Origin of the sequence: Chryseobacterium daecheongense, assembly GCA_027920525.1 — a bacterium.
Taxonomy (GTDB): Bacteria; Bacteroidota; Bacteroidia; order Flavobacteriales; family Weeksellaceae; genus Chryseobacterium; species Chryseobacterium proteolyticum.
This window is the reverse complement of sequence record CP115858.1, coordinates 2883575-2998917: the sequence shown is the minus strand read 5'-3', so window position 1 is coordinate 2998917 and position 115343 is coordinate 2883575. Positions and strand designations below refer to the sequence as shown.

The 115343-nt window shown below is 36.5% G+C and carries 102 protein-coding genes, 6 tRNA genes and 1 pseudogene (2 of these 109 running past the window's edge); 50 read left to right on the top strand and 59 right to left on the bottom strand.

The annotated features are described in order from the left end of the window. The 8 genes and pseudogenes from PFY10_13245 to PFY10_13210 form a co-directional block, all read left to right on the top strand. Nucleotides 1-317, top strand: partial view of an SPFH domain-containing protein gene (locus PFY10_13245; GenBank protein ID WBV55194.1) — the final stretch only. 658 nt of this gene lie to the left of the window's left edge; the window shows 317 of its 975 coding nt (coding positions 659-975); its start codon lies beyond the left edge, outside the window; its stop codon occupies nucleotides 315-317. A 49-nt stretch (nucleotides 318-366) separates the two neighbouring features. Next, on the top strand, nucleotides 367-1275 hold the full coding sequence (locus tag PFY10_13240; protein ID WBV55193.1) for a sugar kinase: 909 nt from the start codon (nucleotides 367-369) through the stop codon (nucleotides 1273-1275). Nucleotides 1276-1301: 26 nt separating this feature from the next. Then, a complete protein-coding gene (locus PFY10_13235) occupies nucleotides 1302-1823 on the top strand; it encodes an O-acetyl-ADP-ribose deacetylase (GenBank protein ID WBV55192.1) in 522 nt (173 codons plus the stop codon). Beyond that, nucleotides 1820-2506, top strand: coding sequence for an NAD-dependent deacylase (locus tag PFY10_13230; GenBank protein WBV55191.1), 687 nt, complete (start codon nucleotides 1820-1822; stop codon nucleotides 2504-2506). The genes PFY10_13235 and PFY10_13230 overlap by 4 nt, the downstream gene beginning before the upstream one ends. Beyond that, a pseudogene (locus PFY10_13225) lies at nucleotides 2506-3450 on the top strand (ADP-ribosylglycohydrolase family protein). Before PFY10_13230 ends, PFY10_13225 begins: the two are co-directional and overlap by 1 nt. A 108-nt stretch (nucleotides 3451-3558) precedes the next feature. Further along, nucleotides 3559-4101, top strand: a complete 543-nt coding sequence (locus PFY10_13220) for an RNA 2'-phosphotransferase (GenBank protein ID WBV55190.1) — start codon at nucleotides 3559-3561, stop codon at nucleotides 4099-4101. Between the two features lie 2 nt (nucleotides 4102-4103). Further along, the gene (locus PFY10_13215) at nucleotides 4104-4835 is read left to right on the top strand and encodes a metallophosphoesterase family protein (GenBank protein ID WBV55189.1); all 732 of its coding nucleotides are present in this window, start codon (nucleotides 4104-4106) and stop codon (nucleotides 4833-4835) included. Between the two features lie 128 nt (nucleotides 4836-4963). Further along, on the top strand, nucleotides 4964-6688 hold the full coding sequence (locus tag PFY10_13210; protein WBV55188.1) for a hypothetical protein: 1725 nt from the start codon (nucleotides 4964-4966) through the stop codon (nucleotides 6686-6688). A gap of 33 nt (nucleotides 6689-6721) precedes the next feature. Here the strand turns inward: PFY10_13210 and PFY10_13205 are convergent, their stop codons facing one another. Further along, nucleotides 6722-7603: a cupin-like domain-containing protein gene (locus tag PFY10_13205; GenBank protein WBV55187.1), complete on the bottom strand. Its 882-nt coding sequence runs from the start codon at nucleotides 7601-7603 to the stop codon at nucleotides 6722-6724. A 279-nt stretch (nucleotides 7604-7882) separates the two neighbouring features. Beyond that, nucleotides 7883-8764 carry a cupin-like domain-containing protein gene (locus PFY10_13200; GenBank protein ID WBV55186.1) on the bottom strand — a complete coding sequence of 294 codons (882 nt, stop codon included), beginning with the start codon at nucleotides 8762-8764 and terminating at the stop codon, nucleotides 7883-7885. A 276-nt stretch (nucleotides 8765-9040) separates the two neighbouring features. On the opposite strand from PFY10_13200, the gene PFY10_13195 reads away from it, so the two are divergent. Beyond that, complete coding sequence (locus tag PFY10_13195; GenBank protein ID WBV55185.1) at nucleotides 9041-11743, top strand: carboxypeptidase regulatory-like domain-containing protein; 2703 nt, start codon at nucleotides 9041-9043, stop codon at nucleotides 11741-11743. 61 nt (nucleotides 11744-11804) lie between these two features. On the opposite strand, the gene PFY10_13190 is transcribed toward PFY10_13195, so the two are convergent. Next, nucleotides 11805-12299 (bottom strand): damage-inducible protein DinB, encoded by a 495-nt coding sequence (locus tag PFY10_13190; GenBank protein WBV55184.1) that lies wholly within the window; start codon nucleotides 12297-12299, stop codon nucleotides 11805-11807. 239 nt (nucleotides 12300-12538) lie between these two features. On the opposite strand from PFY10_13190, the gene PFY10_13185 reads away from it, so the two are divergent. The 8 genes from PFY10_13185 to PFY10_13150 all read left to right on the top strand — a co-directional run bounded on the left by PFY10_13185 (nucleotide 12539) and on the right by PFY10_13150 (nucleotide 20752). Continuing rightward, nucleotides 12539-13444: a GLPGLI family protein gene (locus PFY10_13185; protein WBV55183.1), complete on the top strand. Its 906-nt coding sequence runs from the start codon at nucleotides 12539-12541 to the stop codon at nucleotides 13442-13444. Between the two features lie 183 nt (nucleotides 13445-13627). Next, nucleotides 13628-13834, top strand: a complete 207-nt coding sequence (locus PFY10_13180; GenBank protein ID WBV58943.1) for a FeoA family protein — start codon at nucleotides 13628-13630, stop codon at nucleotides 13832-13834. After that, on the top strand, nucleotides 13834-15867 hold the full coding sequence (feoB, locus tag PFY10_13175; GenBank protein ID WBV55182.1) for a ferrous iron transport protein B: 2034 nt from the start codon (nucleotides 13834-13836) through the stop codon (nucleotides 15865-15867). The genes PFY10_13180 and feoB overlap by 1 nt, the downstream gene beginning before the upstream one ends. Then, complete coding sequence (locus PFY10_13170; protein ID WBV55181.1) at nucleotides 15867-16019, top strand: hypothetical protein; 153 nt, start codon at nucleotides 15867-15869, stop codon at nucleotides 16017-16019. Before feoB ends, PFY10_13170 begins: the two co-directional genes overlap by 1 nt. Nucleotides 16020-16108: 89 nt before the next feature. Further along, complete coding sequence (glmM, locus tag PFY10_13165; protein WBV55180.1) at nucleotides 16109-17491, top strand: phosphoglucosamine mutase; 1383 nt, start codon at nucleotides 16109-16111, stop codon at nucleotides 17489-17491. 50 nt (nucleotides 17492-17541) lie between these two features. Continuing rightward, the gene (locus PFY10_13160) at nucleotides 17542-18117 is read left to right on the top strand and encodes a Crp/Fnr family transcriptional regulator (protein WBV55179.1); all 576 of its coding nucleotides are present in this window, start codon (nucleotides 17542-17544) and stop codon (nucleotides 18115-18117) included. Between the two features lie 74 nt (nucleotides 18118-18191). Then, on the top strand, nucleotides 18192-19163 hold the full coding sequence (locus PFY10_13155; protein ID WBV55178.1) for a zinc-binding alcohol dehydrogenase family protein: 972 nt from the start codon (nucleotides 18192-18194) through the stop codon (nucleotides 19161-19163). Between the two features lie 209 nt (nucleotides 19164-19372). Then, nucleotides 19373-20752, top strand: coding sequence for a tetratricopeptide repeat protein (locus tag PFY10_13150; protein WBV58942.1), 1380 nt, complete (start codon nucleotides 19373-19375; stop codon nucleotides 20750-20752). Nucleotides 20753-20800: 48 nt separating this feature from the next. Here the strand turns inward: PFY10_13150 and PFY10_13145 are convergent, their stop codons facing one another. Genes PFY10_13145 through PFY10_13135 form a run of 3 tightly spaced genes read right to left on the bottom strand, consistent with a single transcriptional unit; the run spans nucleotide 20801 to nucleotide 22763 of the window. Further along, complete coding sequence (locus PFY10_13145; protein WBV55177.1) at nucleotides 20801-21685, bottom strand: DMT family transporter; 885 nt, start codon at nucleotides 21683-21685, stop codon at nucleotides 20801-20803. Continuing rightward, on the bottom strand, nucleotides 21669-22325 hold the full coding sequence (gene aat, locus PFY10_13140) for a leucyl/phenylalanyl-tRNA--protein transferase (protein WBV55176.1): 657 nt from the start codon (nucleotides 22323-22325) through the stop codon (nucleotides 21669-21671). The genes PFY10_13145 and aat overlap by 17 nt, the downstream gene beginning before the upstream one ends. Before the next feature lie 60 nt (nucleotides 22326-22385). Then, nucleotides 22386-22763, bottom strand: a complete 378-nt coding sequence (locus tag PFY10_13135) for a DUF3127 domain-containing protein (protein ID WBV55175.1) — start codon at nucleotides 22761-22763, stop codon at nucleotides 22386-22388. Between the two features lie 179 nt (nucleotides 22764-22942). On the opposite strand from PFY10_13135, the gene PFY10_13130 reads away from it, so the two are divergent. The 8 genes from PFY10_13130 to PFY10_13095 all read left to right on the top strand — a co-directional run bounded on the left by PFY10_13130 (nucleotide 22943) and on the right by PFY10_13095 (nucleotide 26019). Further along, nucleotides 22943-23024, top strand: a tRNA-Leu gene (locus tag PFY10_13130). 8 nt (nucleotides 23025-23032) lie between these two features. Continuing rightward, a tRNA-Gly gene (locus PFY10_13125) sits at nucleotides 23033-23108 on the top strand. A 6-nt stretch (nucleotides 23109-23114) separates the two neighbouring features. Further along, a tRNA-Leu gene (locus tag PFY10_13120) sits at nucleotides 23115-23198 on the top strand. A gap of 113 nt (nucleotides 23199-23311) precedes the next feature. Continuing rightward, nucleotides 23312-23393: transfer RNA gene (locus PFY10_13115), tRNA-Leu, on the top strand. Nucleotides 23394-23401: 8 nt separating this feature from the next. Then, nucleotides 23402-23477, top strand: a tRNA-Gly gene (locus PFY10_13110). A gap of 6 nt (nucleotides 23478-23483) precedes the next feature. Further along, nucleotides 23484-23567: transfer RNA gene (locus PFY10_13105), tRNA-Leu, on the top strand. 230 nt (nucleotides 23568-23797) lie between these two features. Then, nucleotides 23798-24922, top strand: a complete 1125-nt coding sequence (gene chrA, locus PFY10_13100; protein WBV55174.1) for a chromate efflux transporter — start codon at nucleotides 23798-23800, stop codon at nucleotides 24920-24922. A gap of 101 nt (nucleotides 24923-25023) precedes the next feature. Next, entirely contained in the window at nucleotides 25024-26019 is a 996-nt protein-coding gene (locus PFY10_13095) for a phosphotransferase (protein ID WBV55173.1), read from the top strand. Between the two features lie 180 nt (nucleotides 26020-26199). On the opposite strand, the gene PFY10_13090 is transcribed toward PFY10_13095, so the two are convergent. Further along, nucleotides 26200-27042 (bottom strand): lipopolysaccharide kinase, encoded by an 843-nt coding sequence (locus tag PFY10_13090; GenBank protein WBV55172.1) that lies wholly within the window; start codon nucleotides 27040-27042, stop codon nucleotides 26200-26202. Between the two features lie 53 nt (nucleotides 27043-27095). After that, complete coding sequence (locus PFY10_13085) at nucleotides 27096-28136, bottom strand: glycosyltransferase family 9 protein (GenBank protein WBV55171.1); 1041 nt, start codon at nucleotides 28134-28136, stop codon at nucleotides 27096-27098. 497 nt (nucleotides 28137-28633) lie between these two features. On the opposite strand from PFY10_13085, the gene PFY10_13080 reads away from it, so the two are divergent. The 3 genes from PFY10_13080 to PFY10_13070 are packed head-to-tail and all read left to right on the top strand — an operon-like array spanning nucleotide 28634 to nucleotide 30951. Then, nucleotides 28634-28999 carry a hypothetical protein gene (locus PFY10_13080; GenBank protein WBV55170.1) on the top strand — a complete coding sequence of 122 codons (366 nt, stop codon included), beginning with the start codon at nucleotides 28634-28636 and terminating at the stop codon, nucleotides 28997-28999. A 43-nt stretch (nucleotides 29000-29042) separates the two neighbouring features. Continuing rightward, on the top strand, nucleotides 29043-30458 hold the full coding sequence (locus PFY10_13075; GenBank protein WBV55169.1) for a PLP-dependent aminotransferase family protein: 1416 nt from the start codon (nucleotides 29043-29045) through the stop codon (nucleotides 30456-30458). 13 nt (nucleotides 30459-30471) lie between these two features. Then, nucleotides 30472-30951, top strand: coding sequence for a GNAT family N-acetyltransferase (locus PFY10_13070; GenBank protein ID WBV55168.1), 480 nt, complete (start codon nucleotides 30472-30474; stop codon nucleotides 30949-30951). Nucleotides 30952-31032: 81 nt separating this feature from the next. On the opposite strand, the gene PFY10_13065 is transcribed toward PFY10_13070, so the two are convergent. From PFY10_13065 to PFY10_13040, 6 genes are all read right to left on the bottom strand, one after another. Further along, on the bottom strand, nucleotides 31033-32886 hold the full coding sequence (locus tag PFY10_13065) for an alkaline phosphatase family protein (GenBank protein WBV55167.1): 1854 nt from the start codon (nucleotides 32884-32886) through the stop codon (nucleotides 31033-31035). Between the two features lie 170 nt (nucleotides 32887-33056). Further along, nucleotides 33057-33725: an HAD hydrolase-like protein gene (locus PFY10_13060; GenBank protein ID WBV55166.1), complete on the bottom strand. Its 669-nt coding sequence runs from the start codon at nucleotides 33723-33725 to the stop codon at nucleotides 33057-33059. Nucleotides 33726-33729: 4 nt separating this feature from the next. After that, entirely contained in the window at nucleotides 33730-34884 is a 1155-nt protein-coding gene (locus PFY10_13055; protein ID WBV55165.1) for a TIGR03364 family FAD-dependent oxidoreductase, read from the bottom strand. Between the two features lie 12 nt (nucleotides 34885-34896). Continuing rightward, a complete protein-coding gene (locus PFY10_13050; protein ID WBV55164.1) occupies nucleotides 34897-36168 on the bottom strand; it encodes a DUF5690 family protein in 1272 nt (423 codons plus the stop codon). Nucleotides 36169-36205: 37 nt separating this feature from the next. After that, complete coding sequence (locus tag PFY10_13045) at nucleotides 36206-39031, bottom strand: TonB-dependent receptor (GenBank protein ID WBV55163.1); 2826 nt, start codon at nucleotides 39029-39031, stop codon at nucleotides 36206-36208. Nucleotides 39032-39378: 347 nt separating this feature from the next. After that, nucleotides 39379-39951: a helix-turn-helix domain-containing protein gene (locus tag PFY10_13040; GenBank protein WBV55162.1), complete on the bottom strand. Its 573-nt coding sequence runs from the start codon at nucleotides 39949-39951 to the stop codon at nucleotides 39379-39381. A gap of 168 nt (nucleotides 39952-40119) precedes the next feature. Between PFY10_13040 and PFY10_13035 the strand changes: the two genes are divergently transcribed. The 10 genes from PFY10_13035 to PFY10_12990 all read left to right on the top strand — a co-directional run bounded on the left by PFY10_13035 (nucleotide 40120) and on the right by PFY10_12990 (nucleotide 49468). After that, on the top strand, nucleotides 40120-40830 hold the full coding sequence (locus tag PFY10_13035) for a response regulator transcription factor (GenBank protein WBV55161.1): 711 nt from the start codon (nucleotides 40120-40122) through the stop codon (nucleotides 40828-40830). 1 nt (nucleotide 40831) lies between these two features. Next, nucleotides 40832-42253, top strand: coding sequence for a HAMP domain-containing sensor histidine kinase (locus PFY10_13030; GenBank protein ID WBV55160.1), 1422 nt, complete (start codon nucleotides 40832-40834; stop codon nucleotides 42251-42253). A 250-nt stretch (nucleotides 42254-42503) separates the two neighbouring features. Then, on the top strand, nucleotides 42504-42998 hold the full coding sequence (locus tag PFY10_13025; protein WBV55159.1) for a hypothetical protein: 495 nt from the start codon (nucleotides 42504-42506) through the stop codon (nucleotides 42996-42998). A 36-nt stretch (nucleotides 42999-43034) separates the two neighbouring features. Then, nucleotides 43035-43862, top strand: coding sequence for a YoaK family protein (locus tag PFY10_13020; GenBank protein ID WBV55158.1), 828 nt, complete (start codon nucleotides 43035-43037; stop codon nucleotides 43860-43862). 245 nt (nucleotides 43863-44107) lie between these two features. Next, nucleotides 44108-45889 (top strand): DNA mismatch repair endonuclease MutL, encoded by a 1782-nt coding sequence (gene mutL / locus PFY10_13015; GenBank protein ID WBV55157.1) that lies wholly within the window; start codon nucleotides 44108-44110, stop codon nucleotides 45887-45889. A 2-nt stretch (nucleotides 45890-45891) separates the two neighbouring features. Continuing rightward, nucleotides 45892-46626: a rhomboid family intramembrane serine protease gene (locus PFY10_13010; protein ID WBV55156.1), complete on the top strand. Its 735-nt coding sequence runs from the start codon at nucleotides 45892-45894 to the stop codon at nucleotides 46624-46626. 78 nt (nucleotides 46627-46704) lie between these two features. Continuing rightward, a complete protein-coding gene (locus PFY10_13005) occupies nucleotides 46705-47625 on the top strand; it encodes an endonuclease/exonuclease/phosphatase family protein (GenBank protein WBV55155.1) in 921 nt (306 codons plus the stop codon). Between the two features lie 73 nt (nucleotides 47626-47698). Next, on the top strand, nucleotides 47699-48673 hold the full coding sequence (locus PFY10_13000; protein WBV55154.1) for an endonuclease/exonuclease/phosphatase family protein: 975 nt from the start codon (nucleotides 47699-47701) through the stop codon (nucleotides 48671-48673). 4 nt (nucleotides 48674-48677) lie between these two features. Beyond that, the gene (locus tag PFY10_12995; GenBank protein ID WBV55153.1) at nucleotides 48678-49025 is read left to right on the top strand and encodes a hypothetical protein; all 348 of its coding nucleotides are present in this window, start codon (nucleotides 48678-48680) and stop codon (nucleotides 49023-49025) included. Between the two features lie 59 nt (nucleotides 49026-49084). Beyond that, complete coding sequence (locus PFY10_12990) at nucleotides 49085-49468, top strand: hypothetical protein (protein WBV55152.1); 384 nt, start codon at nucleotides 49085-49087, stop codon at nucleotides 49466-49468. Between the two features lie 33 nt (nucleotides 49469-49501). On the opposite strand, the gene PFY10_12985 is transcribed toward PFY10_12990, so the two are convergent. From PFY10_12985 to mraZ, 17 genes are all read right to left on the bottom strand, one after another. Continuing rightward, nucleotides 49502-51019: a GH3 auxin-responsive promoter family protein gene (locus PFY10_12985; protein ID WBV55151.1), complete on the bottom strand. Its 1518-nt coding sequence runs from the start codon at nucleotides 51017-51019 to the stop codon at nucleotides 49502-49504. 104 nt (nucleotides 51020-51123) lie between these two features. Continuing rightward, nucleotides 51124-51534, bottom strand: coding sequence for a BrxA/BrxB family bacilliredoxin (locus tag PFY10_12980; protein ID WBV55150.1), 411 nt, complete (start codon nucleotides 51532-51534; stop codon nucleotides 51124-51126). A 423-nt stretch (nucleotides 51535-51957) separates the two neighbouring features. Continuing rightward, complete coding sequence (locus PFY10_12975) at nucleotides 51958-52404, bottom strand: GatB/YqeY domain-containing protein (GenBank protein ID WBV55149.1); 447 nt, start codon at nucleotides 52402-52404, stop codon at nucleotides 51958-51960. Nucleotides 52405-52522: 118 nt separating this feature from the next. Then, the gene (gene ftsZ, locus PFY10_12970) at nucleotides 52523-54439 is read right to left on the bottom strand and encodes a cell division protein FtsZ (protein WBV55148.1); all 1917 of its coding nucleotides are present in this window, start codon (nucleotides 54437-54439) and stop codon (nucleotides 52523-52525) included. A 78-nt stretch (nucleotides 54440-54517) separates the two neighbouring features. Further along, nucleotides 54518-55900 carry a cell division protein FtsA gene (gene ftsA, locus PFY10_12965; protein ID WBV55147.1) on the bottom strand — a complete coding sequence of 461 codons (1383 nt, stop codon included), beginning with the start codon at nucleotides 55898-55900 and terminating at the stop codon, nucleotides 54518-54520. Between the two features lie 22 nt (nucleotides 55901-55922). After that, entirely contained in the window at nucleotides 55923-56879 is a 957-nt protein-coding gene (locus PFY10_12960; GenBank protein ID WBV55146.1) for a cell division protein FtsQ, read from the bottom strand. Between the two features lie 74 nt (nucleotides 56880-56953). Next, nucleotides 56954-58318: a UDP-N-acetylmuramate--L-alanine ligase gene (gene murC / locus PFY10_12955; protein WBV55145.1), complete on the bottom strand. Its 1365-nt coding sequence runs from the start codon at nucleotides 58316-58318 to the stop codon at nucleotides 56954-56956. Between the two features lie 12 nt (nucleotides 58319-58330). Next, nucleotides 58331-58807: a hypothetical protein gene (locus PFY10_12950; protein WBV55144.1), complete on the bottom strand. Its 477-nt coding sequence runs from the start codon at nucleotides 58805-58807 to the stop codon at nucleotides 58331-58333. A gap of 15 nt (nucleotides 58808-58822) precedes the next feature. Further along, complete coding sequence (gene murG, locus PFY10_12945; protein WBV55143.1) at nucleotides 58823-59923, bottom strand: undecaprenyldiphospho-muramoylpentapeptide beta-N-acetylglucosaminyltransferase; 1101 nt, start codon at nucleotides 59921-59923, stop codon at nucleotides 58823-58825. A gap of 38 nt (nucleotides 59924-59961) precedes the next feature. Further along, nucleotides 59962-61200 (bottom strand): FtsW/RodA/SpoVE family cell cycle protein, encoded by a 1239-nt coding sequence (locus tag PFY10_12940; GenBank protein WBV55142.1) that lies wholly within the window; start codon nucleotides 61198-61200, stop codon nucleotides 59962-59964. A gap of 91 nt (nucleotides 61201-61291) precedes the next feature. Then, nucleotides 61292-62617 (bottom strand): UDP-N-acetylmuramoyl-L-alanine--D-glutamate ligase, encoded by a 1326-nt coding sequence (murD, locus tag PFY10_12935; protein ID WBV55141.1) that lies wholly within the window; start codon nucleotides 62615-62617, stop codon nucleotides 61292-61294. A gap of 87 nt (nucleotides 62618-62704) precedes the next feature. Then, complete coding sequence (mraY, locus tag PFY10_12930) at nucleotides 62705-63946, bottom strand: phospho-N-acetylmuramoyl-pentapeptide-transferase (GenBank protein ID WBV55140.1); 1242 nt, start codon at nucleotides 63944-63946, stop codon at nucleotides 62705-62707. Nucleotides 63947-64027: 81 nt separating this feature from the next. Further along, nucleotides 64028-65488: a UDP-N-acetylmuramoyl-L-alanyl-D-glutamate--2,6-diaminopimelate ligase gene (locus PFY10_12925; protein ID WBV55139.1), complete on the bottom strand. Its 1461-nt coding sequence runs from the start codon at nucleotides 65486-65488 to the stop codon at nucleotides 64028-64030. 17 nt (nucleotides 65489-65505) lie between these two features. Further along, nucleotides 65506-67497 (bottom strand): penicillin-binding transpeptidase domain-containing protein, encoded by a 1992-nt coding sequence (locus PFY10_12920; protein ID WBV55138.1) that lies wholly within the window; start codon nucleotides 67495-67497, stop codon nucleotides 65506-65508. Beyond that, nucleotides 67481-67846 (bottom strand): FtsL-like putative cell division protein, encoded by a 366-nt coding sequence (locus PFY10_12915; GenBank protein ID WBV55137.1) that lies wholly within the window; start codon nucleotides 67844-67846, stop codon nucleotides 67481-67483. Before PFY10_12915 ends, PFY10_12920 begins: the two co-directional genes overlap by 17 nt. A 64-nt stretch (nucleotides 67847-67910) precedes the next feature. Then, a complete protein-coding gene (gene rsmH / locus PFY10_12910; GenBank protein WBV55136.1) occupies nucleotides 67911-68804 on the bottom strand; it encodes a 16S rRNA (cytosine(1402)-N(4))-methyltransferase RsmH in 894 nt (297 codons plus the stop codon). A 37-nt stretch (nucleotides 68805-68841) separates the two neighbouring features. Continuing rightward, nucleotides 68842-69300 carry a division/cell wall cluster transcriptional repressor MraZ gene (gene mraZ / locus PFY10_12905; GenBank protein ID WBV55135.1) on the bottom strand — a complete coding sequence of 153 codons (459 nt, stop codon included), beginning with the start codon at nucleotides 69298-69300 and terminating at the stop codon, nucleotides 68842-68844. A gap of 272 nt (nucleotides 69301-69572) precedes the next feature. Here mraZ and PFY10_12900 point away from each other — a divergent pair, with 272 nt between their 5' ends. The 3 genes from PFY10_12900 to PFY10_12890 are packed head-to-tail and all read left to right on the top strand — an operon-like array spanning nucleotide 69573 to nucleotide 71458. Further along, on the top strand, nucleotides 69573-70334 hold the full coding sequence (locus PFY10_12900) for an alpha/beta hydrolase (protein ID WBV55134.1): 762 nt from the start codon (nucleotides 69573-69575) through the stop codon (nucleotides 70332-70334). A gap of 58 nt (nucleotides 70335-70392) precedes the next feature. Beyond that, complete coding sequence (gene yihA, locus PFY10_12895) at nucleotides 70393-71016, top strand: ribosome biogenesis GTP-binding protein YihA/YsxC (GenBank protein ID WBV55133.1); 624 nt, start codon at nucleotides 70393-70395, stop codon at nucleotides 71014-71016. Further along, nucleotides 71009-71458 (top strand): GNAT family N-acetyltransferase, encoded by a 450-nt coding sequence (locus PFY10_12890; protein ID WBV55132.1) that lies wholly within the window; start codon nucleotides 71009-71011, stop codon nucleotides 71456-71458. Before yihA ends, PFY10_12890 begins: the two co-directional genes overlap by 8 nt. A gap of 58 nt (nucleotides 71459-71516) precedes the next feature. Here PFY10_12890 and PFY10_12885 read toward each other — a convergent pair whose 3' ends face one another. From PFY10_12885 to PFY10_12830, 12 genes are all read right to left on the bottom strand, one after another. After that, nucleotides 71517-72398: a hypothetical protein gene (locus tag PFY10_12885; GenBank protein WBV55131.1), complete on the bottom strand. Its 882-nt coding sequence runs from the start codon at nucleotides 72396-72398 to the stop codon at nucleotides 71517-71519. Between the two features lie 10 nt (nucleotides 72399-72408). Further along, the gene (locus tag PFY10_12880) at nucleotides 72409-73752 is read right to left on the bottom strand and encodes a beta-carotene 15,15'-monooxygenase (GenBank protein WBV55130.1); all 1344 of its coding nucleotides are present in this window, start codon (nucleotides 73750-73752) and stop codon (nucleotides 72409-72411) included. Nucleotides 73753-73758: 6 nt separating this feature from the next. Continuing rightward, nucleotides 73759-74166, bottom strand: coding sequence for a hypothetical protein (locus PFY10_12875; GenBank protein ID WBV55129.1), 408 nt, complete (start codon nucleotides 74164-74166; stop codon nucleotides 73759-73761). After that, nucleotides 74144-74566 (bottom strand): hypothetical protein, encoded by a 423-nt coding sequence (locus PFY10_12870; GenBank protein WBV55128.1) that lies wholly within the window; start codon nucleotides 74564-74566, stop codon nucleotides 74144-74146. The genes PFY10_12875 and PFY10_12870 overlap by 23 nt, the downstream gene beginning before the upstream one ends. A gap of 11 nt (nucleotides 74567-74577) precedes the next feature. Then, nucleotides 74578-74793 carry a TM2 domain-containing protein gene (locus PFY10_12865; protein ID WBV55127.1) on the bottom strand — a complete coding sequence of 72 codons (216 nt, stop codon included), beginning with the start codon at nucleotides 74791-74793 and terminating at the stop codon, nucleotides 74578-74580. A 5-nt stretch (nucleotides 74794-74798) separates the two neighbouring features. Then, nucleotides 74799-75443: a PH domain-containing protein gene (locus PFY10_12860; GenBank protein WBV55126.1), complete on the bottom strand. Its 645-nt coding sequence runs from the start codon at nucleotides 75441-75443 to the stop codon at nucleotides 74799-74801. Between the two features lie 16 nt (nucleotides 75444-75459). Continuing rightward, complete coding sequence (locus tag PFY10_12855) at nucleotides 75460-75969, bottom strand: SH3 domain-containing protein (protein WBV55125.1); 510 nt, start codon at nucleotides 75967-75969, stop codon at nucleotides 75460-75462. After that, nucleotides 75969-77039 carry a type I restriction endonuclease gene (locus tag PFY10_12850; protein WBV55124.1) on the bottom strand — a complete coding sequence of 357 codons (1071 nt, stop codon included), beginning with the start codon at nucleotides 77037-77039 and terminating at the stop codon, nucleotides 75969-75971. The genes PFY10_12855 and PFY10_12850 overlap by 1 nt, the downstream gene beginning before the upstream one ends. A 5-nt stretch (nucleotides 77040-77044) precedes the next feature. Continuing rightward, on the bottom strand, nucleotides 77045-77383 hold the full coding sequence (locus tag PFY10_12845) for a YegP family protein (GenBank protein WBV55123.1): 339 nt from the start codon (nucleotides 77381-77383) through the stop codon (nucleotides 77045-77047). 139 nt (nucleotides 77384-77522) lie between these two features. Next, nucleotides 77523-78188 (bottom strand): response regulator, encoded by a 666-nt coding sequence (locus PFY10_12840; GenBank protein ID WBV55122.1) that lies wholly within the window; start codon nucleotides 78186-78188, stop codon nucleotides 77523-77525. Between the two features lie 12 nt (nucleotides 78189-78200). Continuing rightward, on the bottom strand, nucleotides 78201-79868 hold the full coding sequence (locus PFY10_12835) for a tetratricopeptide repeat protein (protein ID WBV55121.1): 1668 nt from the start codon (nucleotides 79866-79868) through the stop codon (nucleotides 78201-78203). Nucleotides 79869-79933: 65 nt separating this feature from the next. After that, nucleotides 79934-80122: a hypothetical protein gene (locus PFY10_12830; protein WBV55120.1), complete on the bottom strand. Its 189-nt coding sequence runs from the start codon at nucleotides 80120-80122 to the stop codon at nucleotides 79934-79936. Between the two features lie 369 nt (nucleotides 80123-80491). Between PFY10_12830 and PFY10_12825 the strand changes: the two genes are divergently transcribed. Together PFY10_12825 and PFY10_12820 are read left to right on the top strand one after the other, a co-directional pair. Next, complete coding sequence (locus tag PFY10_12825; GenBank protein ID WBV55119.1) at nucleotides 80492-81301, top strand: hypothetical protein; 810 nt, start codon at nucleotides 80492-80494, stop codon at nucleotides 81299-81301. Between the two features lie 76 nt (nucleotides 81302-81377). Further along, on the top strand, nucleotides 81378-83171 hold the full coding sequence (locus PFY10_12820; protein ID WBV55118.1) for a metallophosphoesterase: 1794 nt from the start codon (nucleotides 81378-81380) through the stop codon (nucleotides 83169-83171). A 128-nt stretch (nucleotides 83172-83299) separates the two neighbouring features. Here the strand turns inward: PFY10_12820 and PFY10_12815 are convergent, their stop codons facing one another. Continuing rightward, complete coding sequence (locus PFY10_12815; GenBank protein ID WBV55117.1) at nucleotides 83300-84367, bottom strand: phosphatidylinositol-specific phospholipase C1-like protein; 1068 nt, start codon at nucleotides 84365-84367, stop codon at nucleotides 83300-83302. Nucleotides 84368-84693: 326 nt separating this feature from the next. Between PFY10_12815 and PFY10_12810 the strand changes: the two genes are divergently transcribed. Both PFY10_12810 and PFY10_12805 read left to right on the top strand, forming a co-directional pair. Beyond that, complete coding sequence (locus PFY10_12810; protein WBV55116.1) at nucleotides 84694-87738, top strand: TonB-dependent receptor; 3045 nt, start codon at nucleotides 84694-84696, stop codon at nucleotides 87736-87738. Nucleotides 87739-87755: 17 nt separating this feature from the next. Then, entirely contained in the window at nucleotides 87756-89522 is a 1767-nt protein-coding gene (locus tag PFY10_12805; GenBank protein ID WBV55115.1) for a RagB/SusD family nutrient uptake outer membrane protein, read from the top strand. Nucleotides 89523-89589: 67 nt separating this feature from the next. Here PFY10_12805 and msrA read toward each other — a convergent pair whose 3' ends face one another. The 10 genes from msrA to PFY10_12755 all read right to left on the bottom strand — a co-directional run bounded on the left by msrA (nucleotide 89590) and on the right by PFY10_12755 (nucleotide 105560). Next, nucleotides 89590-90144, bottom strand: coding sequence for a peptide-methionine (S)-S-oxide reductase MsrA (gene msrA / locus PFY10_12800; protein WBV55114.1), 555 nt, complete (start codon nucleotides 90142-90144; stop codon nucleotides 89590-89592). Between the two features lie 235 nt (nucleotides 90145-90379). After that, nucleotides 90380-91348 (bottom strand): ROK family protein, encoded by a 969-nt coding sequence (locus PFY10_12795; GenBank protein ID WBV55113.1) that lies wholly within the window; start codon nucleotides 91346-91348, stop codon nucleotides 90380-90382. Between the two features lie 87 nt (nucleotides 91349-91435). After that, a complete protein-coding gene (locus tag PFY10_12790) occupies nucleotides 91436-92647 on the bottom strand; it encodes a PepSY-associated TM helix domain-containing protein (GenBank protein ID WBV55112.1) in 1212 nt (403 codons plus the stop codon). Nucleotides 92648-92698: 51 nt separating this feature from the next. After that, entirely contained in the window at nucleotides 92699-94816 is a 2118-nt protein-coding gene (locus PFY10_12785; protein ID WBV55111.1) for a TonB-dependent receptor, read from the bottom strand. Then, nucleotides 94816-96018 carry a PepSY-associated TM helix domain-containing protein gene (locus PFY10_12780; GenBank protein WBV55110.1) on the bottom strand — a complete coding sequence of 401 codons (1203 nt, stop codon included), beginning with the start codon at nucleotides 96016-96018 and terminating at the stop codon, nucleotides 94816-94818. The genes PFY10_12785 and PFY10_12780 overlap by 1 nt, the downstream gene beginning before the upstream one ends. A 42-nt stretch (nucleotides 96019-96060) precedes the next feature. Further along, nucleotides 96061-98217 (bottom strand): TonB-dependent siderophore receptor, encoded by a 2157-nt coding sequence (locus PFY10_12775; protein WBV55109.1) that lies wholly within the window; start codon nucleotides 98215-98217, stop codon nucleotides 96061-96063. A gap of 330 nt (nucleotides 98218-98547) precedes the next feature. After that, nucleotides 98548-100743: a TonB-dependent receptor gene (locus PFY10_12770; GenBank protein ID WBV55108.1), complete on the bottom strand. Its 2196-nt coding sequence runs from the start codon at nucleotides 100741-100743 to the stop codon at nucleotides 98548-98550. A 240-nt stretch (nucleotides 100744-100983) separates the two neighbouring features. After that, nucleotides 100984-104055 (bottom strand): preprotein translocase subunit SecA, encoded by a 3072-nt coding sequence (gene secA, locus PFY10_12765; GenBank protein WBV55107.1) that lies wholly within the window; start codon nucleotides 104053-104055, stop codon nucleotides 100984-100986. Between the two features lie 117 nt (nucleotides 104056-104172). After that, on the bottom strand, nucleotides 104173-104394 hold the full coding sequence (locus tag PFY10_12760; protein WBV55106.1) for a DUF2795 domain-containing protein: 222 nt from the start codon (nucleotides 104392-104394) through the stop codon (nucleotides 104173-104175). Between the two features lie 143 nt (nucleotides 104395-104537). Continuing rightward, complete coding sequence (locus PFY10_12755) at nucleotides 104538-105560, bottom strand: GDP-mannose 4,6-dehydratase (GenBank protein WBV55105.1); 1023 nt, start codon at nucleotides 105558-105560, stop codon at nucleotides 104538-104540. An 89-nt stretch (nucleotides 105561-105649) separates the two neighbouring features. On the opposite strand from PFY10_12755, the gene PFY10_12750 reads away from it, so the two are divergent. Together PFY10_12750 and PFY10_12745 are read left to right on the top strand one after the other, a co-directional pair. Next, nucleotides 105650-106447: a DUF2797 domain-containing protein gene (locus PFY10_12750; protein WBV55104.1), complete on the top strand. Its 798-nt coding sequence runs from the start codon at nucleotides 105650-105652 to the stop codon at nucleotides 106445-106447. Nucleotides 106448-106483: 36 nt separating this feature from the next. Beyond that, nucleotides 106484-109144 (top strand): hypothetical protein, encoded by a 2661-nt coding sequence (locus PFY10_12745; GenBank protein WBV55103.1) that lies wholly within the window; start codon nucleotides 106484-106486, stop codon nucleotides 109142-109144. Nucleotides 109145-109166: 22 nt separating this feature from the next. Here the strand turns inward: PFY10_12745 and PFY10_12740 are convergent, their stop codons facing one another. Continuing rightward, entirely contained in the window at nucleotides 109167-109517 is a 351-nt protein-coding gene (locus PFY10_12740) for a hypothetical protein (protein ID WBV55102.1), read from the bottom strand. Between the two features lie 172 nt (nucleotides 109518-109689). Here PFY10_12740 and PFY10_12735 point away from each other — a divergent pair, with 172 nt between their 5' ends. Then, a complete protein-coding gene (locus tag PFY10_12735; protein WBV55101.1) occupies nucleotides 109690-109884 on the top strand; it encodes a hypothetical protein in 195 nt (64 codons plus the stop codon). Nucleotides 109885-110004: 120 nt separating this feature from the next. Next, nucleotides 110005-111051 carry a PA0069 family radical SAM protein gene (locus PFY10_12730; GenBank protein WBV55100.1) on the top strand — a complete coding sequence of 349 codons (1047 nt, stop codon included), beginning with the start codon at nucleotides 110005-110007 and terminating at the stop codon, nucleotides 111049-111051. 53 nt (nucleotides 111052-111104) lie between these two features. Here PFY10_12730 and PFY10_12725 read toward each other — a convergent pair whose 3' ends face one another. Beyond that, nucleotides 111105-111260, bottom strand: coding sequence for a hypothetical protein (locus PFY10_12725; GenBank protein ID WBV55099.1), 156 nt, complete (start codon nucleotides 111258-111260; stop codon nucleotides 111105-111107). 75 nt (nucleotides 111261-111335) lie between these two features. After that, the gene (locus tag PFY10_12720) at nucleotides 111336-112286 is read right to left on the bottom strand and encodes an isopenicillin N synthase family oxygenase (GenBank protein ID WBV55098.1); all 951 of its coding nucleotides are present in this window, start codon (nucleotides 112284-112286) and stop codon (nucleotides 111336-111338) included. A gap of 86 nt (nucleotides 112287-112372) precedes the next feature. Here PFY10_12720 and menD point away from each other — a divergent pair, with 86 nt between their 5' ends. Continuing rightward, on the top strand, nucleotides 112373-114049 hold the full coding sequence (gene menD, locus PFY10_12715; GenBank protein WBV58941.1) for a 2-succinyl-5-enolpyruvyl-6-hydroxy-3-cyclohexene-1-carboxylic-acid synthase: 1677 nt from the start codon (nucleotides 112373-112375) through the stop codon (nucleotides 114047-114049). On the opposite strand, the gene PFY10_12710 is transcribed toward menD, so the two are convergent. Together PFY10_12710 and PFY10_12705 are read right to left on the bottom strand one after the other, a co-directional pair. Next, complete coding sequence (locus tag PFY10_12710; GenBank protein WBV55097.1) at nucleotides 114046-114672, bottom strand: aminotransferase class IV; 627 nt, start codon at nucleotides 114670-114672, stop codon at nucleotides 114046-114048. The two genes, menD and PFY10_12710, sit on opposite strands and share 4 nt — an antisense overlap. Continuing rightward, a protein-coding gene (locus PFY10_12705) for an aminodeoxychorismate synthase component I (protein WBV55096.1) crosses the window boundary here: on the bottom strand, nucleotides 114656-115343 show its 3' portion. 290 nt of this gene lie beyond the right edge of the window; 688 of the gene's 978 nt are visible here — the last part of the coding sequence; the start codon falls outside the window, past its right edge; its stop codon occupies nucleotides 114656-114658. Before PFY10_12705 ends, PFY10_12710 begins: the two co-directional genes overlap by 17 nt.

Below are 115343 nucleotides of genomic sequence, written 5' to 3'. Positions count from 1 at the left end.
AGCAGGAGGAAAATAACAAGATCCTTAGAGAAATGAAGATTGCTGCTGATATTTCCGTTGAAAATCAAAGAAAACAGCTGATAGAGCAAAAGACAGAAAATGACAGAAAAGAAGCTGAAACCCAGGGCTATGTATTGGAAACCTCATTGAAACCATATAAAGAAATGGATTGGAGGGTTCTAAGTGCTTTGAGTGGAAACCAGGATGCAAGATCCAATATTGCACTGGCTTTTAGAGAGCTTGCTGAAAATGCAGGGAAAATAGGAAACTTAAATATAAGCCCGGACTTATTGGAAAATCTCTTAAAACAGCATTAAGCGATGAAAGGAATGAAAAGTATTTAAAATAAGCAATTGAAGTAAAGCCATGAAACCAGAATACGCAATTATTATTAAGAACAAAACGAGATTGGAAGCTTTGATTGAACGGTTCAATACAAAAGCACAGGCCCGGTTTTATATCGAAAGTTCTGGGGGTGATTTTCAGGAATATGTTATTGAACATGAAAAGTTCTATCAATCATTTCTTGAAGTCCAGACAAAACTTTCCAAAGTAATTAAAAATAAAGTGATAGAACGAGAATTTATACCCTCCTTTATTTTCTCTGAAAAGAATTTAATTGTGGTGGTTGGGCAGGATGGACTGGTAGCGAATGTAGCAAAATACTCTAAAAATATACCTATCGTAGCAATTAATCCTGACCAAGAAAGGTATGATGGAGTACTGCTTCCATTTAATACAAAAAACTTTCTGGATGGCATTCACTCTGCTATAAACGAAAATTTTAGTTCAAAGAGAATGAAGTTTGCTGAAGCAGTATTGAATGACGGGCAAAAGCTCCTGGCTGTAAATGATCTTTTCATTGGTGTTTCTTCCCATAGCTCAGCAAGGTATAAGGTGGTTATGAACGGAAAAGAAGAGATGCATTCCTCCAGTGGAATTATTGTTTCTACAAAGACAGGAAGTACCGGCTGGCTAAGCTCGATCTTTAATATGGCCTATGGAATTTTAGGATCTAAAGAACTGGAATATCCGGAACTCAATGAAGATGATCTATACTTTGCGGTGAGAGAACCTTTCAAAAGTAAAGCAACACAAACGGAAATTTGCAGTGGGCGCATAAAAAGAGGAAATAGGCTCGTGATAGAGTCATTAATGCCAAATAATGGCTTTATATTTAGTGATGGAATTGAACAGGATTTTTTGCAGTTCAATAGTGGTGCAACCGTAGAAATTAAGCTGTCTGATGAAGAGGCGGTTTTGGTGATAAATTAAAAAATGGAAACAAAAATTAAAATTAGATGAGCCCACTTATTGAATTAATAAAAGGCGATATCACTAAAGTAAAGGCTGATGTTATTGTAAATGCGGCAAATTCGTCTTTACTTGGAGGAGGTGGTGTTGATGGGGCTATTCATCGTGCAGGTGGAAAGCAGATATTAGAAGAATGTATTCATATAAGAAATAAACAAGGAAAATGTAAAACGGGCGAGGCGGTTGTAACTTCTGCAGGAAATCTTCCTGCAACTTATGTTATTCATACCGTGGGACCGGTCTGGAATGGTGATGAAGCAAAAGAATCGGTGCTTTTAGCTAATTGTTACAGGAATTCTTTACTATTAGCAGAGAGTCTTGATGCTAAAACAATAGCTTTTCCGAACATTAGTACCGGAATTTATCATTTCCCGAAAGAATTAGCAGCAAAAATTGCTATTAATGAAGTTCAAAATTTTTGGACAGAAAGGATTGAAAAAATTATTTTCGTTTGTTTCGATAATGAAAACGAAGCAATTTATGACAAACTATTAAAAGAAAAACAATGAAGAAACTGACCATATTAAGCGGTGCAGGAATTAGTGCCGAAAGCGGAATAAAGACATTCAGAGACGGAGATGGTCTCTGGGAAAATCATAATGTAACAGATGTGGCAAGTCCTGAGGGCTGGAAGAGGGACAGAGCATTGGTTTTGGAGTTTTACAATCAGAGACGCCGCCAGCTTCATGAAGTAGAACCTAATGATGCCCACCGGCTGTTAGCAGAGCTTGAGAAGTATTTCGATGTACAAATCATTACTCAGAATATAGATGATCTTCATGAAAGGGCAGGATCAAGCAACATCCTCCACATCCATGGAGAACTGTTTAAGTCATGTTCGAGTCATAACAAAGACCTGATCTATGAGCAAAAAGATGATATTAACGAGGGTGATAAAGCCGAAGACGGATCTCAGTTAAGACCATTTATCGTTTGGTTTGGAGAAGATGTGCCTTTATACAATGTAGCAAGAGAAAAGGTAAAAGAAGCAGATATTTTAATTGTTATCGGAACTTCCTTGCAGGTATATCCGGCAGCAGGTCTGATCCATGAAATTAAAGATGATTGTCTTTTGATCGTTATCAATCCCAATGAAACGGAGTTCGGATATGGTAAAAGAGCTGTAGTGATGAAAGAAAGTGCAACAAAGGGAATGAAATTATTGTTTGATAAGCTTGTAAATATGGCATAATGGAGAATGTGGTAAAATCTGGAATTTTCGGCGTTTGTGTTGGAGATGCGTTAGGGGTTCCTGTTGAATTTAAGAAAAGAGAAGATTTAAAGAAATCACCGGTTAAAGGATATTTGGAATATATGTCTTGGAATCAGCCTAAAGGGACCTGGAGTGATGATAGCTCTTTAACACTTTGTCTGGCGGAGGAGCTTACTAAAGGATATGATTTAGAGAAAATAGGACATAGTTTTGTTAAGTGGAATAAATATGGACATTGGACGGCTCATGGAAAACTTTTTGATATTGGCGGAACAACAAGATATTCTATTGCAAGGCTGATAAAAGGCGAAAGCGCAAAATTTTCAGGAAATATCTTTGAGGAAGATAATGGAAATGGTTCATTGATGAGAATTCTTCCATTAGCTTTTTATCTTGAAAAACAAGAGGATATCGACATGCTTTATAAAACAATTAAAGAAGTTTCTGCTATTACCCATGGCCATTTTCGCTCAGTATTTGCCTGTTTTATCTATATTGTTTTTGCTATCTAATTAATAAAAGGGAAAGGAAAAGAAGAAGCATATGAGTTTATGCAAAAAAGAAGTTTAAAATATGCAGAAATCAAAGGCTTTAATCCAAATGAAATTAAGCTTTTCGATAGGCTTTTAAAAAATGATATTTGGAAATATACTGAAGATGAAATTAAAAGCGGAGGATATGTTCTACACAGTTTAGAAGCTTCTTTATGGTGTTTTATGAATTCAGAAAGTTATTCTGAAGCGGTATTGAAAGCGGTTAACTTAGGTGAAGATACCGATACTACAGGGGCTATAACAGGAGGAATTGCTGGAATTTATTATGGTTTTGAAAATATTCCTGAAGACTGGATTTCAGAATTGGTAAGGAAGGAAGATATTGAAAAACTATGTGAAAAGCTGGAGACAAAATATTTTAGTAAGTAATAGAGCAATGAATATTATAAGTGAATATTTTAAAGTATAATTGAAACAACAGGAATTCAAGTATGATCAGATCATGAAGAATATTATTGCTAAATAAAAAACATAATCATGAACGAAATAGAAAATAAAAGAATAAGTAAATTTTTAAGCCTGATTCTCCGTCATCAGCCAGAAACAATTCATCTGCATTTAGATGAAAATGGTTGGGCGGATGTGGAAGAATTGATTACAAAATCGGCCCGCAAAAGAGTGCATTTTACGATGAAGGAATTAGATGAGGTCGTAGAAACAAATAACAAAAAAAGGTTTGCTTTTAACGAAGATAAAACGAAAATACGAGCTAACCAGGGACACTCTATTAATATAGATCTGGCATTGATTCCTCAGCAGCCTCCGGAATATCTCTACCATGGAACTGCAGAAAGTAATATCAGATCCATTATGGAAAAAGGGATTGAAAAAAGAAGCAGGCAGCATGTTCATCTGAGTGCAGATAAAGATACTGCTACAAAAGTAGGAATGCGTCACGGAAAACCTGTAATTTTGACCATCCGGACAGGCAAAATGTCTGAAGAAGGAATTCAGTTCTATCTTTCAGACAATGGAGTCTGGCTGACGGATTTTGTTGACGCGAAATATATTTCAAAGTAAAAATGAAGAGAAAGTTAGTAATAGGTGATATTCATGGAGGTTTTAAAGCGCTGATCCAGGTTCTTGACCGGGCTCAGGTAAAAAGTGATGATCAATTAATCTTTCTTGGAGATTATGTAGACGGCTGGAGTGAATCTTCCCAGATTATTGCCTTTCTGATTGAACTTTCAAAAAAGCAGGATTGTATTTTTATTAAAGGAAACCATGATGCCTGGTGTGAAGACTGGCTTTCTTTCAGAGAAACTCCTGAAGTATGGCTCAATAATGGAGGGAGAAAGACTATCGAAAGTTATGATGCCTATTCCGAAATAGAATTACAGCAACATTTGGAGTTTTTTCAGCATATGAAAAACTATGATGTAGACGATCAGAACCGTTTATTTATTCATGCCGGATATTCTTCAATGCACGGCCCGGAAAGAGAGGTCTATTCCAGTAATTACCGATGGGATCGGACGCTTTGGGAAACGGCTGTTTGTATGGATAAAAAGCTGAGCAAGAACTCTGAATTATATCCTAAAAGGCTGCTTTTGTATAACGAGATATTTATTGGGCATACCCCTACTATTGACCTGGGAAGCAAAGAACCTCTACACAAAGCCAATGTCTGGAATCTGGATACCGGGGCTGCTTATACAGGATCATTGTCCATTATGGATGCAGACACTAAAGAGTTCTGGCAGAGTGATCCTCTTCCTGCTTTATATCCTGATGAGACAGGAAGGAATGGGTAGCTGCTAATCGAGAAATCAATGATAATCAGATACTTTATTACGTCTTAAAAAGAAACCCCGGGTCTTTGTGATTAACCAAAAGATTCATCAATAATTTCAGTAATTTTATAATCTGAAATTTTATCTTCATGAAACTTAAATTTGTTCTATTATTACTTAGTTCTTCATTGTTTTTTTCACAGCAATCTTTCCAGACGCCTTTTGAAAAAGGAAATGGCAACCAGACCGTTACCTATGATGAGATGAATAACTATTACCAGGAGCTGGCTAAAAAATTTAATACAATTCAATACCTTGAAAAAGGGGAAGATGATAACGGAAAGCCAATCTATCTCGTTATTTATAATCCGTTTCCGGAAAAAGATATTGAAAAGCTGAGAAAAGAAAAAGCAATCCTTTTTGTTAATAATGGAATCCATCCGGGAGAACCGGACGGAATTGATGCAACCATGATGCTCATTCGGGATCTTGCCACAAAAAAAATAAAGACTCCACAGAATTTTATCATAGCAGCTATTTCGGCATATAACGTAAGCGGAATGCTGAACAGAGGGTCTTACTCAAGAGCGAATCAAAACGGTCCGGAACAATACGGATTCAGAGGAAATGCCAGGAACTATGATCTGAATAGGGATTTTATTAAAGCCGATTCTAAAAATGCCAGAAGTTTCCAGGAAATATACCAGTGGCTGAAACCGGATGTCTTTATCGATAACCATGTAAGCAACGGGGCAGATTACCAATATACGTTTACTTATATTTCAACTTTTAAAGAACGTCTGGGAAATGTACTGGGAAATTATTTTTACAATGATTATCAGGCAAAGAATCTGCAGGATTTAAAAAAAATGGGATATGAGAGCACTCCTTATGTGAATATTCATGGGGATGTCCCTGAAATCGGATTTGCAGCCTTTGAGGATTCACCACGATACTCAACGGGATATACTTCTTTATTCAACTCATTGGGCACAGTTCCGGAAACGCATATGCTCAAACCTTACGACAAAAGGGTTGATGCAACGTATAAGTATATGCTTGTTAACCTTCAGAATCTGGATAAAGAGTATAAAAAGATCAAAGACTATCGTATTGAAAACCTAAAGCAATATCAGCCAGGAAAACAATATGGTATCCGCTGGAAGATCGATTCTACAAAATTTTCCACGATGGATTTTAAAGGATATGAAGGAAAATATAAACCCAGTGAAGTATCCGGAAAACCAAGATTGTATTACGACAGGACAAGTCCTTTTACAAAAAATATAAAATTGTTTACGACGGCTGTTCCTACGGGTTACATTACAATTCCAAAATATTATGTCATTCCGCAGTCTCAGTACAGGGTTATTGAAGAATTCAAAAGGAATAAAATAGAAATGAAACCGATTCAAAAGGACAGTGCAATAGCGGTGGAATCCTATAAGATCAATGATTTTAAAACGGTTAAAAATCCATACGAAGGACATTATCTTCATTATGAAACAACGGTTGATAAATCCGATAAAAAAGTGAATTTCCTGAAAGGTGATTATATAGTTTCTACACAGCAGCCGGGAGTTAAATACATTATTGAAACCCTTGAGCCGGAAGCATTGGATTCCTTCTTTAACTGGAATTTCTTTGATGGTATTCTGGCACAAAAGGAATATTTTTCAGCATATATCTTTGAAGATACCGCGGCTGAACTATTAAAAAAAGATCCTAAACTGAAAAAGGAGTTTGACGATAAAAAATCATCAGATAAAAAATTTGCAGATGATGGTGCTGCTCAGCTAGACTGGGTTTATAAACATTCTCCTTATTTTGAAGAAAAGACATTCAGACAATATCCTGTGTATAGGGTTTTGTAAAAAGTAAAGGCGTTTCAGATGAAACGCCTTTTTTTATTTTGGTAAGCCTCTTTTTAAAGCATAGTTGGCTCGTTCAACAGCTTTTTTCTCTTTCCAGTCCATATACCTTTTTTTGAAATTGGACTTCATGATATCATCAAATTTACGCTGTACCGTAAGATTCCATAAAGAGTGTGCCTTTACTGCCCAGGATTTATCCCAAGCCCTTAAGGAAATAGAGAAACTTCCGTCCAGATACTTCATCCAGTGCCACCATCCTGTAGGCATAAACAAGGTGTCTCCATGTTCAAGGAAGCATTCAATACCTTCCACTCCGTCAAGCGCCGGGAATTTAGTGAAATCAGGATTCTCAATATCGTAATCTTCCAGAGCATACGTAGCATAAGGAATCTGATAAAGTCTTTCTTTCCATTTGTAATCAAAGAGCATGATATGTTTTCTGCCGTTGAAGTGCGTATGGAAGATATGCGCCATATCGATATCAAAATGAAGGAAAGTAACGGACCCTTTTCCTCCAAAGAACATATTCGGATATTTATCAAGGAACCCTCCCATTAATTCTTTGGGAGAAATATAATCTTCAAGAAGTTTTGGAGCAAATTTGATCGGATCAAAAAGGAAGATTCTAAGATCTGTAGGCTCTTTCTGAATCAAATCGATATAATCTCCAAATTTCATTTTGGCTGCAGATGCATTGATGGGAGCAGACGGGTCAGCCTTTGAGCTGTCATATAAGGGGACTTCTACATCACCTACCGTTTCCTTCATATAATCCATTGTCCATTTTTGATATGCAGGCCATTTTTTTGCCATGTTTTTGATGACAACGGGCCTTCTCGGCTTTAGATATTTTTCGTAGAAATCTTCTTTACTGATATCGTCTACAACATCTATAGGCTTTAAAATAATTCCCATTCTGTAAATTTTATGTTACAAAATTATTAAATTAAATAAATATAATATTGTGTTTAAGTTTTTTTTAATCTATGATTCAAATCACTATCATAAATATTTAGACCAGATAAAAATAATAAAAAGAAGTGTAATGCAATAGTATTTTATTTATCATGCGTAATAACTAAAGGACTCCACAAAATTTAAAATTCAATACAAATAGTCTTAGTATCCAACAAAAAATTATGGGTTCCGATTGGATCAAAACCTATGATTAAGAATTTTGTAAAATAAGAATATTTACTTAGGCAGGCCTCTGCGTAAGGCTATTTCCGCTCTTTTTATGGCTATTTTTTCCTTCCAGTCCATATATTTCTTCTTGAAATTGACCTTCATGATATCATCGAATTTACGTTGTACCGTAAGATTCCAGATAGAGTGGGCCTTTACAGCCCAGGATTTATCCCATGCTCTTAAGGAAAGAGAGAAACTTCCGTCCAGATATTTCATCCAGTGCCACCATCCTGTAGGCATAAACAAGGTATCCCCATGTTCCAGAAAGCATTCAATACCTTCGATCCCATTCAGTGCGGGAAATTTGGTAAAATCAGGATTTGAAATGTCATAATCCTCCAATGCATAGGTGGTATAAGGGATCTTATATAATCTTTCTTTCCATTTATTTTCAAAAAGAATAACGTGCTTTCTCCCGTTGAAGTGGGTATGAAAAATATGGGGAAGGTCTATATCGTAATGCAGAAAAGTAACGGACCCAGTTCCTCCGAAAAACATGGAAGGATATTTATCCAGGAAGCCGCCCATTAAATCTTTTGGAGAAATATAATCATCTAGCAGCTTATTGGCATATTTAATAGGATCAAAGAAAAAAATACGAAGATCGGTAGGTTCTCTTTGGATCAGGTCTATATAATCGCCAAACTTCATTTTTGTAGTAGGGGTATTGATCGGTGCTGAGGGATCAGCTTTGGAACTGTCATATAATGGAACTTCTACGTCTCCTACTGTCTCTTTGATGTGGTCCATTGTCCATTTTTGATATGCAGGCCATTTTTTTGCCATATTTTTGATGACAACAGGCCTTCTCGGCCTTAGGTATTTTTCGTAGAATTCTTCCTTAGTAATGTCATCTACAATGTCAATAGGCTTTAAGACAATTCCCATTTTATAAATTTTATGTTACAAAACTATTAAATAAATATTGATATTAAGTAAATTAAGATTTATTTAACCTATGGCTTTAATCATTTATTTTATTTAGTCAAAATAAAATGAAGCAAAACTTATATCCCTAAAATACACAAACAAAAAAAACCAAAAAAAATTATCACTAAAAACATAGTGAAAAACAGTGTTTTAACTTATTTGCCTGAAATGCATCTCTATAGATGTGTAACAAAAAACATCGAATAATAACTAATTAAGCAAATAACTAGAATTATGAAAAAGAATATTACTTTATTTCTGATGATTTTTCTTTCTGTGCTTACTTATGCACAAAAGACGGTTACAGGAAAAATCACAGATGAAGATGGTGTTCCTATTCCAAGCGCAAGTGTAACGGTGGAAGAACCGGGTAAAGATGCGATCTTAGCTTATGGAATTACCAATTCAAAAGGGGAATATAAAGTAACTTTTACTACAGCAGAGTCTAATGTTGATTTGAAAGTAAAGGCATTTAACCAAAAACCATTAACTAAACAGATAAGCAACAGTGATCAGACGCTAAGTTTTAAAATGCAGTCTGAGGCTACCGAGATCAAGGAAGTTCAACTGAAAACCAAGATGATTACGGCGAGAGGGGATACCATTGCGTATGATCTTAAAGCTTTTGACAGTAAGAGTGACAGGACGCTGGCTGATGTGATGAAAAAGATTCCTGGTATTGAGGTTAATACGGACGGAACGATACTTTATCAGGGGAATGCGATCAATAAATTCTACGTTAATGGGAAAGACCTGATGGAAGGAGGATACGGAACGATTAATAATTCTTTACCAAAGGATGCTGTACAGAAAGTTGAAGTACTTGAAAATCACCAGCCTGTAAAAATCCTTCAGGATAAAGTACCTTCCGACCAGGCGGCAATCAATATTAAATTAAAGAATTCCGTTACCATGACTGGTAGAGGAGAAGTAGGAACAGGATTTGGAGAACCTTGGCTCTGGAATGTGAAACTGACCCCTATGTTCTTTGGACAGAAAAGCCAATGGGTAGTTAATTATAAAACCAATAATATGGGAGAGCAGGTTGAAAATGAAGGAAATATATTGGCTTTTGGAAACAGGTTCGAAGGAAAGAGGATTAATGCCTCACAAAATGACTGGCTCAATGTAGAAAATGCAGACGCTCCCAGCCTTCCGGTAAAAAGATACTTATTAAATAATGTCCACTATTTATCCGCTAATTATTTAACCAATATCGATAAAAAGAAAGAATGGGAACTTAAGGCCAATGCCAACTATACAAATAATGCAGTAGAAAGAGAGGCTTACAACAGGAAAGATTATTTCGATGGAAGCTCCAATACAACTAATATTCTTAATAATTTTTATACGGATAAAGCTAAAGGAGAATTGATTTTTACAAAAAATGCAAAAAAAGGATTCTTCAAGAATACAACGAGCTTTTCTCAATACTGGAATGCAGACAGAGGACTGGTAGACAGAACCGACCTTGCTTCCGGAAAACAAAGAAATGCAGGGGAAAGCCTTGAATCTCCTACGACATCATTTCAAAACTCCTTAAGTACGATTATACCATGGAAGGAAAAAATGGTGAACCTTTTATCCTATGTAAGCTATCAGACAGACAGGCAAACATTGGAAGTTTCTCCAACATCATATCTGGATATCCCTGGATTTAAAGTGTTACCGAATTCTGATTTTGTTACCCAAAACCTAAGGCTTAAAACTTTTGAGGCAAATCATTCTGCAAATATTGGATTTTCTACAAAGGGATGGACCTTTACTCCTGAAGTAGGATTTAATTTCAAAACAACGGATCTGGTTTCAGACCTGTATAACATTGAAACAATTCCATCCACGAATCCGAATGATCTACCGACACTCCCTACCGCATACAGCAATGACCTGAGATATTCCACAGCAACTCCTTACGGAAGTTTAGGGGTTAATTATAAAAATGATTCCTGGATGCTTTATGCCAACTTCCCGGTCAATTCTAATAATATTAAAGCGGAGGACCCGTTCAGAAATGTTTCTAAAACGGTTAATAAAGTTACATTTGAGCCAAGTGTTTTTGCTCAATATACATTTGCTTCATTCTGGAAAGCGTCGGTAAACGCGAATATCAATAATAATTTTGGAGAAATTAATACAGCATATTCAGGATTCTTGATGACTTCTCCAAGTGGAATTAATGCAATGGATCCAAAAAATCCAATTCCTCAGAACAACAATAAATCAGCAGGAACAAGAATTGAATACAGAAACCCGCTGAATAATTTATTCTTTAATGTTAACTACAGGTATTCCGATGCGAAAAGAAACCTGATTTCCAATCCTACAATCAATGGTGCGGGATATACAATAATGAATTACAAAGAACAGGATAATCATGTATTGAATAATGGATACAGTGCAGAAGTTGGAAAGTATTTTCCAAAGTTTAAAACCAATGCCTCCCTTAGCTATAGTAACAACACTGTGAAATCAGACCTGTTTTTAAATAATGATTCCTATACCAACAAGAATAACAGCCAGTCGTACGGAATTAAATTCAATAATACTTATTTCAGCTGGATGAGTATAGATTATAACGCAAGTATTTCCCGAACAAAACAGACCAGTGTTGGAAAGGTTAGCTCTAACGCTACCAGAACAGGTTTCACCCATAATCTTGGACTTTTCTTCTATCCTATAGAAAACCATACAGTCGGGTTCAATTGGGATCAGGTGAACACAAATGCAGCTGAACAGAAGTACCATAACGGATTCTACGATGTGTCCTATCAGTTTACCTGGGCTAAGAAGAAAATAGATTTCGAACTGAAGTGGATGAATATTGCGAATAAAAAGGTATTCGAAACCTATGATATTAATACGACCAATATTACCTATACGAGATATCAGCTTCGTCCAAGTCAGGTAATGTTTACCGTGAAATTTAACTTCAAATAATAAACTACATAAACAGAAAAAGCCAATCCCTTGGGATTGGCTTTTTCATTTAAACTATATTTTAAAAGCTTTGTACGTCTGCAGACGGACCGTAACTTCCCGGCAAAGGAATATCATTGAGCCTGTAGTATACTCCCAGCTGAGCTCTGTGGTGGGTAATTTGATTTAAACTGTGGCGGATTGATGCATACTTGGTCCATTTTGCCAATTCATGCCCATTATGTTTTAAAGCCCAGGTAGAATTCAGGTCATCTTCTTTTGCATTTTCCAATGCGTCGATACCCGATTTATAGTTCTCATCCAGTTTTTTTAATAAATCTTCTTTCGTAGCAGACGTGGTTGGATGTTGTGCGGTTCCAAAATCCAGTTCAGATGTTTTCAGCATGGTGTTGGGCCACTCAAAAACATCAGCAAGATGGTTGGCAAGCGATTTCATTTTCATGCTTTTTTCGTGAGGAGCATACTCATTTTTGTCATCGGGATAGAGGTCAAAAAATTTTCTGGTGGTTTGATACTCACTATCAAGTTCGGATTTTAATTGAGCTAATGTGTCCATATTAATTTTGTTTTTAGGTATTTAAAGTTAAAACTTTTATAGCTATCAAGGTTTTGACGACATAATAATCTTTAAAAATGAATATGAAAAAAGAAGATGCCACTGAAAATAATTTTTTATATAGCTATTAACCTGGCGGAGCCATATTTCCGGGGCTTACCATAAAGAACTTATAAATAAAGAGAAAAAAGTTGTAACATTTTTGATACAATAGCAACTAATAAGTAAACATTATTACAATGAAAAAGTTGCTTTCAGTATTCTTAATTGCTCTCTTTGCTTTTGCCAATGCTCAGGAGTCTAAAGAAACTGCAAACCGTTTCTTTTACGAACTTACTTTTAAACCTAAAAAAGATTCTACTAAAATAGACAAGGTTATTACGATATTGGATATTACAGATAAAAACAGATCGATTTATCAGGATTATACCATTATCGCACAGGATTCGATCCTGAAGGTGGAAATAGAAGCAATGCAGAAGGCAGGTGTGATGAAAGACCTTTCAAAAACAATCAGACAGCCTAAAATTTCTGCCAGGGTTTATAAATTTTATCCAAGCATGAAAGTGCAGTATGTTGATAAAATTGCCAGTGGATTTACTCCAAGTAATATAGGATATAACGAGGAGCCGAAATTCAACTGGAATATTCTTACCGACAAACAAAAAATAGGAGCTTATAATACACAAAAAGCAACCACAGAATTCGGAGGAAGAAAATGGACAGCATGGTTCAGTACGGATCTGCCTTTTCCTGACGGTCCTTACAAGTTTTCTGGTCTTCCGGGTCTGATTGTCAAGATAGAGGACGATGCAAAAGATTATTCGTGGGTGCTTCAGGGAAATAAGAAGGTGAAAGATTACACAGAATATTCATACGTAGAAAACCTGATGCAGGCGAAAGGAGGAAAGGTAAACGAACTGACCAGAGAAAAATTCGAAAAAACGTATAACGATTTCAAAAAAGATCCTTTTGCTACTCTGAGACCGATGATGACACAGGACATGCTTTCCAAGACCATACCGGGAATGGATGGAACTGTAGGTGATATGTTGAAGAAACAGGAAAAACAATACAAAGATTTCTTTAATGCCAATGATAACCCGATTGAGAAGGTTGAAATAACTGACAAAAAGAAAAAATAGACATTCAATTAACTAAATTATATTTTATCAAATGAACCCAAATGTTTTTACAGCATTTGGGTTTATTTTTTTTAAGACTAAGGTTATTTAGATTAAATTTAAATAGCGTACATTTGCATGTACAAAAAGCAGGCTTTGAAAGAGAAGGATTTACATAAATTAAGCGGATTCCCTAAGAACAAAATGGGGAAGATATTGGGTTATGATAATGATCATCTAAAGATGCCAAACAAAATTATAGAAATGGGTCTTTTACCGGAAACCGTTTTCAGGATTTTGTATCAGGCTCCATTTAGTGGTCCCATGTATGTGGAATTTGGAGATGAAAAAAGCCGTATAGCTCTCAGAGAAGAAGAAGGGGATTATATAATTGTACAAGAATGGGATTAATGCAGGAAAATAAGAAAAAAAAGGTACTTTTAGTTGGAAATCCGAATGTAGGAAAATCCACAGTTTTCAATACACTCTGTAATAAAAAACAGAAGACCGGGAATTATGCCGGTGTTACCGTAGCAAGCTATTCCGGACATTACAGCTACAAGGATGAGGAAGTGGAAGTGGTGGATTTACCGGGTTCTTACAGTATATATCCGAGCTCTGAAGATGAAGCTATTTTTTCAAAATTTCTGATCGATGAGCAGCAAAACTATGCCGGAGTTGTTTATATCCTTGAGGCCTTAAGTTTAAAAAGGGGTCTTCTTTTGTTTCAACAGATCCAGGATCTGGGTATTCCTCTTATTTTGGTAGTTAACCAGATCGACCAGGCTCAAAGACGCGGGATTGATATCGATATCCAGCAGTTCTCAAATGCTTTAAATATTAAAATTATCCAAACCAATGCTAAAGAGCAAATTGGAATAGATCAGATACGGGAAGCTGTTTTTAATAATGATTTTAAAAAAACAGAAAAAACTTCTTTTGAAGTACCAAATGAACATAAGGATTTTATAGCAAAAATTGTAGCTCATAAGGGCTTGGGTAGTGATTATGAAGCCTGGATGAGTATATCATCGGGAGTAGAACTCAGCAAAATAGAATCTGTTCATGATATTCTCAATAGTCCGGATGCGAAAAGTCTGGTTCCGAAGAGACTACAGGTTCAGGAGACAGTAAGAAGGTACCAGAATGTTGATAAGATATTAGCGAATGTAATCACTAAAAAACCACAGTTCAAAGAACTGCTTACCGAAAAGCTGGATAAAGTTTTGGTGCATAAGTTCTGGGGATATGTGATTTTCATGCTAATCTTACTTATTATATTCCAAAGCGTATTCTTCCTTGCGGAGTATCCGATGAACTGGATTGAAAGTTTCTTCTCATGGCTGTCCGCATTCACCGGCGAGCATCTTCCTGAAGGACCGGTAAATTCACTTGTTTCTAATGGAATTATCCCGGGATTAGGAGGGATTATGGTATTTGCTCCTCAAATCGGAATTTTGTTATACTTCTTATATCTGTTAGAAGATTCAGGATATATGGCAAGGGTAATCTTCCTGATGGATAGATTTTTAAGGCCATTTGGACTCAACGGGAAAAGTATTGTCCCATTGGTTTCCGGAACAGCTTGTGCGATCCCTGCTGTGATTTCCACACGTAATATCGAAAACGTTAAGGAAAGACTCCTGACCATTTTAGTAACTCCTTTCATGACCTGTTCTGCAAGACTTCCTGTATATAGCATCATTATCGGCTTGGTTATTTCAGACAAAAGCTTTTTAGGAATAAAGTATAAAGCTCTGGTATTAATGGGAATGTATCTGCTAGGATTTCTTGTCGCTTTATTTTCAGCAGCCATCTTAAAAAGATTTATTAAAGATAAAGGTAAAACATACCTTGTAATGGATTTACCTACTTATAAAAAACCATTGTTCGGATATGATTTCAAAATGGTTTTAGGAAAGGTTTGGGACTTTATAACGGGAGCAGGAAAGATAATCTTTATTGTAAGCATTATCATCTGGTTCTTAAGTTATTTCGGACCGGCACAGAAGACCAATCAAATGGTTGCGACAGATGTTAAGCTGGATCACTCCTACCTTGCAAAAATGGGTAAGGCTATAGAGCCGGCCATTGCTCCTTTGGGTTATGATTGGAAAATGGGAGTAGGAATCATTACCAGTTTTGTAGCTAGAGAAGTTTTTGTAGGTACAATGTCTACCTTATACAGCCTGAGTGATGATGCTCCTGAAGTAAAAGTAATTGACAAAATGAGACACGATGTGAAACCAAACGGTGAAAAAGTGTTTAATTTTGCAACAGGAATATCTATCCTTTTATTTTATGCATTTGCAATGCAGTGTGTTTCCACACTTGCAGTAGTCTACAGAGAAACAAAAAGCCTTAAATGGACAGGCTTTCAGGTTGTTATGATGACTGGTTTGGCATATTTTGTGTCTATGTTTATTTATCAAATTCTAAAATAATGAACTCTTCATTAATTTTTCAATACATTATCGTACTACTCATTGTAGGATTCGCCTGTTACTCTCTTTTCAGAGTGATCAGAAAGAATTTTGCACCTAAAAAATTCAGCTCTAAAGGAGGAGGTTGTGATAAAGATTGCGGTTGTTCATAAATTTGTCACACAAATAATGTAAATAATTTCTAATTTTGCTCAGCCTTACGCAGAATATAAATAGAATTTAAACTTACAAAAGACCTACAATGTCATTAATTAAAAGTATTTCAGGAATCCGGGGAACGATCGGAGGAAAAGTAAATGATAACTTAACTCCACTTGATGTGGTAAAGTTTGCTTCCGCTTTCGGGACCTGGCTTCAGAACAATAAAAACAAAAAAAACTTAACGCTTGTTATAGGAAGGGATGCAAGGATTTCCGGTGGAATGGTTTCCTCTCTGGTAACAGCTACATTACAGGGACTGGGGATCAATGTTATTGATCTCGGACTTTCCACAACACCTACCGTGGAAATTATGGTTCCGGAACTGAAGGCGGACGGAGGAATTATCCTTACCGCTTCCCATAATCCAAAACAATGGAACGCCCTTAAATTGTTGAATGAAAAAGGAGAATTCATCAGTGGTGAGAACGGAGCAGAGATGCTGGCAATCGCTGAAAGTGAAGATTTCAACTTTGCGGAAGTAGACGATTTAGGGAAATATGAAACAAGGGACGATGCCTTTGATATTCATATCCAGCAGATCCTTGATCTTCCCATGGTAGATGTTGAAGCCATTAAAGCCAAAAAATTCAAAGTTGTTTTAGACGCTGTGAATTCTACAGGTGGAATAGCGATTCCGATGTTGCTGGATAAACTTGGATGTGAAACCATAAAACTGTATTGTGAGCCTAACGGACATTTTCCGCACAACCCGGAGCCTCTGAAAGAACACTTGGGAGACATCTGCGAACTGGTAAAAAAAGAAAAAGCAGATTTCGGAGTGGTAGTGGATCCTGATGTTGATAGGCTGGCCCTGATCGATGAAAAGGGAGAGATGTTTGGGGAAGAGTATACATTGGTTGCAGTGGCGGATTATTTATTAAAACATAAAAACGGAGTTGCCATATCCAATCTTTCTTCGAGCCGTGCATTGAGGGATATCGCCCGGAATCATAATTCTGAATATTTCGCAAGTGCGGTAGGAGAGGTAAATGTTGTTACCCTGATGAAAGAGAAAAATGCGGTTATCGGAGGAGAAGGAAACGGAGGAATTATTTATCCTGATCTTCACTACGGAAGAGACTCTTTGGTAGGCGTTGCCCTTTTCCTTACTTATCTGGCAAAAGAAAATAAAACCGTTTCAGAGCTGAGAGCAGGATATCCAAGCTATTTTATGGGGAAAAAGAAAATTGAACTTACCCCTGAAATCAACGTAGATGATATTTTAGCCAAAATGGAAAAAGAATATCAGAACGAAGAAGTTTCTACCATAGATGGAGTGAAAATAGATTTTGAAAACAACTGGGTTCACCTTCGTAAATCGAATACGGAACCTATTATCAGAGTCTATACTGAGGCCAAATCCCAGGAAGAGGCAGATCAGCTGGCAGACCAGATTATAGCGAAAATAAATAGCCTGATTTAAAAAGATGAAAGAACGGAACTTTATGTTCCGTTCTTTTTTTATATTTAAATATGTTTGAGCATCTAAAAGCAAAGTTTCCGTTTCCGAAAACAAAATGTGTCCGATTTATCAGGGAATTCAAACGCATTGAAGTACCGGCAAAGACCATTCTTTTAAAAGAGAATGAGGTGTCCTTGCATGCCTATTATATTGAAAAGGGATTGGCAAGAGCCTGGTATAACAATGACGGAAAGGATGTTACTTTTCAGTTTTTTACGGAGAATACCATGTTTTCTTCTTTGGAAAGCTTCAGAAAAGGTCTGCCGAGCATGGTTTCCTTTGAGACCATAGAACCTTGCATTTTATGGAAAATAGATAAGCCCACCGTTGACCGGATTTTAGCAGAAATATATAATGATCCTGAGCTGAGGGATCGCTTTATGGATTCAGTCTTTGAGAGAACATTTGATTATATGAAGCATTTCTTTTCATTTATAAAAGACAGTCCTCAGCAACGTTACCTTGATCTTGCAAAGGAGAAACCTGAAATTATTAAAAGAGTTCCCCAGCATTATATCGCTTCTTACCTCGGAATTACGACCGTCCACCTGAGCAGAATAAAGGCCAAAATCCTCAAAGGAGGCTAACGAAGTAAACTGATAACAAATGTTATTGCAGCAGGGGTTTCCTTCATCATAATTTTGTATAAAAATTAAAAAGAATGAAAGCAGCAGTAGTATTTGAAAAAGGAGCAACTCCTCAATATGCAGATTTTCAGGATCCTCAAGTTACGAAGGACAATGAGCAACTCGTCTATGTAAAAGCAGCATCCATAAAACATTTGGACAGGGCCAGAGCAAGCGGAAAACACTATTCTACGGAAAATGAGGAACATCAGCCTAAAATTATAGGAAGTGACGGGGCCGGAATATTGGAAAACGGAAAAAGAGTATATTTTTTCAGTAAAAGAGGAACGGTTGCAGAAAAAGCAATAGCTGATAAACATATGACTGTTCCCATTCCTGATGGATTGGATTTCGCTACAGCATCAGCATTACCTAATGCGATTATGGGCTCAGCAATGGGATTAAGGTTTAAAACACAATTAAAAACAGGAGAAACGGTCCTGATCAATGGAGCAACAGGGGTAACCGGAATGATTGCTGTACAGATCGCAAAATTATACGGAGCTAAAAAAGTAATTGCCACGGGTAGAAATGAAGAAGCATTGCAGGCGCTTCGGGAGTTGGGTGCCGATGAGGTTATTTCCTTGAAAATGAATGATGGGGAGTTTACGCAGAAAATAAAGGAAATTCATAGCCAGACTCCTATTGATGTAGTACTGGATTACATCTGGGGTCATTCTATTGAGCTTCTTCTGTCCTCCATAAAAGGAGATGGAAATTTTTCCCACAAAACAAGATTGGTGTCCGTTGGAGGAATGAGCGGAGACACTATTCAGCTGTCGTCACAGATACTCAGAGGAACTGATCTTCAGATTTCCGGTTCCGGATTGGGAAGTTGGACTCCTGAAGAGTTTAAGTTGTTGCTTACGGAAATTATCCCTCAAATGTTCCAGGCTGCAGCAGAAGGAAAAATAAAAATGGAAACTGAAGTTATTGATTTAGAAGATATTGAATCGGTATGGCAAAATGAAATTCCTAACAGAAAAAGGTTAGTCGTGTTAATTTAATGTGAATCCCTCTTTTTATCCACATTTCTTTCATTATATTCTTCTTTTTACTATCTTTAGGATAGAAAATTACGAAAACATAATTCAAAAAAAAGTCGCAAATTTGCAGTAATTTTGAATTAACAATCTCAGAAGTAGTATATTAATTAAATAAGTTTGCCGAGGTTCGCAAGTAAATTCGGGCGTTGGCTGACGGAGGAAACAGTATATTGGAAGAATATTTTGGAAATGAACTGGTAAAAAAGTTCGAAGAAATGATTGAAAATAATGATGAATTCTACTTCGATACAGAAGAACTGGAAGACATTATTGTTTATTATCTGGAGCTGGGCGATTTTAACTATGCGGATAATGCTGTTAACTATGGCCTAAAGCTTCATCCTAATTCATTGGACATCAAGATCAAAAAGCTTGAAGTTCTTTTGGAGTGGGAAGATTATAATACGGCAAAAGAGCTAATAGACGAGTTAAAGGCTTCATCTATGGAGCACACGGACTTTTTAGTTTGCTACGCCAAGTATTATTCGAATTTGGGAAATCCTAGAAAATCCATTGAAATTTGTAAAAAAGCATTAGAACTGAAGGAAGAAGAAAACTTTCTTCACAACTTTATTGCGGATGAATATGTGAACTTAGGAGATCCTTTCAACGCTCTTAAACATTACAGAAAAGCATTGAAAGAAGACCCAACGGATGAATATGCGTTGGAAAACTGTATGATCTGCTTTAATGATTTAAAAAAGAGCGAGGAGGCTATTGCCTTTTTGAATGAATATTTAGATGAATTTTCTTATTCTGAAACCGCATGGTATGAATACGGACAGTTCTATTTCAACAGAAAGAATTATGAAGAAGCGATTAAAGGGTTTGATTATCTTTTAGCGATCAATTCATCTTCTGTAGGAGTATATGCGAATAAAGCAGCTTGTTACGAAGCATTAGGGCAATATAAAAAAGCCATTGAAGTATATGAGGAAATGCTGGAGTTGGAATATACCAAAGCGTTTACTTACTATAAAATCGGATTATGCTATAAAGCAATGAAGCAGCCGATCATCGCATTGAACTCTTTTCAGAAATCATTGAGGGAAGATCCTCAGTTCTATCTGTCTATGATGGAGCAGTCTTATTTGTATGAGGAAATGGGGGGAATGGCTGAAGCGCTTCATTTTGCAAAAGAGGCAACTCATCTGAATGACAGCAACCTTGATTATCAAAAAAGGCTTGCATTTTTATTTATTGATGCTGGAAAATTTGAAGAAAGCCTTTCCTGTTTGAAAAAGCTTGTAGCTTCAGAACCGTCAAGGTTTTACAACTGGTATGCCTACTCAGAAGTGTTAATGCTTTTGGGTGAATACGAAGAAGCCGTTACGATTTTATACAAAGCTATAGAAAATCATAACAGGGCAGAATTGTATTATCAGCTAAGCAACTGCTATTTCAACCTTAGAGATCAGGAAAAAGGAATTGAAACCCTTCAGAAGGCATTAGATCTGGACCCGACTCTTGTTCAGGATATGCAGAAGAAATATCCTTTCATTAAAGATGGTGTAAAAAAGGCTAAAGCCAAAGTGAAGAAAAAGAATTAACGAATCAATAATGGTTCTTAAATAAAAAATCCTGCAGTAATGCAGGATTTATTTTTTTACGGCAGGTTTTGTCCTTAAAAAGATCAAACCTCCTATAATGATCGCTGCGCCTACAAACTGGAGGAAAGTTAATTTTTCGCCATCCAGAATGCCCCAGATAATGGCAACAATAGGCATCAGTAAAGTAACGGTTGATGCAAAGAGCGGAGACGATACTTTCAGGAGCCTGTAATTCATGGTCATGGCCAGTCCTGTTCCAAAAATCGACAATAAGCTTACAAAAAGCAATCCCGTCATATTGTCTTTTGAAAAACTAAACTCCGAGAAAAATCCTGTTAATGCTAAAGCAATGATCGAAGGAAAAAAGAGTATAAAAGAGAATATAAATGAGGATAAAATAACAGAAGACAATTCCATAAGCTTCGATTTTACAGTGGTCGTACTTATCGCATAGCATAATGTAGCCAGCAATAACAAAGCAATCGGAATCATTTTAAATTTCGCTCCGTCTCCTCCTCCGAAAGCGAGGATGCATACTCCCGCAAAACTAATACAAACTCCTATAATCTGATGTTTTGTGGTTTCAAATTTCCATACCAGTGCGCCTACGATAATCACGCAAATGGGCATCATAGAATTGATAATCCCTGCAATACTGCTGCTTACTTCTGTTTCTGCAATAGGAAAGAGGAACATCGGGATAAAATTCCCCGTGATCGCTGCCAAAATAAGCCACTTGATGTGTTTTTTAGGAAATAGTTTATACTTCGAAATTGCGATAGGTAATAATATGATCCCTGCTATAAGGACCCTTAATGCACCTACCTGAAAAGGATTAAAATGTTCTAAAGATTTTTTAATTAAGATAAAAGAAGATCCCCAAATGAGACTGAGCAGCAGTAAGAGAATCCATTTTTCATTGTGTGCTTTCATTATTTTTGTGTAAGTAGTGTAAGAATTGTTTTTTGGGGATCATCCTTGCGCCGAGGCTTTCCAGATGTTCTGTATGGGACTGACAGTCAATAAGATCAAGCTGGTCTTTATAAGTTTCCACAAAATGGATAAAACCTGCTTTGGAAGCATTGCTTACTTTGGCAAACATACTTTCACCACAAAAGACGTTACCGATCTGGAGGCCGTAAAAGCCACCTACCAGTTCACCATCTTTCCAAACTTCTATGCTTCTTGCCAACCCATAGTCATGAAGTGTGATAAATGATTCCATAAGTTCATCGGAAAGCCAGGTTCCGGCCTGGTCGACTCGGTTTATCTGCTGGCAGTTTCTGATGACTCCCCGGAAGTCTTTATTCTCAGTAAAGGTGAAAACTTCGCGATTGAGTATCTTACGCATCGATTTCGAAACCTTTAGTTCATCAGGGAACAAAACAAAACGGGGATCAGGACTCCACCAAAGAATTTCCTCCCCCGGATTGAACCAGGGAAAAATGCCCAGCTGATAGGCAAACCAAATTCTTTCTACCGATAAATCCCCTCCGAAAGCTATAACCCCTTCGTGCCCGTCATAAAGTTCCGGATCAGGAAATGAAATCTCGTTTTCGTCTAATCGAACCATGTTGAGGAAAAAAAATCCCACTTAAAAAGCAGGATCTATATTTTTAATCGTTGTATCTAATTAAAAAGGTAAATCATCATCTTCGTCTCCCGCAAATGGATTTTCATTTGAAACCGGAGATCCGGATTGTGAAGGAGCTGCCTGAGTAGGTTCTGATCCGTTATCAAAAACTTTTTCTACTCTCCATCCTGTGATAGAGTTGAAGTATTTGGTTTCACCCTGAGGAGATGTCCATTCTCTTCCTCTGATGTTGATTCCTACCTTTACATTTTCTCCTTCTTTAAGGTTGTCTAATAAACTGATCTTGTCAGACAAAAATTCTATGTTTATCGGCTGTGGATACTGCTCCTGAGTTAAAATAACCATTTCTCTCTTTTGAAATCCGCTTGCAAATGTCTGAGCATCAAAAAGTTTCTTTACCGTTCCTTGTAATTCCATATCGTATATATTAACGATGTAAAAGTAAGAAAATGAAATGTAATAAAAGGGGTCAGGAAAAAAAAATGCAGAAATTTTAATTTTTTTTGAAAAAAGCCTTGTGATTGTAGAAAATTGCCCTATATTTGCACTCACAAAAACGAAAGAAGTTCTTTTAAAATACAACTTAACCAAACAATGCGGATGTGGTGTAATTGGTAGCCACGCCAGACTTAGGATCTGGTGCCGTGAGGCGTGGGGGTTCGAGTCCCTTCATCCGCACAACGTTTGCGAAAATAGCTCAGCTGGTAGAGCACAACCTTGCCAAGGTTGGGGTCGCGGGTTCGAATCCCGTTTTTCGCTCCACTCCATGCCCTGGTGGTGGAACTGGTAGACACGCAGGACTTAAAATCCTGTGCCTCTTTTGGCGTGCGGGTTCAAGTCCCGCCTGGGGTACTAATCCTCTGTAACTTTGTTGCGGAGGATTTTTTTTGTTTTTTTTAAGTTGTATTTATTATATTTGTAAGAATAATGCTGAGGATATCTGTAGTTACAGATCAGCAGAACCAGCGGATGTGGTGTAATTGGTAGCCACGCCAGACTTAGGATCTGGTGCCGTGAGGCGTGGGGGTTCGAGTCCCTTCATCCGCACAACGTTTGCGAAAATAGCTCAGCTGGTAGAGCACAACCTTGCCAAGGTTGGGGTCGCGGGTTCGAATCCCGTTTTTCGCTCCATTCCACGCCCTGGTGGTGGAACTGGTAGACACGCAGGACTTAAAATCCTGTGTCCGCAAGGACGTACGGGTTCAAGTCCCGTCTGGGGTACAACCCTCCGTAACTTTGTTGCGGAGGGGTTTTTATTTTTAGAACATACCTCATTGCTACTTCTTATTTATTATACCTGAGGTTATACATATTTTATAATTAAAATTTAGAAAGAGAAAAGAAATAAGTAATTTCATATCTCAGTGTGAAGCTTAAATTGGATCACTCCAAACAAGAGTGAATCTATTATGGGAGTATAGTTTTTTTGATAGACAAATACATAAAAAATTGTGGGGAAAGACAATAATCTGAAAGAAGTTGCCGGTGTTTTCCTGAAACTGGGAGTTACAGCATTTGGAGGTCCTGCCGCTCATATTGCCATGATGCAGCAGGAAGTAGTAACAAAACGGAAATGGATGTCTGAGGAGCATTTTCTTGATCTGATCGGAGCAACTAACCTTATCCCAGGTCCCAATAGTACAGAAATGGCAATTCATATCGGGCAGGAAAGGGCCGGTTGGAAAGGACTGATTGTAGCTGGATTATGTTTTATATGTCCTGCTGTTATCATTACTTTATGTTTTGCATGGTTATATAAAGAATATGGGCAGCTTCCACAAGTTCAGCCCTTTATATATGGAATAAAACCTGCTATCATATCTGTAATATTATCGGCTGTTTTTCCCCTCGCAAAAAAATCTTTAAAAACCATCCCACTATGGATTATTGGTATTAGCGTGCTGATGCTTTCTTTCTTAGGAATCAATGAACTCTTTCTATTATTCGGAGCAGGTATAATCGCAATGCTATTTGCAATCATAAGACAGAAAAATACGGCCAACTCACTTATTCCAATAACTTTACTGCAGATTCCAGATTTTAGCTCTCTGTCACAAAGTAATATTAAATTATTTCTAATTTTCCTTAAAGTAGGAGCTATTCTTTACGGAAGCGGATATGTCCTGTTTGCTTTTCTTGATACAGAATTGGTGGGAAGAGGTTTATTAACAAGACAAGAACTATTAGATGCTATAGCTGTTGGACAATTTACACCAGGACCCGTCTTTTCATCGGTTACTTTTATTGGTTATCAAATAAATAACTGGTCAGGAGCTTTGGTTGCTACGTTGGGTATCTTTTTTCCTTCATTTATTTTTGTAGCATTACTTAATCCAATCGTAAGGATGATGAGGGGATCAAAAATATTCTCATCTTTCTTAGATGCAGTCAATATTGCGTCAATAGCTATTATTATAAATATATGTTATGAAATGGCAAAAGATAGTATTGCAGATTGGAAAACAATAATTATTGCTGTATTATGCATTATTTTGATGTTTACTTTCAAAAAAATAAACAGTGCATGGATTGTTATGCTGGGAGCTTTTTTAGGATATATTTTACAAAAGATGTAAGATATTCCCCAATTTTAGTAAAAATAATTTAGTAAATATAAGGCTGAAAATTACGAGCAAAACTGCATACACATTATAACTCAACTACGAACGAAAAACTAATGACAGAGAAATTTCCTACCATAAATAGCACGCTTTCACCAAATGAACTTGGTAAGTTTATTCAAAGAAATTATAAATTAACCGAGAAAACTGAATGCAAAGTATTTCGGCTTGCCATGAATCATTTATACATTGTTCATGATGACGAAAATAAATATGTTTTTAGAGTTTATACACATAACTGGCGATCTCAATTAGAAATTGAAGAAGAGCTAAAACTTTTAATTCATCTAAAAGAAGCAGGCCGACAAGTTGCTTTTCCCATAGCTGATCAATCGAACAATTTCATTCAGGAAATTGAAGCATCAGAAGGAACACGATTTGGTGTTTTATTTTCATATGCTAAAGGCATAAAAACAGCAAAATTCTCCCACCAAACAAGTTTTCTGATTGGACAGGCATTAGCAAAAGTTCACCAATCCACAGAAAATATTGAACTGAAGCGAATAACCTACAATGCTCAAAATTTGCTTAAGAATCCTATTATAAGAACTAAAGAATTTTATAGTAAAAATGTTAACGAAAATGAATTTTTAGAAACACTTTCTGCTTTTTTAACGCAAAAAATGAATAGTACGGACAAACGTAAAATGAGATATGGAGCTGTTCATCTCGACGTTTGGTTTGATAATTTACATATTGATAATGAAAAAGAAATAACATTTTTTGACTTTGATTTTTGTGGCAACGGTTATTTATGCTTTGATATTTCCTATTTTCTATTTCAGTTGTTTACAACTCATTTGAACGAAGAAGAATATCAGGTAAAAGCCGATAGTTTCATTAAAGGGTATGAAACTGTAACTAAAATTAGTAACGAAGAAAAAAAGTTTTTGCCCTACGCATGTTTAGCAATTATGACCTACTACATAAGTGTTCAGTGCGATAGATTTGAATATTGGACAAATATTTTCTTGAATGAAGATCATTTAAAAAGGATGGTTGGGAATTTAAAACGATGGATCGCTTATCAAAAAATTGATATTAATAATTAAAAAAGGATCAATAATAACAGAGCTCAAAGATTAAAACCAGTATTAATGCATGTGCCCACAAAAAATCCCACTTAAAGAAGCAGGACTTTATATTTCAATTATTCTTAGATAATTACTCGGGGGCTGATAATTTCTTCCGACTATAAATCAACACCTTCCTTCTACTGTAATTTTTGACCTTCAGGCAAAAACAAGAAAAGGTAAATCAGATTCTAAAAAACTGATTAATGAGATAAGAATTAAGTTTTTAGGAACGGGAAGTACTTTAAGGAAATATTTATAAAACTTCAGAACCTTTTTTATTCTTCGCTTGGTTTGTAAAGTATTGGCGGCTTTAACAATCTGTGTAAGGAAGTATTCCGAAGAAATTCCTGCCAGCCTAGAATATTCTGAACTGATCAGTTTAAGAATCTTCGGATCATTGGTTATCCGTGAGAAGTTTTTGATCCTTTTGGGCATTTCAAATTCAGTGTGGAAATTCATTCTGTTAAGGTCCACCATAAAAAAACGATAAGCGCCGTTGATTTTTTTTATAAGAAAATTCCCCGGAGAATTATCGATAAACTCAATTCCCTGTTCGTGTAAATAATAGATGAGCTGAGTGTACTCTTTAATGACTTCTTTCAGGTTTTCAAAGGGGCTTCGTGCGTACATCACATCTTCCAGAGTATATATGTTTTCCAGTTGTTCACTGATATAATAACTGTTGGTAAGACCCAGCCAGTCGTGAAACTCTACATAAGCAATCGGCTGTGGGGTGTGAAGGTTTTTATCGATCAGCATATGGGCATATTCGAAAGACCGCCGTGCCTTGGATTTCCGGTAGTATTTGTAGACATGCCGGTTGATAAAATTATGCTGCTTAAATGATTTAAAATTGATTTTTTTTCCATTGATGGAAAATGACTTTACAATATTTCTGCTTCCGGGACCGATTAAAGTCCCCTCACTATGGAAATTTTTGATAATACGGATTATTTCATCTTGGTAATGAGCATAATCTGGTGCAAGAACAAGATTCATATGAGTGGTATAATTGTGGTGTGTGTTTGTGTGTTTTCAATATTAGTCAACGGTTATTGAAGGACCGTTTTTATTAAATCCGGTATTTCGGATTCCTTAACATTATTTGTATTAATGGAGAAGCTCTTATCGTTATAGGGTTTATATGCATTTTCATCCGTTACCATAAACAATCCTATTGTGGGTGTTCCTACGGCACTGGCTAAGTGCATTACACCGTTATCTGCGGCAATAAAAACACTGGTATTGGCTATAAAGGCACCCATTTCCCGGATGTCGGTACTGTAAAAACTGGGAATTTTGAAATCTAATCTGGAAATATTTTCTACCGGTAGAAGTTCAACAATATTATAATCTGGAAATGTCATTTTCAGGCTTTCATAGAATGATGCCCACCAGGTATTGGAATAGCATTTATCGCCTGTGGCATTGGTAAAAAGACAAATGGTTTTTTTATCGTTTTTAGTAATTCCTTCTAATTTCCTTTTACCCGTTTCTATTTCTTCCGGGCTCAGCTTTATATTTAAAAAAGGGACCTTTCCTGTATTTCTTTCAAATCCCAGGTGGGTAAGAAATTTTCGCAAATTATAAATAGGATTTTTTGCCGCATGCGGATAATCCGGATATTCTGAATGAAGTTCATCACTCCATTCATTAAAGAACTTATAATCGCCATTGGCCAGTTGTGTGGATATTTTTCCCGATGACGAGCTATGGCTGGTATTGATCACTAAATCATACTTTTTCCAGCGAAGCAAACTCCAGCTCCGGATGTATTTCAGAAGATTGCTGAAAGGTTTCTTCGGAAGCTGAATGATCTGGTCAATATTTTTATAATTTTTAAAAATAATAGGTGATATGCTTCCCTTTACAAATAAATCAATCCTGGCATCCGGAAAAGTATCGTTAACCTCCTGAACGATAGGGGACAGCAATAATAAATTCCCTAATCTATGGTTGGGGCGTGAAATCAATATTTTTTTTATGATGACTTCTTTGCCGGGTTTAACGGTAGAATTCGACTGGCCCATATTTTTGGTAAGACCACGCATTACCTTCCTCCTGATCACATTGAGTTGTTTGGGTATTTTCATAGCTCAGCTGGGATCATGATAATCCCGATTTCGTATTAAACATTCCTTAAAAAAAACGTATGTATAAAATTAGCACAAAACAATCATTTGATTGATTATTTGCTGAAAAGTTAATTGTGTTTATAAAATTTAATATGTATACAATTGAAAATTTCTTTGTAATGTTTGTAAAGTCCTTTATTCATAAGGATTTCAGGTTATGGACAATTGATGTTTTTTTAGATAAAAAATTAATAAAAGGATAAAAAGTCTTTAAAATAAAGAAAGCATAGAATCAACCTGTTCGATTTGAAAATTTATTTGAACCTTTCAAATCTCTGCAAAACTATTTTCCGGATTTTAGCTGAAGGGTTTTCGATACCATACCGGTAGAATAACGCTCCGATAATACAAACCAATTCTTTTTAATAAATTTGCTGTACCCACAATAATAGTAAGTTCTGTATCTGTGTCCTTTTAGCATTGTGTTTTAACTTTACATATCTAATGTAAACACTATGGAAACATGCTTTCTGCCTACAGGCAAACTTCAGTTTGATGAGGTTTATATTTCTGATCTGGTGCACCTGAAACAGATTTTTGTAAAAGAGAGAAATCTGAAGCAAGTGAATGAAGACTTTGGACTTCCTTTTGTAATGGCCAAAAAAACAGATGAAATTATAGCTTTTGCAAGTCTTATCATCAATGATCAGGATACAATAGATTTTGTGATTTTTGAAGCCGGGAATATGGATGCAAAAGAAAAAGAGGCTTTCAAAAAGTATGCTGAAGATTGTTTTAAAAAAGCTCCTTCAGAAAATTATAATGACCCCGGGCAATTGAAAAGTACCATCAGCAGGATCATAAACTGGATCAATATTTAAGGATGAATAGCTTTTTGCTTGCTTTATGTAAAACAATGATATTATGGGCAAAGAAGTCTTATATCTCAAAATAGCAAAAATAATGATGGAGCAGATCCAGACTGAAACCTTACAGTTTGGAGATAAACTGCCTTCCCTAAGAAGTGCCCAGAAGTTATACAATGTAAGCCTGAATACGATCAAACTGGCTTATATGGAATTGGAAAGCCGGTCTTTGATTGAGTCCCGACCCAAGTTTGGATATTATGTAAGCCACACTTCCCAGCGGAAACTGGATCTTCCATCTGTAACCAAAATGAAGGATTCCAAAATAGAGGGAACCAAAGAAGATCTTATAGATAAAGTATTCGGAACGATTTCAGATTCAGGAATCACCCAATTTGCTTTAGCTATACCCGGCAAGAATTTTCTGCCTTTGGCTAAGATGAAGAAATCCATCATTAATGTAATCAAAAGTAAAAATGATTTTGGAACGAATTATGAGCCGGTACAAGGGAATCATAATCTTCGCCGGGAGATTGCCAAATGGTCTTTAGTGATGGAAGGGAAAATTACAGAAGACGACCTGGTCATTACGTCCGGAGCAATGAATGCCATCTATAACAGTTTGATGGCAGTGACGCGGCCCGGTGATTCTGTCGCGATTGAAAGTCCGGCCTATTTTGGGATCTTACAGGCTATTCAGCTATTAGGGTTGAAAGCCGTAGAAATTCCTACCCATCCGGTATATGGAGTAGATCTTGATGCCCTGAAAAAGGTATTGCCGAAATTATCGGCATGTTGTTTTGTGACTAATTTTAATAATCCGATGGGCTTTCAGATGCCCGATGAGCATAAAAAGGAATTGGTAAGATTAATTACTCATTACAATGTCCCGCTGATTGAAGATGACATTTATGGGAATTTATACTTTGGAGCAGAACGCCCCAAGCCCTGTAAATTTTATGATGAAGCAGGGCTGGTGATGTGGGTAGGCTCTGTATCCAAGACTATGGCTCCCGGATACCGGGTAGGTTGGGTCGCCCCGGGACAGTTTAAAGACAGGATCATCCGCCAGAAGCTGGTTCAGACGGTATGCAGTCCGTCATTATACTCCGATGTGATTGCTGATTTTCTTGAATATGGAAGATATGATCATCATTTAAGAATGTTCAGAAATAAAGTCTATTCCAATTATTTGCAGATTCAGAGAGCGGTTACCTCCTATTTTCCGGATAATACCAAAATCTCGGAACCTAAAGGCGGGTTTATGCTTTGGCTGGAGCTCGATAAAAGGATATGTACCGAGGATCTTTTTGACGAAGCTTTTAGTCATAAAATCAATTTTGCTCCGGGAAGGATGTTTTCACAATATGATCAGTACCGGAACTGTATGCGACTGAATTATGCCCTGGAATGGACCGATAGGGTGGAAAGTGATATTGAAAAACTCGGAAATATGATAAAGAATAATATTTAATACTATAAAGAATATGAATGACCAGAATAATGAAGTAAAGATTGAGGCGTATCACCCTCAATACAAAGAAGCTTTTAAAGCATTGAATGAAGAGTGGATCAAAACATTCTTCGTGATGGAAAGCGGGGATTACAAATTGCTTGATAATCCTGAGGAATATATTATCAGTAAAGGAGGTCACATTGTATTTGCCCTATTGGATAATGAAGTGGTAGGAACCTGTGCTTTAGTGAAGGCAGGACCTGAAACCTATGAACTTTCGAAAATGGCAGTAAGCCCCAAGGCCCAGGGTAAAAAGATAGGATATCTTTTAGGAAAGGCTTTGGTGGAGAAAGCAAAATCATTACACGCGGAGAAAATATTTCTGGAGACCAATTCTATTTTGGTGCCAGCGATTAAATTATATGAAAAGCTTGGATTTGAGCATATTCCGGTTACTCATTCGGCGTATAACCGTTGCGATACACAGATGGAGCTAAAGCTTAGGGATTAAATAAAAAAAAGATATTAGAACCTGGAGTAATCCTCGTTCTAATATCCAATTTAAATCTACTAATGATATTGAAATTCTTTCTTATTTCTTAATAAAGCTTTTCGTCAGGGACTTCTGGACTCCTGTAACTTTTATAAAATAAACACCTGTTGGGGCCTTATGAATATCAAATGTCTCGTCATATTGTCCATCCGATGATTTCGATGTTTTGGACAAAACCACGGACCCTCGGGTATCGATGATTGTAAATGTCATTTCTTTCTCATCAGATTTGAATTTTATATTGATATTCTGATTTGCCGGGTTGGGATATATCTTAAAATCTTCTGCTGATCTTTCCGTGTTTTTTGCAGATAAAGTATTGCTCTGGCAGCTGGATAATCTGTTGGTACCATCAATTCCCCAGGAGCTTTCTACAGGAACACATAGCCAGTTCAGTACAGTTGGAAGATGATCTGTTTCTCTTGTGGTAGATAAATAATTATAGATTTTAAAGTTAGTTGTTGTATTGAGGCTACGGGTAAGACTTCCTGTAATCGTACTGTTATTACTGTTTGAACTTGAATCTGTTAGTGTATTGCCGGAAGTTTCATTGCATTTCCAATTAGCCAGTAATTTAGCATAATAAGGATGGGCAGAAGTGATATTTTGGGTAGCCCAATTAACTAAAACATCATTAGGAAGGGCTGATTTCCAGATCCTGATGTCTTTGTACGAAGCGGCCAGGTTCTGTCCATAAGTATTGGTTCCGTCCTGATTGATCGTTAACGGAAGCCCTGAATCAATATTTCCGATTGTATTCATTTTGGCAAAAGTAACAGGCACACCGTCCTCATAGAGAGTTACAAGGCCATCCCTATCAAAACTTACCGCAATATGTTTCCACTTATTGGTTTCCATTTTTCCTCCTACCAGGTCAATTCTGTTCGTACCATCACCAATATTTACTTTATAGGTTTGTCCCGAATATCCTGAGATAACAAATCCTTTGTTTTTTCCGCTGTTCCAGTTTTTATTACTGATCATTACAGGATCACTCGAGAAGCTGGCATTAGGCTTTACCCAAAATTCAATCGTAAAGTCCTGATTAGCCCCAAAGTTAAAAGGAACCTGGTTGGCAGGCTTGGCATAAGTACCGGCAGGGAAGTTAAGTTGGTTGAAAGTGATATTCGAATCGATGTCCATTTTACTGATCTGTTGGGGAGTAAGGTTTGGATTAGAGTAGATCGTAAAGATATTCCTTTCAGAGAGATTTCCTCCTCCATGGCCATTATTTACTGCCCCGTGGTCTGTTGTCAGGACTACCAGCCAATCTTCATTGTTGTAAGTCGACCTGTTTTTCATCGCATTTACAATTTCTCCGATATAAGTGTCTGTTGTTTGCATTGAGGAAACATATTGTGGTACGGTCGAAGAAAAACCATAAGAGTGGCCTGCGTGATCCACGTCATCAAAATCCACAAACAGAATATCTGGGTTATCATTCTGCAATGCATCTACGGCAGCATTTTTTACCGCCAGATCTGTGCTGAAATTGGTCTTTACATCTGCATTTTTAATAATAATATCGTTAATAGACGACCAATGTACGAGGGAGATTGTTCTTAAATTTGAATTATAGGCCTCTGCACGGGTAAGGAAATCGCGATAATTTACATAATTCGGGTTTGTGAAATTATTATCCTGAACATTGTGTTTTGTTTGCCATACCCCAGTTAGCATGGTGCTCCATCCATTTCCACTCCAGGTGGTCGCAGCACAAAGGCCGTCAAGGGAATACACCGATTTTGTAATTAACGACTTAATATTAGGTGTATCGGAAGACATCATAACATCTGCCCGGCAACCATCGATTCCGATAAAAAGAACCTTTTTTGTCTGAGCACTTAAAAAGCAGCTCACCATAACTGCCATTGAAAATAGTTTTGTTTTCATAGAAATTTTTGTTTTTTGAAATGAAGATGTTTACAAATAGTAATTAATACTTTATTATTTGTAAAATTAATTTACTATTTGTAAACATGTGTGAACTTAAAGTTAATTAAAGGATAAAAAAACGATAAGAAACTGAGGCTGAATGATCAGTAGTAAGATGAAAGAATATGCTAGATAACTTCTTCAGCCTCAGATAGGGTATTGAATATATAATCAGGATTGGATTTTTCAAGTTCGGATCTTTTTTGAGCCCCAGAAAGAACGGCAATCGTTAATCCACACCCTGCATTTTTTCCTTCTTCAATATCAACCACCGAATCTCCTGCTTTCAGCACTTTTTGAGGATCAAGGATGTTGAATTTTTGCATGGCCAGATGAATCATTTCAGGACTTGGGCGACTTTCGGATACATCATTAGCCGTAATAAGGGCATCATAATATACATTCTCTTTCCATCCCAGCTTATCCAGAAGCTGCTGCGCAATATCATAGGTATATCCCGTATTAAGAATAATTTTTTTGTCCTTGGACCTCATTTTTAGCAGAAAATTTTCAATACCCTCGATCGGCTTTACATCAAGGTTCTGATACGCTACTTTTAGCTGATCAGAGAAATTTTCAAAAATGGGAAGGGAATCATTTGCGTCGCCACCTATTTCAATAAGTAAACCACTGATGGCTTCTAATTTTTCCTTTCCTGCACAGCTCGATAATACCTTTTCCAGAGTAACATTATAACCGTAATCATTTACTGCGTGCATTAAAGTTTTATAAACTACATTGTCTTCATTAATTGTTGTTCCGGCCATATCCAGAACCAATAATTCTATGTTCTTCATTATTTTATGCGTATATTTTATCTATATTAAATTTTGAGAATCCACCGCTTGCGGTCATACCCTTGCCGCCGATACCTGTGATGATATGAATATTGGGAGAAGCATTATGTTCGAAAATATCTTTTGTTTTACATTGAGAATAGATCCCAAACCATCTTCTCTGAATTTCATAGGTTGGAAGATCAATGATCTTTTTGGCCTCGCTGATCATAAACTCATCGATTTCCATATTCAGGTCATATCCCAGGGCATCCGAATCCTTTGCACTTGCATATTCATGAGAATCGCCTAAAATGATAGATCCATCAAGAGCCTGCTTAAATAGAATATGGACCCCATATCTCTTTTCGAAAGAATCAGGGGTTTCTAACGCCTTGATTTCCTGAAAGGAAGGACATTCCTGAAAGGACTCGTATCTTCTGATGGATAACCCGGTAAGGATATTTCCCTGTAAGGAATAAATACCCTGAGCTTTGGTTTGTAGCATCTGCAGTTTCGTGACCACTAAATCGCTTTCATTGAATACATTAGGGTATAAGGTTTTAAACTCATGACCTCCGCAAATGATTATTTTTGCAGCCTGTAACTGCTGTCCGTCTGATGTCTGGGCAACACATTGATTATTATCTTCATACGTTTCAATTACGGTCGTATTATTATAGATCTTTAAATCCAGTTTTTCCTGTAAAAGTTTATGAAGTTTGACGATCATTTCCCCCGAATCTATAGAAAGTTCCTCCGGAAAGAATAATCCGCCTTTACAATAATCTGAACGAAGTCCATCAAATTTCTTCATACAATCGTTTTTTGAGAGAAGAACAGACTCGTAACCATTTTTCCGGTTGATGTCATAAAGTTCATTGATAAGCTTAAGTTCTTCTTCATTGGAAGCAAGGTAAACAGAACCGTTTTTTCGTATTGTTAGATCTGTTTGGGATTGCAGCTCATTATATATGGCCAGACTCTCTCTTCCGAAATTTTGCCATTTAAGATCCATTCCCGATGGAACCACCTGCCCAAAATTTCTTACCGTAGCTCCCTGAGGCTGTGTATTTTTCTCTACCAAAGCTACTTTAAGGTTTCTTTTTAGTGCATGATAAGCGTGGAATGTTCCCAGAATTCCGCTACCCACAACAATAAGATCAAATTTTGTTGTCATTTTACTTTTGTTTTAAACCATTTTCGAAGCATCGAAATGGATGTATTGATTTTTATTTAGTTTAGGTTTGGATTTTTTTTTGAAAGCTAGGAAAGCAATCACTGAAGAAATCAAAACCGTAATTACGATGAAATAGTTGAGGTGAATATAAAAATTCAGCCATGTTGTTTTGGAAGATCCGAAATTCTTATAAAGTAAGATCAGAACGCTGCCCAGATAACCAAATGAATCTACAAAATAAATCAGAAACCCTACATTTCCTTTGATTTCAAAGGCCGCAATCATCCTGTCAAAATAAATTCCGTTGAATGGAATATAGCAAAGATACATTCCCATTCCGGAGACCATCATCCATAGAAACGGAGACATCATATGATGCTGAAAGAAATACGTTGAAAATCCTACCGTTAGTATTCCCGCAAAAAGAATGTAATGATAATAGGCAAAAGCTTTTTTATTGTTTTTTACCCTTACCATAAGACTTAAAATTAAAAGCACTACAATGGCGATCGGAATTTCCGTCAGAGTAAAAACAGAGCTGTCTGTTGTAAAGCTAAGGGCATCCCATATCTCACGGTTGAAATTGTCTCTGAAATCCCGGAGAATGGTTAAACTGATATACACAATAGTAATGCACATCATAGGAATGAAGAAACGGCGGATTAATGCCCTTCTTGCAGGCTTGTCTAATGGTTGTCTTTTATTCTTTAATAAAATGTCCTCTGCTGATGGCTTGGGAATTTTATTTAGCATGATGCCGAAAATGACCAAAGGAATAATAAAAACCAATCCCGCTGTAAAAGGCATCCAGAATTCTGAAACACCAAACGTATCCATTATAAATTTTCCGACAGATTTGGTAAACCCGGACGAAACGACAAAGCTTGAGCATAAAAACAAGCCTATGATCTCCGTCGTTTTTCTTCCTTCAATATAGGAAAAAACAATTCCCCAGATCAATCCTAACGGAAAACCGTTAATGAACATAAAAATAATGTTGTAAGGTGCCGGGCAGATTGCAAAACCCAGTAATGCAAGCTCTGCAATAGCAATAAAGCTCAACAGATAGAAGGTTCTTTTCGCGGGTTTTAGTTCAGAAATAAATCGGATTCCAACAAATTTTGAAATAAAATATCCCATAACCTGGGCAATGATTATCAGGACCTTATAATCCACTCCGAAGTATGCAAGGCCTTCGAATGAAGCTACCGTAAAAGGCTTTCGGAATCCGTACATGCAGAAGTAAACACCGAAAGCAGAAAATGCTGCCTTCAGTGTTACCATTCTATTTTTATTGGTGTTGCCTTCCATTTTGACCCTGCTAGAAGTTAAGTTTAATTCCCATATTGAACCTTACACCATAATATTCCACCTGTTCAGGGCGATTTTCATTCTTTCCGAAATGATAGATCAAAGGCTTATTCAGGATGTTATTTACATCTGCATACAGCGTCAGAAATTTTGTAAACTGATAAGATCCTCCAAAATCTAAGCTGCTGTACTTTCCATAGTACGTGTCATTGATATCATCTTCAGCGTATTCCACGGCGTATTTTCCTTTATAGTTATACGCCAGTCTTGCATTGAATCCCTTTTTTTCGAAGAATAACTGTATGTTGTATAGTTCTTTTGCCTGATAAGGAAGGGCAACCTTTCTACCACTGGGTTTCTCCATTTTTGAAGTCATGAAAGTAGCGTTTAGCTGTGTTCCGAAATATTGCAGGAATCCCGGAAGGAAGTCGAATCTTCTGTTCAGGCCAAGCTCAAGACCTCCCAATGACGCTGTTTTTCCATTATTGGGTGCTGTAAACTGAACTCCCGGATTTCCATTATATGAACCTACAAAAGAATCCTGGAAAATGGGGTCTGTGATGGATTTGTAAAAGATCCCTCCGCTTAAAATACCTACATTGGAGAAATAGTATTCTCCCATCAGATCAATGTTTAACGAATACGTCGGATTAAGATTAGGATTTCCTCCTTTAAACTCGTTGTCGGCCTCAATATAAGTTCCTCCAGGTGTCAGGTCCCCGAAATTGGGTCTTGAAAAAGTTCTTGTTGCTGCAAAACGAAAATTTGTTTTGTCGTTTAATGCATACTTGATGTGTAGCATGGGTAAAACGGCCAGGTATTTTTTAGTATCTTCTACCGGAACCAGTTTATCATCAATTACGTTATAACCTTTTACCTTCGTATTGGTATTAGACAACCTGATTCCTCCCAATATTGTAATTTTATCATTCAGTTTATATGTTCCCATTCCATATGCGTCGGCATGTTTTTCAAATACATCGAAGTTTCTACCCAATGCTTTATTGTATTCCAAAGATTCGGAATCTGCGGGATTTATTTTTAAATTTCCCTGATTCTGGAACCAGAACTGGTCCATTCCGGTAGTCGATAAAACGGGACCGAGACTGTTGCCAATATGGGCATTCATTTCACTTAAATATTTTGGACCGTTAGGCTGCGTAGTAATGTATTGCCCGTAGTCAGAAAGGAGGGGAGCTGTTCCGTTGTTCCAGCTATAGAAAATATCTGAAAATTTTGCATTACGCTCTTTATCCCTGTATTTAAAACCATACTTGAAGGTCAGTTTATCCGAGGCGTAAATCTCATGGTTGAAGGCCGCTACAATTTTGTCTTTTTCTTCAACAAAAACTTTGTAGAATTCAAGATCTGTGAATCTCATTTGAGAAGCATCCATTTTGAAATTAGGGTCACTGTAGAACCCAAATAATGCATCAGGATCTTTATAATCCAATTTTCCGCCATCGGCTTTCCAATACGCTCTAGGCCCATTTCCGCGATCTGCAATATAATTAGGATCAATGCCAACTCCGGACTGAGTGTATTTGATCACATAATAAGAATTGTTTTGTTTGTCCGGAATGTTTCCATATTTGAACCGGTTATCATAGTAGGACAAGTCCCAATCTATTTTTCCTTTATTCAATTGATGGATCCCTCCCAGAGACACAGAGGTTAGCTGCGTAATCAGAAGATTATGGATATTCTGTAATTCCACTCTTGCCGTATTGTTGGCAGAACTGAATTTATCGAATCTTATTCTGTGCTTGTAGTGGGTTTCATCATCTGCTAACGTTCCGTACATTCCTTTTAAATAAAGAGTGCTCTTTGGAGACAACACGTATTCGAAAGCTGTATTGATCCCCGTGGTCTTTCTTACCCCATTGTAATCCCGCAACTCCAATCTGAAGACTCCCTGGTCACCACTTCTTCTCGCCTCAAAATTATCTGTAGACCAGTTTCTCGTAAAGTGGGCAATATTGAAAAGGTATCCCAGCTTTTTATCCTTTGTTCTTCCTCCGTACAATAAGCCCAGATTATAAACTCCCTTGTCCGATTTTGCATTGTAACCGCTTCCAACCGTGATCTTTAGCTCTTGTTTCATAGGAGGGGTTTTGGTAATAAAATTCACACCGCCTCCTATTCCATCAGCTTCCATATCCGGAGTAAAAGATTTATTGACATGCACGTAAGAAATGAGTTCTGTTGGGAAGAAATCAAAAGCAGTTGCTCTTGAAGTGGTTTCTTCCTCTGCCGTTGGAAGCCTGTTTCCATTAATCGTTGTTGAAGCCCAGAACGGAGGAAGTCCCCGTATAGACACAAATCGTCCTTCTCCCTGGTCTCTTTCAATAGAAACACCTTGGACCCGTTGAACGGTTTCTGCGGCATTTCTGTCCGGAAGTTTTCCGATACCATCCGAAGCAATTACATTGGTCATGTTGATTGCATTCTTTTGAAGATTTAAAGCTCTTGCTTCGCTGTTTTTTAATGTGGCGGTAACAATTACTTCGTCAATATTTTTATGTTTTTGTTGTAATCGGATTATGCCCAGATCAGTATTTTCTTCGGATTGAATGCTTACAGGAAGAGTAGTGCTTTCATATCCTATATAGCTTATCTGCAAATTATATTCACCTGCCTTAAGATCATTAATGGTGAATTTACCATCAATATCGGTAACCATATTTTTAGATAATCCTTTTATTTTGATCGTGGCTCCGGGAAGAGGTTGATTCTCGTCAGATACAACTCCCGTAATCGTTTGTTTTTGGGCGGATGCCCATCCAATGAAACAAAGAAACATAAGGGGGAGTAATTTCTTCAATCTTGTTTTCATTTTTACAAATATTAAATTTTTATGCAAAACAAGCCAATAATTTTAATATATGTAAATATTCGGTATTAAGTAATGATTAACAAATAACACCATATTGTTAAGGGTGTATTACGTAAAATTGTCGTTAAAAAATAAGATTAATTGATAATTAGTGCTGTAAAACAGAGGGTTTGGTTGTTTTTTTTAAAGAGAGTATCTCAAAATGTGAATACACATGAAAGGAAGATAAGTTCATTTTGCATTCATTTTATTAGAGCCGTAAAAAGTAAAAGTTGAATATTTGTAAACTTTTTAATAAAAAAACAGATTATAATTAACTCCGGATATGGGCAGGAAAAATAAGTGGTTTACTTATCTGAGTAAAAATAAAGGACCAGCATAATACAGCTTTCATTGCTGATACTTACAGGAACGTGAGGTAACTTCCCGTTAAAATATAGAGAATCGCCTTCATGTAGAATGACTTCTTCATTATCTATGAGGTATTTTACTTCTCCTTTCAGGATATACTTGAATTCCCAGGCATCCGTAATTACTTTTTCTCTTTTGGAATTAGGTTCAAGGGTTAATAAAACCGCTTCAAAGCCCAGAGAATGAAGACTTTTACTGAAAATATGAACATATTTAAAGCCTTCCGCTTCTACTTCCTTTTCTATAAGTTGCTGACTGTCTTTAGGAAGATAGATGAATTTGGCATTTGATTTTTTTTCAACGCCTTCGAAGAAAAAACTGGCATCGATTTCCAAAGACTGGATGAGGTCCAACAAAACCGGAAGAGAAGGAATTGTTCTCCCATTTTCAATCCTGGACACAAGTCCATTGCTTACATTGGCTTTAAAGGCCAGCTCGTTGATGGTTAAATTATTTTTCTTTCTAATATCTTTTAATCTTTTGCCTATTCCTATTAAAAAATCATTCATACTTTAAAAATTTAACCTAAACTTTTTTCATTAGTTGCTTATCACAGCAAATGTAATATTATTCTCTATAGTTTTCACCAACTTTACCATCATTTCATTGAAAAACTCATGATTCATGCATTCCTTCCGTTTCCTATCTTTTTGCTATTTTTGTGAAATTCGTTACTTATGAAAAAAATTATTCTGATCGAAGACGAAACCAGTGTAGTATCTTTTATAAAAAAGGGACTTCAGGAAAAAGGCTATGAGATTTCTGTAGCTTTTGACGGACGTACAGGAGTACAGCTGGTAGAAGCCAATGATTTTGATCTGGTAATTTTGGATATTATGCTGCCCGAAATGAATGGGCTTGATGTCTGTAAGGAAATAAGAAAGACCAATCAGCATGTTCCTATTCTTTTTCTGACTGCATTGGGAACCTCCGAGAATATTGTCCTTGGCCTGGAGAGTGGCGGAGATGATTATCTGGTAAAACCTTTTAAATTTATAGAACTGGTTGCCCGGGTAAAATCCCTGCTGAGAAGAAGCGTTAATAATACCGCGACCCAAGAAGCGGTAGAACCGGATGCGGATAGTGAATATATTTATCAGGTTTCCGATCTGATCGTGAATGATTATACTAAAAAGGTAACCCGTGCAGGAGAAGAAGTTTCCCTTACTTCCACAGAATATAAGTTGTTGATGTATTTTCTGAATAATACGGAAAAAGTAATTTCCCGGGCAGAAATTCTGGACGCCGTGTGGGGCGTGAACTATGAGCTGGGGACCAATGTGGTAGATGTATACGTTAATTATCTTAGGAAAAAGCTCGACAACCAGGATGATCAAAAGCTGATTCACACGGTAATCGGGATGGGATATGTTTTAAAAAAACCTTAGGATGTTTAATAAAGTTGTTACTACCCAAACCAAAACAATGATACTTTTAATGGTGGTTTTTACTACCATTATATTACTGTTTGGAGGGCTGGTGTACTTCTCTATTGTCAATTTTTCACATCAGAGGTTTTATGAATTGCTTAAAATCCGGACAACAACGATAGTACAAATCGAAAAAGGAAAAGAACATCTGGACCTTCCGGAAAACTACATCCTGAACAGCCTGAATGACGAAGAGCTTCCCATGGAAAAGGACTATGTATTTATGGTTCCTGCAGATTCCAATTTCAGGAAGATATCCCAGGAAGTTCATATTCCGGATACCTTTTTCAAGAACATCATGAAAAAAGGGGAGGATAATTATAATGATAAAGAGTTTTATTATATAGGACAGTCATTCAGATTTCATGATAAAGATTATATAGCAATAGCTTCTGCGAAAAACCATTACCTGATTTATTATCTGGGATTCCTTAAGAGGACATTGGTTACCTGTATTATCCTTTCTTTGTTCTTCAGCATGATCTTTTCTTTTTATTTATCTAAAAATTTATTCAAACCTATTTTAAAAATTACAGGGAAAGTAAAAGAGATCAGTTCGGAGAATCTTCACTTAAGATTGGAGTCCCATCCCGATAATAAAGAATTGAATGAACTGGCAGATACTTTCAATGATATGCTCAACAGGATTGAAACTTCATTTGAAACCCAGAATCATCTGATCGGAAATGTTTCACATGAATTGAGAACTCCGCTTACTTCTATTATGGGAGAAGCAGATGTTGCTCTCTCAATCAACAGAACCGCCGAAGAATATAAAGAAACACTGGAGATCATTCTCGATGAAGCCGAAAAACTGGATAAGAAAATCAAAGCCTTGCTTATGATTGCTCAAACCGGATTTGATGGTAAGATCCAAAAGATAGATAAAGTAAGGATCGATCAGCTCCTTTGGGATGTTATTGAAACCCTTAGAAGGATTGATACGAGGAATAATATTTATTTGGATATCAGTATGTTGCCGGAAAATCCAAAGAAGCTGAAAGTTCAGGGTAATGAGCAATTGTTGCATCTTGCTGTAGCCAATATCATCAATAACGGGTGTAAATATTCCAATTTCCAGCAGGTAAAGGTTTCTTTAGGCGCCACGGATACCGATGTTTATATTATTATAAAGGATAATGGTATCGGAATTCCTCAGGAAGAAATGAATAAAATCTACGACCCGTTCTTCAGAGCCTCTAACACGAAAAACTATGAGGGCTATGGAATCGGCTTACCACTGGCAAGAAATATTGTAAGAATGCATCACGGAGAACTGATTGTAAGCTCTCATGAAAATCAGGGGACTACCGTCCAGCTTCGTTTTCCTAATTTCTATGTGATGCAGGCAGAAAACCAGGGATTGGGGGCGAAATCTTAAACTTGAAAGATCGCAAGATTCTTTTGGAGTTGAGGGGATGGCTTAATGTATTTTGTTCTGTAAATGAATAGATTGAAATTCTACTATTCACTCTTTTTTACCCATTCATTTCTCTATATTAAATTCTCTTAACAATTTTCTAATCTCATTTTAATCTCTTTAATGACATTTTAATTCCATTCCAAAGATCCTCTAATTTGGTCACTATAGTTTTGTATTATCAAAATCAGATAACACTAAAATCGAAGATATGACCAAAACAATTTTAATTGCCACCGATTACTCCCTTGAGTCATTAAATATATTAAAAAAAGTACTGAAGGAAAAAGACGGGAAACATGACGAAACAAAATATAACATCATATTCGTATCAGGATATGACATGGGAGATTCTATCAGAGATCTTTTATTCACGACGAAGAGTACCATATTCGGTAAAATAAGATCCCATGAATTTTGTGACGCATTCAGCATCATAAAAAACAAATATCCTCACCTGATTAATAAAATGACCTGCGATATTTTCACAGGAAGTTTTCAAAGAACATTTAATAATTATATAATAACAGAAAAAATTGACGAGGCTTATTATTCGCCATCGATTAAAAGTAGAGGGAAGGGGAAGTTCGACATCATTCCGTACATCAAAAAATGCAAAGATCTTGAATCACATGAGATTACTCTTGAGATTTCTGAGAGCCTTCCGGAAAGAGGAAGACTTGCTGAGATTTTTGTCGAGGTCTAAAAAAAACACACAATTCAATTATTTAAATTAATAAAAATGTTAAGAAATTATAGTAACAGCAGGACATTGGGAGACAACATCAGGTTGGGGACGCTGACGGCCTTTACGGCGGGAACTATAAATATAGCATCTCTCTTAATTTTTCTCTCTTTTACCTCAAACGTAACAGGACACTATGCCATTTTTGCTGCAGAGATCAGTAAAGGAAACTGGACGCAGGTGGCAGTGGTTGGTGCATGGATATTCCTTTTCTTTTTCGGAAGTTTTGTAGCGAACTTCTTCGTTATTAATTTTAATAAAAAAAGTAAATACTTTGCCCATGCGATGCCTATTGTGCTGGAAATTATGTGTTTGCTTTTTGTAGGGATCTACGGACAGGTTTTCTACAGGAAAACAGTAGAAGAAACAGAGTATCTGGTTGCCCTTATGCTTTTTGCAACCGGTTTACAGAATGGGTTAACGGCAAGTATTTCCAATTTCTCGGTAAAGACAACACACCTTACCGGTACCACTACCGACCTTGGAATCCTGGCGTCTATGTTTACCCAAAAAAAGTACAGGAGAAATCCGGAACTGATTGCAAGGGCAAAACTGCTTTCGAGTATCATGCTGGCTTATGTCTTAGGAGCTGTGTTCTCAGGATTAACCTATTATTATCTGGAATTCAGAGTGTTTTATGTAATCAGTATATGTTTATTAGTAGTTATTGGGTATGATTTCTATACGATCCATGTCCGCCACTTTAACACGCGGTACAGATACAGTAAGATCTATAAAAAGCCCAGCCTTCTGGCCAACCTGTATGATAAGATCCATGGAAAATCTAAAACCAAAGAAAAAAGAAGACTTGTATTTGATGATTAAAATACAAGAATAAATAAAGAAACTATCAGTATTAATTTTGTGTAAACAAGCTGTGAATCAATCCTCTATTTGTGTCGTACATTTAGGGGATTGTATTTTTTAGAAGGATGAAAAATAAAGGGATTATTATATAAATCATAAAAGGCAGAATTTTTGCATATTGATAATAAAATTTTAATTCGCGTTTTTATTGTTTTTATTCCCATTTTCATTGACTATTTTTGTAAGTTGATTTAACGTTTTTTATGTCAGATATTATTCAGCTTTTACCGGATCATGTAGCCAACCAAATTGCGGCGGGAGAAGTGGTGCAGAGACCTGCGTCCATTGTGAAAGAATTATTGGAGAATGCTATCGATGCAGAGGCTTCTAAAATTGAACTGATCGTAAGGGACGCCGGAAAAAATCTGATACAAGTTGTTGATGATGGAAAAGGAATGTCCGAAACGGATGCCAGAATGGCGTTTGAAAGACATGCTACTTCAAAAATCAGAGGGACGGAAGATATTTTCAGAATTGCGACAAAGGGATTTCGTGGAGAAGCATTAGCTTCTATTGCAGCTGTATCTCAGGTAGAACTCAGAACCAAACAAAAAGATGCCAAAATAGGAACCAATATTTACATTGAAGGTGGAGTTTTCCAGTTTCAGGATCCTGTGCAAACTTCAGAAGGCTCTAATTTTTTGGTGAAAAATCTTTTCTTTAATGTTCCTGCAAGAAGAAAATTTCTTAAAAATAATAATATTGAATTCAGGCATGTTATTGATGAATTCCAAAGAGTTGCTTTGGCCCATGAAAATTTGGAATTTTCATTATTCCATGATGATGAACCGGTTTTCCGCTTAAGAAAAGGAAGCCAGATGCAGAGGATCGTAGATATCTTCGGACGAAAGTTGCAACCACAGCTTATTCCGATCAAGGAAGATATTATATGGTGTAAACTGCACGGTTTTGTTGCCAAGCCTGAAGGGGCAAAAAAGACAAGAGGGGAACAATTTATTTTTGTCAACGGAAGATTCTTTAAGAGTCCTTATTTTAATAAAGCGGTTCAGGAAGCATTCGAAGGACTGCTTTTGCCTGGCTATATTCCTACCTTCTTTCTCTTTTTAGAGTTGGATCCCGAAAAAATAGACGTTAATATTCATCCGCAAAAGACAGAAGTGAAATTTGAGGATGAGCATCTTATTTTTGCACTTATCCGTTCTACAATAAAAAGATCTCTCGGAATTTACAATGTGGCTCCAAGTCTTGATTTTGAGAAAGACCCACAGCTGGATGAGCTGATGCAAAAAACTTTTCCTGGAAAGACAAATAGCGGAGGGGTTATAAAGATGCCGGAAATTGTAGTCGATAAGGATTATAATCCGTTTTTGGAAGAAAGAGGTGTAAGACAGGCTGAAATTCAGAATCTTGCAGAAATGTACCATCAGAATATATCTGCGGAACCTTCCAAAATAAACCTTTTTGAGGATGAAGATTTTGATGAAGATCTGATGAGGCTTCCCAACGGGTATTGGCTGTTCAATAAAGGGGACAGAACCCTGATGCTTGATCTGGGAAGAATGCACAGGCTTTTTGTTTCAGAAAATAATAAGCCGACAAAAAAAGGAACCATAAACAGTCACGCGCTTCTTTTCTCTTTAGAGTATCATATGAACGAGATTGAGAAAACAAAATATAAATCAATCAAAAAATATCTTCCTGAGCTGGGATTCGACATGAAAGTGGCCCACGAAAGTGTATTGAGGATAGATGCGGTGCCTGAGGGGTTAAAAGAGACTCAGGTTATGAAGTTCCTTGAAGACCTGTTTGAGATCCTGGATTATAAAACAGATGAGGAATTCAACCAGTATTATCAGAATCAATGGACGAAGATGCAGTCTAAATCCAGATTTGACTTTATTTATAAAAAGGATGCTGAACAATTGATCAAGAACTTTACGGCATTAGGTTTTCCTGAGTTTTTACCTAACGGGAAACGATGTTTTTATGAAGTTCCTTTCAATGATTTTAAAAACAAATTTTAAAAATGTTTAACAATATACCACCGATTACAAGAAATATAATTATAATAAATATTGTTGTATTTATTATATCCTATATTTTTCCACAACTGTATAATACACTTTCTGCGTATTATCCTTTTTCTCCCAACTTTAGGTCCTGGCAGATCATCACCCATATGTTTATGCACGGAGGATTGATGCATATTTTATTTAATATGCTGACTTTGTGGAGTTTTGGGCCTATATTGGAACAGTCTTTAGGTGAAAGAAAGTATCTGATCCTCTATTTTGTAAGTGGTTTGGGTGCATTTTTCTTATTCAATCTTTGGAATTTTATAGAAATTCAGCAGATTACCTCCAGCCTGGAAAGCTTAGGATTAAATGCGGCTGAAATTTATAAGAAAGCGGCAATAGGATATACAGGAGACATGAATATAAGTGCTACGACAGAAGAAGGAAAGGAGCTTTCCCAAAGTCTTTATAATGCACTAAGGACTCCTATGGTCGGTGCTTCGGGAGCCATATTTGGAGTTATTGCTGCTTTTGCTACCCTTTATCCGGATTCAAAGATCGGGATTATGTTTATTCCGGTTCCTGTTAAAGTTAAATACCTTTTACCCATACTACTTGTTATTTCAATTTACTTAGGGGTTTCAGGAAATGTAGGAGGTATTGCCCATTTTGCGCACGTGGGAGGGGCTATTGTAGGCTTTCTCCTGGCTTTACTATGGAAAAAGCATTTGTATAGATTCCGTTAATACTATCCTGTGAAAGTTGTTCGCCTAATATTTTTAATTGTACATCTGGGAATCTTGTTTCTTTTGTTGGGAACATTAATGAATGCTTATGTACCTCCTAGAATATATCCATGGTTTAATCTTTTATCATTAGGTTTTCCTGTTTTAATCATTGCTTATGTATTGCTAACTGTTTTCTGGGTTTTCACCTGGAAAAAAAGGGCTATAGTATTTACTGCATTCGGACTGCTTTTTTTGAACCCTGTTAAGAGATGGGTCAACTATTCTGCTGAAAAAAAGGAGACATCTGATCTGAAAATCATCTCATTAAATGCAAAAGGAGGAACGATGGGGATTAAAAATATTGAAGATTATGTAGATTCTCAAAATGCGGATGTGGTTCTGTTACAAGAACATGTTCGGGATTACAATTTTAAAGGAATGGGAAAAGGAAGAGGAGATGTTATTGTCTCAATCTCTTCAAAATATAAGATCATTGATCAGAAAGAACTTATTGAGAGTAATTCAGAAACCAATAATGCCTACGCCAATCAGACGGATATTGAAATCAAAGGAAATACGTATCGTTTTATCAATGTCTACCTTCAGCCTTTTAAATTTGAAAAAAGCATGGTAAAGCTTAAGGGAAATAGTGATGAAGATGAACAAAAGCTGAAAGATATCGTTAAAAGGCTGATCCCGACTTTCAAAATGCACCAGGATCAGGTTGCTGCGGTAAGAAAAGGGATTGACGAGTCTCCTTATCCGGTAATATTAGTAGGTGACTTCAATTCTGTGCCTAACTCTTACGAGTATTACCATCTTGGAAAAGGGTTAAAAGATGCCTTTGTAGAAGCAGGTAGAGGAAGTGCTACCAGCTTTCATGACTACAAATTCCCGATACGAATCGACTACGTTTTTACATCGGAATCCATACAACCTCTAAGTTATAAAGTTGACCGTTCTGTCAGAATTTCAGATCATTATCCGGTGGTTGCAACTTTCAAATTAAAAAAATAATATTCATAAAATACGTTAAAGCTTTTCATATTGGTAGGATTTTTGATTAAAAAAAGACTAGACCGTTTTTTTCATGAAGCCGAACCAGATATTGTTGTTTTTGCATATTGCAATTATCGTATTATTACTGTGCACCTTAGGGAATGCATGGATACCGCCCAACATTATTGGGGGCTTGAATCTTCTTTCATTAGGGTTTCCCTATTTAATTTTATTACATATTTTATTAACGCTGGTCTGGATCGTTAAAAGAAATAAAATCGCCATTGTTTTTCTGTTAAGCACTCTTGTTTTTTATAATCCCATAAGACGATGGGTGAACTTTTCTCCTAAAACTGAAAACTATAAATCAATACGGGATGTTAAAATATTGACATTCAATGTGAAATATGGTGAGTTTGGCTGGGATAAAGTATCAAAATATATCAAGGATCAGAATGCTGATATTATTCTTGTTCAGGAAAAAGATACAAACCGGGCAATACGAAAAGATATGATTAAGTATCCGGTAGTGAGCCTGAAGACAAAACATAAAATTGTAAGACAGGAAGAGTTAATTGAAGATAAATCAAGAGGAAATTCTTTTTATGCGGATATTGATATTAATGGAAAAATCATACGAATAGTAAATGTATATCTTGAACCATTCCGTCTGAACAAATCGATGTTTGATTTTAATAGTCTTGGAAAAGGATCTAATAAACTCCATCTTCTTCTTTCTCACATGACACCCACATTCAGGGCTCATGAAGATCAGATAAAAAAGATCAGAAAAGCAATCGACTTTTCTCCTTATCCGGTTATACTGGCGGGCGACTTTAATTCTGTGCCTAATTCTTATGAATATTATAATCTTGGGAAAAATCTGGATGATGCTTTTTTAACAGTCGGGAATGGTATTTCTACCAGTTTTCATGATTATAAAGTTCCTTTGAGAATCGATTATATTTTCACCTCTAAAGACATAAGACCCATAAGCTATAAAATAGATCAGTCCGTAAAATTATCAGATCACTATCCTGTAATTGCGGAATTTCTGTTAAATTAGTTCCATGAAAAATGTATTTTTTTTAGCAGCGGTTTTTTCTATTCTGATTACTTCCTGTTCTAAAAGAGAACCTGTTCGTGTTGAGGCGGATCAGGTGACGAAAGTGGATTATGATACAACTGCCATTGATTCCTTTTCTAATGGTGCCATATCCGTAGATATTGCAAGAAAGATCAGAATGTCTTCCCAGAAATATCAGGATTCTTTAAAAGAGGCTCTGAGAATCCAAAAGGAAGAGGAACGTATTAAACAGGAGCTGGAAAAAGAAAATAAAAAGAAACAGGAAGAGGAGAAAAAGAGTAAGGAAAAAGAAGGAAAGGCGAAAGAGGAAGCAGGAAAAACTTCTCCCTGAACAATGAAAACTATACGGAAGTTTTCATAAATTTGAATACATTCTTAAAAAATATCAATATGAAAAAACAAATTGTAACAGCACTTATGGTAGCCGGATTGGTCGTGTCCTGCACCAAATCGACAACAAAAACTGAGCAGGTTGAAAATCCGGACGGATCTATTACAACAACCAGCACTACAGTGACGCAAAGCCCGGCAGATATTGTAGATACTACTAAAATTAACAAGGCAAAAGAAGACGTTAAAGCTAAAGTGGATGCTACCGGAGATAAAATAGATAATGCAGCGCATAAGGCAAAAGCAGACCTTAATGAAGCTGGAAAAGATATTAAGGCAGGGGCGAAGGAGCTTGGACAGGATGTAAAGGATGCTGCAGCTAAAGGCGCCGGAAAAGTAGAAGAGGGAGCTAAAAAATTAAAAGAAGATCTGAAAAGCAAATAAAAAAGAACCGCAGTAAAAACTGCGGTTTTTTTATTAATTCTTATTGAGTTCTAATAAAGGGTCTATATATTCCCGGTCATTGCTGAGTCTTGGTACCTTGTTTTGTCCCCCGAGCTTTCCTTTGGACTCCAGCCACGAATAGAACAAATTGGGTTTGGCTATATGAACAATGGGTTTTTTTAATGTAATATTATTATACCTCTTCGCTTCATAATCCGAATTAATTGCCTTCAGGCATTCATCGAAGGCATTGATAAAACAGTCGAGATCGTCCGGCTTTTTACTGAATTCAAAAATCCATTCATGAGCACCGCTTTCATTTTCTTTCATGAAAACAGGAGCTCCTGTAAAATCTGTAATGGCTGCATTTGTCTGTTCACAGGCTTTTGTAAGTGCAAGCTCCACATTGGTGATCATTAATTCTTCTCCAAAAGCATTAATATAATGTTTGGTTCTTCCTGAAATTTTTACCCTGAACGGATTAACGGATGTAAAGACAACCGTATCACCGATGAGATACCTCCATAATCCTCCATTGGTGGTAATGACCATGGCGTAATTTTTTCCGACTTCAACATCTTCAAGACTTACAACCGGTGGATTCGAGAAATGGAATTTATCCATAGGAATGAATTCGTAGAAAATACCATAATCCAGCATCAAAAGCATTTCGTCACTATTTGATCTGTCCTGAATACCAAAGAAGCCTTCTGAGGCATTGTAAATTTCGTAGTAATTGATGTTTTTTCCGATGATCTGGCTGTATTGCTCCCTGTAGGGCTTAAAACTTATTCCGCCGTGAAAAAAGACTTCCAGATTAGGCCAGAGCTCAGAGATATTCTGAACATCCGTTTCTTTCAGAACCCTCTGGAGTAAAACAAGCATCCAGCTTGGAACCCCCAGTAAACTTCCGACATCTTCATTTTTAACCTCAGATATAATGGCTCTCAGTTTACTCTCCCATTCGGACATGAGTGATACCTTTTTACTCGGTGTTGTTGTAATCTCCACCCAAAAAGGAAGATTATCAATAAGGATAGCAGAAAGGTCCCCGAATTTTGTGTTAAAATCGGCATAGAGTTCGGAGCTGCCTCCGAGACGTAAATTTTTATTCGTAAAAAGCTGATTTTCCGGATGGTTATTGGCATAAATAGATACCATGTCTTTTCCGGCTTTCATATGGCAATATTCCAGGCTCTCGGCAGAGATGGGAATGAATTTGCTTTTAGCGTTCGTGGTTCCTGAAGACTTTGCAAAATGTTTGATATAGCCAGGCCAGCTTACATCTTTATAACCTTGTCGTGCTCTCTCGATATAAGGTTCGAAATCTTCATAGGTAACAATGGGAACTTTATTTTTAAAATCCTGATAACTCGAAATAGAATTAAAACCATACTTCTTCCCATATTCTGTATCCTCGGCATGAAACAACTGGGAAAATAGTATCCCTTTCTGTGTTTCAATCGGATGATTCATGAAATTCTGGATCTGGTCTATCCTTTGACGGATAAACCAATTCACCACAGTATTGAAAAGTGCTTTCGTTGCCATTTCAACAAATATAATGATATTTGATTTTTCAGAGAATTTTTTATGGCTTAAAATAAAAAACCGTTACAAATATTGTAACGGTTGATTATCTGGATATATTGTTTTTAGCAATATTCGTCGTAAGCTGCCTGAAGGTTTGCAGCAATTGCTCCTGCAGGATTTCCTTCAATGTGGTGTCTTTCCAGCATGTGAACCAATTCTCCATCTTTGAAAAGAGCTACGCAAGGTGAGCTTGGAGGAAACGGAGCTAAATGCTTTCTCGCTTCTGAAACAGCTTCAGTATCATATCCTGCAAATACGGTTGTCAAGTGATCGGGTTTTTTATCTCCGGTCAAAGAGTAAACAACTCCCGGTCTTGCAGCTCCTGCAGCACACCCACATACTGAATTGATCACTAATAGGGTAGTTCCTGATTGCTTTAATGCTTCTTGTACCTGAGAAGTTGTTGTCAAGTCTTCAAAGCCTTTATCTGTAAGTTCAGCCTTCATAGGCATTACTAAATCTGTTGGATACATTTTTTGTTTTTTTAAATCTGTACAAAGGTAAAAAATTATTTATGTTTCATCAACTTATAAAAACTATTGACGCATTAGGAAAAGTGCATGATATGTAACATGGTGATATGTAAATATTTCAACAATATTTGAAGAAATGTAAATAAAAGCAATGAATAATGAAAAATAATTATTAAATTTGAAATGATTCTAAAAACAACCAACCATGAAAAGGCATTTTTTACGTCATTCCCTCGACTTAAAAGATGCAATTAGTTAAGTCTGTAATTCACAGACACCTCAAGCATCTTAATGCATAAAATGAAGCCCGAAATTAATTTCGGGCTTCATTAATCAAATCGATATGCAAAGGTTGAATATCCTTAGTAAACGGGTTCAATGATCTTACCTGGACCTGCGTCCGGATTGAAGACCAAATACCCTTTAAGAAAGCAGCTTTTTAGCCATCTCGGAAATGCTTTTTCCGTCAGATTTACCGGCTAACGCTTTTGATGCCATTCCCATTACCTTTCCTAAATCCTTTATAGATTCAGCGCCGGTCTGTGAAATGATATTTTTAATTTCTGTTTCCAGCTCCTCAGCAGTAAGCTGTTGAGGTAAGAATTTTTCGATGACCTTCATCTGGGCTTCTTCGACGTCTGCGAGATCCGTTCTTCCCTGAGCAGCAAACTGGTCGTAAGAATCCTTACGTTGTTTGATCATTCTTTGTAAAATAGCGATCTCCTGTTCTGCTGAAACTTCTGCTCCTCTGGCTTCTGTTTTCAAAAGCAGGATCTGGGACTTTACTGCACGGAGAGAGTCCAGAGCCACTTTGTCTTTCTCCCTCATAGCGGTTTTTATCGCTTCGCTGATTGTATTTTCTAAACTCATATATTATGATTTGAAAATTTGAGAATGAAACAATTTGAAAATAGTAAAAGGCAATGGATGTATAATTTCCAGTGGATCAATTTTCAAATTCACAAATTATTTCATTTTCAAATTAAATTTAGTCTACGTCTTTATTTAAAAATCTGTTTTCTCTGATTTGCATAGAACCATTATTATCAGATAAATATGTATTTATATTCTGATCTGATGCGTTGGTCCCGTCAATAGAAATATTCTTTCTTTTGAATGCAGGCACAGATTCGAACTCATTAACATTATCAAAACTCTGATAACGTGAATTGAATTCTTTTAATTTATTTCTTCTTTCAACCACTCTCTCCTGGTCAATAGTTTTGTTCACAAAAGTGAACTCACTGTCTGATGCCTTTGGAGCTTCGGTTTCCGTTTTATTTTCAACAACCGGTTTGCTTTCATTGGCCGGAACTTCTTTCACCGGCTGGAAGAAACTTTCCATTTTCTGAAGAGGTTCTTCTGTAATGTGGCTTACCGTATTGGCTGAAGTGGTAAACTCTGCTTTTGGCTGTCCATAATCCGTTTTTGGCTCATTAACAGGCTCATTGACAAAGAAGCTGAATTCAATCGGTTTTTCTTCGGAAAAAGAAGGAACAGAAGAGTTTTTAGTCGGTTCTTCTTTCCTGTCTTCTGTTTCAAAAGAAAAAGACTGTATTTCCAGGTCATTCGGGTCGTTATCTTCATCGAAAGAAAATAAGTTATAAGCATCCTGATCCTCTTCTTCGTTTCTCCAGTCCTGAATTGGGCTGTCTACCGTATCTTGCTCTCTATCAGAGAACTTTATTTCTGTTTTTACCTCTTCATCCTCAATAATCATTTTTTTTTCAGTAGATGTCTTAAACTGAGGATTATCCTGGTCTTCATCATCAAGTCTGAAAAGGTTCTTTCCTCCGAAAGTATAGCCTTCTTCAGGGCTCATTTCTCTTTCTTCTCTCGTTTTAAAAGGAGAAGTTTTGTGAGAATCCAGTTTGTCATTTAAACCGATTCTTATTTTTTCAGTTGGCCCTGCAAATTTTTTATCCTCATTGGAGAAACCTGTAGCAATTACAAGAACGCTTACTGCATCTCCCAGCTCTTCATCCGCTCCAACCCCGAAAATAATATCCGCGGTGTTTCCTGCTTCTTTCTGAATGTGATCCATGATGATACCTATTTCATCCATGGTAACTTCTTCTACACCACTTCTGATCAATAGTAATACATTTTTAGCACCTGTAATCTTATTGTCATTCAATAATGGGGAATCCAGAGCCTTTCTTACGGCCTCTTCTGCTTTATTTTCTCCGGAAGCAGTACCTGTAGACATCAATGCAGTACCCGAGTTCTGAAGCACAGATTTAGCATCTCTAAAGTCAATGTTTACATCAAAGTAACCGGTAATAACCTCTGCCATACCTTTTGCAGCATTGGTTAACACTTCATCGGCCTTTGAGAATCCTTGCTTGAATCCAAGGTTACCAAATTGCTGTCTTAATTTATCGTTGTTGATGACAATCAGTGAGTCAACATTATTTCTCAATTTATCAAGTCCGTTTTCTGCCTGCTCAAGCCTTCTCTTCCCCTCGAAGCTGAATGGAACAGTAACGATACCTACCGTTAAAATTCCCATATCTTTAGCTACTTTGGCAATAACAGGAGCGGCACCCGTTCCGGTTCCACCTCCCATCCCGGCAGTAATGAATACCATCTTGGTATTTTGTCCCATTGCAGCCTTGATCTCTTCAATACTTTCAATAGCTGACTTTTCTCCAACCTCAGGATCAGCACCTGCTCCAAGTCCTTCGGTGATGGAAGTACCCAACTGAACTTTATTGGAGACGGGGTTATTATCTAAAGTCTGAGCATCCGTATTACAGATCACGAAATCAACACCGTGAATCCCTTTCTCGTACATGTGTTTAAGGGCGTTGTTTCCACCGCCACCAACACCAATTACTTTGATGATTGATGAATTTCCTTTTGGTAAATCAAATGAAAACCCTTGTGTACCTATATTTTCCATAACTTATATTTTTTAAAATTGACTCATGATAAGTGATAAGGAATAGCCGTGTATCGCTTATCATTCATCATTTTATAATTATTCTACTTCTTCAAAGAATTTTTTTACTTTTTCCATTAGCGACTGTCCGAATGTGAGCCTTGCCGCTTTTTTATTTTCCTGTTGCTCTCTTACCACTTCCTGCTCCTGAACAGGAGTCGCCTGCTGTGTGGCAGTTGGGGTTTCAGCTGTATTGGATACTACTTCCGGTTGTTGCTTCTCCTGAACGGTTTCTTCTTCTACGATCGTCTGCTTTTTGTCGCGGATTTTCAAACTTTCCATCAGTAACCCGATAGATGTTGCAAATTCAGGACCTTTCAGGTATTGGTTTTTGTCATTGGCGATATATTCGTTAGCAAAACCAATTCTGCTGTCGAAACCTGTAGTATAATTAGCAAGCTGGCGTAAGTGCTTCAAATTGGAACCACCTCCTGTAAGAACGATTCCCGCAATCAGCTTTTTCTTCTGTTCGAATGCTCCATAGGCTTTAAGCTCGGTGTTCACCATTTCAAGGATTTCTTCAACTCTCGCGTTGATGATCTGTGCCAGAGTTTTAAGAGAAATTTCTTTGTCCGGTCTTCCATGTAAGCCAGGAATGGTTACAAAAGTGCTGTCTTTTTCAAGCTCAGGAACTGCAGATCCGAATTTTACCTTCAGTTGTTCTGCATGTTTTTCTATAATCGAGCAACCTTCTTTAATATCTTCTGTAATGATTCCGCCACCGTAAGGAATTACACAGGTATGGCGAATGATATTGTCTTTGAAAATAGCAATATCCGTAGTACCACCACCTATATCTACGATTGCAACTCCTGCTTCTTTTTCTTCTTTTGTAAGAACAGCTTCAGAAGATGCCAGTGGTTCTAAAGTAAGGGCTTCCATTTCCAGTCCGGCTTCTCTTACACATCTTGCAATGTTTCTGATACTGCCCATTTGTCCTACGACAACATGGAAATTAGCCTCTAAACGTTTTCCGTGCATACCGACAGGTTCCTGTATCTCACCTTCAGAATCCACTTTATATTCTTGAGGAAGTACATGAATAATTTCTTCACCGGGTAGCATGACCAGTTTTTTTACCTGATCTTTCAATGCTTCGATGTCGTCGTCTGTAATAAACTTGTCTGGATGCTCTCGCATAATATAATCGGAATGTTGCAGAGAACGGATATGTTTTCCTGCAATACCAACCGTGACTTTGCGGATAGGAACTCCTGCACTGGATTGTGCTTCAGACACAGCCGCCTTGATTGAATTAATGGTTTGTGAGATGTTATTCACAATACCTTTATGAACCCCAAGACTTTTGGCCTTTCCTACACCGAGAACTTCTATTTTCCCGTGTGCATTCCTCCTTCCGACAATCGCGACTATCTTTGTTGTCCCGATGTCCAGACCTACTGAATACTCTTGATTTTCCATTTGTTTATATCGATTTGATTTTTTATTCTATTTTAACTTTTGCTTTTGGCTTTGTAGCCTTTTTCTCAGTTGTTTTCTTTGTCTCCTTTGGTTTGGTTGTCGTTTTTGGCTTTTTGTTTTCCTTTGGCTGAGATACAGAATTCTGCTTTTTTATCTCTGCTGGTTTTTTAGTTTCCGGTTTCTTTATCGTTGCCGGAACAGGAGCTTTTGCCAGTTCTTTACGTCCTGCAGTTAAAATACTGTCATTTTCTTTAAAAGCAGGATTTAAAGTGGTTACAATCTGGTTCTGATATTTTACAGAGATCATATTGTACTTCTGAGGATCCTGATACACAAGATATTTCTCAACAAACGCTTTAAAACCTTTTACTTTGAATTCAATATTATCCAGGTCTCCGATTTCTACTTTATAGTTTCCTTCACTTGTCAGAAGATTATAATCATCCTTTACTTTTGAGATTCCTATAAAGTATCTTTTGCTGAAGTCATCCTTATCAATCTTTTCAACCAGTTCAGCAAGCTTTTCATATTCGTCAGGTTTTACATTTCCTGTTACCAGCATACAAGGATGCGAATAGGTTTTTGAGATGGGAAATTCAACTCCTTTTTCGTCTACATAAAAATCCCTGCCGTCTTTATTCAGCCTGAATACCGGAACCCTTTGTTTAATATCCAGATTGAGCTTTCCGTTTAGGTTTAAATAAACGTTGGCACTATCCACAGCCGGAAGGGCATTGATCTTTTTTTCGAGGGATGGAATATTCAGATCACCTACTTTTCCTGAAGGGTTTTCTTTTTTTACAATATCCCTGATGTCTTTTTCATCAACGAAATATACCGGAGTCTTTTCGCTTAATTTTACAGAAATCTTATTATCGGTAATCTTCTGGCCACTGAATTTCTTCAAAGAGAAACTCAGCAGGAAACCAAGCAGGATTACTGTGATAGCAATTTTTAATATTCTGTATTTATTTTTCATATTCTATTGTATTCATGTATTAAAGTAAAATGTATTCATGATTATCGTGATTACATTACTTACATACACTACTACTATTTATCTTTTAAACTTAACCATTCACAAATCGGGTCATATAGGGTGTCTATATTTCCTGCACCTACGGTGAGCAGAATGTCAAAATCTTTTTCTTTTATCTTTTCAAAGGCTTCCGTTAAAGTGGACCCTTCTTTTTTATCCAGGGTTACCTTTTCCAGTAACCATGTTGAGGTAATCCCCTCAAAGTTTTCCTGAAGCTCTCTTGCCGGATAAATATCCAGTAAAATGAGTTCATCTGCATTGCTTAAACTTTCTGCAAAGCCATCAGCGAAATCTCTTGTTCTGCTGAATAAATGCGGCTGAAATGCAACCAGTAATTTTTTATCAGGGTAAAAGGTCTTGATGGAACCTACAACAGCATTGATCTCTGTCGGGTGGTGGGCATAATCATCAATGTATATTTTACCGTTCTTATAAATATGTTTTGTATATCTTCTTTTAATTCCTTTAAAGCTTGCAATAGCCTTTTTCAGGATGTCAAAATCCACTCCTAAATTATGCAGGATGGCTAATGCAACGGTGGCGTTTTCCACATTATGGATCCCCGGAATTTCCCAGACAAAATCTTTTACAGACTCACCGGGAGTATGAAAATCAAAATAGATCTTATCGTGATCCATACGCAGATTATCGGAGTAATAATCCGCTTTTTCGTTTACAGCATAAGTCTGATGGTCTCTTCCTATCTCAATACCTTTTCTTACAAAAAGTTTTTTATCTTCCGGAACCAGAGCGGCAAATTGACGGAACCCTTCTTCAATATGACTTTTGTCTCCGTAAATGTCCAGGTGATCTGCGTCGGTAGAGGTAATCACTGCCCAGTCCGGAGAAAGATTGAGAAAGCTTCTGTCGTATTCATCAGCTTCTACCACTGAGTATTCTGAACCGTTATATAAAAAATTGGATTTGAAATTTTCCGAAATACCTCCTAAAAAGCATGAAAATGGCAGGTCCGCTTCTTTACATAAATGGGAAACCAAGGTAGACGTTGTTGTTTTACCATGTGTTCCGGCTACGGCAATACAATCTGTATTTTCCGTAATTAATCCTAACACTTTTGCACGCTTTAAAATCTCAAAACCATGTTCATTGAAGTAATCAAGAATTCCAAGCTTCTTAATAGCCGGAGTATAAATTACTAAGGTGTTATCCTTTTGAAGCGTGGTTATTTGTTCATCGATGAGATCTTCAAAAACAATATCAATTCCTTCACTCATCAATTGTTGAGTAAGTTTGGTGTTGGTTTTATCATAACCTGAAACTTTTTTACCTGAAGCTTTAAAATAACGGGCAAGAGCACTCATGCCAATCCCGCCGATCCCCACAAAGTAAAAAGTATGATATGTTTCTAATAATTTCATCTTCTATTTTAGTTATTGATAATTGAATATCTTTTCTTTATCCAGTCCATACGAATCCCCCTGATACAAAAAGAATTCCATTACTGCATCTTCAAGGGTCTCATATGTAAATCCGTTGGTAATCCAGAAATAATATTTAAAACCGATTGAATTCTGACTTGGCAGATATTCTGCTTTTATCATTGCAAGCTTATTGATCTCGTTCAGCAGGGTATCAATTTTGTCTTTGCTTACCCCTTTATTCAGTAGGATATTTACATTAAGGTTAATGTATTTTTTCCCTGCATCCACATCCATAAAGAGTGTGGCTTTATCCTTATTTCCTATTTTAATAAAAGTTTCCTCCTGCTCCAGGATATCATATCCTTTAGCTTTCAAATAGTTGCCCACTGCTGCAATTTTAAAGTCAGCGGGTTTTATCAGGGTTTGTGCCGTTACCCAGTGGGTAAAGAAGCAAATGAGCAATACTGTTAGTAATTTAGTTTTCATACTTTATAGTGTTGGTTATTGTAGTTTTATAAAAATTTCATCAACAATTTCCTTTGCAGCATTGGGTTTGGCAAAATATTCCAGGTTATCAGACATCTCTTTTCTCATCGCTGTGCTGTCGCAAACCTCCATAAGCGTGCTCCAGAATTTTTCTTCCATTTCGGAATCTTTGACCATTTTTGCCGCATTCTTTTCAACCAGATTCAGTGCATTTTTGGTCTGATGATCCTCTGCCGCAAACGGGAAAGGAATCAGTAAAACCGGTTTTTGTGCAACAGCCAGTTCTGAAATGGCAATAGCCCCTGCTCTTGAAACAATGATATCTGCTGCCGAGTATGCTTTCTCCATATCTTTTATAAACTCAAGAATCTGAATATTCTGGCTTTTCTTATCTTTTGTTTCTTCTATAATATCTTTATAATCGAGCTTTCCTGTCTGCCAGATCAGCTGATAATCTTTGTTGATGAGTTCATCAAAATGTGATCTCCATGAATTATTTAAAGTTCTGGAACCCAGTGATCCACCAACAGAAAGGATTGTCAGCTTTTCCTTATTTAATCCCATTTTTTCTTTTGCCTGAGAAGATTCTTCCATTCCCAGAATGATATTCTCGCGAATAGGATTACCTAAAAATTTGATCTTATCATCCGGAAACCCTTCTACTTTGGGGTAAGCAGTAAAAACAGCTTTTGCTTTCTTACTTAAAATTTTATTGGTTACCCCTGCATGTGCATTTTGTTCCTGAATAAAAATAGGGATTCCCAGCTTGCTTGCTTCATACAGAGCCGGTCCGCTGGCAAAGCCTCCTGTACCGATCGCAAAATCAGGAGCAAAACGCTTAATGATCTTTTTTGATCTGGATAAGCTTTTCAAGATCTTGAATGGTAATCCCAGATTAGATAACATGTTACCACGGTCAATTCCGGCAATGTCGATTCCTTCAATAGGGTAACCTGCCTGAGGAACTTTTTCCATTTCCATTTTTCCGTTGGCTCCGATAAACAAGAATTCTGTATCCGGAAATCTTTTCCTGATCTCGTCTGCAATAGCGATTGCAGGGAAGATATGTCCTCCTGTTCCACCACCGGATAATAATACTTTTAGTTTCTTGTTCATTTTTTCAATTTTGAAATAGCCTGACCATTAATATGATTTTAAGCAATATCATTTATTTCCGCAATACTCTGTTTTTTACCCATTCCTTCCTCATCATAAATCTGTATCCTTGAGCTTATATTTAAAATAATTCCCAACTGTAAATAGGTCACCAACATGGATGTTCCCCCATAACTTATTAAGGGCAGGGGTTGTCCGGTCACCGGAATCAGATTGATGGCTACGGCTATATTTACCGATAGCTGTATAAAGATCATGACACCGAGGCTGAGAACGAGCAAAGACCCGAAAAACGCAGGCATTTTACTGGCTATCATTACGATCCGTATCACCATGATCAGATACATACAGATAAGGAAAGCTGCTCCTATCAGTCCGTATTCCTCTACAATTACTGCAAATATAAAGTCGGAAGCAGATTGCGGAAGCATTTGCTTTAATGCACTTTTTCCAGGTCCCATTCCTGTAATTCCTCCATGTACTATTGCTGCTTTAGCCTGCATTACCTGGTAATTCTTGGCTTTTACGCTTTCATCATCCACATCGGCTGATTTTGCTTTACTGGAAGTGAAGGTTTCTACACGGCTCATCCATGTATGAACACGGTTTCCACCAATCAGATTGGTATTTAAAGCAATCAGTAAGAACAATACGATCGCAATAAATGAAGCCGAAATAAAACCTGCAATATATTTCCAGTGAAGCTGCCCGATAACTAATACAATAACAGATACCATCAGGATCATCAGAGCCGTAGATCCGTTATCTTTTGCTACTAAAACAAAAACAAGGAGAATAGGACCGAAGATGTACATAATGTTTTCTATCGGAAGTCTTTCCCGGGTTATCTTCTTGGTTAAATACCTGCACAAGTAAATAACTAACATAAGAAAAGCAAATGATGAAGGCTGAAAAGAAATCGGTGTTCCCGGAATCTTTAGCCATCTGGAGGCACTTGCTCCATCGATCGTTTGGCCGGTAAACATGGTGACAACCAGTAATATAATCATTAACCCCAGAAGTATACTGCTGAGTTTTCCAATGTATTCATATTTTACGGTTCCTACCAGTCTCATGATTCCCAAACCAAGGACTACAAAGAACATATGCTTGATAACGTGGCCTGTTGTGGTCCCGTTATTTACAATATATTCCAGATTCGAACTTGCAGAATATACAGGGAAAATAGAGAAAATGGAGATCACGAGAATGACCATCCAAAGTACTTTATCTCCCTTTAGAAATTCAAATCTGCTTTCTGTGTCCTGTTCGTTCATACTCTATTGTATCTTTAACTGTATTATGTAAAGTATTAACGATTCTTAGTTGTCAAATACATGAATACTTTACATCAATACATCAGTACATTTATTTTAATACTTGTTCTTTAAACTGTCTTCCTCTGTCTTCATAGCTTTTGAAAAGGTCAAAACTTGCACAGCAAGGAGAAAGTAAAACCGTTTCTCCGCTTTTAGCAATTGATTTTGATATTTTTACGGCCTCTTCCATGCTTGAAGTATCGTATATAAACTCCTTTTTGTCTTTAAAAAAATTAATAATTTTCTGATTATCAATTCCCAAGCAGACAATTGCTTTTACTTTTCTTTTGACAAGGTCCTCAATCTCCGTGTAATCATTTCCTTTATCCTGACCTCCCACAATCCAAATCGTAGGTGTTTTCATGCTTTCCAAAGCATAATAGGTCGCATTTACATTCGTTGCTTTACTGTCGTTGATGTATTTTACGCCATCAATTTCAGAAACAAACTCCAGCCTGTGTTCCACTGCCTGAAAAGTCATTAATGAATTTCTGATGCTTTCATTGTTGACATTCAGTATTTTACTTGCGATAGATGCAGCCAGACTGTTCGCTACATTATGATTTCCCAATAAAGAAAGCTCATCAATTTTCATTGAAAATGTATCTTTTAGTTTTACCACAATACTGTCGTTATCTATAAAACCTCCCTCAGTCAATTTTTCTTTTGTTGAAAAAGGGATCATTTTTGCCTTTATTTCCAGCTTTTCAAGAATCGTTTTGCTCATTTCGTCATCTTTGTTATAGATAAAGAAATTATCGTTTTCCTGATTTTCAGCTATTCTGAATTTTGCCATCGCATATTCTTCATAGTTGTAATTATACTGGTCCAGATGATCCTGTGATAAATTAAGCAATAATGAAATATATGGCCTGAAGTTCTGAATGTCATCCAGCTGGAATGAACTTACCTCCAGTACATAATATTCATGGTTTTCATCTGCTACCTGCTTTGCAAAACTGTAGCCGATGTTTCCTCCTAGACCTACTTTCAGTCCGTCATTTTTCAGGATATAATAGATCAATGAAGTGGTGGTGGTTTTTCCGTTGCTTCCTGTGATCGCAATGATTTTAGCATTGGTGAATTCTGAAGCGAATTCTATCTCGGAAGAAAGGCGGATTCCTTTCAGATGGATTTTATAAATAATATCCGCTTTTTTAGGAATTCCTGGGCTTTTTACAATCCAGTCTGCATTTAAAATCCTTTCCTCGTCATGATTTCCTTCTTCAAACTCAATATTGTTTTCAGTAAGAAACGCTTTATAGTTATCTTTAATAGTTCCTTTGTCTGAAAGAAATACCTCCAGACCCTTCTTTTTAGCTAAATAAGCAGCACCACAGCCACTCTCTCCACCTCCTAAAACAACTATTTTCATATTACCTTTTTTGTATTTATGTATTGGCGTACTTTATTTATGTTTTTAAAATCATGAATACGTTAATACATTTACTTTTATAGAGTTTTATCTCATTTTTAATGTAATCAGACATACTATAGCCAACATTACTCCTATGATAATCATCCTGTTAACGATTTTACTTTCATGGAAACCGTCTTTCTGATAATGATGGTGTAATGGAGACATTTTAAATAATCTGTTATTCTGGGCGTATTCCAGCCCGTATTTTTTCTTTCTGTATTTAAAAACAACCACCTGCAGCATTACAGATATGTTTTCTACCAGGAATATTCCGCATAAAACAGGAATCATTAATTCCTTTCTTAAAATAATAGCCAATACAGCAATTACTCCTCCCAGCATCAAACTCCCGGTATCTCCCATAAAAACCTGTGCCGGATAGGTATTATACCAGAAGAATCCGATCACAGCACCTACCATGGCAACTACAAAAATGGTGGTTTCACCCATATTGGGCAGGAACATGATATTAAGGTAATCCGCAAAAATGATGTTCCCTGAAATGTAGGCAAAGAATGCAAGGGTAAGGAGTATTACCGTACTCGTTCCTGCAGCCAGACCGTCTATTCCATCTGTGATATTGGCTCCGTTGGAAACCGCTGTTACAATAAAGATGACAATTGGAATGAAAACAATCCATGCCCACTCATGAGCATCTTTATCACTCATCCAGAATAATATTCCACTGTAGTCAAATTCATTATTTTTCGCAAATGGCACGGTAGAAACCGTAATTTTTTCTGTAGGCATAAAATTCTGCTCCACATTATTTCTGTTAACTACTTTTGCATCTGCATATTTTCTCTTTACCGTAATATCAGGATGGAAATACATTGTTACTCCGACAATTAGCCCCAGTCCCACCTGACCTACGATCTTGAATTTACCGCTAAGCCCGTCTTTATTTTTCTTTACTTTCTTTAAATAGTCATCTACAAATCCGATAGCACCCATCCATAAAACTGATATTATCAGAAGGACGATGTATACATTGGTAATTCTTGTCAGGAGAAGAACCGGAATCATGGTGGCAAGGATAATAATGAGCCCTCCCATTGTCGGAGTTCCTTCTTTCTGCTTTTGCCCGTCAAGGCCAAGGTCGCGGACCAATTCGCCCATTTGCTTTGCTCTCAGGTAATTGATGATTCTTTTACCATACACAAGAGCAATAATCAGGGATAATAAGACCGCCATCCCTGCACGGAATGAGATGTACTTTAACATTCCAAGTCCGGGGATATGGATTCCATGGTGGGTTAGATATTCGTATAAGTAGTATAACATGTTTTCCTATTGTTAATAAATGATAAGTGATGTTTGATGAATGATAAGATCAATAATAATTGATCATTTATCGATTATAAATTACTTGCTCATTAACTTCCACAGTTCTGTAATTACTTCTTTGTCATCAAAATGGTGTTTTACGCCATTAATCTCCTGATAGTTTTCGTGACCTTTTCCGGCTACTAAAACAATATCTTTGGGCTCTGCAAATTTAATCGCCATTTTTATGGCTTCTTTTCTATCGGGTATTGAAGTGTATTTGCTGAAGTTCTGAGGTTCAACACCTGCTTCAATTTCTTTTATAATTGCTGCCGGATCTTCTGTTCTCGGATTATCTGAAGTGATAATTGCCAACGTGGATTTTTTCGTTGCAATGTTTCCCATTTCAGGTCTTTTGGAGTGGTCTCTGTCTCCCCCGCAACCGAAGACGGTAATCAGTCTTTCATTTTTTGTTCTGATATCATTAATGCTGTCCAGAATATTTTCCAATGCATCCGGAGTGTGGGCATAATCGACGATGAAAAAAATGCCACCATCGGATTTGAAGGTTTCAAATCTTCCTGAGACTCTTTTCAGGGTGCTGATGGCCTGAAGGATTTCATTGGATTCAAAGCCGAGTTCGGATGCAATTCCAAATACCAATAGAAGATTATAGACATTGAATCTTCCCGTTAAGGTGGTCCAGAATTCCTTCCCGTTGAAGTTCAGGAGCATTCCGTTAAAATCAATTTCCAAAGCTTTTCCATGGTAATCTGCCATTGTTTTCAATGCATATGATCTTTTGGCAGCTTTGGTGTTCTGGAGCATTACATTCCCGTTTTTGTCATCGATATTGGTAATGGCAATTGCGGTATCAGGAAGCTCATCAAAGAACCTTTTTTTCGTTTTCAGATATTCCTCAAATGTTTTGTGATAATCCAGATGATCATGAGTAAGGTTTGTAAATCCTGCAACTTTGAAATGGAGTCCTTCAATTCTGTTTTGAGAAATTCCATGAGAACTTACTTCCATGAAAGCAAATTCGCAACCTGCTTCTACGGCCCTAGCTAAAACCTGATTGATCGTAATAATATCCGGGGTAGTATGTGTGGCCGGAATTATTTCGCTGCCTATTCTGATTTCAACAGTTGAAAGCAATGCAGATTCATAGCCCAGATTTTTGAAAACATCAAAAAGCAATGTGGAAACAGATGTTTTTCCGTTGGTTCCGGTAACGCCGATGAGTTTCAGGTTTTGAGAAGGATTTCCATAAAAGTTTGAGGCCAGATGTCCCAGGGTTTTCGAAGAATCTTTTACTTTTACATAGGTAACATCCTCATTCAGCTGATCGGGCAATACTTCACAAACGATCGTTTTTGCTCCTTTTTCAATAGAAGATGCAATATATGAATGCCCATCTGCAACCGTTCCCTTTACTGCGATGTAAAGAGAATTTTCTGTAACCTTTCTGCTGTCGAATACCAGCTCCGAAACTTCACGGGTATTGTCGCCGTGAATTTCTAAAGTTGGGATTCTGTTTAATAATTCAATTAATTGCATTTCTCTGATGCTTATTTTTAATTCTGAAGAGATAAATAAATTCTCTGGTTCTTACTGATCGTAGTTCCCTCCAAAGGAAACTGTTCTTTTATTCTTCCTACTCCTTTGTAGTCTACACGGTATCCAAGGTTTTCCAGTTGTGGAATCACATTCTTACCTATTAATCCTACTACGTTAGGCATTTGTTTATCATTTACTGCTACTTTCACATTAGGCTCCACCATTTTATTGAGGTTTACCTTTTTGTCAACAAGCATTTCTTTTTCAATATTCTGAGGCGTCTTCAGGAATGTTTTTCCTGCAATTTCTTTAAAAACCGGGGCTGAAACAGTCGCTCCGTAAAATCCTTTTGCCGTATTCGGCTCACTGATCATTACATAACAGGTATACTTCGGATTATCAGCTGGATAGAATCCTGCAAAAGAGGCACGGTATTTCATCGGGCCCGGAAGCCAGTACTCAAATCTGGCGGTCCCTGTTTTTCCTGCCATTTTCAGATTCGGAGTGAAAATACTTCGTCCGGTTCCTTTTTCCACGGCTTTTGTCAAAGCATTGGTCATCATTTTAATTGCTTTCTCAGAAGCCATTTTGCTGACCATTACCTCCGGCTTGGCCTGATACATTATTTTACCATCCTTCATGATCTTATCGATGAATAAAGGCTTAAGCATTTTACCATTATTAGCAACCCCGTTGTAGAAAGTTGCTAATTGTAATAAGTTAATGTTCGAAGAATATCCAAAAGATATCGAGGCAAGTGTTGCTGCGTTCCATCTTTTATTTTGTGGAGTTACGATCTTAGGTTTTGTAATGCCTGGAAGTTCGATATCCATTTTATCAAATAATTTCCAGCGCTTAAGGTGATCAAGGAATATCTGTGGCTTATCGGCATAGTATTTCGTAATCAGTTTGGCAGTTCCTACGTTGCTGGATTTCGCAAGAACGTCACTGATGTCGTATGTTCCTCCTCCGTGGCCATCTGAAATTCTTTGCTTCGCATAGGTCCATACTCCGTTTCCTACATTTACCGTTGTGTTATCATCGATGAATCCGTCATCCATTGCTGCCAAAAGTGAAATGGTTTTGAAAGTTGATCCGGGTTCGATATTATCTTTTAAAGCATAATTATAAGCATCTTCGTACTCTCCTGAATCTGTTCTTCGAAGGTTTACCATGGCACGAACCTTTCCGGTTCCTACTTCCATGACAATTACAGTACCGTGTTTTGCTTCAAAATTTACGAGCTGCTTTTCAAGAGCTGAGTGTGCAATGTCCTGGATTCGAAGGTCTAAGGTCGTATATACATCTTCTCCATCTACGGGTTCCTGAACCTTCCAGAAATCAATAGGCTTCCACTGCGAAGAATTGATTCTTTGTTCCAATCTTTTCCCGTCGGTGCCTGTCAGGTATTTTGAAAAAGCTCCTTCCAGACCGGATTTGTACTCACTGTTATCCATTCCGATGGTACCTGCACCAATTTCAGAAGTTGCGAGTTCTCTTTTATAATTTCTGTCTACGATAAACCCACCTTTATTCTTTCCTTTCTTAAAGATCGGGAAGTTTCTGATCCTGTCGTATTCATCAAAATCCAAGCCTCTGGCAAGTGTATAGTATTGATTTTTCTTTCTTTTCTGTTCGTCAAATTTCTGTCTGAATTCACTTCTTGGTTTTCCAAACATCTTGCTTAGTGAATCCGTTAATGCACCGATATTGTTACTGTAAACCGTATCCTTTATTGTTTTGAAATCAAGATAGATATCATAACGCATAACGGTAGTTGCGAGAATAGAGCCATCTGATGCAAATAAATTCCCTCTGGCAGCCTTTAAAGTGGCTTCACGATAGTTTTTATTGATGTAGTCGTCTTTAATTTCCTGAACATTAGTGTTTTGGAGAATAACGATTCTTGTTAAAAAAAGTACAAACACGCACAAAGCTACCACTGCGAAGAGGTAGCCCCACCTTAACGTTTTTTTACGTTTGTTATCGTATTCATTTTGCTTTTGCATCTGTACTATCCAATTTTATTAGCAGTTTATGAGGATGGTTTTCCAGTGTCATTAAAGAATCCCGTGCTACTTCTTTTCCGAGCTCTGATTCCATTTTTACCTTAATCAGCTTACTTTGGGCATAAGCGTTTCGGGATTTATATTCTTCTGTTTCTTCTTTTAAAGCATTTACAATTTTGATCTTTTTGTTCACCAGGTGATTGGTATAGATCATGGCCATCATCAGTACAAAAAGCAATAAGAAATACTTGTAATGTATTTTTATCTCATCACGGTTGAGAAAATTCCCTTTTATAATGTCTATAAAAGTTAATCTCTTTTGTGGGCGATTTGTCGTTCTTTTAGCCAATTTATTATTGATAAATGATGATTAATAATTGATAATAAGGGTGTTACTCCTTATTTCTAACCATTTATACTTTTATTCCTGTTCTCATTTTTGCACTTCTTGCTCTTGAGTTTTCCTCAATCTCCTTATCATCAGGAATGATTGCCTTACTCTTCAGCAGTTCGAATGCCTTTTTATAATTTCCATAAATATCCCTCGTCGGTTCCCCTTCAAACATTCCGTTTTTAAGGAATCTTTTTACAAGACGGTCTTCCAGGGAGTGGTATGAAATAACCACCAGTCTTCCTTCCGTTTTTAAGATCTGATAAGCCTGAACGAGCATTTCTTTTAAAACCTCAAGCTCCTGGTTTACTTCGATTCTTATTGCCTGGAAAAGCTGTGCATAAAATTTATTAACCTTATGCGGGGGAAGATAGCTGAATAGTTTTTTCAGATCTTCCGTTGTATTGATGATTTTACTTTTTCTGTGATGAACAATATCCCTCGCCAGTTTACGTGCTTCTCTCAATTCACCGTAGTAGTAAAATATGTCTGCCAGCTGCTCTTCTTCATATTCATTGATCACCCTTTTGGCATCCAGGCTCTGCATTACATTCATCCTCATATCCAGCGGGGCATCACTTCTCGTAGAAAATCCTCTTTCCGCTTCATCAAACTGATGCGATGATACTCCCAGATCCGCCAATATTCCATCTACCTGAGAAACTCCGTACATCAGTAAGGAATTTTCCAGGAACCTGAAATTCTGATTAATCAAGGTAAACCTCGGATCATCAATATTATTTTTAAGAGCGTCTAAGTCCTGATCAAAACTGAATAGCCTTCCTTTTTCCGAGAGCCTGCTCAGTATTTCTCTTGAATGACCTCCGCCACCAAAAGTACAGTCCACGTATGTTCCGTCTGGATTCGTAACCAAATCATCAACACTTTGCTTCAACAAAACGGGATTATGATACATGTTTTAATTTGTGTTTTGCGCCTTTTTAGCAGCGTAGTTATTCTTCATCGAAAGAGCCCATCACATCTTCAGCAAGGCTTGCAAAATCGGTTTCGTTGGTAGAGATCACTTTCTCGTAAGCTTCTTTATCCCAGATTTCAAATAATTCCCCGGCACTTGTGATCACAATATCTTTATGAAGATTTGCGAAGTGGGTAAGGTCTTTGGAAATCTGTAATCTTCCGGCGTTATCCAACTCTACAGTTTTTACTCCTGCTGTAAACATTCTTATGAAATCAGCATTCTTTTTAATGAATCTGTTTAGTTTATTAATTTTGCCCATCAGCTGATCCCATGCATTCATAGGATAAACTTCCAGGCAGGGTTGAAACACGGAGCGTTTGACTACAAAGGCTTTATCGTCAAAGTTCTCCATCTGCTTGATCAGCGATGCAGGGACTTTTAAGCGACCTTTGTCGTCTATTTTACACTCATATGTTCCAATGAAATTCTTCATTTGGGACAAATTTATATAATTATTTCCAAAACTTCCCACTTTTTCCCACTTTTTGACTCAATGTTAATAAGTTTTATCAAAGATTGAAGACCGCAGGGGTAAGTGGTTGATATTTTGGATATTGGAATTGGTGTTATTTTGCCCATAACAAAAAGGATGTTAAAAAAGATCGGCAAAAAGCCTTTATTATATTATTTTTATCTTAAATTAGGAATATCAAAATATTTTTGAGGTTTAATTTGTATTTTTGCAGGGCTTTATTAAGGCGTTTTATGATATTTAGTACAAAAAAAGAAAAGAAATATACTTTTGTAGAAGCGGGAGAAGGACATCCATTGGTGCTGTTGCACGGGTTAATGGGTGGTTTGAGTAATTTCGATAAGATGGTGAATTTTTTTTCGGAGAAAGGATTTAAGGTATATGTGCCTCAATTGCCAATCTATGATTTGCCGGTACTCAATACCAATCTTACTACTATCGCAAAATATATTATCAAGTTTATAGAGAGCCATATTTCGGAACCGGTAACTATTGTCGGGAATTCGATGGGCGGTCATGTCGGGCTTATCTTAGCTTTGGCAAGGCCTGATCTTGTAAAAAATCTTGTTTTAACGGGAAGTTCCGGATTATACGAAAGAACATTCGGGGACAGCTTTCCGAGAAAAAGTGACAGACAATATATAAGGAAGAAAACGGAGGAAGTTTTCTATGACCCTGCAGTCGCTACAGAGGATCTCGTGGACGAGGTTTTCGGTGTTGTTAATGACAGAATGAAAGGAATAAAAACGGTAATGCTTGCCAGAAGTGCTATCAAACACAACATGCTGAATGATCTCCCTAAAATTCTGACACCTACGTGTCTGATCTGGGGAAAGCAGGATAATGTAACACCTCCTGAGGTGGCAGAAGATATGCATAAGTTTATTCCTAATTCCGATCTGTACTGGATAGATAAATGCGGCCACGCAGCAATGATGGAAAAACCAGATGAATTCAATGAAATTCTTTACAGCTGGTTAAAAGATAAAGTATAAATAACTTAAACCATTAAGATAGCTCTTAATGGTTTGTTTTTCTTAAAATAATTCAAAAATGGTAATTAAAACAGCAGAATTTGTCAAAAGTAGCGGGAAATGGCAGGAATGCCCGGAGCCCAATATTCCCGAATATGCTTTTATAGGAAGATCAAATGTGGGTAAATCATCATTGATCAATGCAATGATGAATCATAAAGATCTGGCAAAAACTTCACAAACTCCGGGAAAAACACAGCTGATCAACCATTTTTTAGTCAATGAAAGCTGGTATCTTACCGATTTGCCGGGATACGGATATGCTAAAGTTTCAAAGGTTCAGAGAAAAGATTTTGAAAAACTGATCACCAATTATATCCTGAACAGAAGGAATCTGGTTAACCTTTTTGTTTTGGTGGATTCAAGACACACTCCTCAGAAAATCGATTTAGAGTTTATCCAATGGTGTGGAGAGAGCGGAGTTCCTTTTTCAATTGTTTTTACCAAAGCAGATAAACTGAAGCCTAATGTTGTTATAAAAAATGTGGAGGATTATAAAGCTGAGCTTCACAAAACCTGGGAAGACCTGCCGGAACTGTACATTACTTCAGCAGAAAAGAAGGAAGGAGGCGACAAAATTCTGGATTTCATCCAGACCACCAACGAATTTTTAAAAAATAATAGCGTAAACTTTGATGAGTAATATAATCTGGAAAATAAAAACTTTTGATGAGTTCACCGTTCCTGAGCTTTATAAAGTTTTAAAGGCGCGTATTGATGTTTTTGTGATCGAGCAAAACTGCCCTTATCCTGATCTGGATAATTATGACCAGAAGGGTATTCATATCTGGGCGGAGGAAGACGGTGAGATCCTTGCCTATTGCAGGGTTTTTGATAAAGGCATTAAATATGATGAAACTTCATTCGGAAGGGTACTGACTACTGAGAAAGCAAGAGGAAAAAGCTTAGGAAAACAATTGATAAGATATGCGGTTGAAACCATTGAAAACAGGTTTCATACTTCGGAGATCAAAATCTCTGCACAGGATTACCTGTTGCGTTTCTATTCTGAGTTTGGTTTTATTGATACCGGGAAAAAATACCTGGAGGATGATATTCCGCATACGGAAATGATCAGAAAATAAAAAAGCGAAGACTTATCTTCGCTTTTTTTGTGGTTATATGTTGAGTGTTTTTTAGTTTTTATCCTTTAATAGCTTTTAAAATAATCGGTTCCAGATTAGAAGGAAGGTCTGCTGATTTAATCTGGTAATTTTTGACTTTCATTTCTTTGAACCAGTTTTCCCAGTATTCTTTGATGACTGCTTCTTCGAATGGATTGCCTTTTTCAGGGTTAATTCCCAAAACAATTACTTCCAGATTATTCAGATTATCATTGGCCTTTACAAAGCCCAAATGATTTTTCTCAATTTCTGCTTTATAATCTGTTGTGGTAAGATGAAATGATTTTATTAATTTTGATGTCAGATAAGAGGTCTTCTTTTCTTGTGAAAACTTGGAATCTTCATGATACATGTAGCCGTCAGTCAGAATAAAAAGAATATTTCTTCGATCATCTTTGATACAATAATCCTTTACTTTATTTCTAAAGAACTCCCAAATGTCAGAACCAACGTATTTATCATCTTTAATGGCTGATTGATAAATATTAGAAGGCAATTCAGAATATTTTTTTTCGACAGAACTAAAATAATCTTTGCTTGTATTTTTATCAAAAGATACCTTTAGTTCTTTGGTCAGTTCGTTCATTTTTGGATCGGAAGGTTCAGGATTAAAGAAGATCTGCATCTGATCATCATAAGTGATTATTCTTTTGGATTTAATATGGTTGAGAAATCCTTTTTCAATGGTTTTGATATATTCCACATCTCTCTGAGCATATTCCATTGATGGGTTTGGGTTGGTTTTGGGATCGATTCGGTCCGATAAATCAATTAAAATGCTAACATTTAAGTTATTCAGATCAGTTTGAATACTATCTTTTCTTTCATCGGAAGAACCACTTTCAGTTTTGCAACAAGAAACAAAAGAGATGATTATTAATAAGTATATTATTTTTTTCATGGCTTTCGATTTATAAAGAAGACAGGTATACTAAATTTTGATTATCAGAATTAGCTCCTACGGTTTCCAGATTGATATTATAGGTCTCAATACAGCTTTCGATCATCGTTTGTTTCTCTGTTTTGGAAACAGCTATCTTTTCTCCAATAAAAGTAATCCAACCCTGGACATACTCTGAGGCGTATAACTTGTAATCTTTGGTTGGAATGATGACTCCATCAATAATATTCTGAAGTTCTTCAATTCTCCCACGGGTTTTAATGATTAATTCTTTTGTGGTACCTATATTTCCCAGAATTTCTTCAATTTCTTTTTTCAGGACATTGATTTTTTCTAAAAGGAAAAGCACGTTTTTTTGTCTGATTTCTTGTTCATTTTTGATTTTATCTTTTTCTTTATGCTCCTTCATAACAAAATCAAATACCAACCCCCAGATAATGTAGACAATGAATCCTGCGAAAATAATTCCCCAAAACTGTATTTTAGTAAAAGCGATTTTAAGATTAAAATCAGGGGAATTAAATGTTTTATTTAATTCATACAGTTTTGATTCAATCTCATATGCTAAAATGGAGTCGAAAACAAATGTAACTACGAATAATAGTCCAAGTTTAATATAATTCGCTGTTGTTTTATTCTCGCTGAACATGTGAATGAGAAAGCCTAGTCCAAGAAATACAAATGGAATTAAAGTGACAAAAGCTCCTTCAATAGCTCCTGCGTTCCATGCTTTACTGAATGCTTGTGCGTCCAAAACACTTTGTATCACCGTACTTTTAGCATCAAAACTTTTAAAGAAAGCGGAGTAAGAAGTTGAAATATAGAATGTGATCAAGTAAAGGCTTATAGGAATGAGAAGGAATGCGCCAATCCAGAATTTAGTGGAAGCTCCTTTTGTTGCTTTTACATTGTGTTTTTCGGGGTTTCTAGGTAAATCCAGTATTTCAGCTTTTAGGGCCTCAATTGTGTTTTGATGATTTTCGACCTCCTTGTTTTTATTTTTTAGCTGTTCTTCTTTAGTTTCCTGGGAAACAGTCAGAGCTTTGATCTCAGTTTCTCTGTTTTTTTGCTCATTGATATAAGACTCCTTAAGCTTTTGCTGTTTTTCAACCATCTCTTTTTCCTCATTTTGAAACTTTGAGTATACGGCATCAAGGCAGATTGATAGTGTGGAATGATTTCCATTTGTTCTGGAGCTGTCCCTGTAACCGGCTTCGTGATAAGTTCTTTTTCTGCTTTCTTCAGGAGATTCTGTTTCTACTTTAGAGTCGGTGTCTTTGGGAGCTTCCTGTTTGGGTGTTTCAATTGGAACTGATTTCAGTTTGAATAAATTTTTTATGCTGATGGTGTCCATAGTGTTTTAGTTTTTTAATTCGTATAAAATGTCACTTTTATTCTTTCCGATTTTTACTGCTTCGATAAGGTAATCAACAATATCTGTTACATTATCTTCCAGAAAACCGAACATAAGTACATACTTTTCCATAGCGGAATACTCGTTTGGAGAGACGACGCCGTCTGCCCATATCATCACAGTGAGATCATATAGGTAATCAACTTTCTCCTCAATGGTTTGTGGGACCAGAGATTTAAAATTGATAGGATTCAGCAGAATATCATCCAGATTTTTTGAAGATATTCCTCTTTCTTCAGCACATTTGTAAAGCATTTTCAGCTCAAGAGCACTGAAATCATCATCACAAATAGCCATTTGATAAAGCCTTAAGAAGTGAGCTTTGAGATTTTCAGTTATTTGATTGTTTTCCATTGGTTGGTTCTTCTTTGGTCTTTTTAGGATTAATAATGATATCTCGTGAAGGAGATCTTACTTGTCTATTATGTTCTGGAATTTCTTCGGTAGTTTCTTCTTCCTTTTTAAAATCCAGTTTTTCAGCAAACGTTATAAGGAGAAAAAGGATTCCTGTAATGGTATCAATAGGGATCCATATACTTTTTCTATATAAATAAATGGGAAAAACCGGATTAAAAATGATCAGTATTACTATGAATATTGCTCCCCAGTTGTATTGCTTATTGTTCAAAAAACTATAGATGATAATCAGTGCTCCAACAGAGACTAAAACCCGGAGAAAGGTGTAATATTCAATAGGGAGTCTAAAAACACCTACAAAACAACATATTGCACAGAAGGTGAGAAATAGTTTCATTTTTTTAGTTTTTAGAATCCTGTAGTAAGGTTGTACTTGTAATTGAAACTATTTTCAGACATGAAAATGAAAACGATGAAGTCAATAAAGGCAATGAGTGCCGGGATAAAAGTCCAGCAGAATAAAAGATAGAATATTCCTAATGTATTTTGGCCTAAGTAAAATCTATGAATGCCCAACCCCCCTAAAAAGAGAGCGAGCATGGCTGTGGTAAATTTTGATTTCATAATTTCTAAACTCTTGATAAGATTTCATTCTTTTTTTCTTCAAACTCTTCCGGGGAAATAATTCCGGTTTGTACTAAGCCTTTTAATTTTTGCAAAATGGCAAAAGGATCTTCATTTTCTATCAACAAAGGTTGTTGTTGTTGTTGTTGTTGTTGTTGTTGGAATTGATGTGGCTGGGCAATAATAGGTGTCGTGTTATTTACAGTTACTCCTCCTCCAGCAGAAGCTCTTCTTGTTTCTAAATCTTTTTCTCTTCTCACACCTCTCATTTGTTCTTCAATTTCCTGAGCGTATTGATAGAGTTTTCTTGCTTGTGCTTTTGGTAAATAGTCCATCATGTTGATTAGGTTTCCTACAGTTTTCATAATGAAAGTAGCCCCAAGAATACCTTCTTTAATATGACAGTCTGCAACATCTACCCAACTGTAATCCTGAAAATCCATTGATAAACCGAAATTTTTGGGTCTACAAAAAATAACTCTCCTATTGGTAAGAGCAATACAGTCCGGAGATAAATTAAAAGCCGGCTTTTTTTGAACGGCAATATATTCAACAAACTCTTGTGAAGTAAGAAGGCTGTTAATTTTTTCAAGGAGCTTTTCAACAGCTTTAGGATCCTGTTCTTCGTTTAAAAATTGTTTTAAATTCATAGATATTTGTTTTTAGTTATTTCACATTTTTATAATATACATATCCTATTTTTCCTGATTTCTGTACTTTCACTTTATACCAAGAATCCTGTTTTGAAAGCTGAATCAGCTTTTCGTTTTTAGGAATAGTTTCTATTATTTTGGATTGGATAGAAGGTTTTTCATATATGTAGGTAATTGCAGTTCCTGTTCTGTATCTGCCAGAATTGATATTGATTTCATTCACAAAAACTGAAGGAGCTTTGGTAGATTTACCTCTTTTTGAAGAATAAGAATCATTATCTCCTGGTCTTTTATGTTTGTCTTTCTTTGAAGAAGATTTTTTTCTGGAGGATTCTCCTTTACAAACACCACAGGTTCCACCACCTCCTGCACAATGTCCACAACCGGAACAATTTGAACAAGCTGTACAATAGGCAGACCCCGTACATCTTCCATCGTGCCCAATATTATCGTTTGCCTTAAAACAAGAATGTAAAAGAAAAATGATGATTGGGATTATAATAAGTAAAAACAGCTTTTTCATCAGTTATAATTTTCAAGTGTTTTGTGAAGTTCATTTCTGAAATTGTAGATTTCATCGAGGGTACCTAATAAAATCTTTTCTCCGGAATCTTTCCCGTTATGAAATAGCTCCAGGTATTTATTTGAGGTATTAAAATGTAGTCTGCAAAGAGGTTTCCTATTGTTGTCATCGAATAAAATTCCAAAATAGGATAGAGTATCCCGATAAGCAATTCTTGATGATTCGACTTTTTCTCGCAGGATAGCCTTTACAATTTGAAACCCTTCCAGTTCTTCTTCGGTTGTTACAATTTTAGAATCATTGTTTTCATCAATAGATTGTGGTGTTTTTACAGCTTCATCCCTTTTTTCAATCTGTTCGTTAATGCTCAATGCAGATTTGAGCCTGAAACTTATGGATTCATTGATTGATGTTGTCAAAGCTTTCTTTGTGTACTCTTTGAAAGAAATCATTCTATTCGCGGTTAAAGGTTTTTCGAAAAAGCGATTGACTAACAGCCTAACCAACTCATCAGAGGGGTTTTCAATTTCTTTCTCAAATTCTCTCCGGATCGCTTTGATATACTTTAATGCTTCAGCAGAATCTAAAATGCTTTCCAGATTGTAGTCTTTTTTGGTAAAGCTTTCGAGAATTTTAATCGAACTGTCTTTGAGATCTTCAATGTTGATGGTAAAAAAAGGCTTTTCATCCATAATATTAGGCTTCTCCAGATCGGTGTAAAAATTATATACAATCCCATTGGTTAGCACTCCAAACCGGGTCTTTGAAACATGATAGTATCTGTGGAGCTGTGAATTGTGCGCATCTGCACTTTCTTTCCAATGCTTACATTCAATGATAAAAATAGGATTGTCGTTGTGTCTTATCACATAGTCTACTTTTTCTCCTTTTTTGGTTCCGATATCACAAATATGCTCAGGAACCACTTCTGTAGGATTAAATATATCATAACCTAAAATCTGTATGAATGGCATTACAAAAGCATTTTTGGTCGCTTCTTCCGTATTGATCTGGTCCTTCAATCCTACTACTTTCTGATGCAGCTGCTCTAGTTTTATTTTAAGATCCATTGCTTTTAGTTTTTAAGGGTTTCATCAATAATTTCTGCGGTTGGAGCGTTGGATTTTACAGAGTGAATTCCATTTTCCATTGCTGTTTTTGAGCTGTAGAGCTGGCTTTTTCCTATGATCTCCCCATTTCTGGCTTTCAGGACGAAATAATCTTTACCATTTACAGCCTCTCTTCTGTCGTATCTGGAATCGTCCTTTGAATTGATTCTTACAGACTCTATTCCTTTATGACAGGAGGCTTTCTGAACATAGCCTTCGCTGGTCAGGATAATTTCTCCGTTTCCAGCCTTAAGATTGAATTGATACTCATTGTTTATTCTCTGAGTAATTACAAATTTTCCCATGATTGTTTTTTATTTAACATTCCAAAAGTATAACCCTTTCAAAACCAATCCTTACGGGAATCCGTAAAACGGGCAAAAAACAAAAAAACCTTTCAAAAAAATGAAAGGCTATATTAAATCGGGATGGAAAATTTGTTTTTTAAATAATTCCGATGTCTTTGCAAAATGCAACCAGTTGTTCGTTGCTGGTTACCTCAAGATCTTCTTTTAAGCTGTTCAATTTTTTTTCAACACTGCTTAAGCTGTTAGGTTTTATGTTTTTTTCCTGTAGGAGATCAGGAATGTTTTTTTGCAGAACTCCTTTTGAAAGAAGGGAAACGAGTGTAATTTCATACGCAGAAAACTCATAACTATTTAGTTTTTTTATTTCCTGCTTTAAATCAAGAGACAGATAATTTTCATTAATGTAAACAGATGCAATTGATTTTTTCAGCTCTTTGGAATCGTTTCTTGCTTTACGAACATATCCATTGATATGATAGTCTTTGAAAAGAGAATCGATGATTCCGGATTTGTGTTCGGCGGAAAAGACAATGACTTTAAGGGAAGGCTGAAGTGCCTTTATTTGTTGGATAAGATCTCTTCCGTCTTTAATGTTTTGCTGCCGGTGATCTTCTTCATAATACAAATCAGTGATCAACAGGTCGTAAGGTTCATTTTCCCGAATGGATTTATGAACCTTTGCCAATGCATCATCACAGTAATATACATAATCAACATTCGGAATGTTGAGGTCTTCCAGTGTTTTTTGTACCGAAAGATTAATACTTTCATGGTCTTCAGCGATTAAAATTTTTTTGAACATTCTTTTTAGTTTTTAGGAAACAGGAAATGAAATGTTGATCTTCAATCCTCTTTCGGTTTTGGTGTCAAAAATAATTTCTCCTTTGATTGTTTCTATACGGGAAACCGTAGACGACAGCCCATTTTTATATATAATATCTCCGGGAATGCCAATTCCATTATCGGTATAGTAAATTTTGATAAATTCATTTTCCCTTTCAAATCTGAAAACCACCCGGTCTGCCCGGCTATGTTTTTTCATATTTACGAGTAATTCACGTACAATCTGGTATACTTCTGTCAGGGTTGATTCTTGTAATCCCTTCCATATGCTTGCATCGTTTCCGGCAAGATAGGTTTTTACAGTATCATTATTAAAGGAGCCTATAAGTTCCGATATTTTTTCATTGAAATTCTTCTCGTTATTAGTAAGATCGGTCTTTTCATAGGAGATATCCCTTGATTTTTCATAAACAAATTCCAATTCATCAAGCGCCTCATCTTTGCTAAAGCTTTCCTGGTTTTCAATCTTGGTCATTACCTGATAGATACCGTTTGCTACTACATCGTGTACTTTTTTGGAGAGCTTGAGTTGGTTTTCTTTTATTCTTAATTCGTTTTCTTGTTTTAACCTTATTTGCCTTTTTCGGTATAAGACAATAGTAATGACTAAAGCTAGTATGACAATTAAAAGAATGATTGATTGTTTAAAAAATAAGCTATCCTTTTGTGCCTTATCCGCTTTTAATCTCATGTTTTCTGCATTTTTTTCTTCCGTTTCATAGCGGATCAGTGCAAATTGATATTTAGAAGAGCTTCTCGCAATTTGTGTACTGTCATTTATGGATTGAAATTGATTAAAATACTTTAGATAATTTGTAGGATCTAAAACTATCAGTTTTTGTAGCGTTTCCAATTGATCATCTGGATTTTTCATCGCTTTGGCTACAGAATATCTCTGTAATGCATAAGATAATGCTTTTTGATTATCTTTATTCTGATAGAAATCTGTAAAGCTGGCTAAAACATAATTTTGCCCCTGCAAGTCTTTTTCTTTTATTCTTATCTGCAGTGATTTTTCATAAATTGGGATGGGGTTGTAATTGGGATTTATTAAATAACTTGCCTTAGCATAATTATTTATAACTCTCGCATAGTCAACTTTATTAATTATTGATTTTTTATTCTTAAGAACTTGTTTAAAGTATTCTAAAGCTTTTAGATAATTTTTGTTTAACAAATATGAGTTTCCAATATTATTTAAGTATGCTAGTCTAATAATTGTATCAGATGTATATTCTATGGCCTTTTGGTAATATTCTATAGACTTGTCATATTGTCTTAAATTTTCAGAAACAATAGCCATACAATTGTAATTTGAGGCAAAAGTTTCTTTACTTGTTGAATTCTTTAATATTTTATTCGCTTCTATTGAAGTTTGTAAACTACCATAGTTATCTCCTTGATTTGACAATATGATTGCCATATTAATAAGAGATTTTCCAGCCATTAGCGAATCTTTTTTATTCAAGTAGTCATCTTTAGCATAGTTAAAGTATTTAAAAGCTGTTTTTTCATCGTCTGAACTTTTAGCTAAATTGTAAAAATGACTATTATAATTTTTTTCAGGAAAATTAACTTCTGAATTTTTCTTACAAGAATAAAGCAAGCAAAGGGAACATAAAAAATATAAATATTTCAAAATCTAGTATTTGATACTAAAATAAAAAAAAGAGCTGTAAGAAACAGCTCTTGGATATAAATTAATTAAAGAGGTGGTTTTTGTCCGCTTCCTCCGCTAGTATCACCATCTCCTCCTACACCTCCAATAGGATCTGTAGGTCCTCCTTGTGTTACGGGTTGTACAATTGGATAATTGTTATCATTACTTGTTGCTGTATTTGCGTTATTATTTGGGAATGCTAAGCCTAATAGCATTAATATAAACTCGATCATTTTGTCAAAAAATTTAATGTTAAAGCATTCGTGTTCTTCCCTGCGAAACAGATCGCAGATAGTTTTACACGGTTAAAAAATTTGAAGCGCTTCTTAAATTTTTTGGGAAGTAGAACCTTCAAAAACGGAAGAGAAACATCTGCTTCCCAACCCGGAGTTTTCTTCCGTTTTATCTGGTGATTTAGAAATCAGTTTTGTAAATTTGTTATTGTAACGTTTTGTCTGTCATTGATTTCTGGAGCAAATATCCAACAATGGAGAAAGTGTGTGTTAGAAAGTTTTTGGAAAGTTCTTGGAAACTTTTGTACGGGAAACCGTAATGATTTTATTGATAAACCCTTTAATTTTCCGAATAAAAACTATTGCTATATGTCAAAATTTTTATCCCAGAAAAAAAAGCTACTGGAAGATGTATTTGAAAAGGCATCAAATGAGACAACTGAGAAATCTCCTAGTGGGATTCTAAAATCACTAGAAAGAAGTTTGTTAGATGATTTTAAAGTCAACCTGAGCTATAAAACCTTTGAGACTTATTATAAAACTATTGTTGAAAGTGAGAAAGATTATAATATTAAGCCTGTAATCCTTGATGATTTAAGCAATTATTTAGGATATGATAATTTCAAAAATTATTGTTTAGACTGGAAAACAATAGAATACACAATTAATCAAACGGTCTCTAGAATCGTAATTAATATTATTAATAAGCCAATTCTTGCAATGCCAGATTTTATTAAGAAAAATGGGCTTGGGCTTGTAGAAATGGCGTTTGTTATTTTTTTGGTTACAGGAGGGGTTATTTTTTCAAATAATAAGAAATACGATGATGGAATGATACATTCTTTAGGGATTATGTCTGGAGGCAAGCTTGATGTGGAAAAGAATTATATGTATTGGGATGGAGATAGATATATTGCCACAGATAGCAGTGATCTTGGTCCTCAATTGAAAGTGGTTGCAATGAATCCACATGATTTTAGATATTTTAAGCGGATTAATAGACCTGATACACTTAATGTTGATAATAGCTTAGGTAAAGTATGGTATGATAAAAGTAAAAATCATGTAGAATTTTTTACAAGTTATGGGAAACATCCTAAAAATGAAAAAGCTTTAAAAGATGTTTCTGAAGGAATATTAGAGAATTATGCAGGTCAAAATGCTAAATTGGAAGAATGAATTTTTTTCACAATTATTTAAAATTCCCTTAAATCAATTCCAAAAATAATCTTCTAATTTTCGGGTTATTTTTACCATGTTAAAAAAAGGAATTCTCTCCACTTTACTTTTTGCTTTTACTTATTTATCTGCCCAACAAAATCCGGTGCAGATTGCTTTTCTTTCGGATGTGCATTTTCAGGATGTATATGGAAGTTTTTCGGATCATGATTTTAAAGGGATTGTTAATCCTAAAACAGGAAAAGCAACCATTTTGAGGACAATGGATGCTCAATTGCATTCCACACGAGTTTTTAATGAAAATTATTTTGCCTTTCTGAAAGCGCTGGATGATATTGCTGCGAAAGGAATTAAGATTGTTGCCATGCCCGGTGATTTTTCGGATGACGGGCAAGCGTACAATATACGCGGGTTGCAACGGATTCTGAGGACGTATCATGAAAAGTATGGGATTAATTTTTACATAACAACGGGAAATCATGATCCTGTCGGCCCATTTTATCAGGATGGAGGGAAAGATGATTTTTTAGGAAGCGATGGAAATGCATTGGGGATTTACAGTAATAAAATCCTGTCAAAAAATAAAAGGAATATTATTACGAAGGACATTGCAGAATCGGGGTATCTCGAGATTTTGAATGAACTTAAAGATTTCGGTTTTTACCCGCAAAAAGGGAATCTGTATTGGAGTACTCCTTTTGCCAACTATTCTTATTCCGGCTACTCCTATGATCATGCAATGAAATGTGCCAATTACCCTAACAGGATGTATGAAGTCTCCAAAGGATTTTCAGTCCCTGACTTAAGCTATGTGGTAGAACCGGTAAATGGGGTTTGGATGATGGCTATTGATGGCAACACTTATATTCCCAAGAACCTCAATAAAAGCTCGGATGATCCCGGAAATTATAACGGAGCGAGTATAGGATATAATAATGTTCTGACGCATAAAAAGCATTTGATCCAATGGGTAAAGAAGATTGCAGAAGAAGCTGAAAGAAATGGTAAAACTCTGATTGCCTTTACCCATTACCCGATGATCGATTTTAATGACGGGGCAACAGATGAGATCAAAAATCTTTTAGGAGAGAAGAAATGGCAGCTGGAAAGGGTTCCGGAAGAAGAAGTAGCCAAAGACTTTGCAGATGCCGGGTTGCAGATTCATTTTGCAGGACACATGCATATCAATGATACGGGGATACGGAAAATAGGGGATAAGATGCTGGTGAATATACAGGTTCCTTCTCTTGCAGCCTATTTACCAGGTTATAAAGTGCTTACCATTCATTCACAGGATGTAATGGAAGTAAGGACAGAAGTTTTACATGAAGTCCCTCGTTTTGATGAGTTGTTTCCGTTATACGAAAAGGAATACAAAGCATTGCAAAAAATCCCGGGGAAGCTCCTGTGGAATAAAGAAATCCTGAAAACAAAGTCCTACCATGATTTTATGTTGTTTCATCTTAAGGAATTGGTTCGCCTTCGGATGATCCTGGATGATTGGCCAAAGGATTTTATTGAAAAAGGGAAATCCTTATCAGGGAAAGAATTGCTTTTGCTTTCTGAGGATTCAAAATATACATTGCCTAAAAATATCAATATACATTCGTTCAAAAAATGGAATCTTGAAGATCTGTTGTTCGACCTGTATAAATTCCAGTCTGCTGATGAACTTGCACGAAAGGATATTTCGAAGGAAAGGTGGATGCAATATCAGGTTCTGGTAAAATCTTTTGAGCAAAATCAATCGAAGGATCCTTTTATATTAAAGCTAAAATCTGTCTTCAGGATCTTATCCCTGCTTTCAAACGGAGATCCGGCTGATCATTTTGAAATTGATTTGAAAAAGCAATCAGTAAAAAAACTGTAGAGGAATCTTATGTTGAATGGCTGAATCATGCTTCTCAAACCTTCGTTATTAAAAGATTTTTTAAAATAAAAAGAAAGCAACCTTATGCTAAGACTGCTTTTCTTTGATATGAATGTGAACTTGTGTAATTATTGTCCGTTTACCGGATTTTTTCTTTCATAAGTATTATTTTCAAAACTTACCTTATAATCTGATTTAAAAAGCCTGCTGGGTAAGTAATAATCTGTTGAAATTATTTGTGCCCCGCTTGCTTTGGCTTTTTCAAACCTTGAATAATCTCCGGCTCTCGCTTCCATAGTATCTGCATCTGCCCTGGTGCGGATAATATATCCTTTTAGTACGAGTTCCCGGATTTCAGGACCGGGATCATTCCTGAACAATACTGCAGCTTCCGGGGTTCCGGGTACTGAATTAGTGAATATCATCCTTCCCGATAAAGAAGCGTGTCCCTTGATATAGAGATCCCTGTTTTCTCCGTCGTTATCCAGCACAAAAAGAAACTTTCCTTTGGCATTTTTTACGGTCGGCCAGTTCTTGTGAAGGACTGCTTCGTTCAATGTGGTATAGGATCCGCGAATATCATCCGGGGTGATGATCTTGTTTTTACCGAGGTACTTTTTAAGCTCGTTATCAAGGTCATCGAATAATTGGCTTGTATAGTGCTCCGGTTCGGTTCCGAATGTGTTGGCTCCGCCATCTTTAGGTTCCAGGGTAATGAATATAGGGTCGTGATCAGGGTGTGCGTCGGACCATTTTTTAAGATCCTTTAAACACTCTTCAAGTGTGTAATACCAGGTCTGATAATCAATATCCGTAATATGGATCATTTTGTATCCCGGCTTTTTCATTTTCCCTTCCGGATCAAAAGGTTGTTTTGTTTTGACAAGATCTAAAATTTTCGGGTGGGCATATTTTCCGCCTTTGCTGTCTGCATACACATCAAGTTCGAGGTTCCGTAATCCTAAATCCAGCTGTTCCGGGATCGCGATATGCTCGTATTGAATTTTAGGCAGGGAATGTAATGAATCTTTTTTTGCCAGAAAATCATACACCTCAGGAAGGATTGCTTTCTTATAGCTGTTATGGGAGCCGATCACCTGGATTTCATTCATCTTTACATCATCCAGATTCTGTCTCTGTGCCCATAGCAAAAAATAGGGTGATAAGGATAACAGAAAAACGGCAGCCTTTTTCATAATAACTCAAATTTTGTCATGGCGAAATTAGCGACTCTTGTCCTTAGATAATTTATATATTATGTTAATAAATTTTTAAGATTATGTAAATACGGTAAAAGATACTGTTTGTAAGACTCTGAAAGTTAAAACGATATTATTTTCTCATTTTGGGATATTTATATTTTGTTGATCTTAAGATAATATTATGTTAAAATAGTTTTTGGGGAAATGAATTTACTTTGTATGCCGAAAATAAGCTGTGAAAAGAGTTGAAAAAAACCACTGTTGCGGGAACAACAGCGGCTTTTTACTAAGCAAATGTTTATTACAATTTACTTAATGATATGTACCACAAAATTAATTTTTTTAAATTTAAAAAGCTAATTCCAATAGCGTTAATCTTTCTGGTGGCCAATCAGGCCAATGCAGAGGGGTTTACGACCATTAGCCCTGTTTACTCGCAGGTAAATGAGACGATTTCCGGAGTTGTTCTGGATCAGGAAGGATCACCGGTTGAGGGGGCAAAAATTATGGTTGCAGAAACGGGAGCTACAGCCATCTCAGATGCTTCAGGAAATTTTAGCATTTCTGCTACTATCGGACAAACATTATCAGTCTCTTATGACGGTTATGAAGTTCAGAAGATAAAGATCGACGGAACTTCTGTTTCTGTACGGCTAAAATCCAAAAAAGCAGCAACTTCTATCGAAGAGGTAACTTTAGTAGGTTATGGATCCCAGAAAAAATCTGATTTAACAGGAGCTGTCAGCCAGTTGAAGGCTGAAAACTTCAAAGAAGGAATGAACATTTCTGTGGATAACCTGATGCAGGGAAAGATTGCCGGTGTTCGTATAGTTCAGTCAAGCGGTGAACCGGGGGCCGGAGTGAACGTATCTATTCGTGGGATCGGTTCAATAAGGAGTGGTAGTACTCCTTTATTTGTTGTAGATGGTGTTCCTTTAAGTAATGATGCGGTGAGTGCAACAAGCCCGAATGTAGGTTTAGGAAATGCACAGGCAAAAAATCCATTAAACTTTCTGAATACCAGTGATATCGAATCAATCACCGTCTTAAAAGATGCTTCGGCTGCTGCCATTTATGGAGCCCGGGGATCGAATGGAGTTGTTTTGGTCACCACGAAAAGAGGAAAGAGAGGAGAACCTATGTTTACCTATGATACCTATCTTGGTTTTTCTTCTGTTATTAAGAAGCTGGATCTGCTAACGGCAGATCAGTACAGAGCTGCCGGAGTTGATAAGCTTTATGATCACGGAGGAAATACGGATTGGCAGGATGAGATCTATAGAAACGCGGTGTCTCAGAATCACTCGGTATCATTTTCAAAAGCTACGGAAACAGGAAATTATTTTGCTTCCATTTCTCACATGGATCAGGACGGTATTGTTCTCAACAGTGGTTTTAAAAGAACAACTGCCCGTCTGAATGCAGAAGAGTCTTTTTTTGACAATAAAAGGCTAAAGGTTAAAGTAAACCTTACGGCAAGTGACATCAGGGAAACAGGAATCCCGAACGGAGGTAATGCAGGATCGGATGGTCAAGTCATTATTCATGCCCTGATGGCGAACCCAACCCGTTCTGTTTATGATCAAAACGGGAACTTCACTAATTTTAATATGAACGCTCATTATAATCCATTATATCTGTTAAGTGTTTATAATGACAAGACCAATACCTTCAGGGTTTTGGGAAATACAGAGGCAACTTTAAGGATCTTGCCGGGATTGAATTATAAATTCAATTTAGGGATCGATAAAACAATGTCGGAGAGAAACACCACTATGTATCCGAATATTACCGACAGAACTCCCAAAGGAATGTATGTTCAGGCCAATCTTGATTCTTATAATATTCTGTTGGAACATTACTTAACCTATGATCTTAGTTTAAATAAGCATAATTTCAGTTTGCTGGGAGGTTTTTCATATCAGAAATTCAAATCTACAGGAACTTATTTCGGAGTAAAGGATATTGCTGCTCAGGGAGCGGGAATTGCACCGGAAATTAATCCGGGATATTCAGGAACGGCATTTATTCCCGGAGCGGGATATGCGCAGGAAAATGAATTGCAGTCCTATTTCGGAAGGGTAAATTATAATTTTGATAAAAAGTATTTACTAACAGCTTCATTACGAGCAGACGGTTCCACTCGTTTTGGTAAAAATAATAAATACGGATATTTCCCTTCATTTGCGGTGGGGTGGACGGTTTCCAATGAAAATTTCTTAAAGGACTCTCAGATCATCAATGAATTAAAATTAAGAGGTAGCTGGGGACAAACCGGTAACCAGGAAGTTCCGAACAAAATTACACAAGCGAGTTCTTCATTAACACAAGCTGCGGGATATTATCTGTATGATAACTTAAATCTGATCAACGGAGTGGCCATCAATAGAACGGTAAATCCTGACCTGAAATGGGAAGTTGTGGAGCAGACCAATATTGGGACAGATTTCAGTCTATGGAAAAATAAATTGTACGGATCATTGGAATATTATCATAAGACGACGAAAGATCCTATTTTAAATATTCCTTCAAGACCTTTGAGCCCAACAAGCACTGTTTGGAAGAATGTTGATGCACAGATTGTCAATAAAGGTTTTGAATTCAGCTTAGGTTCAGAGATCATCAAAAATGAAAATTTTACATGGAACCTTGATGTGAACGGGGCGACAGTGAACAATGTTGTAAAAAATCTTCCGGTATCAGCGATTTACTCCGGTGAAGTTTCGGGACCGGGGCTTTCCGGGGTAACGGCGAATATTTACAAAAACGGGTATGAGGCGGGTTCTTTCTATATGTTGAATTATCTCGGTGTTGATGCCAACGGAAAATATATCTATGAAGATATTAACGGAGACGGAAGAATCGATCAGAATGACAGAAAAATTTTCGAAGGAGCTATACCCAATTTTACCTTCGGGATCAATTCTTATATGAAATACAAGCGATTTGATTTTGCATTCTCTTTCATCGGACAAACCGGAGGCTATCTCGTTAATAATACGGCGCTTGACCTGAATATCAATAACCTAGCCTCAGACAGGAATGTTTTGAAAAATTTCTACGATTCGGGAGCAAGTTTCACCAATCAGCCCCAACTGTCCTCTTTGTATCTTGAAAAATCCGATTTCCTTCGTTTGAACAACGTAAGGCTAGGATATACTTTCGACATGGGACAACTGAAATTTTTAAAGAGCATTAATCTCTACGTAAGCGCACAAAATTTATTTACCATCACCAGTTATTCGGGATATGATCCTCTTGTTGATACGAACAAACAAGTAGGAGGGAACCAGTCTCTGGGAATCGACTATACAACATATCCGTCTGCCAAAACATTCATTTTGGGGGCAACTGTTAAATTTTAATTTGAGTTAAAGAAATCATGAGATCTAATTTTTTAAATATTAATAAAATTATTTTATCCATTGCTGCATTGGCCTTAATGGGATGTACAAATCTGGATGAAAAAGTAATCGATGAGGTTCTGGGTTCTGAAGTTGCAGATCCAGAGGCTGCTTTGGCTGCTGCTTACAGCCAGCTTGGCGAAGGAACTTTTGTGGACCATGGAAGTGTTTTTGCTTTGCAGGAATATTCTACGGATGAAGCCATTCTTCCTACGAGAGGAAGTGACTGGGGAGACGGAGGAAAGTGGAGAGCTATGCACGAATTTACTTGGGATGCCAACAGTGACGTGGTTAAAACGACATGGAACCAGCTGAACTTCGGGATTACCAAATCTTTAACGGCAATATCGAGCGCTAACAAAAGTACAGGAGCCAATAAAGCATTATTTTTAGCAGAAGCAAAAGGATTATTGGCATATTATACTTATACAACCATCGATTTATTTGGACAAGCTCCTTACAGGGATCCGGATAATATCAATGCCCCGATTGTGATCAGAAAGGCAGATACTACAATTGATGCTTTAATCACTGAAGTAACAGGGCTTATTCCCAATTTAGCAGATATTAAAACTCAGAATACCCATGCAGGAAGGTTTACAAAGCAAGCCGCCTATGCACTTTTGGCAGATATGTACCTGAACAGGGCAGTTTTAAAAAACAAAACGGCAGGTACTTTCAATTTTACAGAGCAGGCTGTGAATGGGGGAGGAAATGATATGGATAAAGTGATTGAATATTGTAACTTATTGATTAATAATCCTAACTTTAGCTTAGAGTCTAATTATTTTCACAATTTTGATATCAATAATGATACGAGCAAGGAGATGATCTTTACTATTGTTCAGAAAAAAATAGCCAGTTCAGACAAGGGTTCGGATAACGATTTAGCGTATATGTCAATGGAAAGGAGCCAGAAGCCTTCACCGGATAACAGAGGAACAAATGCATCATGTGTCACTCCTGAATTCTATTACTCATGGAACGGGAATCATGATGACCCCCGTTTTCAAAGAACCTATCAATATGAAGACGGAACATGGTTCAGAAATGACGGAACTGATGTGAGCGTGCCTTCAACAAGTAAAGTGGAAGGAACAGGAAAACCATGGTTTCATTTTAACAGAGGACTGCAGGTGGGTCAGCAATATGGGCCTAAAATTCTTCAAAATGGAAATTTCGATATGACCGCAGATGGAAGAATTAAAGTGTTTAAGTTGTTTACAGAAAAAAACACAACGCTTGCTGCAGATTTTACTCCTGAACTAAATTTTGATAACCCTTCTGAGGCTGTATTTACGCAGGCGCAGATCAACAGAGGAGTAAGAAATTTTAAATTTGAATTTGATCCGGGCTATGGAAACAACGGAACAAGCGGAATGGACGTCCCATTATACAGATTGGGAACAATCTATATGATGCGTGCAGAAGCCTATTTCAGAAATGGAAATATAGCAGCAGCGTTAGCCGATGTTAATAAATTAAGAACCAGCAGGACCCGCGAATCTTTATACAATAATGCTCCGGGTGTTGCGATTGCTTCTCTTGATGCAAATACTTTATTTAAAGAGTCCGGCTATGAACTGTATTGGGAGATGTACAGAAGGAAAGCGATGATAAGATTTGGGAAATTCGATCTTCCGGGAACGGCTAAGTCAGCGTCCCAACCTTACAGAAGAATTTTCCCGATTCCTCAGGCAACACTTGATGCATCAAATGATTTTACACAGAATCCGGGTTACTAGTTTTCTCATATAAATGATTATTTTCTGCAAAGAAAAGCGAAGAGATTATTCTCTTCGCTTTATTTTTTTATTCAGCATTCAACATGTTCAGTTCTCCGAAATGTTTTTTGAATTTTTGAATTTTAGGGCCTACCACAGCACTGCAATAAGGTTGTGTAGGATTTTCATTGTAATACCCCTGGTGGTATTGCTCAGCAGGCCAGAACTTATCGAATTTCGTTAATTCGGTAACATATTCTCCGGACCATCTCCCTGATGCTTCAGATACCCTGATGGCTTCTTCTGCTTTTTGCTTTTCCGCATCATCTTTATAGTAAATAACAGAACGGTATTGTGTTCCGATGTCATTTCCCTGCCTGTTAAGCTGTGTAGGATCATGAAGGAAAAAGAATACATCCATCAATTGTTCGTATGAAATGATCTTAGGATCATAAGTGATCTGTACTACTTCTGCATGACCTGTATTTCCTGTACATACTTCTTCGTAGGTCGGATTCTCTTTATGTCCTCCTGAATAGCCTGAAATTGCAGATTTTACACCCTTTAGCATGTTGAAACAGCTTTCTACACACCAGAAGCATCCACCGCCGAAAGTAATCTGTTCTAAATTATTGTTATCCATTGTAGGTTGATTGTTTGAATTACCGGTTTCTTTATCTATCCTATACTATAAAGGATATCAAAAAGCTAATCAAAAATATGAAAAACTTTTTCATTTTTTACGGGAACTGTCATGAGAATTTGTACATATTGCTCGTGATTTGCAGCGAGCCGAAAATCAAATATTCCGGATAATATAGGACAAAATAAAAAGCACCCTTAAAGGATGCTTGATTATATCTTTAAATAGCGTCAGATTATTTTTCCCAAACCAAGGCACTTGCCCCCAAAATAGCAGCATCCGCTTCATCAAGTTCGCTGAAAACCAATTTAACTTTATTTCTGAAAATCGAAAGAAGGTTTCTTTCCATATGAAGTTTTGCAGGTTTCAGGATAAAATCTCCGGCTTTAATAACTCCACCAAATAAAAGAATCGCCTCAGGAGATGAGAACATAACAAAATTAGCCAATGCCTCCCCTAATTTCTGTCCCGTGTATCTGAATACTTCGATAGCAATAGGATCTCCTTTTAATGCACATTCATGAACCGTTTTAGAATTGATCGCCTCTTCAGGATACTGGTTCAACAGGGATTCAGGAAATTCAGCCCTCATTTTTTTAGCAGTGATTGCAATTCCTGTGGCGGAGGCATACGCCTCAAGACTTCCTTCAGAACCGGTACTCCAATGCTTTCTTCCTCCCGGTTTCACAATGGTATGTCCGAGTTCACCGGCAAAACCATCATGTCCGTAGATCAGCTTTCCACTGGCCACGATACCGCTTCCTACGCCTGTCCCTAAAGTGATCATGATAAAATCTTTCATTCCTCTTGCTGCTCCGAAAAGCATTTCACCATAAGCTGCAGCATTAGCATCATTGGTAATGGTACAAGGCAGATTGAATTTGGCTGTCATTAATTCAGCAAAAGGAACAACTCCCTTCCAGGGAAGATTGGGAGCCTGCTCTATGGTTCCGGTGTAATAGTTCCCGTTAGGAGCACCTACACCAATGCCATCGAAATTTTTTTCATTGCCGTACTTTTCAATCAGAGGGTGAACCTTTTCATGCAGGGCTTCGATAAAATCTTCAACCTTTTCATATTCATCCGTTCTCAGATGCCCTTTTTCAAGGACCTCTCCTCTGTGGTTTACCACTCCAAACTTTGTATTGGTACCACCAATATCAATTCCTATGGCAACATGTTTTGATAAATCTATTAATGACATTTTCTATTCTAATAATTCTAAAGGGTTAAAATTATAAAAAAGATTGTATTAATGGATTATTAACGAAGAATTTATTAAAAAAAGTTTTCAGGCCGTTTTGGGTGTTTTCTTTTTTCTTCTTCCCCACCATACGAGGAAGCCAGTCACTGGTAATGAGGCACATATGAGACTTACAACAAAGGCAATGATTTTTGTAGGAAGCCCCAATATGGATCCGACGTGGATATCATAATTTGCTCCCACTACTTTTTCTCCGAAATTTTTGTCTTTAGGATCGTGAGTGTGAAGAAGTTCACCTGAGTTTTCATCAAAAATTAAGCTGCTGCTTTTATGATAAGAATAGGATAGGTGCTTTACGTATACTTCAAAATTAGGATGCTCGTGATCATCCATATGTTCGTGCCCGAGATCTATAGAAAAACCAAAGGAATCCGGATATTTCTCTTTAACAGTATTGCTTATTTTATCGAGTGTGGTTTCTGTTCTCTGCTCTATCGGGGCCTTTGTCTTGATATGGGAAAAATCAGGATAAACGGTACTTCCTCCTGAAAAGATCACATAGATTGCTGCCTGAACAAAAAAGAAGGCATAAAATAAACCGGTAATAGAGAATATTAAAGCGAAAACGGAGGCGTAAAAACCTAGTACATTGTGAAGATCATAGTTCTTTCTCTTCCAGCTTTTGATATTTTTCCATTTGAAAGAAAAACGTTGTTTCCTCGCCGCTTTATTTTTAGGCCACCACAATACGATCCCCGTAATCAGCATGATGACGAATATAATAACGGGAATCCCAACAAGGTATTTTCCCCAGTCCTGTTTCAATAAAAAGCTCCAGTGGATCATTTTTACGATCTGGAAGAATCCGTTTTTTTCGTCATACGTTCTTAAAACTTTTCCTGTGTAAGGATTTACGTAAGCCGCTTTATAGACAGGATATTCGTCAAAGTAATTCCAGGCATCGGTGTTGTGTTCGTACCAATAGAAAATGTATGACATCTTCTTATCAACAGGAATGTTAACCCAGTGAACAGGATATTTCTCTTTTACCTGTTCGGTAACTGATTTTTCCAGCACCCTGATCGGCATGATCTGTTTTTGATCTATATTTTGCTCGTTATGATAGATAACATCTTTTCGGGTAACGTTTTCAATCTCATCCTTAAAAACATATAATGCTCCGGTGATGGAAATAATGAAAATTAAAAAGCCGATTCCCAGTCCAAACCACAAATGCAGTTTAGCAGACCACTTTTTAAAAAATCCGGGCTTTTTTTTATGGTGATGTTTCTTCTTCATATCGTAACAGAAAGTCGTGCAAAGATAACACTTAACTTTTATTTAGATTAATTAAAATTTATATTCGATCATGAAAGTTCCTCTCATCCCTAAAGAATTGATGAAGTCACTATCTCTTGCAGACCACCATGCGATAGAAGGTTGGTAGAGTTTATTGAAAAGGTTTTCTATTCCTAAAGAAACTTTCCAGTTATTATTGACTTCATAGCTGGACTTAAAATTGAAAACAGTGTAATCCGGAACCCGACCTTCACCGTAAGCATATAATCCTGTTTTTGTATTAGGCTCGAACCTGTCCTGTTTAAAGGCATGAAGCATATCAAGTCCTAAAGATAGTGCCTTCACAGGCCTTACCTGAACATAAGCCAGGACCTTCGGAGCAGAAATTCTGCTGTTGTTGATTTTTGCAGAATAATCCCCGTCATTTTTTATAGAAGTAATGCCTTCCATCCAGCTGTAGCTTCCACCGAAATTAATCCATCGGGTAGGCGTGAAATGTAAAAATCCTTCTACTCCATATACTACTTCGGGAGACCTTTGAATGGTTAAAGCACGGTCCGGGCTCTGAACAAATGAAGCTCCTAATTTTGAAGTACTTACATAAGATGTAATTTCGTAATTGATCCATTTGGAAATCTGACCTGTGGCTCCCAATTCATAATTGTTAACAATAATAGGTTTGGTTTCGAGGTTTTGTATAGTTCCTTCCGTAGATGTCCTGAGGATCCTGCCCAGTTCATTAATCGAATAGGCTTGTGAAAAGCTTCCGAATAAATTGATATAATCTTCAATATTATAACGCACCCCAATGTTTCCTACAAAGGCGTTGTACTTTAAGTCTCCGCCGGTAACAAAAATACTTTTTGTGAATGTGCCGTCGTTTTTAATGGATGAGAGAGTATTGAAATCACCTACCTTAACTTTTATATTCTCATAACGGACACCTCCTTTAATGGTAAGCTTTTTTAAAAGATCAATTTTAATAAGTGCAAAAGGAGCAATGTTGGTCATGTCCATGTCCGGAGTCCAGTAACGGCCATCTTCAAGCTTCTGTACGGTTTGATCATTAAGTATATCGACTCCGTAAATAACTTCTGCCTGGGAGTTTTTCGTATTCCACAATTGAGTATCAAGATTAATACGGGCACCTTTTTTCTTGGAAATAACGTTGGACTGCCCTCCGTTCAGGAATGTATCACTGTATCCATACACTGTTCTGAAGTCCTGATAATAAAGGTTTACATTCAATGATGTCCCTTCAAACAGGTTTTTATTATCGTAGCTTAATTTATAGTTATGGTTTCTTGGTGTTCCCTGTGGAGTAGTTTCAAGATTTTTCCCCCTTCCTTCACCGATTGTTGGAGTAACTCCGTATTTTCCGGTTTTTAATCCTAAATCCAGATCTGATTTCGAAGCATATCCTAAATATGAAGCCTCAATTCTTTGATTAGGGGTAAGGTTATATCCCAGTTTCAGCATTCCGTTGTAATTGTCCATTTTTGCCGTACTGTAGGTAGGGCTGAGGTTTACACCGTCAGCATCCTTCAGGTATCCCGTTCTTTCGTAAGCCAATGAAGCTACATAATCAAATTTGTCTGTGATCTTTCCGGATAAAAGCTGGCTTGCCCTGAATCCTAATGTCCCGCCATAAGGCTGACCTGTAATTCCGATCTGTGAAAGACCTGAAATCTTTTGATCCGCTCTGCTTCTTTTGGTAATATAATTAATGATACCTCCGTCCGCTCCGTTTCCATATATGGACGAAGCACCTTTAATAACCTCGATCCTTTCAATAACCGACGGATCAATAGATCTTATATCCCTTGCTCCGTTTCTAAGTGGAGTGGACTGTGGAACCCCGTCAATAAGTACCAATACCTGGCGGCCTCGGAGGGTTTGTCCTGAATTGGAAGTTTGTCCCGAACTTGGTCCCAAACTTGGAACAGTATATTGAAGGATACTGGTAATATCCGAATTAACCGTCAATTGAGATTGTACCTGCTTTTCCCCGACAATGGTAATAGAGCTAGGAACTTCCTTGATATTTTCTTTTTTTCTTGAAGCCGTAAGTACAACTTCTTCAACATTCCTGGTTTGTAGTGTATCTTTAACTTGTGCAAAAGCAGTCACTGTTCCCAGGCATGCTACTGATAAAAAAGCTTTTTTCATTATATTTTTTTCCCTTGTTTCTTTCTTTTTCCCCACCATACCATAAATCCGGTAACAGGTAAAGATGTGCAGATAAGCCCTGCAATAAACCAAATGATCTTTCCCGCCAGGCCGAAATAAGAACCTGTATGGATGTCATAGTTGGCATTGGAATATTTCTCTGCAGCAGATAAATTCTGATGAGGTCGGTTTGCCAATAGTTTTCCGGAGTACTTATCGAATATGAGAACATTTCTTTCGCTGTACCTTCCGTCCTGCTGATAAATGGTTACCGGAATGTTCTTCAGTTCTTTTCCTTTTTTATTCTTTCCGTTCAGAGGAATTCTGAAACTTGAAGAAGACGCATATATTTTTCTCGTTTCATCGGCTGCCAGATCAAAAACTCTATTGTTTTTTGCCAGTAGCGAATCCGGAGACTTGGGTTGCTTTTCTTTTGGAAGTTCAAATGATCCGGATAAAGTGAAATTGAAGGCATTTTTAACGTAAGGGTAGGTAAAGTAAATACCGGTAATCGCCATAAGTAAAGCAATAAACGAGGAATAAAACCCCAGAACATTGTGGAGGTCATAGTTTTTCCGTTTCCAGGTTTTTACATTTTTCCAGTTAAACCAGAAGCGCCCTTTTCTTGCTTTTTTATTTTGAGGCCACCATAATACAATTCCTGTGATCAGCATTACAATAAAAAGAACCACCGGAATTCCCACCACATATTTTCCCCAATCCGATTTCAGAAGAAGACTCCAGTGAATATATTTTAAAATGGTAAAGACATCATATTTTTCATCATAAACAGCCAGGATTTCACCGGTATACTGATTAACAAAAACCTGCTTATTGATCAATACTTCCTGAAAATAATTCCATCCCTTTTTCCCTTTTTTATAATATAAAAAACCATAAGATTTTCCTTTATCCATTGGGATTTCAACAGAACTCAAAGGATATTTTTCGTTAAGTTCCAATGTTACTTTTTCACGGAGAAGGCTAATTGGTAAAGGTTGTTCCCGAATGGTTTCTCTTTTGAGTTCTATAGCATCTTTTCGGATTATATTCTGGATTTCATCCTTAAAAACATATAAAGTTCCGGAAAGGGAAACAATGAATACGATCAAACCCACAGATAAGCCGAACCACAAATGCAGCTGGGCAGACCACTTTTTTGTAGTGGATGGTTTCTTCTTATGATGATGTTTTTTACGCATAGAAAAAAGTTAACCGGAAAAAACCGATTAACCTTTATTTATTTAAAATTTATACCCTATTGAGAGTCTGAAATTTCTCGGAGCTTCAGCTTGATAATAATAACCTCCTCGTTGAGTATTATCTACCATCGTAAAGTTAATGCTGCTTCCGCTATATAGATATCTGTTGAAAACATTAAATACATTCAAACCAACTCTGAATTTTGTATTTTCCCAAGACAATCCTGCATCAAATTTAAGATAGTCATTCATTTGTAATGGAGCGTTAGTACTTCCCCAATTCCATGTACTTCTTCCTCCCAGAAATGTTCCTCCGAAGCTTAGCCCAAAACCTTCTAAATCACCTTGTGTAAAAGTATAATTTAGCCAGCCATTTACAGTATGTTTTGCAAACCCAGGAACTTTATCACCCTTATTACTTAATGGTGTTGTTTCTGTAAATTTATTTTCTGTGAATGCATAATTAAATATTGCATTGAATCCTCTTACAATTTCCCCTTTAAGATCAAACTCTACTCCTTGTACTCTCGTTTTACCAAGAAAGATTGAGAAAATTCCTGTTGGATCAGTAGGATCACCTCCTATTGCATTATTTTTATTAATATTATATAAAGATAGAGTTGTATTCCATTTTCCGGCAAACCAGTCCCGTTTGAATCCAATCTCTGTACTGTTTCCAGTGATTGGTTTTGCTGTAGTTCCGTCTCTGAATAATCCTGACTGAGGTGAAAAAGCTTGGTCATATAGAGCATATGCTGAAGTATTTGCATCTATGGAATAACTCAAACCAATGCGAGGAGTAATCCTATTTGCTTCAGTTTTTGTTCCATAACTATTTTCTTTAACATTAGTATAGCGTGCTGCTAAAGTTAATCTCAAAGCATCATCTAAGAACCCTAATTCATCTTGTAAATAAACACCTGTATACTCCTGTTCAATTGTTCCATATGGTGTGGCTCTTTCTAATAGAGATTTTCCTTGGTTATCGAAATGAGGATACGAGGTAGGTGGTGTGTATGTAGAAGAATTAAGATCAAATGGTTTTTGTTCTGTATCTAATGCTCCACTTCTTGACCAATCAGCAAGATATTTTTTAGATCCCAAATCTAGTCCTGCTAAAATTTTATGAGATACAGGACCGGTTTTTACATAACCATTTAGAAACGCCTGTCCAAATTTCATTACATTACTTGCCTCCCAAAAATTGAGTGTTCTGATAAATTGAGTGTCAGATATAAATTTACCTGGCCAGATATCACTACCCATAGTATACTCATTTACATAAGTTAACTGTGTAGTTAATTTCCAGTTTTCGTTAAATTTATGTTGTAAATTTAAGTTTACAGTATTGTTAGTAATTTTAGTAGGATCTATTCCAGGGTCGGTTACTGTAAATTCCACTGGTTTTGTACCATATCCTTCAAAACTATATACATAAGCGGAACCAACTTCAGACATTTTAGCTCGTTGATAAATGTATTCTGCCGTTAAAGTTGTTTTATCAGTGAGGTTTACTTTTAATGAGGGATTGATAATGTACCTGTCATTAAATTCATAGTCTCTGAAGCTCTTTTTATTCTGAGCCATTAAATTCAATCGGAATGCTACTTTATCTGTAATTTTTGTATCAATATCAGTCTCTCCTCTGTACATATTAAAGCTTCCAAGCGTTACTCTGGCACTTCCGTTCAATGATTGTCCGGTAGGCTTTTTGGTAACGATATTATAAATACCGCTTGGTTCACCATTTGACATCAGAAAACCGGAAGGGCCTTTGATGAACTCAATATGATCTACAAAGCTCATGTCCTCACTCAGAGGTCCCCAGTTTGAAGTGACATTTACCCCATTCATAAAGGCAGCTGCTCTTGAACCCCTCATGTTAACTCTGGTATACATATCTCCCCAGTGTTCTAACCTTTGTGCTCCGGCAACATTTCGTAATACACCATCGCTTAATGTGGTTACCTGCTGATCTTCTAAAGCCCTGTTCGTAATAATAGAAATGTTTTGAGGAATTTTGATAAGCGCTTCATCTAAACGCATTGAAGAAGAACCTTCTTTTTCTACATATTTTTTATAGTACTTACCGCTTACTACAACCTCTTCAATATCGTTTGATTTAATCGTATCTTTTTTTTCCTGAGCAAATACCATCACAGTTGATAATAAAGCAGCTCCTATTATTACTCTTTTCATTGTTTATAAGATCCTTATGTGTGTTGAATTATTTTGTTAAAATTTATAAGTCAGACGATTGATAGTAACACCGTTGTTCTTTTTGAACATGCCGGCTTGAATATTTCAGCGCCTTGATTGATTATGATCTAACTGTAGATTATAATTTGTTAACTAAAAATTTTTGCAAATATATTGTTTTTAATTATTCTAAATAAATTAGAGTATTGATATTTATCATAAAAATGTTATTTAAAGAATAATAAAAGCCATACTAAATGAAATGACTTTTATTGTGGTGCTTATTATAATTAAATAGAAGAAATTTCTTATTTAGAGGTAAAAGGGATATTAAAATTTGTAAGTAATACTTCCCAGGATATTTGCTAAAGGCTGGGCGTTTGCAGTCGTATATCCATTCCAGTAATGCTCATTTGTAAAATTGTCTACCTTAACTCCTATTCTGAATTTCTTGGTATCGTAAAATGCATTGGCATTTAATACCAGATATTTCGGAAGTATAAATGTTCCCATAGTAGTAGAGTTTACGATTTTATTATCACTCGCGTAATTACCTCCTACACCAAAGCCCAGTCCTTTTAAACCTCCATCTAAGAACTGATAGCTTGCATTAAAATTAACCAACCATGGAGATGATGCCGTTGACGGCCTTCTTCCTATGACCGTATTGTCTGCTTCAGTGTATTTCATATCATTGTAGCTTACTCCGGCGATTACAGAGAAACCTTTGATCAGGTAAGCATTGGCTTCTAATTCGACACCCTGACTTGTTAATGATCCGGCCTGGTTTTGTACAGCCTGCCCGGTTCCTGTCATTTCACCTGTATTAAGAAGGGTGTTCTTTACTTTGATATTATAATAACTTAAAGTAGTAGTAACTCTTCCTTTTATAAGATTCGTTTTGATTCCTCCTTCAAATTGATTGGCTCTTTCAGGAGTAGCTAGGTTGATGTTTCCTGCTTTATCTGAGGTATAATAACCATTACTTGAAAAACTATTTTGATAGTTTCCAAAAACGGAGAACTTGTCCGGAAGTATCTGATAGACAACTCCGAATTTTGGAGACCATGCTCCCTGATTGTAGGAAGAAGCAATGTTTGGTCCTATAATACCACCTTTATAAGCAACACTTTCATATCTTAATGAAGTTAAGATGTTTAACCCGGGCAATGGAGTAATTACATTAGAAATATAGCCGCTGTAGATATCTTTTTTACCGGCACTTTTATAGGTATTGTTTTTTTCAAAATCTTGCGTACTTTGAAGGTTTGCATATATTTCGCTCAGTGTTTGACCATTCATGTTGGAATAATTTCCTCCAAATGGGACCCAATCAAAATTTGTGAACATAAAGAATTGGTTATCATTTATCCTCATATAATCAAAACCGGCTACGGTTCTGTTTCTTACGCTTCCGATTTTAAAATCAGCATTGAAATTCTGCTGAAGTTGGAAATATGTTCTTTTACTGTCTTTGGTAGACTGATCGGCTCTAGTAATTCCTATTTCTGAACCATTATTGGGGTTGGGAGCAAAGTAGAAATAAGGATTGAACCCGTCAGAATAAGAATAGGAAGTACTTACATTGGTAGAGGATTTGATAAAATCATTGATCTTATAATTTACCTGCCCGAAAAAATTTCTGGCTTTTGCTGTTGTTTTAAGATCATTCCCTGTGTATGTTTGCTTGTAATCATATCCTAGCTTTTCCATTTTATCCATGCTGTCAGCTCCCAGTTGTGAACTTGGAAAATAAAAAAAGAAAGCGGTTTCAGGATACGCATTAGTCTCAAACATTTCCAATTCTGCATTGATCTCTAGTTTGTCTGTCGGGCGATAGGTAAGGGAAGGAGTAAATGCATAAAAGGAGTTTTTTGCATTTGGTCTTTGAAAAGTTCCCTGATTGGTATAAGCTGTATTTAATCTGAATAGCAGTTTTTTATCGTTGGTAAGTGGTGTATTTACATCGGCTTGTACCCGGTAGTAGTTATAACTTCCGCCAGCCAGAGAAACTGCTCCTGCAAATTCTTCAAAAGGCTTTTTTGTAATTCTGTTTACTACTCCCCCATATGAAGTTACATTACTCCCGAAGAGGGTAGCAGAAGGTCCTTTTAATACCTCTATTCTTTCTACATTAATAGCATCCATAGATGTGGTGATCGGAGCGACCATTCCATTTCTGATAGAGTTTCCGGCTACAAAACCCCTTAAGTTAAGATAGATTCCGCCATCACCGGCTCTGTTGGTAGCACTCCACATTTTTTGGGCACCTGCGACATTTCTGAATGCGTCATCCACGGTAAATAATAATTGATTTTCCAGAACACCTTTATCAATTGAAGAATATACCTGTGGATCTTCTATAGCTTTTAACGGCATTTTATTAGAATAGTCACTGTCTTTTTTGATATAAGTACTAATGATGACTTCATCAATACTTTTGGTTTTGGTATCTGCCGTGTCTTTTTTTTGTGCAAAAGTTAACATTGAGCCCAGCATTGAAACACCAATCAGTACATTTTTCATGAAAGCAATTTTTTTTGCAAATATATTGTTTTTAATTATTCTAAATAAATCATAATGTTGATATTTATCACGTAAGTCTTATTGAGAGGATAATAAAAAAGCCTTTTTATAACTTTTTAGTTCGGATGGGACGATGTTTTTCCCAGATAAAAGCTTTTAATTGTATGGATTATTTATTTTGGGCAAAAAAAACCGCAACAAATTTACTTGTTGCGGTTTTTCGTATGTATTAATTATTTCTTATGCTGGGATTTCTCCTTTGTACAAGAAAGAAATAATTTCTTTATTCATTTTGTCTACCATTTCACTGAACAGGTGGAAAGATTCTTGTTTATAAATTACAAGCGGATCTTTTTGTTCATAAACAGCTCCTTGTGAAGATCTTCTTAAGTCATCCATTTCACGTAAGTGAAGTTTCCAGTTTTCATCGATGATTGATAACGTAATATTTTTCTCGAAATCGTTGATCAGCGTATCGCACTGGCTTTCAAAGGCATCTTTAAGATCCGTAACAATTGTAAGCGTCTTATGTCCATCCGAGAAAGGAACCTGAATCATTTTGAACATTGAACCCTGATTTTGGTATACATTTTCAATGATAGGGAATGATTTCTCCTTCAACAGATTCAACTTCATCTGATAATCTTCCTGTGCTGCTTTGAAAAGGATATTCGTAAGATCCTGAACAGATTTGTTACCGAAATCACTTTCAGAAACAGGAGAACCCATTGTGAAATGTTTGATGACTTCAAATTCAAAATCTTTGAAACTGCCATTAGCTTTACCTTTGGCTGCAATAGAATTTGCAACGTCAAATATCATATTGGTAATGTCATACTTCAGGTGATCTCCGAATAATGCGTTCTTTCTTCTTTTATAGATTACGTCACGCTGCTTATTCATTACATCATCATACTCAAGAAGTCTCTTTCTGATTCCGAAGTTATTTTCCTCTACTTTTTTCTGAGCTCTTTCAATAGACTTGCTGATCATAGAATGCTGAATTACTTCTCCTTCCTTATGACCCATTCTGTCCATCATCTTGGCAATTCTTTCAGATCCGAACAAACGCATCAGATTATCTTCAAGAGATACATAGAACTGGGAGCTACCAGGGTCACCCTGACGTCCTGCTCTACCTCTTAGCTGTCTGTCAACACGTCTTGAATCGTGTCTTTCTGTACCGATAATTGCTAAACCTCCCGCTTCTTTTACTTCTTTGGAAAGTTTGATATCCGTACCACGACCTGCCATGTTGGTTGCAATGGTCACCACTCCCGGCTGTCCTGCTCCAGCTACAATTTCCGCTTCCTTCTTGTGAAGTTTTGCGTTCAATACCTGGTGTGGGATTTTTCTTAGCTGAAGTGCTTTGGATAGTAATTGAGATATTTCAACAGAAGTTGTACCAACCAGAACAGGTCTTCCTGCTGCTGTTAAGCTTTCAACTTCTTCAATAACTGCGTTGTATTTTTCTCTGTTGGTTTTATATACCAGATCCTGTCTGTCATGTCTTAAGATAGGACGGTTGGTAGGGATAACCACAACATCTAATTTGTAGATTTCCCAAAGCTCACCCGCTTCCGTTTCTGCTGTACCGGTCATCCCCGCAAGCTTATTGTACATACGGAAATAGTTCTGAAGCGTTATCGTCGCAAAAGTTTGGGTAGCAGCCTCAATTTTTACATTTTCTTTCGCTTCGATTGCCTGGTGAAGACCATCTGAATAACGACGTCCTTCCATGATACGTCCTGTTTGCTCATCAACGATTTTAACTTCACCATCAATTACTACATATTCATCATCTTTTTCGAACAATGTATATGCTTTTAATAATTGGCTCATCGTGTGAACACGCTCGGATTTTTCAGCGAAATCAGAGAATAATTTTTCTTTAGCCTCAAATTCTTCTTCTTTAGATAAATTTTTAGCCTCCAGTTCTGCAATTTCAGTTCCGATATCAGGAAGAACAAAGAAGTTAGGATCTGAGTTTCCTTGTGACATATACTCTACCCCTTTATCTGTAAGATCTACCTGATTGTTTTTTTCTTCAATTACAAAATACAGATCTTTATCTACGATCGGCATATCACGGTTGTTATCCTGCATGTATTGCCCCTCAACTTTTTGAAGCAACGCACGGTTACCGCTTTCCGATAAAAATTTAATCAATTGTCTGTTTTTCGGAAGACCTCTGTAGGCCTGAAGCAATTTAAAACCTCCTTCTTTCGTATTTCCTGCAGCAATTAATTTTTTTGCTTCATTGAAAATTGTTGAAACAGTTTTTTTCTGTACCTCTACAATTCTGTCGATAGAAGGTTTTAATACATCAAATTCCTGTCTGTCTCCCTGAGGTACAGGACCTGAAATAATCAAAGGTGTTCTTGCGTCATCTACCAATACAGAATCTACCTCATCCACGATGGCAAAGTTCAATTCTCTTTGTACCAGTTCTGAAGGTGAAGTCACCATGTTATCTCTCAGGTAATCAAAACCGAATTCGTTATTGGTTCCGTAAGTGATATCCGAGTTATAGGCTTTTCTTCTTCCGTCTGAATTCGGCTGGTGGTTATCGATACAGTCGATGGACATTCCATGGAACTGATAAAGAGGTCCCATCCATGCGGAGTCCCTTTTAGCAAGGTAGTCGTTTACGGTAACTACGTGAACTCCTCTTTCCGGAAGAGCATTTAAATAAATAGGTAATGTTCCTACCAGGGTTTTACCTTCACCGGTTGCCATCTCGGCAATTTTACCGCTGTGAAGAATAACCCCTCCGATAAACTGAACATCATAATGGACCATATCCCAAACTACAGGAGTTCCGGCTGCATCCCAAGAGTTTTTCCAAACGGCTGTATCTCCTTGAATTTCTACGAAATCTTTAGTTGCTGCAAGTTCTCTGTCTGTCGCAGTTGCTGTTACGCGGATCTCTCCGTTCTCTGCCCATCTTCTTGCTGTCTCTTTTATCAATGCAAAAGCTTCAGGAAGAATCTGGCTAAGAACTTTTTCTTCAATTTCGTATGATTCTTTTTTAAGAGATTCAATTTTTGAGAAAAGAGCTTCTTTTTCATCAACATTCGTTGAGTTTTTTATCTGCTCTTTTATTTGTTCTATTTGCGCTGTAATGGTACTTGTTGCTGATTTGATCTTATCTTTAAACTCAGCAGTTTTTTCTCTTAAACCATCATCACTCAATTGCTGAATGGTAGGTTCAACAGCTTTGATTTTTGTTACAACTTTTTTTACTTCTTTTAGGTCCTGCGCTTTCTTGTCTCCCAAAAACCCCTTAAGAACTTTATTTAAAAAACTCATAAAATTTTGATTTAGGCTCAAAACTTAAGCCTTGAGCATTTTAATTATTACACCTTAGCGGGTGCTTATGATATATCTAAAAAAGCTTTAAACACAGAGCTTAAAGCCTTTTACAGTTTAATATTCGTCTTCATTCCAAAGGTAATCCTCATCAGTAGGATAGTCACTCCAGATCTCATCAATGGCGTCATAAATTTCTCCTTCATCTTCAATAGCCTGAAGGTTTTCCACTACTTCCATTGGGGCACCAGTTCTGATTGCATAATCAATAAGCTCTGCTTTTGTCATTGGCCAAGGTGCGTCACTTAAATACGAAGCTAATTCTAATGTCCAGTACATAATTTTTCTATTTTTTTTGCAAAAGTATAAAAATAGGTTATATAATAAACTTTTTTATACCTGATTTTCAATTCTTTTTATTAACTTTTGTTCACTACAGGCGTTATTCCCTTTATATAAGGATGCCTGCAACTTACTTGTTGTCATTTTCTCAAAAACCATTCCATAAATTTTTTTATGCCATTTTGGAAGTCTGTGGCTGGTTTGTAGCCAATTAATGTCCGGGCTTTTGTAATATCTGCATTGGTTTTTATGACATCTCCGGGTTGCATCGGCAGCATTTTCTTTGACGCCGTTTTACCAAGTGCTTTTTCTATGGCAGAAAGCATGTCTGATAAACAGATGACTTCACTTTCTCCCAGGTTGATGATCTCGTATACTTTGGTGTTTTTTTCCAGATAATGGATCGATTTAATAATGCCATCGATAATATCATCGATATAGGTATAGTCTCTCGCTGTATTTCCATCACCATAATAAGGAATTTCCTGGTTTTCAGAAATTAATCGGGTAAACTTATGTATCGCCAAATCGGGTCTTTGTCTGGGACCGTACACCGTAAAAAACCGAAGTTGTATCATATCGATATCATAAAGATGATGGTAAACATGTCCGAGGATCTCACAGCACTTTTTGGTAGCAGCATAAGGGGAAATAGGATTGTCTACGTTATCTGTTTCTGAAAAAGGAATCTTGGTGTTGTTTCCGTAAACGCTTGAAGAAGAGGCGCAAATAAACTTTTTAATGTTGAACTCATTACACAGCTCCCAAAGATTCATTGTTCCTTTTACATTCACTTCTTCGTATTCAAGAGGTTTTTCTATAGAAGGACGCACGCCGGCAAGTGCAGCAAGGTGAATAACCATGTCAATCTTATGATTGCGGAATATTTCTTCAAGTTTATTTTTATGTCTGATATCCTGGAAATACAGTGTGTAATTATCTGACTGAGTGGTGATAATTAAATTTTTAATATCATTTTCCTTATCTGAAAAATCAAAATCCAAAGTTTTACCTACAGATTCTAATGTATTTTTAATTTTTATCTGATAATTATAAAAATTATCAAAGTTGTCTACGTTTATGACAGAATGTCCATTTTTCAACAGGGATTCTATCAAATGAGAACCGATAAATCCACTTCCTCCAGTTATAAGATACCTCATTCGTGTTTTTTTATTAGCACAAAAATATAAAATTTACTACTTGAAAATATAATCATTAAATTTACTTAAAAAAGTAATATAAAGTTAATATGCAGTTTCAAGGGCAAATTTTAAAAATGACGAGTTATGATGATCAGCCGATTCAGTACTATCTTAATCTTTCCGGGGACCTTATTCACATGAATGAATTGTTCGGGAAAGAGCTGACCATAAGACATACAGGGTTCCAGTGTGTAAACTGTGGAGAAAATAAACCCATATACAGAATGGGTTTCTGCAAAAGCTGCTTTTTTGAAAGCCCATATGCAAGTGACACTATTATCCGTCCCGAACTTTCAACCGCTCATTTGGGAGTAGCAGAGCGTGACCTGGAAATAGAAAAAGAAATCCAGCTGCAACCGCATACCGTATATTTAGCCTATACAGGAGATGTGAAAGTAGGAGTGACACGAAATACCCAGATCCCAACAAGATGGATCGATCAGGGCGCAACTTTTGCTTTACCTATTGCCAGGACGGAAAACCGCTATGAAGCGGGAATGATAGAAGTTGCATTAAAAGATCATTTACCGGATAAAACCAACTGGAAGAAAATGCTTCAGGATGATTTTGAAGGAGAGCTGGATCTGGCGGATTTTCAGCAGAAAATAAAACAGTATTTTCCTGATGACTTTCAGAAATTTTACAGTGAAGGAGAAGAACTTTGGAAATTTGATTACCCTTTTGACAAGCCGGAAAAAGTCAGCTCATTTACGCTGGATAAAAAACCTGAATTTACGGGAAAGTTAACCGGGATAAAAGGACAGTACTTAGGATTCCAGGGAGGAGATTTTATAAATGTAAGAGGACATGAAGGGTATGTAATAGAGTTGAGTGTAAAAAATTAATGTTATATTTAGATATAATTACCTGAAATCACAAATATGAAAAAATGGGTTAAAAAGCTATTGATTAGCCTGGGAGTATTAGCTGTCATTTTTTTGCTGGCTAACCTCGGATTAAATATCTGGCTTAAAACCCAGCTTCCTAAATATATCAAGAACAATACAGATTATAAAGTTTCCTACAAGAAGCTCGATGTGGATTTGGGAAGTGGAAATATCCTGGCCCAAGGAATAACAGTTAATAGTAAAAACCCACAAAATACGGATGTGATAGGTCTGCAAGGGACAATAGATACCTTGAAGATCAGTAGATTCGGGATTTATGATGCCTTATTTAATAAGAAGATCAGTTCAAAGGATCTTTCGTTGGTGAAACCCAATCTGAATATTACGCTTGCTAAGCCCATAGATAAAAAGACAGGAAAGAAGCGTAACCCGGTGTTGTTTGAGAATATACGGATCAACAACGGGAACATTAACGTATTCAGACACACAAAACAAAAGTTTGTAGGAGTTAAGGAGTTTAATTTATTTGTCGAAAACCTTCAGATGACTGAGGAGTCTGTAGAAGACAAATTACCCGTGGTGTTTGATCGGTATGATATCAAAGGAAAAGATTTTTTCTTTCGCCCGGATAATATTTATGCCATAAAAATCAACAAAATAACAACCACAAACGGGCAAATGCGGGTAGAAGATTTTAAGCTGTTGCCGTTATTGACCATCAATCAGTTCAAAAGATTTTATCCCCAGAAAAATAAATTATTCCAGTTCAACATTCAGAGAATGGAATTTAAGGATGTTGTTTTAAAGAAAAATAATATTTCTCTTGCTAATGCAAGCCTCCTTGATCCGATATTGCTAGTATATGATACCGGAGCTCCGGCCCAAAAAAAAGGTAAACCTTTCAATTTTGAAGTGAACCTCGAAGATGTTGTATTGAGAAACGGTGAAGTACGGATTATTAAACCGGATGGTAATAAACTTTTGTCTGCTCAAAGTTTGAACCTTAATATCAATAAGTTTGTATTTAATAAAGAGTCTGCTGAGAATATTATTCCTGTAGGGTATAAAAATTTTAACTTTTCTGGCAGAAATATTTATTATGCGGGCAAGCAGAATATTAAGGTTAGCAGCATTGCACTAAACCCAAAGAGTGGAGAGATAAGAGATATTACTGCATTACCAACAGATTCAAAAACATCAATGGATCTTAAGGCGAACCATGTTGCTTTTAATATCAACAAATGGGAATTTATCGATAAAAAACTTAATCTCGATGTTAAAGATATCCTGGTGAATGGGGTGCACGGTACAATAAAAACCCGTGAAGTCGCTCAAAAGCAGAAATCTGAAATAAAGGGAATTCAGTTTCCTGTCATCATAAGAAAGGTAATTGTAAAAAACTCAAATATCATTTATGAGAAAGGAAATCAGCCGTTAAGTTTTAATGATCTGAATGCTACAATAAATGGAATAGAACTTAAGCCTAAGGCAAATAATGACGGTATTGGATTAACGGCAAAAGATTATGGGCTTACGACAAAAAACTTTGCTTACAAGACGAAGTTTTATAACATGAGTATTGCTTCTTTGAATGTCAGTAAAAACAAAGTTCAGATCAGTAACTTTGTCATGAAGCCTATTGTATCAAGAGCGCAATTTATTAAAATGATTCCTGTTGAAAGAGATTTGTATGATCTGAAAGCGGGTCAGATTACCGCGGAAGGGAATTGGGATTTATTTTCCGGCAATAAATTTATTAATGCTTCCCATGTTGTCATTCAATCTGCTGATGCCAATATTTTCAGGAGCAAGATTCCAGCAGACGATCCAAAAGAAAAACCTTTGTATTCAAGGATGCTTCGGTCTATAAAAATACCGATGTATATTAATAATCTGGACTTAAAGAATTCTGTTTTGGTGTATGAAGAAGATACGCCTGAAAGTTCAGGACCTGGAAAACTGACATTCAGTAACTTTAATATGAATGTCAAAAACCTTAATTCAGCAAAGTTGAAAGGAAAACCTACCCAGGTACATATTAAAATAGACTGCTCATTCATGAACCTGGCTCCTTTGGGAGTCAACTGGAATTTTGATGTCGCCAATCAGCATGATGATTTTACAATTTCAGGAAAGGCTGTTAATCTTCCTGCGCAGGGAATCAATCCTTTTATCCGGCCATATCTTCATATAACAGCTACAGGAACCATACAGGAGATGCTTTTCAATTTTAAAGGAAATCCTGCAGGACTTGGCGGAACTTTTAACCTGAAGCATAAAGATCTGAAAATTGCCATCTTAAATAAAGAGAATAAGGAGAAGAAAGGGTTTTTAACTGCGGTAGCGAATTTGTTTATCAAATCAAACTCTGGGCAGTTTCCGGAATCTGTAACAGTGGAAAAAGTAGAAAGGGATCCTACCAAATCCTTTTTTAATTTATTCTGGAAAGGGATTCAGGAAGGGCTGAAGAAAACGCTGATAGGGGTTAATACGGATAAAGCTAAAAAAGCAGTTAAAAAGACAGTTGCGGCAGTGAATGATGTTAAAACAAGTATTAAGGATATTAAACAAACCGTATCAAGTGATCATAAGGAAGAACTAAAAAAAGAAGATCCTCCTCAGGCTGAAGAAGAAAAGAAAAAAGGATTTCTGAAAAATGTTTTTAAGAAAAAGGAAAAGCCCGAAAAAGAATAATTCCGGGCTTGATCAATTTATTTTAGAAGTTGAATTCGTCACTTTCCTGAACCGGAATGTCTCTTAAAAATTCATCAAATTTTTCTCCGGGATAATTGCTGTCGGCACCATAAGAATCTATGATCATTCCGATATTTCCTGCTGTATCCTTAACTACATATAAAACTGCATTGTCATCAGGAGCACTATCTCCTTCAAAACGGTAAGTTTTTAAGATGGTGAGATCAGACGGCTGGTATTTTTTTTCTGAATTTTCAAACTTCATCTCGCTCGATTCGTTCATTCTGAATTCCCTTTGTATACCTCTTTCTGACAAGGTCTTCATTACCTGGCTTAATGTGGTCATTCTGTCGATGTTTTCTGAATTATCCATAATTATACTTTTAAACATTAGTACAATAATTAAACCATTAATCAATCATTTTGTAGCCTGGATAAAATATTCTTCGTCTGAAATGTTTTTTTAATGTTAACAAAATTTATAATTGAATAAAATGGAAAAGGTACATTTTTTGTTGTAGTGAAAGTATTAAATCGAACAGAATATGAAAAAGGAAATTGGAGTTTTATTGGCAGGAGGTGTAGGACTTTTGGCAGTATTAAGTTTCTTAGGAATAAAAAAGATTTTAAATAAAAAAGATAAAAAATACAGTGATTATTATTCAGATTATCACAGACACTTTGATGGAAAGGATCATGAAGATGAATATCATGGTGTCGAATTTTATGCAATGAAGTAGTAAAACAATATATCTAATTATGTTAAAACCGGCGCCTGTAAAGGGGTCGGTTTTTTTGTGGAAAACTTTAGTGTTAAAACTCATTACTTTTTGATCAAAGCCATCTAATTTTACATCAGGATGCAGAACGAAAATATCATAAAAGGTCAGGGAGCTCAGCGAAATGTAATCAATCGTTTCGACAGGTATACCTTTGAGCCTGAAGATGAAGATTTCGAAACAATAAAAACATCTTTCACTGAAGTTTTTCCCAAGACAATTGTTAATCAGGTGAAAAGTGAAGATCTTCCAATGGAGTATTCAATGAATCCTTATCAGGGATGTGAGCATGGATGTGCGTATTGCTTTGCGCGGCCCACTCATGAATATTGGGGATATAGCGCAGGAATTGATTTTGAACGGAAGATCATGGTAAAGAAAAATGCTCCACAATTGCTGGAAAAATTTTTCCAAAAAAGAGGATATCAGGCAGCTCCGATTTTACTTTCGGGCAATACTGACTGTTATCAACCTGCTGAAAGACAATTTGAGATTACAAGACAGCTTCTGAAAGTTTGTCTCGATTACAGACATCCTGTCAATGTTTTAACAAAAAATGCATTGGTGTTACGTGATCTCGATCTCTTGCAGCCTATGGCAGAACAAAACCTGGTTTCTGTCTCTCTGAGTATTCCAACCATCAATGAAGAATTGCGGCGAAAGATGGAACCGAGGACCAGTTCCGCGAATAATAAATTAAAGGCAATAGAAGTTCTGTCGCAGCATAAGATCCCTGTTAATGTGATGGTGGCCCCAATTATTCCGGGACTCAATAGTGATGAACCATTACATATTTTAAAAACAATTTCTGAAGCAGGGGCGCAAAGCTTTGGTTATACCCTGGTAAGGCTGAATGATACGGTAGAGCCTGTTTTTGTGAGATGGATAGAAGCCAGTTTTCCTGACAGGGCACAAAAGGTCCTTAATCTTATACGTTCCATGAGGGGCGGAAAATTAGGAGATAAAAGGTATTTTGAAAGGCAAAAAGGAGAGGGGAATATCGCTGAGATGATCCATAATACTTTTAAAATTGGCAGGAAAAAGTATTTTGATGGAAAAGAATTTCCTAAACTATCTACAAAAAACTTCACCGGAACAAAAGAGCAGCAACTGAGGCTATTTGAATAGAAAAACAAAACCGCTCCATTTATGGAGCGGTTTTTTATGACTTTTAATTTCAATTACATTGAATCAACAGGACACTTGAAATCATCACTGCAGGTTGCACAGATAACAACTCCGTTACAGTAATACATGCAGAATTCTTCTACAGGTTTGATCCCGGCTCCTGAAATTGCTTTTAATTGGCTGTTGTTTAGTTTTTTTAAGTTTTTCATATTGTTTTAATTAAAAATTTGACACTAAAGTAAATATATAATTAAAATTCGAAATGAAAAAATTAAAAATATAGATTATTTTTTAATTAATCCGAGCTCAATCAGTCTTTCATGTAAGAATTCTCCGGCAGTCGTATCTTCGTACAATTTCGGATTGTTTTCATCTATACAATTTTCAAGACAATTCAGAGACATCCCACTTACCGGATGCATAAAAAAAGGAATCGAGTATCTTGAAGTCCCCCACAATTCCCTTGGTGGATTTACCACTCTGTGAATAGTAGATTTTAATTTGTTGTTTGTATGCCTTGAAAGCATATCTCCTACATTGATCATCAGTTCATCCGGTTCCGCAATAGCGTCAATCCATTCGCCGTCGTGGTTTTGGACCTGAAGTCCCTTCCCCTGAGAACCCATCAGAAGGGTGATCAGGTTGATGTCACCATGAGCCGCAGCTCTTACAGCATCATCCGGTTCCTGGGTGATTGGTGGATAATGGATAGGTCGTAAAATAGAGTTTCCTTCTGCTATTTTATCATCAAAATAAAATTCATCCAGACCAAGATATAATGCCAGAGCTCTCAGAACATATTTTCCTGTTTTTTCAAGCATCTGGTATGTTTCTTTACCTACTTTGTTGAATTCCGGAAGTTCTTCAACGATAACATTGTCCGGATACTCCGTTTTGTATTTGGAATCATCAGACACATATTGCCCGAAATGCCAAAATTCTTTTAAGTCTCCTTTTTTGAAACCTTTCGCGGTTTCTTTACCAAATCCTACATAACCTCTTTGTCCTCCGATTCCGGGAATTTCATACTTCTGTTTTGTTTCCGTAGGAAGATCAAAAAAGTTTTTTACCTCTCCATAAAGATTGCTTACCAACTGGTCATCAAGGAAGTGCCCTTTTAGAGCAACAAAACCAATTTCTTCGTAAGCTTTTCCGATTTCATTTACAAATTTCTGTTTGCGTTCCGGGTTGTCCGAAAGGAAATCACGCAGGTCTACACTAGGTATTTTATCCATTTTTAGAAATTTAACGTGGCGCTAAATTACGTCTTTTTTAAATTAAATGATTTTACAATTAAGTATTTATGAACTACATTTGTGATATGAAAAAATATTCTTCTAAGAGAAGCATTCAGATATTGGCAAATCTTCTCCAGCAGTACGGGATTTCAGATGTTGTTATTTCTCCCGGATCGAGAAATGCACCGCTTGCAATTCATTTTTCAGAGATTGATCATTTTAACTGTTTTAGCATTGTAGATGAAAGAAGTGCTGCCTTTGTTGCACTTGGGATGGCTAAAAGCGAAAAAAAGCCGGTGGCCATTACCTGTACCAGTGGTTCTGCAACAGTTAATTATTATCCTGCTGTAACGGAAGCGTTTTATCAGAATGTCCCCCTGTTGGTGTTAACTGCCGACAGACCAGTGGATTTCGTGGATATTTTTGATGGACAGACGATCCGTCAGAATAATATTTTTCATCAGCATTCTTATGGAGACTTCCAGCTTTTAGAGGATAAAGAAGAAAATGCAGAGGATATCAATTTTGAAATGATTAAAAAGGCGATTGAGCTTTGTTTTGAAAAACAAGGTCCTGTGCACATCAATATTCCTCTTGAAGAACCTTTATATGAATTGGTTTCTGAACTTCCTACTTTTCCAACCGTGGAAAAAACGATTAAAAAGAAAGAATATGAAATTCCTTCGAATCTTGTAGCGGATTGGAATACTTCACAACGTATCATGATCCTGGTGGGGACAAAGGATTATATTCCTGAGCTTGAAAATCAGCTGTCACAATTGGTTAAAAACCACACAGCGGTTGTTTTGAGTGAGGCGAATTCAAATGTATACCATGAAAAATTCTTTAGATTTATAGACCGTTATATCTTTAATTTTACTGAAGAAGATTATAAAAAATATGCACCGGATTTATTAATCACGGTAGGGCAGAACGTAGTTTCCAAAAAAGTGAAACAATTTTTAAGAAAAGCCCGCCCAAAGCAGCATTGGCATCTTGATGAAGTCTGGCAGCCGGATACTTATTTTTCTTTAACAGAGAAAATAGAGGTAAAACCGGAAGTATTCTTTTCTAAGTTATTGAAGTTTATTAATCTTGAGCCAAGGCCATATTATAACCTTTGGGATGTTCTTAGAGATAAGAAAGATGCTAAACACGAGAAGTTCTTAAACCTTGTTGAGTTTTCGGATTTTTATTTCTTTAACAAGGCTTCACAAACCGTACCGGAGAACTATAATATCCACTTCAGCAATAGTTCAGGTATCAGATATGCTCAATTATTTGATTTTGGCAGGAGAAAGATGTATTGTAACAGAGGAACAAGCGGAATTGATGGTTCTACTTCAACTGCAATGGGGTTTGCCATTAAAAACTCCAATCCTACTTTATTAATTACAGGAGATTTGAGTTTCTTCTACGATATTAATGGCTTGTGGAATCAATATATCCCGCCTTTTGTAAGGATTATCATCTTTAATAACGGAGAAGGAAATATTTTTAAAATTATTCCGGGACCTGGCAATGCCAATCCTAATACGCTCGATGAGTTTATAGCAACAAAACACCATAAAAATGCTGAACATCTTGCGAAGCATTTTGGGTTTTCTTACACCAAAGTGGAAGATGACAGAACGTTAGACCGGGTTTTAGACAATTTTTTCAAACCCGATACTTTGCCTAAAATTCTGGAAATCAATACCCACGGGACCAACAGTGCAGATGTCCTTAAGGGATATTTTGAATTTATGAAAGAAAGCTAAAGATCCAGATACTCTTCGTTGCCGGGTAAATTGTTAATCCTGGCAATGGGATAGATAAACATATCATCGAAGTCATTCAAAGCATTGATCAATTGGAAATGGGAAAACTCTTTAATGTTTTGTAGGGTGATTTCCGTTTCCTTTATTTTCTTTTTCTTTAATAGGTTCTGTCTTTGAACACCGTTCAAAAGGTGAGTGGAAGGAGTAAACCACTCCTTACCCTTCATAAATAAAATATTGGAGAACGAAGTATCAGTGATATGGTTGTTTTTGACAATGATAATTTCCTCGGCTTTAGATTTCATCTTCATTTTTTCAAGTTCCTTACGGTCTTCAAATTTAAATGAATAGTCAAAAGTATTATTTTCTACCAATTGAAAGTCTAATATTTCCGGAATGGCATAAGGAATCATTTGTGTTCTGACTTTCTTGTCCAGATCATAAGCAATTCTTAATTTGAAAAGGCCGTCTTCATCATGGTTGAGGCTTTTGAACAATTTGGAAAGATCTATTGATCCTTCTTTCCCAAAGTGTGCAAAGGTTTCATTCACCCTTTTTTGGTGAAGATCTAACAAAAAAACTTCCTGATCTTCAACTTTAATACTTTCAATAAATTGGAACATAAATTTTGTTTTTCATTTCCTGATATTCATCTTCTAATTTGCTCATATGCGTTATTCCGCCACCACTTTTAAAATATAAAGTGTCGTTTTCCTTTTCAATAAAACGGATCATTACACAACTGTCTACATTTTTACCATCAAACCAGCCGCATACGCCCGTATAATATCCTCTTCCATAGCCTTCGGCATCTAGAATGATTTCCAGTGTCTTTGGTTTTGGAGCACCTAAGATAGAACCTGCAGGAAGCAGAGTTTTCATGATACTTCCAATTTTGCCTTCAAATTCAGGTTTTATATTTCCTACAATTTCAGAACTCATGGCATATAGGTTCTTTTGTTGCGTTTTAATCAGGTCAATATTCTGAAAATGAGTTACCTCTACTTCGTCTGACACCATGCTTAGATCATTTCTTAGCAAATCTACAACCGTATAATGTTCAGCTTTTTCTTTTTTATCATTCTTAAGGATTTCTTTTGCATTTTCAAGAGAGGCATCGATGGTTCCTTTCATTGGATATGTGAAAATTTTACCGTCAATGATCTTTACAAAAGTTTCCGGAGAAAAAAATACGAAAAAATCTTTATAAAAAACTTTATATTTCGCATCTGAGTGAAGAAATATCTCTTCTAGGGATAAATTTGTTTCAATTTGAGTTTTTCTTGTATAATTA

Coding starts and splice junctions, on each gene's coding strand:
- PFY10_13240 (WBV55193.1), top strand. CDS start 367: ATGAAACCAGAATACGCAATTATTATTAAGAACAAAACGAGATTGGAA.
- PFY10_13235 (WBV55192.1), top strand. CDS start 1,302: ATGAGCCCACTTATTGAATTAATAAAAGGCGATATCACTAAAGTAAAG.
- PFY10_13230 (WBV55191.1), top strand. CDS start 1,820: ATGAAGAAACTGACCATATTAAGCGGTGCAGGAATTAGTGCCGAAAGC.
- PFY10_13220 (WBV55190.1), top strand. CDS start 3,559: ATGAACGAAATAGAAAATAAAAGAATAAGTAAATTTTTAAGCCTGATT.
- PFY10_13215 (WBV55189.1), top strand. CDS start 4,104: ATGAAGAGAAAGTTAGTAATAGGTGATATTCATGGAGGTTTTAAAGCG.
- PFY10_13210 (WBV55188.1), top strand. CDS start 4,964: ATGAAACTTAAATTTGTTCTATTATTACTTAGTTCTTCATTGTTTTTT.
- PFY10_13205 (WBV55187.1), bottom strand. CDS start 7,603: ATGGGAATTATTTTAAAGCCTATAGATGTTGTAGACGATATCAGTAAA.
- PFY10_13200 (WBV55186.1), bottom strand. CDS start 8,764: ATGGGAATTGTCTTAAAGCCTATTGACATTGTAGATGACATTACTAAG.
- PFY10_13195 (WBV55185.1), top strand. CDS start 9,041: ATGAAAAAGAATATTACTTTATTTCTGATGATTTTTCTTTCTGTGCTT.
- PFY10_13190 (WBV55184.1), bottom strand. CDS start 12,299: ATGGACACATTAGCTCAATTAAAATCCGAACTTGATAGTGAGTATCAA.
- PFY10_13185 (WBV55183.1), top strand. CDS start 12,539: ATGAAAAAGTTGCTTTCAGTATTCTTAATTGCTCTCTTTGCTTTTGCC.
- PFY10_13180 (WBV58943.1), top strand. CDS start 13,628: ATGGGGAAGATATTGGGTTATGATAATGATCATCTAAAGATGCCAAAC.
- feoB (WBV55182.1), top strand. CDS start 13,834: ATGCAGGAAAATAAGAAAAAAAAGGTACTTTTAGTTGGAAATCCGAAT.
- PFY10_13170 (WBV55181.1), top strand. CDS start 15,867: ATGAACTCTTCATTAATTTTTCAATACATTATCGTACTACTCATTGTA.
- glmM (WBV55180.1), top strand. CDS start 16,109: ATGTCATTAATTAAAAGTATTTCAGGAATCCGGGGAACGATCGGAGGA.
- PFY10_13160 (WBV55179.1), top strand. CDS start 17,542: ATGTTTGAGCATCTAAAAGCAAAGTTTCCGTTTCCGAAAACAAAATGT.
- PFY10_13155 (WBV55178.1), top strand. CDS start 18,192: ATGAAAGCAGCAGTAGTATTTGAAAAAGGAGCAACTCCTCAATATGCA.
- PFY10_13145 (WBV55177.1), bottom strand. CDS start 21,685: ATGAAAGCACACAATGAAAAATGGATTCTCTTACTGCTGCTCAGTCTC.
- aat (WBV55176.1), bottom strand. CDS start 22,325: ATGGTTCGATTAGACGAAAACGAGATTTCATTTCCTGATCCGGAACTT.
- PFY10_13135 (WBV55175.1), bottom strand. CDS start 22,763: ATGGAATTACAAGGAACGGTAAAGAAACTTTTTGATGCTCAGACATTT.
- PFY10_13095 (WBV55173.1), top strand. CDS start 25,024: ATGACAGAGAAATTTCCTACCATAAATAGCACGCTTTCACCAAATGAA.
- PFY10_13090 (WBV55172.1), bottom strand. CDS start 27,042: ATGAATCTTGTTCTTGCACCAGATTATGCTCATTACCAAGATGAAATA.
- PFY10_13085 (WBV55171.1), bottom strand. CDS start 28,136: ATGAAAATACCCAAACAACTCAATGTGATCAGGAGGAAGGTAATGCGT.
- PFY10_13080 (WBV55170.1), top strand. CDS start 28,634: ATGGAAACATGCTTTCTGCCTACAGGCAAACTTCAGTTTGATGAGGTT.
- PFY10_13075 (WBV55169.1), top strand. CDS start 29,043: ATGGGCAAAGAAGTCTTATATCTCAAAATAGCAAAAATAATGATGGAG.
- PFY10_13070 (WBV55168.1), top strand. CDS start 30,472: ATGAATGACCAGAATAATGAAGTAAAGATTGAGGCGTATCACCCTCAA.
- PFY10_13065 (WBV55167.1), bottom strand. CDS start 32,886: ATGAAAACAAAACTATTTTCAATGGCAGTTATGGTGAGCTGCTTTTTA.
- PFY10_13060 (WBV55166.1), bottom strand. CDS start 33,725: ATGAAGAACATAGAATTATTGGTTCTGGATATGGCCGGAACAACAATT.
- PFY10_13055 (WBV55165.1), bottom strand. CDS start 34,884: ATGACAACAAAATTTGATCTTATTGTTGTGGGTAGCGGAATTCTGGGA.
- PFY10_13050 (WBV55164.1), bottom strand. CDS start 36,168: ATGGTAACACTGAAGGCAGCATTTTCTGCTTTCGGTGTTTACTTCTGC.
- PFY10_13045 (WBV55163.1), bottom strand. CDS start 39,031: ATGAAAACAAGATTGAAGAAATTACTCCCCCTTATGTTTCTTTGTTTC.
- PFY10_13040 (WBV55162.1), bottom strand. CDS start 39,951: ATGAATGATTTTTTAATAGGAATAGGCAAAAGATTAAAAGATATTAGA.
- PFY10_13035 (WBV55161.1), top strand. CDS start 40,120: ATGAAAAAAATTATTCTGATCGAAGACGAAACCAGTGTAGTATCTTTT.
- PFY10_13030 (WBV55160.1), top strand. CDS start 40,832: ATGTTTAATAAAGTTGTTACTACCCAAACCAAAACAATGATACTTTTA.
- PFY10_13025 (WBV55159.1), top strand. CDS start 42,504: ATGACCAAAACAATTTTAATTGCCACCGATTACTCCCTTGAGTCATTA.
- PFY10_13020 (WBV55158.1), top strand. CDS start 43,035: ATGTTAAGAAATTATAGTAACAGCAGGACATTGGGAGACAACATCAGG.
- mutL (WBV55157.1), top strand. CDS start 44,108: ATGTCAGATATTATTCAGCTTTTACCGGATCATGTAGCCAACCAAATT.
- PFY10_13010 (WBV55156.1), top strand. CDS start 45,892: ATGTTTAACAATATACCACCGATTACAAGAAATATAATTATAATAAAT.
- PFY10_13005 (WBV55155.1), top strand. CDS start 46,705: ATGAATGCTTATGTACCTCCTAGAATATATCCATGGTTTAATCTTTTA.
- PFY10_13000 (WBV55154.1), top strand. CDS start 47,699: ATGAAGCCGAACCAGATATTGTTGTTTTTGCATATTGCAATTATCGTA.
- PFY10_12995 (WBV55153.1), top strand. CDS start 48,678: ATGAAAAATGTATTTTTTTTAGCAGCGGTTTTTTCTATTCTGATTACT.
- PFY10_12990 (WBV55152.1), top strand. CDS start 49,085: ATGAAAAAACAAATTGTAACAGCACTTATGGTAGCCGGATTGGTCGTG.
- PFY10_12985 (WBV55151.1), bottom strand. CDS start 51,019: ATGGCAACGAAAGCACTTTTCAATACTGTGGTGAATTGGTTTATCCGT.
- PFY10_12980 (WBV55150.1), bottom strand. CDS start 51,534: ATGTATCCAACAGATTTAGTAATGCCTATGAAGGCTGAACTTACAGAT.
- PFY10_12975 (WBV55149.1), bottom strand. CDS start 52,404: ATGAGTTTAGAAAATACAATCAGCGAAGCGATAAAAACCGCTATGAGG.
- ftsZ (WBV55148.1), bottom strand. CDS start 54,439: ATGGAAAATATAGGTACACAAGGGTTTTCATTTGATTTACCAAAAGGA.
- ftsA (WBV55147.1), bottom strand. CDS start 55,900: ATGGAAAATCAAGAGTATTCAGTAGGTCTGGACATCGGGACAACAAAG.
- PFY10_12960 (WBV55146.1), bottom strand. CDS start 56,879: ATGAAAAATAAATACAGAATATTAAAAATTGCTATCACAGTAATCCTG.
- murC (WBV55145.1), bottom strand. CDS start 58,318: ATGAAATTATTAGAAACATATCATACTTTTTACTTTGTGGGGATCGGC.
- PFY10_12950 (WBV55144.1), bottom strand. CDS start 58,807: ATGAAAACTAAATTACTAACAGTATTGCTCATTTGCTTCTTTACCCAC.
- murG (WBV55143.1), bottom strand. CDS start 59,923: ATGAACAAGAAACTAAAAGTATTATTATCCGGTGGTGGAACAGGAGGA.
- PFY10_12940 (WBV55142.1), bottom strand. CDS start 61,200: ATGAACGAACAGGACACAGAAAGCAGATTTGAATTTCTAAAGGGAGAT.
- murD (WBV55141.1), bottom strand. CDS start 62,617: ATGAAAATAGTTGTTTTAGGAGGTGGAGAGAGTGGCTGTGGTGCTGCT.
- mraY (WBV55140.1), bottom strand. CDS start 63,946: ATGTTATACTACTTATACGAATATCTAACCCACCATGGAATCCATATC.
- PFY10_12925 (WBV55139.1), bottom strand. CDS start 65,488: ATGCAATTAATTGAATTATTAAACAGAATCCCAACTTTAGAAATTCAC.
- PFY10_12920 (WBV55138.1), bottom strand. CDS start 67,497: ATGCAAAAGCAAAATGAATACGATAACAAACGTAAAAAAACGTTAAGG.
- rsmH (WBV55136.1), bottom strand. CDS start 68,804: ATGTATCATAATCCCGTTTTGTTGAAGCAAAGTGTTGATGATTTGGTT.
- mraZ (WBV55135.1), bottom strand. CDS start 69,300: ATGAAGAATTTCATTGGAACATATGAGTGTAAAATAGACGACAAAGGT.
- PFY10_12900 (WBV55134.1), top strand. CDS start 69,573: ATGATATTTAGTACAAAAAAAGAAAAGAAATATACTTTTGTAGAAGCG.
- yihA (WBV55133.1), top strand. CDS start 70,393: ATGGTAATTAAAACAGCAGAATTTGTCAAAAGTAGCGGGAAATGGCAG.
- PFY10_12890 (WBV55132.1), top strand. CDS start 71,009: ATGAGTAATATAATCTGGAAAATAAAAACTTTTGATGAGTTCACCGTT.
- PFY10_12885 (WBV55131.1), bottom strand. CDS start 72,398: ATGAAAAAAATAATATACTTATTAATAATCATCTCTTTTGTTTCTTGT.
- PFY10_12880 (WBV55130.1), bottom strand. CDS start 73,752: ATGGACACCATCAGCATAAAAAATTTATTCAAACTGAAATCAGTTCCA.
- PFY10_12875 (WBV55129.1), bottom strand. CDS start 74,166: ATGGAAAACAATCAAATAACTGAAAATCTCAAAGCTCACTTCTTAAGG.
- PFY10_12870 (WBV55128.1), bottom strand. CDS start 74,566: ATGAAACTATTTCTCACCTTCTGTGCAATATGTTGTTTTGTAGGTGTT.
- PFY10_12865 (WBV55127.1), bottom strand. CDS start 74,793: ATGAAATCAAAATTTACCACAGCCATGCTCGCTCTCTTTTTAGGGGGG.
- PFY10_12860 (WBV55126.1), bottom strand. CDS start 75,443: ATGAATTTAAAACAATTTTTAAACGAAGAACAGGATCCTAAAGCTGTT.
- PFY10_12855 (WBV55125.1), bottom strand. CDS start 75,969: ATGAAAAAGCTGTTTTTACTTATTATAATCCCAATCATCATTTTTCTT.
- PFY10_12850 (WBV55124.1), bottom strand. CDS start 77,039: ATGGATCTTAAAATAAAACTAGAGCAGCTGCATCAGAAAGTAGTAGGA.
- PFY10_12845 (WBV55123.1), bottom strand. CDS start 77,383: ATGGGAAAATTTGTAATTACTCAGAGAATAAACAATGAGTATCAATTC.
- PFY10_12840 (WBV55122.1), bottom strand. CDS start 78,188: ATGTTCAAAAAAATTTTAATCGCTGAAGACCATGAAAGTATTAATCTT.
- PFY10_12830 (WBV55120.1), bottom strand. CDS start 80,122: ATGATCGAGTTTATATTAATGCTATTAGGCTTAGCATTCCCAAATAAT.
- PFY10_12825 (WBV55119.1), top strand. CDS start 80,492: ATGTCAAAATTTTTATCCCAGAAAAAAAAGCTACTGGAAGATGTATTT.
- PFY10_12820 (WBV55118.1), top strand. CDS start 81,378: ATGTTAAAAAAAGGAATTCTCTCCACTTTACTTTTTGCTTTTACTTAT.
- PFY10_12815 (WBV55117.1), bottom strand. CDS start 84,367: ATGAAAAAGGCTGCCGTTTTTCTGTTATCCTTATCACCCTATTTTTTG.
- PFY10_12810 (WBV55116.1), top strand. CDS start 84,694: ATGTACCACAAAATTAATTTTTTTAAATTTAAAAAGCTAATTCCAATA.
- PFY10_12805 (WBV55115.1), top strand. CDS start 87,756: ATGAGATCTAATTTTTTAAATATTAATAAAATTATTTTATCCATTGCT.
- msrA (WBV55114.1), bottom strand. CDS start 90,144: ATGGATAACAATAATTTAGAACAGATTACTTTCGGCGGTGGATGCTTC.
- PFY10_12795 (WBV55113.1), bottom strand. CDS start 91,348: ATGTCATTAATAGATTTATCAAAACATGTTGCCATAGGAATTGATATT.
- PFY10_12790 (WBV55112.1), bottom strand. CDS start 92,647: ATGAAGAAGAAACATCACCATAAAAAAAAGCCCGGATTTTTTAAAAAG.
- PFY10_12785 (WBV55111.1), bottom strand. CDS start 94,816: ATGAAAAAAGCTTTTTTATCAGTAGCATGCCTGGGAACAGTGACTGCT.
- PFY10_12780 (WBV55110.1), bottom strand. CDS start 96,018: ATGCGTAAAAAACATCATCATAAGAAGAAACCATCCACTACAAAAAAG.
- PFY10_12775 (WBV55109.1), bottom strand. CDS start 98,217: ATGAAAAGAGTAATAATAGGAGCTGCTTTATTATCAACTGTGATGGTA.
- PFY10_12770 (WBV55108.1), bottom strand. CDS start 100,743: ATGAAAAATGTACTGATTGGTGTTTCAATGCTGGGCTCAATGTTAACT.
- secA (WBV55107.1), bottom strand. CDS start 104,055: ATGAGTTTTTTAAATAAAGTTCTTAAGGGGTTTTTGGGAGACAAGAAA.
- PFY10_12760 (WBV55106.1), bottom strand. CDS start 104,394: ATGTACTGGACATTAGAATTAGCTTCGTATTTAAGTGACGCACCTTGG.
- PFY10_12755 (WBV55105.1), bottom strand. CDS start 105,560: ATGAGGTATCTTATAACTGGAGGAAGTGGATTTATCGGTTCTCATTTG.
- PFY10_12750 (WBV55104.1), top strand. CDS start 105,650: ATGCAGTTTCAAGGGCAAATTTTAAAAATGACGAGTTATGATGATCAG.
- PFY10_12745 (WBV55103.1), top strand. CDS start 106,484: ATGAAAAAATGGGTTAAAAAGCTATTGATTAGCCTGGGAGTATTAGCT.
- PFY10_12740 (WBV55102.1), bottom strand. CDS start 109,517: ATGGATAATTCAGAAAACATCGACAGAATGACCACATTAAGCCAGGTA.
- PFY10_12735 (WBV55101.1), top strand. CDS start 109,690: ATGAAAAAGGAAATTGGAGTTTTATTGGCAGGAGGTGTAGGACTTTTG.
- PFY10_12730 (WBV55100.1), top strand. CDS start 110,005: ATGCAGAACGAAAATATCATAAAAGGTCAGGGAGCTCAGCGAAATGTA.
- PFY10_12725 (WBV55099.1), bottom strand. CDS start 111,260: ATGAAAAACTTAAAAAAACTAAACAACAGCCAATTAAAAGCAATTTCA.
- PFY10_12720 (WBV55098.1), bottom strand. CDS start 112,286: ATGGATAAAATACCTAGTGTAGACCTGCGTGATTTCCTTTCGGACAAC.
- menD (WBV58941.1), top strand. CDS start 112,373: ATGAAAAAATATTCTTCTAAGAGAAGCATTCAGATATTGGCAAATCTT.
- PFY10_12710 (WBV55097.1), bottom strand. CDS start 114,672: ATGTTCCAATTTATTGAAAGTATTAAAGTTGAAGATCAGGAAGTTTTT.